100 protein-coding genes, 6 tRNA genes and 1 pseudogene (2 of these 107 running past the window's edge) are annotated in these 115,343 nt (G+C 51.7%); 89 read left to right on the top strand and 18 right to left on the bottom strand.

Annotated features, from left to right (window positions below; all coding sequences use genetic code 11):
- From D2E26_RS05590 to D2E26_RS05510, 17 genes are all read left to right on the top strand, one after another.
- On the top strand, positions 1-954 hold the 3' portion of the coding sequence (locus D2E26_RS05590; protein ID WP_125963927.1) for a peptidase U32 family protein. The gene continues 720 nt to the left of window position 1, outside the view; the window shows 954 of its 1,674 coding nt (coding positions 721-1,674); its start codon lies beyond the left edge, outside the window; its stop codon occupies positions 952-954.
- A gap of 50 nt (positions 955-1,004) precedes the next feature.
- The gene (locus tag D2E26_RS05585) at positions 1,005-2,150 is read left to right on the top strand and encodes a purine nucleoside phosphorylase YfiH/LACC1 family protein (RefSeq protein ID WP_125963721.1); all 1,146 of its coding nucleotides are present in this window, start codon (positions 1,005-1,007) and stop codon (positions 2,148-2,150) included.
- Positions 2,151-2,213: 63 nt separating this feature from the next.
- Positions 2,214-3,083 carry an IspD/TarI family cytidylyltransferase gene (locus D2E26_RS05580; protein WP_125963720.1) on the top strand — a complete coding sequence of 290 codons (870 nt, stop codon included), beginning with the start codon at positions 2,214-2,216 and terminating at the stop codon, positions 3,081-3,083.
- Between the two features lie 69 nt (positions 3,084-3,152).
- The gene (locus D2E26_RS05575) at positions 3,153-3,839 is read left to right on the top strand and encodes a pyroglutamyl-peptidase I (RefSeq protein ID WP_125963719.1); all 687 of its coding nucleotides are present in this window, start codon (positions 3,153-3,155) and stop codon (positions 3,837-3,839) included.
- A gap of 113 nt (positions 3,840-3,952) precedes the next feature.
- Positions 3,953-5,494 carry a DivIVA domain-containing protein gene (locus D2E26_RS05570; protein ID WP_125963718.1) on the top strand — a complete coding sequence of 514 codons (1,542 nt, stop codon included), beginning with the start codon at positions 3,953-3,955 and terminating at the stop codon, positions 5,492-5,494.
- A gap of 103 nt (positions 5,495-5,597) precedes the next feature.
- Positions 5,598-6,935 carry a C1 family peptidase gene (locus D2E26_RS05565; protein ID WP_125963717.1) on the top strand — a complete coding sequence of 446 codons (1,338 nt, stop codon included), beginning with the start codon at positions 5,598-5,600 and terminating at the stop codon, positions 6,933-6,935.
- Between the two features lie 353 nt (positions 6,936-7,288).
- A complete protein-coding gene (locus D2E26_RS05560) occupies positions 7,289-8,419 on the top strand; it encodes a 3-deoxy-7-phosphoheptulonate synthase (protein ID WP_125963716.1) in 1,131 nt (376 codons plus the stop codon).
- Positions 8,412-10,280: an acyltransferase family protein gene (locus D2E26_RS05555; protein ID WP_164515882.1), complete on the top strand. Its 1,869-nt coding sequence runs from the start codon at positions 8,412-8,414 to the stop codon at positions 10,278-10,280. The genes D2E26_RS05560 and D2E26_RS05555 overlap by 8 nt, the downstream gene beginning before the upstream one ends.
- Positions 10,281-10,307: 27 nt before the next feature.
- Positions 10,308-11,444 (top strand): 3-deoxy-7-phosphoheptulonate synthase, encoded by a 1,137-nt coding sequence (locus D2E26_RS05550; RefSeq protein ID WP_125963714.1) that lies wholly within the window; start codon positions 10,308-10,310, stop codon positions 11,442-11,444.
- A gap of 246 nt (positions 11,445-11,690) precedes the next feature.
- Positions 11,691-12,380: a 5'-methylthioadenosine/S-adenosylhomocysteine nucleosidase gene (gene mtnN, locus D2E26_RS05545; protein WP_125963713.1), complete on the top strand. Its 690-nt coding sequence runs from the start codon at positions 11,691-11,693 to the stop codon at positions 12,378-12,380.
- A gap of 125 nt (positions 12,381-12,505) precedes the next feature.
- Positions 12,506-13,831 (top strand): sensor histidine kinase, encoded by a 1,326-nt coding sequence (locus D2E26_RS05540; protein ID WP_164515881.1) that lies wholly within the window; start codon positions 12,506-12,508, stop codon positions 13,829-13,831.
- Positions 13,831-14,526, top strand: a complete 696-nt coding sequence (locus D2E26_RS05535; protein ID WP_125963709.1) for a response regulator transcription factor — start codon at positions 13,831-13,833, stop codon at positions 14,524-14,526. Before D2E26_RS05540 ends, D2E26_RS05535 begins: the two co-directional genes overlap by 1 nt.
- A 292-nt stretch (positions 14,527-14,818) precedes the next feature.
- Positions 14,819-15,916 carry a phosphate ABC transporter substrate-binding protein PstS gene (gene pstS / locus D2E26_RS05530; protein ID WP_125963926.1) on the top strand — a complete coding sequence of 366 codons (1,098 nt, stop codon included), beginning with the start codon at positions 14,819-14,821 and terminating at the stop codon, positions 15,914-15,916.
- The gene (gene pstC, locus D2E26_RS05525; protein WP_125963708.1) at positions 15,913-16,905 is read left to right on the top strand and encodes a phosphate ABC transporter permease subunit PstC; all 993 of its coding nucleotides are present in this window, start codon (positions 15,913-15,915) and stop codon (positions 16,903-16,905) included. Before pstS ends, pstC begins: the two co-directional genes overlap by 4 nt.
- Positions 16,902-17,897, top strand: coding sequence for a phosphate ABC transporter permease PstA (gene pstA, locus D2E26_RS05520; protein ID WP_125963706.1), 996 nt, complete (start codon positions 16,902-16,904; stop codon positions 17,895-17,897). Before pstC ends, pstA begins: the two co-directional genes overlap by 4 nt.
- Before the next feature lie 114 nt (positions 17,898-18,011).
- On the top strand, positions 18,012-18,791 hold the full coding sequence (gene pstB / locus D2E26_RS05515; protein ID WP_125963705.1) for a phosphate ABC transporter ATP-binding protein PstB: 780 nt from the start codon (positions 18,012-18,014) through the stop codon (positions 18,789-18,791).
- A 560-nt stretch (positions 18,792-19,351) separates the two neighbouring features.
- A complete protein-coding gene (locus D2E26_RS05510; protein ID WP_125963703.1) occupies positions 19,352-20,749 on the top strand; it encodes an NCS2 family permease in 1,398 nt (465 codons plus the stop codon).
- Positions 20,750-21,025: 276 nt separating this feature from the next.
- Here the strand turns inward: D2E26_RS05510 and D2E26_RS05505 are convergent, their stop codons facing one another.
- Positions 21,026-21,931, bottom strand: a complete 906-nt coding sequence (locus D2E26_RS05505; RefSeq protein ID WP_125963701.1) for a metal ABC transporter solute-binding protein, Zn/Mn family — start codon at positions 21,929-21,931, stop codon at positions 21,026-21,028.
- A 471-nt stretch (positions 21,932-22,402) separates the two neighbouring features.
- Here D2E26_RS05505 and rplJ point away from each other — a divergent pair, with 471 nt between their 5' ends.
- Together rplJ and rplL are read left to right on the top strand one after the other, a co-directional pair.
- Positions 22,403-22,924, top strand: a complete 522-nt coding sequence (gene rplJ, locus D2E26_RS05500; RefSeq protein WP_125963700.1) for a 50S ribosomal protein L10 — start codon at positions 22,403-22,405, stop codon at positions 22,922-22,924.
- Between the two features lie 106 nt (positions 22,925-23,030).
- Positions 23,031-23,408 (top strand): 50S ribosomal protein L7/L12, encoded by a 378-nt coding sequence (rplL, locus tag D2E26_RS05495; protein WP_125963698.1) that lies wholly within the window; start codon positions 23,031-23,033, stop codon positions 23,406-23,408.
- Positions 23,409-23,565: 157 nt separating this feature from the next.
- Here rplL and D2E26_RS05490 read toward each other — a convergent pair whose 3' ends face one another.
- The 4 genes from D2E26_RS05490 to D2E26_RS05475 all read right to left on the bottom strand — a co-directional run bounded on the left by D2E26_RS05490 (position 23,566) and on the right by D2E26_RS05475 (position 26,878).
- Positions 23,566-24,174: a hypothetical protein gene (locus D2E26_RS05490; protein ID WP_125963696.1), complete on the bottom strand. Its 609-nt coding sequence runs from the start codon at positions 24,172-24,174 to the stop codon at positions 23,566-23,568.
- A gap of 219 nt (positions 24,175-24,393) precedes the next feature.
- Positions 24,394-24,993, bottom strand: coding sequence for a hypothetical protein (locus D2E26_RS05485; protein ID WP_125963694.1), 600 nt, complete (start codon positions 24,991-24,993; stop codon positions 24,394-24,396).
- A gap of 305 nt (positions 24,994-25,298) precedes the next feature.
- Positions 25,299-25,901 (bottom strand): hypothetical protein, encoded by a 603-nt coding sequence (locus tag D2E26_RS05480; protein WP_125963692.1) that lies wholly within the window; start codon positions 25,899-25,901, stop codon positions 25,299-25,301.
- Between the two features lie 227 nt (positions 25,902-26,128).
- Positions 26,129-26,878, bottom strand: a complete 750-nt coding sequence (locus D2E26_RS05475; RefSeq protein WP_125963691.1) for a hypothetical protein — start codon at positions 26,876-26,878, stop codon at positions 26,129-26,131.
- Positions 26,879-27,766: 888 nt separating this feature from the next.
- On the opposite strand from D2E26_RS05475, the gene D2E26_RS05470 reads away from it, so the two are divergent.
- The 3 genes from D2E26_RS05470 to D2E26_RS05460 all read left to right on the top strand — a co-directional run bounded on the left by D2E26_RS05470 (position 27,767) and on the right by D2E26_RS05460 (position 33,075).
- Positions 27,767-29,149, top strand: a complete 1,383-nt coding sequence (locus D2E26_RS05470; RefSeq protein ID WP_241218887.1) for a variant leucine-rich repeat-containing protein — start codon at positions 27,767-27,769, stop codon at positions 29,147-29,149.
- Positions 29,150-29,155: 6 nt separating this feature from the next.
- On the top strand, positions 29,156-32,782 hold the full coding sequence (locus D2E26_RS05465) for a helicase (RefSeq protein WP_125963688.1): 3,627 nt from the start codon (positions 29,156-29,158) through the stop codon (positions 32,780-32,782).
- A 74-nt stretch (positions 32,783-32,856) separates the two neighbouring features.
- Positions 32,857-33,075, top strand: a complete 219-nt coding sequence (locus D2E26_RS05460) for a hypothetical protein (protein ID WP_125963925.1) — start codon at positions 32,857-32,859, stop codon at positions 33,073-33,075.
- Positions 33,076-33,189: 114 nt separating this feature from the next.
- Here the strand turns inward: D2E26_RS05460 and D2E26_RS05455 are convergent, their stop codons facing one another.
- The 3 genes from D2E26_RS05455 to D2E26_RS05445 all read right to left on the bottom strand — a co-directional run bounded on the left by D2E26_RS05455 (position 33,190) and on the right by D2E26_RS05445 (position 35,160).
- A complete protein-coding gene (locus D2E26_RS05455; protein ID WP_164515880.1) occupies positions 33,190-33,831 on the bottom strand; it encodes a flagella basal body P-ring formation protein FlgA in 642 nt (213 codons plus the stop codon).
- 341 nt (positions 33,832-34,172) lie between these two features.
- On the bottom strand, positions 34,173-34,358 hold the full coding sequence (locus tag D2E26_RS05450) for an FmdB family zinc ribbon protein (RefSeq protein ID WP_125963685.1): 186 nt from the start codon (positions 34,356-34,358) through the stop codon (positions 34,173-34,175).
- 214 nt (positions 34,359-34,572) lie between these two features.
- Positions 34,573-35,160: a 5-formyltetrahydrofolate cyclo-ligase gene (locus tag D2E26_RS05445; protein WP_125963683.1), complete on the bottom strand. Its 588-nt coding sequence runs from the start codon at positions 35,158-35,160 to the stop codon at positions 34,573-34,575.
- Between the two features lie 99 nt (positions 35,161-35,259).
- Between D2E26_RS05445 and D2E26_RS05440 the strand changes: the two genes are divergently transcribed.
- From D2E26_RS05440 to dapC, 11 genes are all read left to right on the top strand, one after another.
- Positions 35,260-35,886, top strand: coding sequence for a GNAT family N-acetyltransferase (locus tag D2E26_RS05440; RefSeq protein WP_125963681.1), 627 nt, complete (start codon positions 35,260-35,262; stop codon positions 35,884-35,886).
- Positions 35,887-36,138: 252 nt separating this feature from the next.
- Positions 36,139-37,503, top strand: a complete 1,365-nt coding sequence (locus tag D2E26_RS05435; protein WP_125963680.1) for a hypothetical protein — start codon at positions 36,139-36,141, stop codon at positions 37,501-37,503.
- A gap of 267 nt (positions 37,504-37,770) precedes the next feature.
- Entirely contained in the window at positions 37,771-38,064 is a 294-nt protein-coding gene (gene groES / locus D2E26_RS05430; RefSeq protein WP_125963678.1) for a co-chaperone GroES, read from the top strand.
- A gap of 165 nt (positions 38,065-38,229) precedes the next feature.
- Positions 38,230-38,311 (top strand) — tRNA-Tyr (locus D2E26_RS05425).
- A gap of 1 nt (position 38,312) precedes the next feature.
- A tRNA-Thr gene (locus tag D2E26_RS05420) sits at positions 38,313-38,384 on the top strand.
- A 4-nt stretch (positions 38,385-38,388) separates the two neighbouring features.
- Positions 38,389-38,462: transfer RNA gene (locus tag D2E26_RS05415), tRNA-Met, on the top strand.
- Positions 38,463-38,515: 53 nt separating this feature from the next.
- Positions 38,516-38,686: a 50S ribosomal protein L33 gene (gene rpmG, locus D2E26_RS05410; protein WP_125963677.1), complete on the top strand. Its 171-nt coding sequence runs from the start codon at positions 38,516-38,518 to the stop codon at positions 38,684-38,686.
- Between the two features lie 97 nt (positions 38,687-38,783).
- Positions 38,784-40,046, top strand: a complete 1,263-nt coding sequence (locus tag D2E26_RS05405; RefSeq protein ID WP_125963675.1) for an FAD-binding protein — start codon at positions 38,784-38,786, stop codon at positions 40,044-40,046.
- 208 nt (positions 40,047-40,254) lie between these two features.
- Positions 40,255-41,871 (top strand): APC family permease, encoded by a 1,617-nt coding sequence (locus D2E26_RS05400; RefSeq protein WP_125963674.1) that lies wholly within the window; start codon positions 40,255-40,257, stop codon positions 41,869-41,871.
- Positions 41,872-42,042: 171 nt separating this feature from the next.
- A complete protein-coding gene (gene fdxA / locus D2E26_RS05395; protein ID WP_125963672.1) occupies positions 42,043-42,366 on the top strand; it encodes a ferredoxin in 324 nt (107 codons plus the stop codon).
- A 19-nt stretch (positions 42,367-42,385) separates the two neighbouring features.
- Positions 42,386-43,579 carry a succinyldiaminopimelate transaminase gene (dapC, locus tag D2E26_RS05390; RefSeq protein WP_125963670.1) on the top strand — a complete coding sequence of 398 codons (1,194 nt, stop codon included), beginning with the start codon at positions 42,386-42,388 and terminating at the stop codon, positions 43,577-43,579.
- Positions 43,580-43,669: 90 nt separating this feature from the next.
- On the opposite strand, the gene dinB is transcribed toward dapC, so the two are convergent.
- Entirely contained in the window at positions 43,670-44,998 is a 1,329-nt protein-coding gene (gene dinB / locus D2E26_RS05385) for a DNA polymerase IV (protein ID WP_125963668.1), read from the bottom strand.
- A 153-nt stretch (positions 44,999-45,151) separates the two neighbouring features.
- Here dinB and D2E26_RS05380 point away from each other — a divergent pair.
- The 10 genes from D2E26_RS05380 to rpsI all read left to right on the top strand — a co-directional run bounded on the left by D2E26_RS05380 (position 45,152) and on the right by rpsI (position 58,413).
- Positions 45,152-45,238 (top strand) — tRNA-Ser (locus D2E26_RS05380).
- Positions 45,239-45,813: 575 nt separating this feature from the next.
- Complete coding sequence (gene tdc, locus D2E26_RS05375; protein ID WP_125963666.1) at positions 45,814-47,715, top strand: tyrosine decarboxylase; 1,902 nt, start codon at positions 45,814-45,816, stop codon at positions 47,713-47,715.
- Between the two features lie 51 nt (positions 47,716-47,766).
- The gene (locus tag D2E26_RS05370; RefSeq protein WP_125963665.1) at positions 47,767-49,362 is read left to right on the top strand and encodes an amino acid permease; all 1,596 of its coding nucleotides are present in this window, start codon (positions 47,767-47,769) and stop codon (positions 49,360-49,362) included.
- A 341-nt stretch (positions 49,363-49,703) separates the two neighbouring features.
- Entirely contained in the window at positions 49,704-50,645 is a 942-nt protein-coding gene (locus D2E26_RS05365; protein ID WP_125963924.1) for a D-2-hydroxyacid dehydrogenase family protein, read from the top strand.
- 129 nt (positions 50,646-50,774) lie between these two features.
- Positions 50,775-51,413, top strand: a complete 639-nt coding sequence (locus D2E26_RS05360) for a YigZ family protein (protein ID WP_125963664.1) — start codon at positions 50,775-50,777, stop codon at positions 51,411-51,413.
- Between the two features lie 173 nt (positions 51,414-51,586).
- A complete protein-coding gene (locus D2E26_RS05355) occupies positions 51,587-53,995 on the top strand; it encodes a leucine-rich repeat domain-containing protein (RefSeq protein ID WP_125963663.1) in 2,409 nt (802 codons plus the stop codon).
- Between the two features lie 141 nt (positions 53,996-54,136).
- Positions 54,137-54,775 carry an AbrB family transcriptional regulator gene (locus D2E26_RS05350; protein WP_241218886.1) on the top strand — a complete coding sequence of 213 codons (639 nt, stop codon included), beginning with the start codon at positions 54,137-54,139 and terminating at the stop codon, positions 54,773-54,775.
- 220 nt (positions 54,776-54,995) lie between these two features.
- Positions 54,996-57,170, top strand: coding sequence for a 4-alpha-glucanotransferase (gene malQ, locus D2E26_RS05345; RefSeq protein WP_125963661.1), 2,175 nt, complete (start codon positions 54,996-54,998; stop codon positions 57,168-57,170).
- Positions 57,171-57,451: 281 nt separating this feature from the next.
- Positions 57,452-57,904 carry a 50S ribosomal protein L13 gene (gene rplM / locus D2E26_RS05340; RefSeq protein ID WP_125963659.1) on the top strand — a complete coding sequence of 151 codons (453 nt, stop codon included), beginning with the start codon at positions 57,452-57,454 and terminating at the stop codon, positions 57,902-57,904.
- A 20-nt stretch (positions 57,905-57,924) separates the two neighbouring features.
- Positions 57,925-58,413: a 30S ribosomal protein S9 gene (gene rpsI, locus D2E26_RS05335; protein WP_125963657.1), complete on the top strand. Its 489-nt coding sequence runs from the start codon at positions 57,925-57,927 to the stop codon at positions 58,411-58,413.
- Positions 58,414-60,197: 1,784 nt separating this feature from the next.
- On the opposite strand, the pseudogene D2E26_RS07650 reads toward rpsI, so the two are convergent.
- A pseudogene (locus D2E26_RS07650) lies at positions 60,198-61,613 on the bottom strand (alpha-amylase family glycosyl hydrolase); the annotation flags it as partial.
- Between the two features lie 58 nt (positions 61,614-61,671).
- Positions 61,672-62,835 carry an ROK family transcriptional regulator gene (locus D2E26_RS05320; protein ID WP_125963656.1) on the bottom strand — a complete coding sequence of 388 codons (1,164 nt, stop codon included), beginning with the start codon at positions 62,833-62,835 and terminating at the stop codon, positions 61,672-61,674.
- A gap of 468 nt (positions 62,836-63,303) precedes the next feature.
- On the opposite strand from D2E26_RS05320, the gene adhE reads away from it, so the two are divergent.
- The 31 genes from adhE to truA all read left to right on the top strand — a co-directional run bounded on the left by adhE (position 63,304) and on the right by truA (position 84,451).
- The gene (gene adhE / locus D2E26_RS05315) at positions 63,304-66,045 is read left to right on the top strand and encodes a bifunctional acetaldehyde-CoA/alcohol dehydrogenase (RefSeq protein ID WP_125963654.1); all 2,742 of its coding nucleotides are present in this window, start codon (positions 63,304-63,306) and stop codon (positions 66,043-66,045) included.
- A 1,105-nt stretch (positions 66,046-67,150) separates the two neighbouring features.
- Positions 67,151-67,459, top strand: a complete 309-nt coding sequence (rpsJ, locus tag D2E26_RS05310; protein WP_003808013.1) for a 30S ribosomal protein S10 — start codon at positions 67,151-67,153, stop codon at positions 67,457-67,459.
- A gap of 17 nt (positions 67,460-67,476) precedes the next feature.
- Positions 67,477-68,127: a 50S ribosomal protein L3 gene (gene rplC / locus D2E26_RS05305; RefSeq protein WP_125963653.1), complete on the top strand. Its 651-nt coding sequence runs from the start codon at positions 67,477-67,479 to the stop codon at positions 68,125-68,127.
- 5 nt (positions 68,128-68,132) lie between these two features.
- Entirely contained in the window at positions 68,133-68,795 is a 663-nt protein-coding gene (gene rplD, locus D2E26_RS05300) for a 50S ribosomal protein L4 (RefSeq protein WP_125963651.1), read from the top strand.
- A gap of 5 nt (positions 68,796-68,800) precedes the next feature.
- Positions 68,801-69,097: a 50S ribosomal protein L23 gene (gene rplW / locus D2E26_RS05295; protein ID WP_125963649.1), complete on the top strand. Its 297-nt coding sequence runs from the start codon at positions 68,801-68,803 to the stop codon at positions 69,095-69,097.
- A 36-nt stretch (positions 69,098-69,133) separates the two neighbouring features.
- Positions 69,134-69,964, top strand: a complete 831-nt coding sequence (gene rplB, locus D2E26_RS05290; RefSeq protein WP_125963648.1) for a 50S ribosomal protein L2 — start codon at positions 69,134-69,136, stop codon at positions 69,962-69,964.
- 15 nt (positions 69,965-69,979) lie between these two features.
- Positions 69,980-70,258 carry a 30S ribosomal protein S19 gene (gene rpsS, locus D2E26_RS05285; protein WP_006295273.1) on the top strand — a complete coding sequence of 93 codons (279 nt, stop codon included), beginning with the start codon at positions 69,980-69,982 and terminating at the stop codon, positions 70,256-70,258.
- Between the two features lie 18 nt (positions 70,259-70,276).
- Complete coding sequence (gene rplV, locus D2E26_RS05280; protein ID WP_125963647.1) at positions 70,277-70,636, top strand: 50S ribosomal protein L22; 360 nt, start codon at positions 70,277-70,279, stop codon at positions 70,634-70,636.
- 2 nt (positions 70,637-70,638) lie between these two features.
- Positions 70,639-71,445 (top strand): 30S ribosomal protein S3, encoded by an 807-nt coding sequence (gene rpsC / locus D2E26_RS05275; RefSeq protein WP_125963646.1) that lies wholly within the window; start codon positions 70,639-70,641, stop codon positions 71,443-71,445.
- A 7-nt stretch (positions 71,446-71,452) separates the two neighbouring features.
- Positions 71,453-71,872: a 50S ribosomal protein L16 gene (gene rplP / locus D2E26_RS05270; protein ID WP_125963644.1), complete on the top strand. Its 420-nt coding sequence runs from the start codon at positions 71,453-71,455 to the stop codon at positions 71,870-71,872.
- The gene (gene rpmC, locus D2E26_RS05265) at positions 71,872-72,135 is read left to right on the top strand and encodes a 50S ribosomal protein L29 (RefSeq protein WP_125963643.1); all 264 of its coding nucleotides are present in this window, start codon (positions 71,872-71,874) and stop codon (positions 72,133-72,135) included. The genes rplP and rpmC overlap by 1 nt, the downstream gene beginning before the upstream one ends.
- A complete protein-coding gene (rpsQ, locus tag D2E26_RS05260; protein WP_125963642.1) occupies positions 72,135-72,395 on the top strand; it encodes a 30S ribosomal protein S17 in 261 nt (86 codons plus the stop codon). Before rpmC ends, rpsQ begins: the two co-directional genes overlap by 1 nt.
- Positions 72,396-72,500: 105 nt before the next feature.
- The gene (gene rplN / locus D2E26_RS05255; RefSeq protein ID WP_125963641.1) at positions 72,501-72,869 is read left to right on the top strand and encodes a 50S ribosomal protein L14; all 369 of its coding nucleotides are present in this window, start codon (positions 72,501-72,503) and stop codon (positions 72,867-72,869) included.
- Entirely contained in the window at positions 72,870-73,205 is a 336-nt protein-coding gene (rplX, locus tag D2E26_RS05250; RefSeq protein WP_125963639.1) for a 50S ribosomal protein L24, read from the top strand.
- Entirely contained in the window at positions 73,202-73,774 is a 573-nt protein-coding gene (gene rplE, locus D2E26_RS05245; protein WP_125963638.1) for a 50S ribosomal protein L5, read from the top strand. Before rplX ends, rplE begins: the two co-directional genes overlap by 4 nt.
- A gap of 1 nt (position 73,775) precedes the next feature.
- Complete coding sequence (locus D2E26_RS05240) at positions 73,776-73,961, top strand: type Z 30S ribosomal protein S14 (protein ID WP_006295264.1); 186 nt, start codon at positions 73,776-73,778, stop codon at positions 73,959-73,961.
- 112 nt (positions 73,962-74,073) lie between these two features.
- Positions 74,074-74,472, top strand: coding sequence for a 30S ribosomal protein S8 (rpsH, locus tag D2E26_RS05235; RefSeq protein WP_125963637.1), 399 nt, complete (start codon positions 74,074-74,076; stop codon positions 74,470-74,472).
- Between the two features lie 17 nt (positions 74,473-74,489).
- A complete protein-coding gene (gene rplF / locus D2E26_RS05230; RefSeq protein WP_125963636.1) occupies positions 74,490-75,029 on the top strand; it encodes a 50S ribosomal protein L6 in 540 nt (179 codons plus the stop codon).
- Between the two features lie 2 nt (positions 75,030-75,031).
- Positions 75,032-75,403 (top strand): 50S ribosomal protein L18, encoded by a 372-nt coding sequence (gene rplR, locus D2E26_RS05225; protein WP_125963635.1) that lies wholly within the window; start codon positions 75,032-75,034, stop codon positions 75,401-75,403.
- Entirely contained in the window at positions 75,400-76,125 is a 726-nt protein-coding gene (gene rpsE / locus D2E26_RS05220) for a 30S ribosomal protein S5 (protein WP_125963634.1), read from the top strand. Before rplR ends, rpsE begins: the two co-directional genes overlap by 4 nt.
- Positions 76,126-76,127: 2 nt before the next feature.
- Positions 76,128-76,310: a 50S ribosomal protein L30 gene (gene rpmD, locus D2E26_RS05215; protein ID WP_125963633.1), complete on the top strand. Its 183-nt coding sequence runs from the start codon at positions 76,128-76,130 to the stop codon at positions 76,308-76,310.
- Between the two features lie 2 nt (positions 76,311-76,312).
- On the top strand, positions 76,313-76,771 hold the full coding sequence (rplO, locus tag D2E26_RS05210; RefSeq protein ID WP_125963632.1) for a 50S ribosomal protein L15: 459 nt from the start codon (positions 76,313-76,315) through the stop codon (positions 76,769-76,771).
- Between the two features lie 336 nt (positions 76,772-77,107).
- Positions 77,108-78,454, top strand: coding sequence for a preprotein translocase subunit SecY (gene secY / locus D2E26_RS05205; protein WP_125963631.1), 1,347 nt, complete (start codon positions 77,108-77,110; stop codon positions 78,452-78,454).
- A gap of 727 nt (positions 78,455-79,181) precedes the next feature.
- Positions 79,182-79,748, top strand: a complete 567-nt coding sequence (locus D2E26_RS05200; protein WP_125963630.1) for an adenylate kinase — start codon at positions 79,182-79,184, stop codon at positions 79,746-79,748.
- Between the two features lie 337 nt (positions 79,749-80,085).
- The gene (infA, locus tag D2E26_RS05195; RefSeq protein ID WP_004268611.1) at positions 80,086-80,304 is read left to right on the top strand and encodes a translation initiation factor IF-1; all 219 of its coding nucleotides are present in this window, start codon (positions 80,086-80,088) and stop codon (positions 80,302-80,304) included.
- A 23-nt stretch (positions 80,305-80,327) separates the two neighbouring features.
- Positions 80,328-80,441, top strand: a complete 114-nt coding sequence (gene rpmJ / locus D2E26_RS05190; protein ID WP_003814578.1) for a 50S ribosomal protein L36 — start codon at positions 80,328-80,330, stop codon at positions 80,439-80,441.
- A gap of 143 nt (positions 80,442-80,584) precedes the next feature.
- Entirely contained in the window at positions 80,585-80,962 is a 378-nt protein-coding gene (rpsM, locus tag D2E26_RS05185) for a 30S ribosomal protein S13 (protein WP_125963629.1), read from the top strand.
- A 95-nt stretch (positions 80,963-81,057) separates the two neighbouring features.
- On the top strand, positions 81,058-81,456 hold the full coding sequence (rpsK, locus tag D2E26_RS05180; RefSeq protein ID WP_125963628.1) for a 30S ribosomal protein S11: 399 nt from the start codon (positions 81,058-81,060) through the stop codon (positions 81,454-81,456).
- A gap of 86 nt (positions 81,457-81,542) precedes the next feature.
- Positions 81,543-82,538 carry a DNA-directed RNA polymerase subunit alpha gene (locus tag D2E26_RS05175; RefSeq protein WP_125963627.1) on the top strand — a complete coding sequence of 332 codons (996 nt, stop codon included), beginning with the start codon at positions 81,543-81,545 and terminating at the stop codon, positions 82,536-82,538.
- Between the two features lie 89 nt (positions 82,539-82,627).
- A complete protein-coding gene (rplQ, locus tag D2E26_RS05170) occupies positions 82,628-83,086 on the top strand; it encodes a 50S ribosomal protein L17 (protein ID WP_125963626.1) in 459 nt (152 codons plus the stop codon).
- A gap of 456 nt (positions 83,087-83,542) precedes the next feature.
- Positions 83,543-84,451: a tRNA pseudouridine(38-40) synthase TruA gene (gene truA / locus D2E26_RS05165; RefSeq protein ID WP_206432086.1), complete on the top strand. Its 909-nt coding sequence runs from the start codon at positions 83,543-83,545 to the stop codon at positions 84,449-84,451.
- 900 nt (positions 84,452-85,351) lie between these two features.
- Here the strand turns inward: truA and D2E26_RS05160 are convergent.
- Positions 85,352-85,437, bottom strand: a tRNA-Ser gene (locus D2E26_RS05160).
- A 233-nt stretch (positions 85,438-85,670) separates the two neighbouring features.
- Positions 85,671-86,465, bottom strand: a complete 795-nt coding sequence (locus D2E26_RS05155; protein ID WP_125963625.1) for a hypothetical protein — start codon at positions 86,463-86,465, stop codon at positions 85,671-85,673.
- Positions 86,466-86,766: 301 nt separating this feature from the next.
- Between D2E26_RS05155 and nusA the strand changes: the two genes are divergently transcribed.
- The 7 genes from nusA (at position 86,767) to D2E26_RS05120 (ending at position 97,559) form a co-directional block, all read left to right on the top strand.
- A complete protein-coding gene (nusA, locus tag D2E26_RS05150) occupies positions 86,767-87,837 on the top strand; it encodes a transcription termination factor NusA (RefSeq protein WP_125963624.1) in 1,071 nt (356 codons plus the stop codon).
- 223 nt (positions 87,838-88,060) lie between these two features.
- Positions 88,061-90,946, top strand: a complete 2,886-nt coding sequence (gene infB, locus D2E26_RS05145) for a translation initiation factor IF-2 (RefSeq protein WP_125963623.1) — start codon at positions 88,061-88,063, stop codon at positions 90,944-90,946.
- 158 nt (positions 90,947-91,104) lie between these two features.
- The gene (rbfA, locus tag D2E26_RS05140) at positions 91,105-91,590 is read left to right on the top strand and encodes a 30S ribosome-binding factor RbfA (protein WP_125963622.1); all 486 of its coding nucleotides are present in this window, start codon (positions 91,105-91,107) and stop codon (positions 91,588-91,590) included.
- A 20-nt stretch (positions 91,591-91,610) separates the two neighbouring features.
- A complete protein-coding gene (truB, locus tag D2E26_RS05135) occupies positions 91,611-92,804 on the top strand; it encodes a tRNA pseudouridine(55) synthase TruB (RefSeq protein ID WP_125963922.1) in 1,194 nt (397 codons plus the stop codon).
- A gap of 53 nt (positions 92,805-92,857) precedes the next feature.
- Positions 92,858-94,072: a bifunctional riboflavin kinase/FMN adenylyltransferase gene (ribF, locus tag D2E26_RS05130; RefSeq protein WP_125963621.1), complete on the top strand. Its 1,215-nt coding sequence runs from the start codon at positions 92,858-92,860 to the stop codon at positions 94,070-94,072.
- 574 nt (positions 94,073-94,646) lie between these two features.
- Positions 94,647-95,951 carry a BspA family leucine-rich repeat surface protein gene (locus D2E26_RS05125; protein WP_125963620.1) on the top strand — a complete coding sequence of 435 codons (1,305 nt, stop codon included), beginning with the start codon at positions 94,647-94,649 and terminating at the stop codon, positions 95,949-95,951.
- 375 nt (positions 95,952-96,326) lie between these two features.
- Positions 96,327-97,559, top strand: a complete 1,233-nt coding sequence (locus tag D2E26_RS05120; RefSeq protein ID WP_125963619.1) for a BspA family leucine-rich repeat surface protein — start codon at positions 96,327-96,329, stop codon at positions 97,557-97,559.
- 41 nt (positions 97,560-97,600) lie between these two features.
- On the opposite strand, the gene D2E26_RS05115 is transcribed toward D2E26_RS05120, so the two are convergent.
- On the bottom strand, positions 97,601-99,112 hold the full coding sequence (locus tag D2E26_RS05115; RefSeq protein WP_125963618.1) for a DNA repair protein RadA: 1,512 nt from the start codon (positions 99,110-99,112) through the stop codon (positions 97,601-97,603).
- Between the two features lie 60 nt (positions 99,113-99,172).
- Between D2E26_RS05115 and D2E26_RS05110 the strand changes: the two genes are divergently transcribed.
- Both D2E26_RS05110 and D2E26_RS05105 read left to right on the top strand, forming a co-directional pair.
- A complete protein-coding gene (locus D2E26_RS05110) occupies positions 99,173-99,799 on the top strand; it encodes a hypothetical protein (protein WP_125963617.1) in 627 nt (208 codons plus the stop codon).
- Between the two features lie 146 nt (positions 99,800-99,945).
- Positions 99,946-100,035 carry a 30S ribosomal protein bS22 gene (locus tag D2E26_RS05105; RefSeq protein WP_004268639.1) on the top strand — a complete coding sequence of 30 codons (90 nt, stop codon included), beginning with the start codon at positions 99,946-99,948 and terminating at the stop codon, positions 100,033-100,035.
- Positions 100,036-100,286: 251 nt separating this feature from the next.
- Here the strand turns inward: D2E26_RS05105 and rpiA are convergent, their stop codons facing one another.
- From rpiA to pgm, 3 genes are all read right to left on the bottom strand, one after another.
- On the bottom strand, positions 100,287-100,985 hold the full coding sequence (rpiA, locus tag D2E26_RS05100; protein WP_125963616.1) for a ribose-5-phosphate isomerase RpiA: 699 nt from the start codon (positions 100,983-100,985) through the stop codon (positions 100,287-100,289).
- Positions 100,986-101,102: 117 nt separating this feature from the next.
- Positions 101,103-102,272 (bottom strand): ribonuclease H family protein, encoded by a 1,170-nt coding sequence (locus D2E26_RS05095; RefSeq protein ID WP_125963615.1) that lies wholly within the window; start codon positions 102,270-102,272, stop codon positions 101,103-101,105.
- A gap of 353 nt (positions 102,273-102,625) precedes the next feature.
- Positions 102,626-104,302 (bottom strand): phosphoglucomutase (alpha-D-glucose-1,6-bisphosphate-dependent), encoded by a 1,677-nt coding sequence (pgm, locus tag D2E26_RS05090; RefSeq protein WP_125963614.1) that lies wholly within the window; start codon positions 104,300-104,302, stop codon positions 102,626-102,628.
- A gap of 671 nt (positions 104,303-104,973) precedes the next feature.
- Between pgm and D2E26_RS05085 the strand changes: the two genes are divergently transcribed.
- Positions 104,974-107,118 (top strand): glucose PTS transporter subunit IIA, encoded by a 2,145-nt coding sequence (locus tag D2E26_RS05085; protein ID WP_125963613.1) that lies wholly within the window; start codon positions 104,974-104,976, stop codon positions 107,116-107,118.
- Positions 107,119-107,834: 716 nt separating this feature from the next.
- Here D2E26_RS05085 and D2E26_RS05080 read toward each other — a convergent pair.
- On the bottom strand, positions 107,835-108,992 hold the full coding sequence (locus D2E26_RS05080; RefSeq protein WP_125963921.1) for a diacylglycerol/lipid kinase family protein: 1,158 nt from the start codon (positions 108,990-108,992) through the stop codon (positions 107,835-107,837).
- A 190-nt stretch (positions 108,993-109,182) separates the two neighbouring features.
- Between D2E26_RS05080 and serS the strand changes: the two genes are divergently transcribed.
- From serS to D2E26_RS05055, 5 genes are all read left to right on the top strand, one after another.
- Positions 109,183-110,466 carry a serine--tRNA ligase gene (gene serS, locus D2E26_RS05075; protein ID WP_125963612.1) on the top strand — a complete coding sequence of 428 codons (1,284 nt, stop codon included), beginning with the start codon at positions 109,183-109,185 and terminating at the stop codon, positions 110,464-110,466.
- Between the two features lie 79 nt (positions 110,467-110,545).
- Positions 110,546-110,630 (top strand) — tRNA-Ser (locus D2E26_RS05070).
- Positions 110,631-111,148: 518 nt separating this feature from the next.
- Positions 111,149-112,120 carry a hypothetical protein gene (locus tag D2E26_RS05065; protein WP_125963611.1) on the top strand — a complete coding sequence of 324 codons (972 nt, stop codon included), beginning with the start codon at positions 111,149-111,151 and terminating at the stop codon, positions 112,118-112,120.
- 499 nt (positions 112,121-112,619) lie between these two features.
- Entirely contained in the window at positions 112,620-113,447 is an 828-nt protein-coding gene (locus tag D2E26_RS05060) for an ABC transporter ATP-binding protein (protein ID WP_125963610.1), read from the top strand.
- Between the two features lie 704 nt (positions 113,448-114,151).
- Positions 114,152-115,343, top strand: the 5' portion of a protein-coding gene (locus D2E26_RS05055) for a metallophosphoesterase (RefSeq protein WP_125963609.1). Its footprint extends 299 nt past the window's final position; only the first 1,192 of its 1,491 coding nucleotides appear in the window; the start codon lies at positions 114,152-114,154; the stop codon falls past the right edge of the window.

Below are 115,343 nucleotides of genomic sequence, written 5' to 3'. Positions count from 1 at the left end.
CACATCGACGACCTCATCGACTCGGGTGCAACGAGTTTGAAGATTGAGGGCCGCTCCAAGTCCGCTTATTACGTCGCTGCAATGACGAACGCCTACAAGACCGCCGTTAACGCTTATATGGTGCAGCGCGGTTTTGAAGACGAGCAGGGCAATGTGTTGCGTCCGTTCCACGACCGCGTGATTCGTCCGGGTCAAGAAATTATTGATGATGATTTCTCGAGTGCTACGCAATCCGCTGGTCGCGACTCGATTATGGCCCATGCTGATCAGGCCTTTGGCGGTATGCCAAATCCAATGTCAGTAGAGCAGATCCACGAAGCTGAAACGATTGACGGCGAAATGGATCTGACGATGGTTAAGCAGGCTCAGAACCCAATCGAAGACACTGAAGCTCAGGGCGCTAAGAAGGCTCAGGCACAGGCTACGAAGCAGGCCAATGCCAAGATGAAGGCTCCTGATCTGAACTCGAACCGTTCGGCTCGTCGTCAGCTTGATGTGTCTGATGTGCCAGAGTCTGACTTTGTGCATGCTGCAGTGAAGCCAGCTCCAAAGGTTGTACTGCCTGATTGGCTGCATGAAGAGCCATACAAGGTTGCTCACCGCGATTACAGCACGGGCTTCTACTACCCAGAGCAGAAGGTTAAGCAGAATAACGATCGTTCGTCGTACTTCCGCGACTGGCTCGTGGTTGGCGAAGTGCTGGGCTGGGAAGACGGTCGTGTCACGCTTAAGAGCCGTAACAAGATTGAAGCTGGTCAGGAGATTGAATTCCTGCTGCCAGGCCAGGCACCACTTGTCTACACGGCTCCAGAAGGTGGCTTCTTGAACGAAGCAGGTGAGCCAGTTGAGGCGATTAACAATCCTGCACACGTGTTCTCGATGCCATTGCCAACGCCAGTGCCAGTGAATGTGGCTATTCGTTCGCGTACGAAGAAGCCAACGCTCAAGGCCTAAGTGCCTGAAATTTCAAGGCATTTGTAAGGAAAGTAATTACAGTAGGAAATATGACTGAGAAGCATAGTAACGAGCAGGATCAAGCGGCACAAGACGCAAGCCGCGCAATAAGCGATGCTATTAACGATGCTATTGCTAAGGCATTAAAGGGTCAGACCAAAGCTACGGCTGCACCAGACCACGTGGTCAAGCAATATGACGATGCCATTCTTGACTCGACGACTGTTGATGCCACCGATAGTGAGGGCAATCCAGTGCCAGTAACGCTGCCAATCGCTCTGGCACCTGGTATTACCGTCGTCTACACGACGCGTCTGGGTGGCGTAAGCCAAGGCGATTATGCCCACTTCAACTTGGGCGGCAGGGGCGGTGACGCTTCCGAAGCTGTGGAAGCCAACCGCGAGGCTCTGGCTCGTGAGCTGCATGCAAAGTTCTCGATTGTGCATCAGGTGCATGGCAATGAACCAATCGATATTGATGAGCAGTTCGTTGAGAACCGTCCATTCGGTTTCGATGCTTCAGGCTCTATTGATGGCATAGTCGACGATGTGGAGCACGTTGGCAACAATGTGCAAATCATTGATGGCGATGCTCAGGTGACGACGAAGACTGATATTGCACTTGGTGTGTTTGCAGCTGACTGCCTACCAGTAGCTTTGGCTGATCCAGATGCAGGCGTTATTGCTATTGCTCACTGCGGTCGCAGGGGCCTTGAGCAGCATGTTATTACTGCAACCGTGAAGGCCATGATTGAAAAGGGCGCTGACCGCAACAATATTGTGGCTACGCTGGGCCCAGCTATTTGCGGCGACTGCTACGAAGTCGGCGATGAAATTGCTGATGCTTTCGACCATGTGTTCCCAGGCACCTACACGTTGACGCGCTTTGGCGGCGCTGGCATTGATCTCAATGCAGCAGCACTGCAGGAACTGGATGCTGCTGGTATTCGTGGTGATCGTATTATTTCTTCGCAGCCACGTGCCAACGCAGCTACGCAGTATCTGTCGCATGATGAAGAGCTGCGCGAACTGTGCAAGCAAGATAACGAAGGCGATCCAGAGCTTGATGAACGCATTGGTGCTATTCATCGTTCACTGTGCACGCTCGAAAACCCACTGTGGTTCTCGCACCGTCGTGCTCAGCTGGCTCACAAGGATCACGAGGGTCGTATGCTTGCCCTCATTGTGCGTCACTAAGCCGAATATCTGAAGGACTCTTCGTTAAGCATTTATAGGTAAGTTAAGGATTTATAGGTATTCATGACCACTCAACAGCAGCAGGCCGTTCCCGTTGTAGCCGTAGTTCTTGCGGCTGGATCAGGTGTACGCTTTGATCCACGCAACCCAAAGCAGCTGGTCAAACTCTCTGGCAAGCCGATTGTGCAGTGGAGTCTTGAGGCATTCGAGCACAATGTTTCGGTTACCGACATTGTGGTTGTTGTTAATAGCCGGGTACGTGACGCTATTGAGCGCATTGTGCAAGAGGCTGATTTAAGTAAGGTGCGCGCCATTATTGATGGCGGTGCTGAACGTGCTGATAGTACGCAGGCTGCTCTCGATATGCTCGCTAAGTTTGGTGTGCCAGGCAATGCCAAGATTCTGATTCACGATAGCGTGCGTCCATTTGTTTCGCAGCGTCAGATTCAAGACTGCGTTGATGCTTTGGACGAGTTTGCTGCAGCAACTGTTGCTGATGCATCAACCGATACGGTGCTGCTGACTGAGTCGTTGGGGGACCACAAGGTTATTCGCAATGTGCCAGAACGCCGTAATGTGTTCCGTGCACAGACGCCACAGGCCTTCCGCTATGAAACGATCCGCAAGGCTTATGAGTTTGCTTCGCAGGATCGTGGATTCCGTCCAACTGATGACACTCGTGTAGTGGTTGAGTACTTGCCAGACGAACCAGTGGCTATTGTGGCTGGCTCGCAGCTCAATATGAAGGTGACCACGCCACAAGATATGCCATTTGCTGAGCTCACCGCCGCGATTATGACGCGTAAGGATGCTAAAGAGAATCTGCGTTCTGTGCTGATGGGTGCTATTGATGAGCTCATGAGCAGTAGTGATGGCGCATTTGTAGAGAGCCTCGTCAATTCGAAACCAGCTGCGCATATTGAGCAAAAATAGTTGCGATTGACGCAAGACGAGAAATAAATTAAAACAGGTCAAACTGTCGATGAACGAAAGGCGCGGAACATGCAGCAATTGTCCGTGGTGGTCTCGGGATTCGGACCGTACGAGCACGTCGATGTGAACCCCTCACAACTCGTGCCACAAATTATTGCAGAACGCGGCATTCATGCCGACGAAACGAACTTGGATGACGCACTGCGCGGCGTAGAAGTGAACGTCCACGCAGTGACGATGCCAGTGAGTTACGCAGGCTCGTGGACGCTGCTCAAGAGTGAACTCGAGCGAGTTCAGCCAGATATTGTTGTGGCAACGGGCTTGAAGCGTACGGCGCGCGGCATTCTGCTCGAGCGAGGAGCCGTAAATCGTACGGATTCTACGCGTCCTGATGCTGACGATGTTGTGGGCGGTACTGGTCCAATCAATGAGAACGGTCCGGCTGCATACTGGACGCGCTTGCCATTGCGATCGATTCTGCATGCGTTCACGCAGGATCACACGATTCCAGCATCGCTAACGTCGGACGCTGGAACGTACGTCTGCAACGCTCTGTTCTACCAACTGCAGGATTGGGCTGCACGCCAGCAGCGCGATGTACTGACTGGATTCGTCAGTTTGCCACTCGTCAATGAGACGCCGCACCCACAGCATGGCCTGCCGCTGGAACGACAAATTGCAGCAATTGACCATGTGATCCGTGAGTCGGCTCGATATTTGTTAGAAAATCCAACGGCACAAAGTGCCGACGAGTGAGCTCATTGCGATGAGTCTGAAAAAATTGTTCATTGCAGAGCAAGAAGTGAAGTAGAGTTTGTGGCAGACGCTGTGTGCGGGCATGGCACGGACGATGGGAAAGGAAGTGCAGCATGGTGGATCGCTTCCCTGTGGTGCTCAGAGGATATGACAAGGATCGTGTGGACGAGGCGCTTGCTGGAGCGCAGGCCACGATCGAACGTTTGCGTGAGCAGGTGAAGGCTAACGACGACGTTATTTTGCAGCTGCAGGCTAAGGTCCAGGAAGCTAAAGCAAATGCTGCAAATCACGATAATTCGTTCGCATCGCTGGGTGCTAACGCACAGCAGATGCTCGCTTCGGCAGAGCAGACGAGTGCTGAGCTGCTCGAGCGCGCAAAGAAGGACGCTGCTTCGACGCGTACTGAGGCTGTCTCTCAGGCACAAACGCTTGTTAACAACGCCAAGCTCGATGCACAGAAGCTCGTTTCTGATGCACAGGCTAAGGCTGACTCGCTGCTGAAGAATGCACAGAACGAAGCTACGACGATTATTACGAGCGCACAGCAGGATGCTTCGCAGCTGCGCACGTCGACGGCTAAGTCGGTGAAGGAACAGCGTGAGACGCTGGATCTTGAGCTGACGAACTCGCGCGAAGAGCACACGAAGCGTCTGGCTTCGGAGCGCGCGGCACAAGAGCGTGAGCTGGCCGAAATGCAGGCTGAAGCAGCACAGACGATTTCTGAGCAGCGCAAGAACGCTAACGAAGAAATGACGCGCATTAAGAGCGAAACCAACGATCAGATTGAAACCGCTCTGGCTGATGCAAACAAGAAGCTCGCTGATGTGCGCGAACAGGTTTCGAAGATGATGACTGAGGCACATCGCAAGGCTGGCGAGATCACCGATGCAGCTCAGGCACATGCTCAGGAAATCACCGATAACGCCGAAGTTGATCGTACGAAGACGATGAGCCAGGTGAAGGCTGAAGTCGAGCAGATTCGTGCTGATATTGCTGCTCAGCAGGATGAAGCTACGAAGAAGGTCAATGAGCTGTTAAAGGGCTTGGAAGAGCGTCAGGCTGAGGCTCGCAAGGAGTCCGATCAGATGCTGGCCGAGGCTCGTTCGGTGCGCGAAGAGGCTGATGCTTACGCCACGAAGTGCCGTGAAGATGCTGATGCCGAGTCGGCTCAGATTCTGCAGAAGGCCAAGGAAGATGCCGATGCTCAGATTGAGGATCGTCGTCAGGCCGCAAAGACTGAGCTTGATGGTTTGACTGCACGTATTTCGGATCTGCAGAGCCGCGAGGCTTCGATTACGGCTCGTGTTTCTGAGCTGCGTTCGATGTTTGCTAATGCATTCTCGAGCTTCGGCATGGCTCCAGCTGATACGTCGGCAACCGATTCGATGTCCGTTGTGAACGCTGTGGCACAGCCTGCTGCAAGCAACCTGATGGAAGATGCTCAGGCGGCTGCCGAGTCGAATAACGCTGATGACGTTGTGGTTGAAGCAACTGAAGAAGTTGTTGAGGATTCAGCTGACGCAGCTGATGCCGGCGATGCCGGCGTTGCAGATTCCGCTGCTGATGTGGCTGGTGACGTAACTGCAGACGCAGAGGACGACGCTCCTTCAGTTGTTGAAGCAGCTGAATATAGCGAAAACAACAACGAAGAGTAGAGCCAAGACTAAACTACAATCTTGGATCAAAACTTATACGAGGCATCCGGCTTGATCCGCCGGGTGCCTCGTGTGCGTTACACCAAATGAAGAAAGAGGAAAGATGAGCGAGATCAAGCCATTGGACGAGTCGCAGCTCAACGAGATGCGTAGCTCGTTTGATTCGAACAAGTCCTGCCGCATGGCAATGAACGCTGTGACCGATGCAGGTATCAACAAGGTTGCACATAACTACGATCGTGCACGCCTGCTGCAGCGTAGCTTCAGCACGCTGGTTGATGATGGCGAGGCAACTCACCAGGACCGTTCGGGTCGTTGCTGGCTGTTCAGCTCGCTGAACGTGGCACGTTTCGTGGCTAAGAAGTCCATGAACATCACGGAGTTCGAGTTCTCGCAGAACTACGCAATGTACTACGACAAGCTCGAGCGCATTAACTACTTCCTGCAGGATATGGCTGAAATCGTGCGCTCCGGTGAGCCAGTGGATTCCCGACTGTTCCAGCACATGCTGTCCGACGTTATGGGTGACGGCGGCCAGTGGACGATGGCAATGAACGTCTACAAGAAGTACGGTGCTGTTCCAAAGCCACTGTTCCCAGAGACCGAGTCCTCGAAGAACACGGGTGAAATGAACACGCAGCTGCGTCGTATGCTGCACACGGCAGTGGCACACATGGTTGCGGATCCAGAGCACATTGACGAGATCGTGGCTCAGGCTAAGGAAGCTGGCCACCGCATGCTGACGATTCACCTCGGTGAGCCACCTGTCAGCTTCGACTGGGAGTGGACCGACAAGGATGGTGAGTTCCACCGTCTCGGCACCGTGACGCCACAGGAGTTCTGGAAGCGCTTCGTGGGCGACGCTAACCTTGAAGATTACGTCTGCCTCGTTGACGATCCTCGTCAGGAGCACGCTAAGGGCCACAAGATTGGCATCGAGCACCTGAACAACGTTGCCGGTGGCGACGCAACCGAGTACCTGAACGTACCAGTGCAGTTCATGAAGGATTGCGTGCGCAAGATCCTCGAAGAGCAGGGCATTCCAGTTTGGTTCGGCGCTGACTGCCACCCAATGATGGACCGCGAGCAGGGTGCATGGGCAACCGATCTGTTCGAGTACGGTGACGTCTACGACGTGAACTTCGACATGGACAAGGAACAGCGCGTGCGTTTCGCTGATTCCGCTATGAACCACGCTATGGCATTCGTCGGCGTGGACGTGGCAGAAGATGGCAAGACGACTCGTCGTTGGCGCGTTGAGAACTCTTGGGGCACGAAGATTGCTGACAAGGGTTACTTCACGATGAGCGACGAATGGTTCAGCCAGTACGTGTACGAGGTGGCTGTGCCAAAGGCAATGCTGCCAGAAGAGTATCGCAAGGCTCTTGAGGAGCCAGCAACGATGCTGCCAGCATGGGATCCAATGGGTGCTCTGGCCTGAGTCGTAGCTGCTGAGTCGTAGCTATTGAATTGCTGAGCTGAGTGGCTGAGCTGCTGAGATGAACTGTTGAGCTGCTGAGCTCGGTAACTACACAACATAAGCGTCGTAGTCTTTTATGGCTGCGGCGCTTTTGTTATATCTGCTTGAGAGATGGCACGTGCTTGAGATAGAACACCCCCTCGTGCACGCTTATGTCTATAGTGAGTCCTTCGGGGATACCTTGATTGCAGCTCATTTGCCAAGGCCAAATGTGTCAATGTTGAAGACACTCGAGCAAAGGGCCGTCGAGTGCAATCGTACGTAGTAATGTGCGTGGGTAATCGTAAGAACATCACAAGGTGAGGAGCAGGATAATGAACGCAGTGCGCGGTCCTGAAAGTTCAAGGGAAACACTTGATGCCAACGCCGTGTTTCCAGAGACCGTCGATGTGAATATTCGTCAGCTTGACCCGATTCCTGCGCCTCGATATTTTATTCGCGAACTGCCATTAACTGATAAAGCGTGCGATCTTGTGCTGCGCTCGCGCAATGAAATCCGCGACGTGCTCAATGGCCGCGACGACCGCATGCTGGCCATCGTCGGTCCATGCTCAATTCACGATCCTAAGGCCGCCCACGAGTACGCCACACGACTGGCCAAACTCAATGAAGAGCTCAAGAACGAGCTCGTTATTGTGATGCGCGTGTATTTCCAGAAGCCACGCACCACCATTGGCTGGAAGGGCCTGATTAACGACCCAGATCTCGACGGTCGCTTCGATATTCGTAAGGGTATGTGGCTCGCACGTAAGGTGCTGGCCGATGTGCTCTCGCTGGGCCTGCCAACAGCAACCGAGTGGCTTGACCCAATTACGCCGCAGTACCTGTGCGACCTCGTCAGCTGGGGTGCTATTGGCGCTCGTAACACCGAAAGCCAGGTGCATCGTGAGCTGGCCAGTGGCATGAGTATGCCAATTGGCTTCAAGAACGCAACCGACGGTTCAATCAAGCCAGCTGCCGACTCGTGCTATGCAGCCGCATTCGAGCACCATTTCCTCTCGATTAATCTTGACGGCCGCGTTATTGCTGCCGAAACGAAGGGCAATCCAGACTGCCACCTCGTGTTGCGTGGTTCTGACAAGGGCCCGAATTACGATGCTGAATCCGTAGCACGCGCACTAGAAGAGCTCAAGCTTTCTCAGGCTCAAGGACCAAGCAATCACGGCCTGATTATTGACGCGGCACATGGTAACTGCGGTAAGAATGAGATAGAAGAGGCTCACGTTGTAGAGAACATTACCGAGCGTATCGCGGCGGGGGAGCGCGGTATCCTTGGCATTATGATGGAAAGCTTCCTCGTTGGAGGCCACCAATCTCCAGCACCTCTGAACCAACTAACTTATGGTCAGTCGATCACGGATGCCTGCGTGCCATGGGATCGAACTGAAGAATTACTGCGCGGCTTGGCCCGAGCAGTTGCTATTCGTCGAGAAAAGAATGCCTAAACAGAATCATCATATTGTTGCAGTCGATGGACTGCGTGCGCTCGCAATTCTCGGAGTGCTCGCGTATCACACGCGACCTGCACTGCTCAGTGGCGGTCTTCTGGGCGTCACTGTGTTCTTTGTGTTGTCGGGTTTCTTCACCACGCGCGGTTTACTGCGTCGTTTTTCGGGTCATCATTTTAATTTCCCGAAACTCTACTTGAAGCGCCTCAAGCGACTGTGGCCTGCGGTGCTCACTACTGTGGCGCTTGTTGCACCAGCCACCTATTTGGCATCACCAAGTCTGTTACATAAAGTGCAACAGGATGCATTGCCAAGCGCAGTATTTGCCAGTAACTGGGTTTATATTGCGCGGCATTCCTCATACTTTGAGGCGGCTGGATTGCCGTCGCCATTAACGCATTTGTGGTATACGAGCTTGATTATGCAGTTCGCTATAATCTGGCCGCTTATGCTGGCCGGCATTATGCTCGTGTGCAAAACGCGTATAGGGCGTTTAGCGTGGACTGCTGGGCTCATTGTTGTTTCCACTGTGGAAATGAGCGTTATGGCTCAAGCAGGGCTTGAGATTTCGCGTATGTATTACGGCCTCGATACTCGTTTAGGCGAGATTCTGGTCGGTGCATTTTTGGCTATTTTGTTGGCTGATGAGGCGCAAGGTGGTCTGCGTGCTCATGAACCTGCATTGCCTCCAGTACTGCGTCGATTGGGTCAAGGCAATGCACCTGCATGGCTTGGTCTTGCCATGCTTGTGATCCTTGGCGCCGCATTCGTACTGATCAACGGTCGCATGCTGGGCCTGTATGAAGGTGGCTTCTTAGTCACGGCAATTGCCACGGCTATTTTGCTGTGGTCGGCTATGAAGCCAACATGGTTGAGCCGTGCCTTGGGTTGCAAGCCGTTGCAGTATCTCGGCTCAAGGTCATTCTCGCTGTATTTAGTGCATTATCCGCTGCTTGAGTTCATGAACCCAGCTACGCGCGTTACCAAGTTGCAATGGTGGGAATGGATTGTGCAGTTCGCGATTATTTTGATTTTCGCTGAGCTGTTCTATCAGTTCATTGAAGCTGTGCGTGGTACGCCACTCGTTCCATGGGTTTCACGTGAAATCCAGAGTATTCATGATGGCCAGCTGCGTCCTGGTGCTATTGCGGGCAGCATTATTGGCGCTGTTATGGCTCTGGTTCTGGCCTTTGCACCTATTCCATGGGAATCGATTGCGCAAACGCGTGCTGAGCAGCTGCGACCAGAGTTGAAGCAATCTTCGCAAACGCAGCCTACGGCAACTCCTACTGTGACGCCAAAGCCTGAGGAACAACCAGCGAAGCCACAGGTACAGGCGGCTGTTGTGCCGAAGAATTTGGATGCTGATCGCTGGCATTGCACACCGGAACAGTGCGATGCGCATGTGCTTGTTGTTGGTGACTCGGTTACCGAAGGTGCACGTCCTGCCTTGCAGCAGGCCTTCCCACAAGCCGTTATTGATGCGCAGGTCTCGCGTTCATTCTTGGCTGGCATTGGCATTGTGCGCGACCAAGTCGCTGCAACGAACCCACAACTGGTTGTGGTGGCATTGGGTGCCAATGATTTGGTGACCGAAGACGAGCTCAATGAGATGCTTGATGCGGTTGACGGTCGACCACTGTATCTGATTACGCCTTGTGCTCCAGTGGAGTGGGTGGATCCGAATGTGACCTCGTACTTTGAGTTCGCTAAGAAGCATCCGAATGTGGGCATAATCGATTGGCATGCCACAGCGGCTTCACATATTGAATATTTGGTCGATGACGGCACACACCTTACGCCTGCTGGCATGGAAGGTTTTGCTCAGCTCATAAAAGCTGCTTGTTGCCCCCAATAACAATATGAGGCTGTTAAGCTGAGTCAAATGACCCGTCTGCATAGTCTTGATTCAGCTGATGTGCCACGCTGGGAAGATCAAGTTGGCATTGACCGTATTGTGAATCGTCGCGTAATGGAGCTCGATCCATTGCCATCACCTGCCGAAGTGCTCGGCAAGTATGCCCTCAATCCAGAGCAGCGTGAGCTCGTTGCAAGCTCACGCGATGCTATTAACGATTGCCTTTACGGTCGTGATGATCGATTGCTCGTGATTGTAGGACCATGTTCAGTGCATGATCCACGCGCAGCATTCGAATACGCAGAACGATTAGCTGCAGTAAGCCACGAACTGCGTAATGATTTGTTGATTGTGATGCGCGTGTACTTTGAAAAGCCACGCACCACAATCGGTTGGAAAGGCCTGATTAACGATCCAGATATTGATGGTTCGCACAATATTCGTAAAGGCCTGATTCTGGCAAGGAAGACGCTGCTTGGCGTACTTGAACGTGGTGTGCCAGCAGCAACTGAATTCCTTGAGCCTACAAGCCCTCAGTACATTGCTGATGCAGTGAGCTGGGGCGCCATTGGCGCACGTAATACCGAAAGCCAGGTGCATCGTCAGCTGGCTAGTGGTTTAAGTATGCCTATTGGCTTTAAGAATGCCACCGATGGTTCAGTGAAGGCTGCTTCAAATGGCTGCTATGCAGCTGAGCAGCGTCACACGTTCTTTGGTGTTGACCATCAGGGCCGTGCCTGCGCCGTTGAAACCTTGGGTAATCCAGATTGCCATGTGGTATTGCGTGGTTCGATTCATGGACCAAACTACGACGAAGACAGTGTGCGCAATGCATTAACGACGATTCGTGAAATGCTGCCAGAAGATTCTGCTGCTGCACATGGTCTCATTATTGATTGCTCGCATGGTAACTCGGGCAAGGATGAAATTGAGCAGGCTCGCGTGGTACGCAATCTGGCTCAGCGTCTTGCTCAGAACGAGCAGGGTATTTCAGGCCTCATGATGGAAAGCTTCCTTGTAGCAGGTAACCAGCCAGAAGCACCATTAGATGATCTTGTGTATGGCCAGTCCATAACTGATCGATGCATTGGTTGGGAAGAAACTGATGCATTGCTGCATGAGCTGGCACAAGCAGTTCGTGCCCGCCGCAAGCTGAGGAAATAGCCCAAGTGTGTTGTAAGCCTTAGCTTTTGCAAGGCATATCGTAGGCAAGCCACCGATTCAATGAGCGGTTCATGTTGTGAACAAAATGCATGGCATGTACGACTCATGAACAGTGGCTTGCATTTTTATGAACACTCGGATACGAATAATACGTAAGCTGAGAACGATAATGGAAAAACATACCGAATCTCAGGAGTTGTTTCGCTGACATACTGTTTGGTGCGAAACAACATTAAGGGGAAGACTATGCAGGTAGCGATTATTAGCGCACTTGAAGAAGAAGCAGAGCACATTGCAGCTTCGCTGACCAATCCAACGGTGGAGCAGCGTGCAAGCCTAACGATTACACGTGGCACCGTGCAAACCAATGCTGGTGAGACGATTGACGTTGCCGTCACCGTCGGTGGCATGGGCTTGGTCAATGCAGCAGCAACGACGCAGTGCCTTATTGATTTGACGAACCCACAAGCAGTTATTTTCTCGGGCATTGCAGGCAACCTGAACCCAGAACTGCACGTTAACGATATTGTGCTCGGCGGTACGCTGCGCTATCTCGACACTGATATGCGTCTTGTTGGCCAGTGGAAGCCACAGACCGATGAGTTCCACTCCGATCAGCATCTGATTGACCTGGCCTCGAACGTGCTTGACGACATGGGTATTCACCATGTGGTTGGCGTTATCGCTTCGGGTAACTACTTCGTCGATTCGCCAGAAAAGGTCGAAGAAGTTATTCGCACAACGCACGCTGACGCTGTGGAAATGGAAGGCGCTGCAGTTGCACACGTGGCTGCACGTAACGATGTTCCAGCACTGGTCGTTCGCGCTATGAGCGACAACGCAGACACCGATTACGAAGAGTTCCATACCTTCGACGTATCTGAATATGCAGATACGGCAGCTCGTATGACCATAGCGATTATCAAAGGTATGTAACGATGATTCCGCTGGCAAGAACCCCGCTGCTTGATTTAGAACGTGTCGGTCCGTTGCCTAACTGGGCTCATTGGATTGTAATTCTTGCCATATGCAGCGCGTGTATTGTTATTGACTTATGCATTATGCGCGCTGTTAATGAATCTGCAAGGCGTCGTGCGCTCGCCGAAGAAACAGAGCGCTCACAACAACTTGGCATGTTTAACGAAGGCGTGCCACGAGCAAAAATCGGCATTATGGAACGCCGCATGGCCGATGAATTGCCCATTGGTTTAATGATCTGCCTGGAAGATGGCGTTGTGCTGTTCCGCAATACAGCTGCAGCGACCATCGGGCAGTCAGAACACGACGATTTGTGTATTGCTCCTGAATGCATTTGCGAAATCATTGAGCAAGTCAGTAACGATGACGCTACGCGTGATAGGGAAGTTACCATCGATAACGCCACATATAGCGTTCGCATCGTTTCTGTAGGTAGCTCCCGATTTGCTGTGCTGCTCGAAGACATTGACAAAGTGCGCGAAGCAGAACGTGTGCAACGTGACTTCATTTCCAATGTCTCGCATGAGTTAAAAACACCAGCAGGTGCAATCTCATTACTCGCCGAGACCATTGCCGATGCCGCTGATGATGCCGAAGCAGTGAAACATTTTGCCGGCCGCATTATGCAAGAATCCGAGCGTCTGCGCATGCTCGTAGGCGACATTGTTGAGTTGAGCTCGGCCGCAAATCCAAGAAAGCGCCCTACTGAATTCGTCGACATGATCGACATTGCTCGAGAAGCCATAACGGCCACCTCGGTACAGGCTACCGCGCGCGATATTGCTGTGGAACTCTACGCCGATGGCCAGCGCGTTCCTGCAGTATCGCTGCTTTCCACAGCGCCAAAAGCGCCACAAGGTCGCCATTTCGCCACTTGCATGCGCTATCCAGTATTTGGCTGCCATACATCGCTAGTTATGGTGCTCAAGAACTTAATTGAAAACGCTATTCGCTATTCCGATTCGATGACGCAAATTTCCGTTGCGCTCGACATCAAAGGTGACCGAGTTGTTATTCGCGTCATCGATCAGGGCATTGGCATTCCTGAAGGCGAGCAGCAGCGTATTTTTGAACGTTTTTATCGAGTTGATCAGGCGCGCTCGCGAGATACGGGCGGTTCTGGTTTGGGTTTGGCTATTGTGCAAGCTCACGTCGCCGAGTGCGGCGGCACCATCGACGTCTGGTCACGTCAGGGAGAGGGAACAACATTCACGATTCGCCTCCCGTTAGCAAGTTCGTCTCCTCACAATCATCTTTTGATTTCTGAGGAAGCCTCTGGGGATGAAGTGACCGTAGAAAACGATACGGAACTTACACCAATAGGGGGCGAAGGTGCTGGTGCCATTGGGGAGTTTACATCAGCATTTTCGATGACGCGAATGAATGCAATGTTGCAGAAAGGAATATGATGACGCGCATTCTAATCGTTGAAGATGAGCAGTCGTATCTGGAACCGTTAACGTATCAGTTAACGCGTGAACAGTACGAAGTCATTGCTACAAGGTCTGGAGAGGAAGGGTTTATCCAGTTCCTGAACAACGATATTGATTTGGTATTGCTTGATTTAATGATGCCTGGCATGGATGGCATTTCACTGTGCCAGCGCATTCGTGAGCAGAGCCGCGTGCCAATCATTATGTTGACAGCCAAGTCTGCTGAGCTCGACAAAGTTGTTGGTTTGGAAGCTGGTGCTGATGATTACGTGACGAAGCCATATTCCTTCCGTGAATTATTGGCTCGAATTCATGCGGTGCTCAGGCGCCAAGAGAAGCCAGAAAATAGTGACGTTATTACTGATGATGAGACGCCATTATCTTGCGCTCATATTCAGGTCCATGTGGCTTCTCATGTGGTTATGGTACATGGCAAAGAAGTATTCTTCCCACTTAAAGAATTTGAAGTACTGACGTTTTTGATTCGCAATCGCGGTCGTGTGGTTAATCGCCAACAAATAATTGACCGCGTTTGGGGATCTGACTATGTAGGCGACACGAAGACACTTGATGTGCATATTAAACGCATTCGCAGCAAGATTGAAGACAATCCGGCACAGCCAAAATTATTAACGACTGTGCGTGGTGTTGGCTACAAAATTGATGAGTGAGTAGCAGTTTAACGATGCGCTGATTGTGCTTAACACGCTTTGCAAATTGACAATAAATGCCTCCATTTGGGGGCATTTTGTCCAATTTGGACACTGCGTTAGCCGCATTTTTGCTGGATGTTCATGTTATGTTCAAATAAAAGGACTCTGATAGAAAACAGAGCAGCTAGGCTGTAATAGGCGGTAACGCCCACGAACAACGGAACAAAGGCAAATAACGTTGAAACATTCGATCAGACTTGGCGGTCTGAAAACCGCTTCACGTGTACTGAGTGCAGTATGTGCTGCAGCCATGTTGTGCACGGTGGCTGCATGCGGCGACAATGCACCTATTGGAGGCGACACTGGCGCAGAAGCTAGCGGTATTACGGGTAATTACGCTGGCGCAGGTGCTTCTTCTCAGCAAGCCGCAGTAGAGGCTTGGATATCTGGTTTTACTTCGAAGAATCCTGGCACCTCAATTTCTTATAACCCAACAGGCTCTGGCGCAGGCGTCACTACGTTCTTAACGGGTGCAACTGCATGGGCAGCATCAGATAAAGCACTGTCTGCTAAGGAAGTGCAAGAGTCGAAGAGCGTATGCGGCTCGGGTACGGCTTTTGATGTGCCTGTGTATATTTCCCCAATTGCTGTGACGTTTAATCTTGGCGGTCTGGAGCCAGCAAAAGATGGTCGTACGCATTTGAATATGGATGCACCGACCATTGCAAAGATTTTCAATGGCTCGATTACTCGTTGGAATGATGCTGCATTGCAGCAGCAGAATCCTGACGTGAAGCTACCTGATTTGCCAATTACGGTTGTACATCGTTCTGATAAGTCGGGTACTACGCAGAACTTCGTCGAATATTTGAAGGCTGCTGCTCCTGATGACTGGAAGTACGATCTGAGCGAGAACTGGCCAAATAACGTTGGTCAGGGTGCTAAGGGCTCGACTGGTGTGGTGAACACAATTGGTCAGGCTAATGGCACTATCGGTTATTCGGATCTGTCCACGATTGGCACGCTGGGAACTGTTGACGTCAAGGTTGGTGACCAGTACGTCACACCTTCGCCAGAGGCAGCTACGAAGGCAATTGCAGATTCGCAAATTGCCAAGAATCTTGAAGGTGCAAACCGCGTAGTTATTGATGTGAACCACACAACGAGTGCTGATGATGCGTACCCTGTGGTGCTCGTCTCGTACGACATTGTGTGCCCTGTCTACAAGGACGAGGGGACTACGAAGTTTGCTAAGGCATGGCTGACTTACGTCACAGGCGAAGCTGGTCAGCGTATGGCGCAACGTGCTGCGGGTTCAGCTCCACTGCCGCAGAACATTGTGTCTCACATTCGAACCTCCATCAACGCTATGGGCGCTGATGCTCAGGATCAAAAGGAGGACAGGTGAGCGCACCGACGACTGTCGCACCGCAACCGTCCACAACGGACGCGTCAACCTCATTAACGAAGCCAGTTAATGGTAAGCGCGCAGATAAGGTATTCAAGGGTATTGCCACGGTATGCGGCGTGCTCATTCTTGTGGTACTTGCTGCTGTTGCTATTTTCTTGCTCGTACGTGCATGGCCACTGATTGGTGGCAACCGTAAAGAAGTCGATGCCACAATCTCCAGCTTTACGGGTGGTGCAGCAACGAACTTCTGGGCATATGTTGGCCCACTGGTGTTCGGCACCGTGCTGGTTTCGGCTTTGGCATTGATTATTGCGTTCTTCATTGCCATTGGTATTGCACTGTTTATTTCGCACTATGCACCAAAGCGCTTGGCTGCTGTGCTGAGCTATGTGGTTGATCTGCTTGCCGCAATTCCATCGGTTATTTATGGCCTGTGGGGCGGTATTGTGCTGGTTCCAGCAATTTATCCATTCTGGAATTGGATTGCTGAGCACTTGGGCTTTATTCCACTGTTTGCTGGTCCTGCAGCAAATCCACCACGTACGGTGGCAACGGTTGCTGTGGTGCTGGCCATTATGATTTTGCCAATTATTACCTCGATTTCTCGCGATATTTTCTTGCAAACGCCAAAGCTGCTGCAAGAAGCCGCACTTGGTTTGGGTGCAACTAAGTGGGAAATGATTAAGTTGGCCGTGCTGCCATTTGGCAAGTCGGGTATTGTGTCGGCTTCGATGCTGGGCTTGGGTCGTGCACTTGGTGAAACGATGGCCGTGCTCATGATCCTGTCTCCAGGTATGAGCTACTCGTTCAAGCTGCTGCAAGCTTCGCAGAACCAGACTATTGCTGCCAACATTGCAGCGCAGTATCCAGAAGCTAATTCATTGGGCGTCTCGGTGCTGATTGGTACGGGCTTGGTGCTGTTCGTCATCACCTTCCTCGTCAACTTCGCTGCACGTAAGATCACGCAGAAAGCGAGCGTCAAATGAGCGATTCTCGTAATGACAACAGTCAGCAATCCTCTGCAACGCCAGTTATTGATTTCGATAAATTCAAGCCAACGCGTTCCTATACTGCCGCACGTAAGCGCAAAGATATTGCCATGCACGTGCTTATTGTGATGGCCTTCGTCATTGCATGTATTCCACTGATTTCGGTGTTGTGGACAACGCTGGTTAACGGTATCCATCGTTTCAACTGGGATTTCTTAAGCCATAACATGACGAATGTTATTGGTGGTGAAGCCACGGCCACGAACGGCTATGGTGGCATTCTGCACGCTATTGTGGGCACGCTTGAAATCACGGCTGGCGCCATGGTTATTTCGATTCCAGTCGGCATTATGTGCTCGGTGTTCTTAACTGAATATCGTCAGACTGGCCGCCTTTCGCGTATGATCCACCTGCTCGTTGACGTGATGAGCGGTATTCCTTCTATTGTCGCAGGTCTGTTCGCATTCTCGATGTTTGCAATTCTTGCCGGTCCTGGTACGCTCAACGGCTTTGAAGGCTCGGTGGCATTATCGCTGCTGATGATCCCAACCGTTGTGAAAACAACCGAAGAAATGCTGATGATTGTGCCAAACGACTTACGTGAGGCATCGCTGGCATTAGGTGTTACGAAGCAGCGCACTATTACGAAGGTTGTGCTGCGCACGGCTCTGCCAGGCATTGTGTCTGGTTCGATTCTGGCAATTGCACGAGTTATTGGTGAAACGGCTCCATTGCTGATGACAGCTGGCTACATCGTTTCTACGAATGCCAACTTGTTCTCGGGGCAGATGACCACGCTTCCTGTGTTCGTGTATCAGGAATACAGCAAGCTGCGCGCTAACTGTCCAGTCGGTTCTTCAGCTTCGTGCGTTACTACGATTCCTATGGAACGCGCATGGGCCGCCGCCCTTATGCTTATTCTTATTGTGCTTGTGCTCAATTTGATTGGCCGCATTATTGCGAGGGTGTTTGCAGTGAAGACGAAGTAATGCGACGGTTGAGTCGTTCAAGACCCAACCACAGTAATCAAAAAGAGCAAAACAGACGTAACTCGGAACTCAACGTAACAGTTCCGAACACAAGTAACAGACAAAGGAACTCTCATGGGACAACGCATTGACGTGAACCATCTGAACATTTACTATGGCTCGTTCCTTGCAGTTGAGGACGTCAACCTCAACATCCAAGCGAACAAGGTGACGGCATTTATTGGACCGTCGGGCTGCGGAAAGTCGACTGTGCTGCGCACGCTCGACCGCATGCACGAGATCACGCCGGGCGCACGCGTAGAAGGTGAGGTGCTGCTCGAGGGCCAGAACTTGTACGCAAGCGATGTTGACCCAGTAGCCGTGCGACGCGACGTCGGCATGGTGTTCCAGCGTCCAAACCCATTCCCAACGATGTCGATTCGTGAGAATGTGCTGGCTGGTGCACGACTCAACAACCGCAAGATTTCGAAGTCGGATGCCGACGATCTCGTTGAGTGGGCACTGCGCGGCGCCAACCTGTGGAACGAAGTCAAGGATCGTCTTGATAACCCAGGCATTGGCCTTTCGGGCGGTCAGCAGCAGCGACTGTGCATCGCACGTGCTGTGGCTGTGCATCCTCAGGTGCTGCTTATGGACGAACCTTGCTCGGCTCTTGATCCAATTTCGACGCTTGCTGTTGAGGATTTGATTAACGAGCTCAAGAACGATTACACGATTGTTATTGTGACGCACAATATGCAGCAGGCTGCTCGTATTGCTGATTACACGGCATTCTTCAACCTGAAGGCCGTCGGTCAGCCGGGTCACTTGGAGTACTTCGCCGATACGACGACAATGTTCAACAACCCACAGAACGAAGAAGCCGAGCGTTACGTTTCTGGCCGTTTCGGCTGATCGGCGCTGGCTGTTTGGAGCTGGCTGCTCAAAGCTAGCTGTTCAAAGCCAGATTTTCGAGGCAAAAGCGAGGGTTTGCACTGGGTGCTGTTTGGAGGCAGCGCAGTGCGAGCCCTCGTTTTTATTGCCTGCTGTATTGCTGGCTACATTGCTCGTTGCATTGCTTGAACTTGCTTAACTGCGGTTATTTGCTGTTTTGCATTTATTTGTTGTATTGCGTGAATTTCTTCGATGATTTTTATTTGTTCTGTTACGTTTATGTTTCGTCTTGAAGGGGCTCGAAGCCCCCTAAAGGACTGCGCTGCTGTTCTGCTCAGCGGATCCTCTACGATGTGGTATTTTCGCGCGAATCTCGGGTAATTTCTGATAGCTTGATGCTGTCCTCATTCCCTCCACAATCCCTCAACTTATAGAACGCGTGTTGTATGTGCGTTGTTCTATGAGGTCAGCTCGCTATTGCCAGATGATGGCCAAAAGCCAAGAATGTTGGCGCTGCTTGCTGAAGGCCGTGGTCGGAACGGACTGCATCTACAAGAGAGCAAGACAGGAAATTCAGTACCATGGAGAAATTCTTCCATCTCAAACAGAGCGGTACAACGGTAAGTCGCGAAATTACAGCTGGTCTTACCACGTTCTTCGCAATGGCATACATCATTGTTGTTAATCCTCAAATTTTGACCCAGACGGGCATGCCTTGGGGAGGTGTGTTCCTCGCAACGATTATTGCCACGATTATTGGCACACTCGTTATGGGCCTGTTCGCCAACGTGCCATACGCGCTGGCTCCAGGTATGGGTCTGAACGCATTCTTTACGTACACGGTGTGCTTCGGCCTCGGTTTCACTTGGCAGGAAGCCCTGGCTATGGTGTTCCTCTGCGGTTGCATCAACATTCTGGTGACGGTTACGAAAATCCGAAAGATGTTGATCAACGCTATTCCTGAACCGCTGCAGCAGGCAATTGGCGGCGGTATTGGCTTGTTTGTGGCTTATGTTGGTTTGCTCAACGTTGGTCTGATTCAATTCACCACGAAAGATGCTGAGTCGGCTGGTCAAGGTTTGGCCACGGCTGCAACGCCTGGTTTGGCTGCACTGAATAATCCAACGCTGTGGTTGTTCTTAATCGGTTTGGTGCTCGTTATTGTGCTGACCGTGCTCAAGATCAAGGGTGGCATGCTGATCGCAATTGTGGCCACTACGGTTATTGGTATTCCAATGGGTTTGACGACGATGAGTAGCTCGGTTGGCTTGGGGGAGATGTTCTCGCAGCTGCCAGAAACATTTGGCGCGCTGTTCACGGGTCAAGGTTTCGGCTCGCTGTTTAGCAATCCTGCTCGTCTGCCACTCGTGCTCGTCACGATTTTTGCATTCTCGATGTCTGATTTGTTCGACACCCTCGGTACCTTCGTTGGTACAGGCCGTCGTACTGGTATTTTCACGCAGTCTGATGAGGATTCGGTGGAAAACGGTACGGGCTTCAACACGAAGATGGACAAGGCACTGTTCGCTGATTCGATCGCTACGTCGGTTGGCTCGATTTTCGGTACGTCGAACACAACGACCTACGCCGAGTCATCTGCTGGTATTGCTGCCGGTGGCCGTACCGGTCTGACTTCTGTGGTGACGGCAATTTGCTTCGCGCTGTCGGTGCTGCTCGCGCCGCTCGTGTCCGCAATTCCTGGCGCTGCAACAGCCGGTGTGCTCGTCGTCGTCGGCTGCATGATGGCTGCCTCGCTGAAGGACGTGGCTTGGAACGATATTTCCGAAGCTATTCCAGCGTTCTTCGCCGCAGCGTTCATGGCCTTTGCTTACTCGATTTCTTACGGTATTGCATTCGGCTTCATTTCGTACTGCCTCGTTATGGTCTGCAAGAAGAAGGCAAACGAAGTGCATCCTCTGATTTGGATCGTTTCGGCTTTGTTTATTCTTGACTTCATTTGCATGGCAATTCTGAACTAACAGTGTGTAACCGTGCGTATTGTGCAAGCAGCGCACGGTCAGCACTGAGCTGGGCACGGTGAGTGCTGAGCTGAGCACGGTGACCACTGAGCTGAGTGCTGCGCTGGTCACTTGACTGGTTGCAGTTGCACAGTGCCCTATATACGCAAGGTCCCATGGAGTATTTCCTCCATGGGACCTTGTTGTTGTTTGTTATATGTGGCGTGCGCCGTATTCTTGAACGTCACATTCTGTACGGAATGCTATGCCGTACGGGTTGCCATGCCGTGGGGCTGCTCAGTTCTTCTTAGTCTGAGCGTCCTGGATTTGCTGCACAACGGATTCGAGCCACTCGTGCAGATCGGTGTACTTGCTTGGCATCTGCTCAGTGATGTCAACAACTGGCACATTGCCCGAGTCGGCAGCGCTGTTCAGGCGATCGCCCATCTCGCTTGGTTCCTGCGAGTTCACAATGAGCATGCTGACGTCGCCCTTCTTCAGCAGCTGTTCGAATTCGTGGAAGTCGCTAGCTGCTGGCTCGCTCTCATTAGCAGCGGCCTGCTTGTAGCCCTTTGGCGTCTTATCCTTCAGGGCCAGTTCTTCGGCCAAGTAATCAGCAACGGATTCGGTTGCAGCATAGCTGTGATCGGCATCAGACTGAGAAATCTGCGTAATCTGGTCGTCGAGCTTATTCTCTTCGGTCTGCCATTCCTCATGCAGCTTCTCAAAATCATCCTTATTCTGAGGCTGGAGCTTTTCATAAGCGGCGGTTAATGCATCTGCGGTCTTAATGCGTACTTGCGAAGAGAACCAGACGTGAGGGTTCTGACCTGTCTTAATGCCGCCTTCTTCAGCAGCATTAATCACAATGCCCTTATTGTTCTTTGTAGCCTTTTCAGCCCAATCGTCATAACCTGCACCGTTCACAATGGCAATCTGAGCTGATTCAAGCTTTGCTGTATCGCTGGCCGAAGGCTCAAAATCGTGAGCATCGGTATTCGTGTTATTCAGAATCGTGGTGACCTTCACGTGCTTGCCACCGAGCTCCTGTGCCATGGAGCCCCACTGGTTACTGACGGCAACAACATTAATAGTTTTGTCATTGGTCGAGTTCGAGGAGCTATTAGAAGATCCGCAAGCGCTAGCGCCTACGAGTAAAGCGATACCTGCAATGGCAGCTGCAATAGTGCGCATTGGTTTCATAGTGATGGGTCCTTTGTACCTTCAAGTTGTGCTGTACATACAGCATCTCAGTTGCATTCATACTTCAGTATGTAACGGAATTGAGCGTATGACGCATTTCTGAAAGCAAGCCAAATTTTCAGCTATTTGGGTTGTTTCCAGAATTTTTAGTTGAGCTGTGTAATGACTGTTGCAGTATAAGTGAGAATTATTCTCTTTACCATATTGTAAGTCCAGATTTTGAGACGATCTGGACGGGCGGTTGCCGACACGCCGTATCTATGCAACGTCGTGCATCTACGTTAAAGTATCCCGACGTACACCAAAGACCGTTGGTTTGGAGTTCTAGGATTCCACGAAGGTGTAGCGCCAACGCAGGGATACGCATTCAGCTCTTAGTTGTGAGCTGCTCGAGTGTGCTCTGCGGATGCAGAGCTTTTTTTGTTTTGTCAGCGTTCCACTGGGTCAACGGCCGATCTAGGAAGGAACGCCATGAAGAGGCCCGAAAAGGAAGCGGTGGTTGCTGAGCTTACGGAGCTGTTCCGTAACGCTGATGCAATCTACCTCACCGAGTACCGCGGGCTTACAGTTCCGCAGATTTCCGATCTGCGTGAAAAGCTAGGCCGCGATACTTCCTACACCGTGGCAAAGAACACGCTGTTCCGTATTGCAGCTAAGGAAGCTGGCATCGAGGGCCTTGACGATATGCTCAAGGGTCCTTCCGCTGTCGTCTTCGTGAAGGGTGACTTCATTGAAGCTGCAAAGACGATGCGTGACTTCGCCAAGACCAATAAGGCACTGATCATCAAGGGTGGTTTCGCAGACGGAACCCTCTACGATGCAGAAGGTACCAAGCAGCTTGCAGACCTCAAGTCTCGCCCAGAACTGCTCGCTCAGTTCGCTGGCGATGTCAAGGCCAGCATGGCCAAGGCTGCCCGCCTGTTCAACGCACTGCCTACGAAGATGGTTCGCACCGTCGACGCTCTGCGCGAGAAGCAGGAAAAGGCCGCCTGATCTACCGCGGGTTTACCCGCGTGCCTCTCCGTTTATACGGAAAACAGATCAAACAACAGTTTGTAGATGCGTAGTAACAACGCATCAAGATTGAAAGGACGCCATAATGGCTAAGTTCACCCAGGATGAGCTGCTCGAAGCTTTCGGTGAGATGACCCTCGTCGAGCTCTCTGAGTTCGTCAAGGCTTTCGAGGACAAGTTCGACGTTGAGGCTGCTGCTCCTGTCGCTGTTGCTGCTGCTGCAGCTCCAGCTGCTGCTGCTGAGGAAGAGAAGGATGAGTTCGACGTCATCCTCTCCGCTGTCGGCGACAAGAAGATCCAGGTCATCAAGGCTGTGCGTGCTATCACCAACCTCGGCCTCGCTGACGCAAAGGCTCTCGTGGACGGCGCTCCAAAGCCAGTGCTCGAGAAGGCTAAGAAGGAAGACGCTGAGAAGGCTAAGTCCCAGCTCGAAGAGGCTGGCGCTACCGTCGAGCTCAAGTGATTTCCGCGGCTTAAGCCGCAATCACCAAGTCTTGAGAAACCCCGCAACTGTTATCAGCTGCGGGGTTTTCCCGTATATCAGTAATTTCTCAAGTTTCGCATCGTGAAGTCAAAACTCATTTTGCTACTTTATGTTTTCAGTAACGCTGAGTCAGTGCTCATTTGAATGGATGCCATCGGGGCGCATTGCTTCTTAAGAGTACGTTGGCACCATTTGTTGCTAAGCACAGTCTGGCTGCGTTGTTATCGAGATCGAAGCTCAAACTTTCTGCTGCTTTCTTGAGTGTTTCTGGTGCAAATGGTTGTCCACTTTTGGCGCGAATCTCAGTATATTGAGTTTGATCTTGTGAAAAGTTTTTAACCGTATAGCTCTTGGGAACGAGGTTTTCGCGGCGAAGACAGTCCACGATGGCATCGTCTCCAGTAAGAAGGTTCGGATTGCCTTTGCTCGCTTTGTATAGGCTTTGTACTTCTAGCACATTCTCACAGAGACAAGAGCTTTCATCGTTCTCGAATTTTTGCTGGAGTTCTTCAGTGTATGAAGTATCCAAAGAGTATCCGTCCAGATATATCCCTTCTATTTGTACGAGCGGTTGTGGGTTATAGCCTTTGTCTACTATGCATTGGTTGTATGCTTGCCAAGCTCGTTCGTAGTCGGCAGTAGATACTTTGCCATCATTTTGTATGGCACGTTCGATGATTTCTCGTTGCGTATCATTCATTGTGTTTTTGTCTTGATTGAGTATTTGTTGTGCCATTTCTTGCAAGGAATCAGCATATCTCAGTACTTTTGTTTCTGAACTTGACTTCGATGTAGTAGCTGAATTCGTGCCACAGGCGCTAACACTCGATATGCATATGGTTATACAGATACCTGTGAGGATTGTTCTGAAGTTTTTGCACATAATTCGTTCCTTCGCTCATGCATAAGTGGAAAAGTAGTAGGGCAAGAATGTAGCTGTGCTGTTGTGTCTGACATCATTCGATTAGTCAAACGGATGCCATCGGGGCTGGTCTTTGTTGAAGAAGTAGGCTGCGCCGTTTGCTACGAGGCATAGTCTTGCGACGCTGTCATCGAGATTGAAACTGAGCTTTTCTGATGCCTTTTTTCGTGTGTCCAGAGCAAATGGGTCTTTGCTATTCGCAAAAGTATCGTGATATTGGGTGTCCTCGCGTTCGAAATCTGCGAGTGTGTAGCTTTCAGGTACTAGGTTTCTGCGATGTAGGCAGTCTACGGCGGCTTCTTGCCCTGCAATGAGATTTGGATTGTCTTTGCCTGCAGTGTAAAGGCCTTGAACTTCCATCACATTTCCGAAGAGACAAGAATTTACATCTTGCTCGAATTTTTGTTGGAGTTCTTCGTTATCTATGCTGTCCCTATCAAATGAGCTAAGATAGATGCCTTCTACTTGTACGAGTGGCTGTGGATTATATCCTTTGTCTACTAGGCATTGGTTGTATGCTTGCCAGGCTCGTTCGTAGTCAGCGTCAGATACTTTGCCATTGTTTTGTATGGCACGTTCGATGATTTCGCGCTGTGTATCGTTCATCGTGTTATTGTCTTGATTGAGTATCTGCTGTGCCATTTCTCGGAGTGAATTGGCATGTTTGCGTACATTCGTTTGTGAACTTGCCTCTGAATTGGCTGCTGGATTCGCGCTACATGCACTAGCGCCTAATATGCATATGGCCATACCGATGCTGGCGAGGATCGTTCTAAGATTTCTACGCACAATGGCTCCTTTGCCTATAGATGTGCCAAAGACTTGCAAGCTGATAACGCGGTTGTGCTGCACTTCGGGTTCATCAATATGTTGGTTGTTCTTAATAACGGATCTGCAATATGGGTGCGATCGGTACGGATCAAGCACGCCTTACAGCTAAGAGGTAGTTATTTGAATGGTTGCCATTGAGGCCGAATATTGTCGAAGAAATACTGTGCATTATTTGCTACGAGACAGAGCTTCGTAGTGTTGTCATTGAGATCGAAGCTGAGACTATTGGCGGCCTTTTGTGCCGTTGCTAAAGAAGCTGGATCTTCACTTTCTGCATGAATATTGTCATATTGTTCTTTTTCTTGGGTGAATTCTTTGAGCGTGTAGTTTTTAGGTACGAGATTGTTGCGGTGTAGACAGTCTACGGCAGCAGCGTCTCCTGCAATGAGGTTTGGATTGCCCTTGCTTATGCTGTATAAGTGTTGAACTTCTCGATTGTTTTCTGTAGTGCAAGACCATAAGTCACTCTCAAATTTTTGTTGAAGTGCATCATCTGCTTTGTTCGCAGGCATGTAAACTCCGTCGAGATAAATGCCTTCGATTTGTGTGAGTGGCTGTGGATTGTAGCCTTTGTTGACTATGCATTGGTTGTATGATTGCCATGCTCGTTCGTAGTCAGCATCAGATATTTTGCCATCGTTTTGTATGGCGCGTTCAATGATTTCGCGCTGTGTATCGTTCATTGTGTCTTTGTTTTGATCGAGCGTCTGCTGTGCCATTTCTAGCAGAGAATCAGCATATTTAGGTGAGTTTGTTTCTACACTCGGCTCTGTAATAGCCGATGGACTCGTGCCACATGCACTAGTGCATGTAATGCATAGAGTTATGCCGATACTGGTGAGGATTGCTTTTAGGTTCTTGTGCATAGTCAGTTCCTTTGCTCATGCATGAGTAGAGAGTAACTAGTCAAGAATGTGATCGTGTTGTTGTGACGGAGCTCCTTGAATTAGCCGAATGGATGCCATTCGATACTGTCTTCTTTAAGTAGATGTTTTGCTCCACTTAGGGCTAGGCAGTATTGCGCATCCTGGCTTGCTATATCGAAGCTAAATGGTGTTTGTCCCTGTTGTATAAGTTCGGAAAAACTACGGTCAGATGTGTTGTTAAATTGCGATTCTTCTTCATTAAACTGATTTGCTGTGTAGCTATCGCTAACGAGATTTCGCTTATGAAGGCAATCTACGATGTCATTCGGATAACCGGTTACCTGACTATTTCCTTTGCTGACGAGATAAGCGGCATTTACGAATGATTTGGTTTCGAGATCGCAAGCTTTTGCATCTTTACTGACCTTGGTCCGCTGTTCCTCCGGTAGATTGGCATCTAGGAAAATACCGCTTCTGTATATTCCACTGTCGAGTTGTAATGGGGGAGGATTGTACCCTTTGTCGACAAGGCATTTACTGTATTGTTGCCATGCGTTGTGGTAATCCGTATCAGATACTTGACCATCATGTTCGAGTGCGCGCTCTAGCACTTCACGCTGAGGATCAGATATTTGCTGTTTGAATGTTGTAAGTACGCCTTTTATATATTCAGATGCAGAGTGGTAGCTGCTGATATCGAAATGTGTGCTGGAATTGCTTGATGTATCGCTACTTTTTGATGTGGTTTGATCACCGCAGGCGGAGCAGTTGACTGCAAGCAACAATGGTATGCATACGCATGCAATTTTCTTCAATACCTTGGATCGCATAGCAAAAATCCTTCAGAATGGCCAGTTCTAAACCGATGACAGAAAAGAGAAGTGGCTGTATTGCAGTCCTAGTTCGTAAATTGATGGAATGCTCGTAATAAAAGGTTCATCGTGAGCATGGCAAGTAGGAATGAAACATCAAAAAGATAAGCGGAGGTTAGTTTGCCAAATACGGAACTCGAGTGCCTACACTCTTAACGAAGGTTCCTCGTCCAGGTGCATGAGCAATGCAAGGATGCTTAAGCCAAGGCTGAGTCAGATCTTCGTCATAGTGGTTTTGAGTCCATGCGTAGCATTGTACGGTAAAACCTATGGAATTAACGTGTATATGAGCCTGATCATTATCAACGATGACTCTGGTGTAGTTGAGAGGCCCAATAGTGAATGCATTAGTAATGTAGATGCGGTATCTCCATCCGTCTCCTACTTGTACTTGTGCTTGCGCCGTTGAGGCTATGCCGCAGGAGAGTCCAGCTACTGCCGGCCATCGCTGCAGCGGTAGATGTGTTTTTCTTGGTTATTTTTTTCATAAATAGGCTCCTTCGCCCGATTTCTTGGTAATCTTGCGGTTGCGCTCTACAGAAGATGCGCTGCAAGTCGATCGTCGTGAGACGTATCGCCTGACCACTGTAGACATGAGAACCGTTGTCAGCGCAAATTGAAGTCATATTCTGGGCTTAAAACTGAGACAGAAGAAAAGTAGGTAAATAGTAGGTAAAATCGCATTTTCGCTGTGAATACAACGCCACTTAGTGCATACGGTAAACTTGGCCCTAAGTGTTGCCAATATGCTGCAGCAGTGTTCGCGCCACATAGGAGCAGGCCCCAATGCATGCATCCGAAACGCGGTCACGTACAAGATGCGAGTGTGAAAGGAAGGCCACTGCGATGAAGTGGGTTATTCGCGTGGACGGAGCGGAAGTCGCCGAGGTTCAGCCCGGGGAGTCCGTTGAAATTGGAAGGAAGCCCATTCGACCACTTGCTGATGATGGCACTGTTCGCGTAGAAATTCATGATGCAGCGCGCTCTATGTCTAAGCGACATGCAGTATTCAGTGTTTCTGACGAGGGCCAAGGCAGCATCCGTGATCTGAAGTCCACGAACGGCACCTACATTGTGCGTTCTGATGGCGAGCTCATGCGTCTGCCTGAATACGCTAACTATCCATTTGCCACCGATGATGTGCGTATGCAGTTCGGTGATGTGCCAGTTGAGTTTGAGCGTATTGATGTTGAAGACGATACGAATGAAGATCTTCCAGTCTCCAACCTGTTTGAATATGCATTTGACGACCAGAGCAGCAATAACAATGCAGATATGTCGGTTGATGACATTCTGAATCTGCGTGCTGGTGAACCAACTGATATCTTTAATGCCAACACTGTGCGTGCACGCGCTACGCAACTGCACGAAGCAGAACAGCAGTCGTTTGTGCCTTTTGAGGCTCCAGCGAATCCAATTCCACTGGCAGAGCCAGAGACGCCACAGGTACCTGCAACGCCACGCAATCTGTTTGCTGATGCACAAGATATTGCAGCAGGCAAGATTGAAGAGCCGGAAATTAAGCAGTCTGCAGCAGACGATAACCAGCCAGCTCCAGTGCTTGATCCAATTGTGCCTGTGTCGCAGTTGGCTTCGGGATTCAATGCGTCGGCAGATCAGCCAGAGCAGACTGCAGAACCTGTGCAGCCAGCTGAGCCAGTGCAGCCAGTCGAGCAAGCACCTGTGACTGGACCAGCACCTGCAACTGAGCCAGCTTCGCTGTTCAACACGGAACCGATGCAGTCCTTCGGTCCTGAGGCAACGCAGATGATGCAGCCAATCGACGTGCAGTCCCAGAACATGGAGACGTCGACGGAGGCTACTGAACAGCCAAGCGCAGCTGATTTTGCAGCAACGCAGGATTATGCACGTTTCCAGCCAACCGCTCAGCCAGTTGAACAGACTGCAGCTGCAGAACCTGAGCAGACCTACACGCCAGCATTTGAGCCAGGCTCGGTGTTTGAACGCGTGGCTAACGGTGAGTTCGCTCAGCAGGAGCCGGTTGTGGAAGCAGGCGGATTCACGTCGGAAGACGCACGACTGTCGGAAGACTTCCGCGAACAGCACGACATGGCATGCTATCCAGAATTGCTGCCATTCCTGGCTATGAATCCATATCTATACGACGACTTGTATGCTTGGCTCGCGGAACAAGGCGACGCCGATGTGGATGCGGCACTTGCTGCAAACAAGGGTTATGAAGACTATCGCCATGCGATGGGGAAGTGAGCATAGATGACAGACGAGCGCGCAAGCAGGACTCAGTCCCTCGAACGCCTTACATCTTGGCGTAATGAATATAAAACAGGTCTTGCGCCTTCACCACTTGAAGATATCAGCCAACTTGGTGCAAAACTGGATTTAACCCATGCTCATCCATCGGGTATTTCTCAGCTGTTTGCCAAGGGTAGTGCACCTCTGCACTCGTTATTCCGCGATGGCGGCATGCTGCGCGCTGCTGCACGTCGTGTGGAGCGCGTGCTCGAGGAGCAGACTGCTAAGAAGAACACAAGTGGTATTGCTGAGCTTTCGCTGATTGTGGGCGTTGGTTCCTGGAAGGGTAACCAAATGCCTGTGCTGCTGTATCCAGTGGAGATTGTGCAGGACGGTCAGCCAGTTGAGAATCACACGACGATTTCGTTTACGGGTCGCGTGCGCCTGAACGCTTCGTTCGTGTCACTGATGCGTGAGCACGGCGTCAACTTGGATGAAAGTGCACTGTTCGACGGCAAGAATTACGAAAGCGGTACGCCTGAGACGGCTTCGGTATTCGCTGCAATTACGAATGCCGCACGTAAGGTATTTGCTGATTTCTCGATTGAACGCCAGATTATTGTTGGCTGCTTCCTCGATCCAGCAACGCAGGTGCTTGTAGAAAGCCAGCTCATTATTGACGAACTGGCTAAGGGTCCTACGGGCAACACGATGCTTGATGTGCTTGCAGGTGACAGCGAGGCTAAGGCTGAGCTGCAGCACCAGAAGATGCCAGCACACAGCCCATTCGATGGAGATCCACACGCTGAGTTCGAAGTCGGCGACGTGGATAACACGGTGCGTTATGCGGCCAATATGGTTGCAGCTGGTCATTCGCTGTTCGTTGATGGCACGCTGGTTGCCGATACGGCTGATCAGGCAGCTGCTATTGCTTCGCGCTGCATTATGGCTGGCAAGACTGTGCTGTATGTGCCAGGTGTAACTGAGCAGAAGCGTCGTTTCAAACATGCTATGCGCGCTAACGAGCTCGATGGTGCTGTGCTTGACGTGGCCGATTCGAAGACGAACGAATCGATCGATCACCAGCTCATTCAGGCTGTGGGTCTGCAGCAGGGCGTTGCTGCTTCTCGCTTTGAGCAGCTCGCTGATGAACTCGTTGGTGTTCGCGCTCGTCTGACCCGTTATCTGGGCGACCTCCACGGCAAGAATGAGACGTGGGGCGTTTCCGCTTACCAGACGATCCAGAACCTCGCCAATATTGCTGAGTTGCCAACGCATCCTGCAACGCACGTCCGTCTGACGAAGCAAGTTGCGTTGAACATCGGCAAGGATCTGCCGGGTTGGGCTCAGAAGCTTGCCCGTGCTGGTGAGTTGGGTGAGTACACACTCATCGCTCAGGACACTCCTTGGTATTCGGCTTCTGTGTTCAACGAGGCTGAGGCAATCGGTGCTTACCAGCGCGTTTCTGATTTGCTGCTCAAGTTACTGCCTGCAACTCGCGAGCAGGTGGCCGCCGTCGTGCGTAAGTGCGGTTTCCCTGTGCCGAACACGGCTATGGAGTGGGCTCGTCAGGTTACGGTGCTCAAGAACTTGCGTCGCGTTCTCGATGTTTTCCAAGCTGAGATTTTTGAACGCGACATTGATGCGATGATCGAAGCTACGAAGCCGAAAGCCGAGCGTAAGGCCGACGGTGCGGCAATGGGTTACTGGGAGCGTCGTCGTCACATTAAGGAAGCAAAGAGCCTGCTGCGCCCTGGTGCACAGGTTGAAAACTTGCATGAAGCTTTGCTTGTTGTGGATCGTCAGGCTGCTCAGTGGCGCATGTTTGTGCCTCACGGTGGTTGGCCAGTATTGCCTTCTCACTTGGATGAGATTATGGCAACGCAGGCAGAACTCGACCAGAACATTACGGCTCTTGACATGATGCTGTCGACCACGCCACAGGGTGGTGATTTAGGCTCGACTGATTTCAATGTGGTTGAAGAGCGCCTGAAGGCACTGTATGACGACAAGATCGCTCTTGATACGCTGCCAGAGCGCAGCATGCTCGAGCGTGAGCTGCACCAGGCTGGTCTGTCTGATCTGGTGAACGATCTGCGTAATAGGCACGTTGAAGTCAATGCTGTTGGCGATGAGCTGCGCTTGGCTTGGTGGATGACCGTATTCGATGACATTGTGCACTCGTCGGCCATTATTTCGAACCAGGATGGTTCGGTGCTGCAGACTGCTTCTGAGCGCTTTGTTCAGGTTGATACGGAGCATGTGCGTTCTGTTGGCCCAATGGTGATGCAGGAATCGATGCGTCGTCTGCGCGATCTGCTGTTTGCTCGTACGCAGGAAGCCAATATGCTGCACACGGCTTTGGCTAGCGCTACGAATGTGCCAATTGGTCGTATTCACCACGATCATGCACAGATTCTTGCAGCTGCAAAGCCAGTTATTATGGCAACGCCTGCAACGCTGGCCGCAGTAACGAATCCAGCTCCAATTGCAGATGTTGTTATTCTCGACGCTGCAGCCCACCTGCCATCAGTACTGCTGCTTGGCATTCTGGCTCGTGCACGTCAGGCTGTTGTGCTTGCACACCGTCAGACGATTACGTCTGAGGCTATTAACCTGCTGGTTAATGCGATGCCAAGCGTTCGTGTGCCATCGCGACCAACGCGTCGTGATCCACGTGTCAACGAGTTCCTTGAGGCTGAAGGCTACGGCTCAGTGAACCGCGATGCTGTGCGCAAGAGCGTACAGGGTACGGTGCGTTACCACCGCGTGGATGGTGCTGGCGTCCCAGTAATCGAAACTGGCCTTGTGGAGTCGAGTCAGGTTGAAATCGATGAGATTATTCGCCTGATCACTGAGCGTGCTAAGACGTTCACGATTATTCCAACGGGCTACATTCTGACTGTGGTTACGCTGACCACCACGTTCCGTACGCGTCTGGGTGCAGAGCTCAAGATGCTGGCTGCTCGCGATGAAAACATGGGTCGCTTCCTGCGCCACGTTCGCATCGTCGACATTATGGATGTGGCTGGCGCTTCGGCAACCGACGTTATTTTGAGCATGAGCTATGCCAAGACTTCGCATGGTCGACTGCTGCAGCAGTTCGGCGATATTGAAAGCGAAGGCGGTAAGGGCATGCTGCTCGACACCTTGGCTCTGGCTGATCACAACATTGACATCGTCAGCGCCTTCGGTACCAGCGACATGGAAGATGAACGTATTCATCAGCCAGGCGCTTTGATGCTGAAGAAGCTGCTGGGTTGGGCTGAACAGCTTAAGGATGACGAAGTGGTTCGTCCAGCAATTGAGGATCACAGCGATAATGTGCTGTTCAACGATCTGGCTGAGCGCGTCCGTGCACGCGGCCTGAATGTGGCTCTGAACTATGGCTACGAAGGCGGCATGCGCATTCCAATGGTTGTGGGTGCACAGGATCAGCCATTCGCATTGGCATTGCTGACTGATGATGCTCAGTTTATGAACATCGAATCGACACGTGAACGTAACCGTATTCTGCTGCAAGACCTCGAAGGCCTTGGCTGGTCGGTTATGACCGTGTGGAGCGTAGGCGCATTCGTCAACCCTGAGAAGGAAGTTGATCGCATTGTGGCACGTCTTGGTGATCTGTATCAGGAGCCAGCAAAGTGAGCGATAAGCCAATGAATGCTGAACAGGTGAACGACGAGTCGGCTGAAACTGAGTCGACGAATGGCGCATCAAAAATGGGCGTCCATGTGGTTCGTCCATACGATCCAACACGTCGCACCTCACGTAAGCACCGTCGTGTAGTTCGTCAGGGTACTGAGCTGTTTGATGCCGATGGCGTCAAGCTTGAACCATCGGACATTATGACGAAGCGTCAACGTGAAGCTGATGATGATCGCCGAATTCTAGGCGAGCTGCCACCACACTGGGCAGTTTTCAGCGAACGCGGACACTGATACTACGGTACGAGATAAGGCACTGAGCATACTGCTTGGTGCCTTATTTTTTGCTATTTCCGCGTTGACATGTACTTTCGGCATCTTTTTTGTATTGTGCGCTGCCGATTATTGCTACAGAGCATGCTGCATAGCCACAATGGGTGCCAGTGTTTGTACACGAAGAACCTGCAACGCTTCATCAGCATCGAGAGCGAGCAGCGTTTGCTTGTCCTCAGAAGAGCCCATAACAGTAGCATGCTTGGTAAGCACACATGATTGATCGACTTGTGTAGACACAGCCCGTGTAGCCGCAGCCCGTGTAGACATAGATTGTTCAGACACAGGTTGTGTAGACACAGATAGGAAAACAGATTTCAGCCTCGATGGGTGCATGGATTGGTTCGTCGACTGTTTCATATGCTGTTTCACAGGTTGTTGTGTATCAAGTTGTTGCTGCAGAGCTTCGCACGGTAGTGCTGTTGCGAGAGCAACAGTAGTGCCAACTGGTAAGGCAGTTGATGCACTAGCGAGATCGAGCGCAATAACTGTTTGACCGGCAGTCGCAACTGGTGCAGTGTTCACCATTGCAGTAAAGAGTGGCGCGTTAGCTGCAATATCGATTTGGGCTATAGCGCCAACAGCCTGTTCAGGGTGGGAGAGTGCCGTTCGCCAGAGTGCTTGTTCCTGTGCATTCTGTGGCTGAGCAATAGTGCTAGCCATAATATCTTGTGCACGAATAACGGATCCGCGTGCAATTGCATGAGTACTCAACACCAGCGATTGTGTGTGCTGTGTATAACTCGTCCATGAACTTATACACAGCACAAGAAGTGCAATGCACATGCATGCGCAGCATTGCTGAAGTAAACGCCAACGTCGCCGCGTTTGTGGCGTAGGAATAGCACGCGGAATATGAAACAGGCTCATCATGACAACCATGATGAGCCTGCAGAACAGATATCGTCGAGCTGATGGAATGAATGTGGAAAACAGCTCGGTGAGGGCTTCACATTGTGCATAACGTTCGGGGATGTTCTCCACATGTGGAAAACGTTGGAAATGCTTGTACACAAGCCTATGCACAACTGTGTGTATAACCCCGTTGTTCAGTTTGTTCAGTGCTTGCCGCTATCGGTGCGATAGAAGCCCGAGCCCTTGAACGTAATTGGAACAGCAGAGAACACCTTCCTTACGGTCTCTTCGCCGCACTTAGGGCACTTCGTAATAGGTGCATCATCAAAAGACTGATACTGAGTGAAGTCATAGCCGCAGTTCTTGCAGCGGTAATGATAAGTAGGCATCCATCCTCCTGGAACACAATGCGCATTGCTTCATATATCTGCTTGGTATACGCCCAGATGCCATTCTTTGGGCAGCAGACATCTAACGTTCAATCCTAAGCAGCGGCTTGACAGAAGCCGAGCTTATTCAGCTCTTACCAACTTGACTGTTTGGATTACAGTTTTGAAAAACTTGTTTATGCGGTAACGCCAGTTCTTATTAGGTACTACCAGTTCATTGCTGAATCATCGTGAAGCCATCGGGCGTCATAACGGCCTGCATAGGTACGTCATGGGCCTCATGTGGCACATCAGCATTGGTCGAATTAAATTCCCAAGGCCAGCAAACGCCAATAGCAGCAGTTGTTGAACGGCGATAGCTCAGTGCACGGTCATACCAAGCAATGCCACGGCCCAAGCGCCAGCCATCACGATCAAACCGTAAACCTGGTACGAGTACCAGATCTGCTTGCTCTAAAATCTCAGGATCAAGCGCTGCATTGAGTTGACCGCGCCAACGCCATGAAAGCTGGCGACCACTTTCGCCAAGTTCTGGCACCAGTACCCGTACATCATGCTGAGCCAATAACGTCAACAACGGCTCAGTATCAATTTCTGTGCCGAACGATTCAAACGCTGCAATACAAGCAGGTTCAGATCGTTGCATGAGGTTGGTAAACAGCGACGACTGCGCAAAAACATCGCGTAATTGCAGTCCTGCTTCATGCTGCTGCTCACGTGTAGTGCTATTTCTGCGCTCTAATGCTGCGTGCCTCAGAGCAACTTTGGCCTTATGAACATTCTTTGAGTCATCTGTAGTCATATATGAAAAATAATAATTCTCAAGAAAAATAATGAAAACCAGCGAAATTATGGCAGAATGTGGGACGTGGGATTCTTGCACACACTATTTCACCGAACTATGCCGGAACAGCTGTACGCACTGCATGTACCAGCTGAGCTGCACGCGCCAGAGGGCGCTGCGGCACTTTCGCTGCGCCCACTTGAGGCCCATGACGAGGGCGAGTGGATGCAGGTACGCATGAATAATGACGAATGGCTGAGCCCATGGGAGTCGAGCGATCCAGAACATGGTGCGAACTTGACGTTTGGCCAGTGGATTGAACGCCAGCGTCGAGCCGAACAAGAGGGCACGGCTGTTGTTTTTGCAATTACATATTACGGACGAATTGTTGGCCAAATTTCGCTAGGTTCGATTTCTTATGGTGCGCTGCGCTCGGGCATTGTTGGCTACTGGGTTGACGAATCCTATATTGGCCGCGGATTTGCACCACTGGCTGTTGCCATGGTGTGTGATTGGGCCATGTATTCGACTGGCGGCCCGCATTTGCACCGTATAGAAATTGATATTTTGCCAACGAATCATCGTTCGCGCCGCGTTGTTGAAAAAGTTGGTGCGCGCTATGAGGGCATTCGCCGCGCCTATATGTATATCAATGGTGTTTGGGAAGATCACGAGTCCTATGCACTGCTTGCTGAGGACACGACGCAAGGATTTACGAAGCGTTTGCTTGAATCAGCAGAGTAGGGCGGTGCAGCAAGTTAGCCAGTTGCGCAGTTACCTGAGCTGACTCAGCAGGGTAACTCAGCAAGACAACTCGGCAAGTCACCTTATGTAAGTTAGCCCGATAAATTAACTGAAGAATAGCTGAAAAACCTCTCAGAATATATAGTGAGAAACGGGTAAATCAAGCACTTTGTTGTGCTATGGGCAAGAATTGTAAAGGCTCTTGGCTAGGGGCTCCACATCTTGTCAGATTATCCTCTATTCTTAAGAGCTATGGACTACGAATCACAATCACTCAGCGCGATCATCGTGCTCGTGATTGTTGGTATCGTCATGATGATTTGGCTTCCTCGCCGCACTGAGAAGGGCATGAAGCAGGTTATCAAGCATCGTGAAGATAAATATTCGTCTTCATTGCATCTTGTTGATGCTCATAGTGGTACTACATTTTCTGATGAGCACACACCTGTGTCGAAAGGGGCGATAATGCCAAACACACAGGCAGCACCGGGTAGAGATAGAGCCCAAGAACGCGAATATATTGCACGTGTTCGAGCTGCACGAAAGGCTGCCATTCGTAGGCGCCGTTACATTGTTGCTACGCTGTCGGTTCTTACCGTGCTCGTCTTCCTACTTTCCGTCGTTTTTGCGTTTAGCTGGCTGTATACGTTAATTCCTGCTGGTTTGCTCGTTGTAGTGTTGGGGCTTGGTGCTCGCGCTTCGAAGCAGGCTCGTGAGTGGGAACATCGTCAGAAAGAGCGTAACGAGGCTGTTATTCAGGCGGCCGCTCAACTGCAGCAGCGTCATGATGCTCGTATTGCACGGCAGCGTGCGCGTCAGCTGCAAGAAGCTGAGGGTAGTGCACAATCTGAAGCTCAAGAAGAGCCAACGGACGTGCTTGATCAGCGTCAGATCCGTAGCGCACTGCATCACTCGCGACTGCAGCAGGCGCACGAAGTCGCTGCACGTGAGGCATCTGCAGAGGCTCAGGCACATGAGCAAGAAGCATTGCGTGCTGAACAAGAGCAGCACACGGCTCAGGCTGATCCAGTTGCTGAAGCTGCACATGCTAACTACGTTGCAAACCACATGCCTGCAACCGATATGGTGAAGGCCGCTGCGCAGCGTCCAGAACCAGAGCTGATTTCGTTCTCGCTTGACGCTTCTGAGCCATCCACTGAAACTGCTGCAGAGCCAGTGGTGGAGAGCCTCGAGATCAAGTCGACGCGTCAGGTGGCACAGGCTAAGCCACTGCCAAAGACTCAGCAAGAGCAGGCTCCTGTTCAGCAGGCTCCAGTTCAGGTTATTGATGCTGAGTCGGTGTCAACCCCAGCTCAGCCGGCTAAGCCAACCCAGCCTGCTCAGCCGGTTCAGACGCCAGCTGCGGATGAAAATGACGAGCTGCAGGCTCTGGACCACATCGCCATCCAGGTTGATTTGGAGCGCGACCCAACAACGCAGGTTCAGCCGCTGGCTCCTGTGCGTCGTCCACGTTCGGCTGCTGACCGTCACGCAAAGGTCAACGACTCCCGTGCTTTCCACAGTTCGGAAACGCACCGCGACGTTGAGGCTCCAGACGAGTCCACAGATTCGCTGGGTTCCGACCTCGATAGCGTGCTCGCTCGCCGTCTCGGCTGAAAAACAACACTTAAGATGACACCTGCCAGTTTGGTGGGTGTCATTTTTTATTGCTCTGTTCACTACTGCTAAACCCCGAAAGCAGTCATAACCGCGCGAATCTGGCCGTTTCTCTGTTGGCGTTAGCACTCGAATTGGCAGAGTGCTAAGTTCCGCGCTAGGATAGTGCCCAGCGCACGGGTCGACGCGGGCGAAGTGTTCGTCAGCCGCTTGTCCAGTGGCGTCCTCGCGCGGCAACTGTTCACTTCTAATACGTAGGAGGCCAAGGTGTCGATTCCACTTACACCATTGGAAGATAAGATCATCGTTAAGCAGGCTGAAGCTGAGACGCAGACGTCTTCGGGTCTGTTCATCCCAGACAACGCTAAGGAAAAGCCACAGCAGGGCATCGTGCTGGCTGTTGGCCCTGGCCGTCGTGATGACAAGGGTGAGCGCATTCCTGTTGACGTGAAGGAAGGCGACCGCATTCTGTTCTCGAAGTACGGTGGCACTGAGGTGCACTACGAGGGCGAGGACTACCTGATCGTGGCTGCTCGCGACGTGCTCGCAATCCTGCACTGAGCAAATGCTTGCTATTAAGCCGACCTACGGGTCGGCTTTTTGCGTAGAAACGGCTATTTTCCAGTACTTAAGCGCTTACGACACGCCGAACTTGATTTTATCGATGGGTTCGTAGCATAATAGCCAAGTTGCTTGACGAGAGGTTAACCCCTCCGAGTGCACACTGCCGGATTTCCCAAGCGGTCAAAGGGAACTGACTGTAAATCAGTCGCCTAGTGCTTCAGTGGTTCGAATCCACTATCCGGCACGCCTCGATAGCTCAGTGGTAGAGCACTTCCTTGGTAAGGAAGAGGTCGTGAGTCCAATTCTCACTCGAGGCTCTCTGGCGGGATAGCTCAGCTGGCTAGAGCGTACGACTCATAATCGTAAGGTCAAGAGTTCGAGTCTCTTTCTCGCTACAAAGTCCAAGAAAAACACTTGGAGAACAACCATTACACAAGAGGTGAACTAGATGGCAAGCAAGAGCGCCGACGTTCGTCCAGGCATCACGCTGGCATGCACCGAGTGCAAGGAACGTAACTACATCACGACCAAGAACCGTCGTAACACGCCGGATCGTCTTGAGCTCAAGAAGTTCTGCTCCCGTTGCAAGAAGCACACGCTGCACCGCGAGACGCGTTGATTCTTCGAGGAAATACAATTACTGCTACAGCAAGTAATTAATTCCAAACTTAATAGCCCGGCCATTTGGTCGGGTTTTTTGTTTATTCTGGAGAGCCATGACTGCAAATATTTCATTTGCCCAGATCACCACAATGGGCGTGGGTGGGTATATCGCTGATTTCCGTGAGCCAATGACTCGCGTGGATGTTATTGAATGCGTTGAAGAAGCCGATTCGAAGCACATCCCACTGTGCATTGTGGGCGGCGGATCGAATATTCTCGCTTCCAGTGCTGAATTTAATGGCATGGTGGTGCGCGATGCACGCCGCCTGATTTCAGTGCTTGATGAAGCAGCCCCTGTGCGTGACGAACATGATCGTACCGTGCACGTGCAAGCTGAAGCAGGCTGCAACTTCGATGACTTTGTGGCACAAACTGTAGAACTCAATCTTGAGGGTCTTGAGGGCCTTTCTGGCATTCCCGGCACGGTTGGTGCCAGCGTGGTGCAAAACATTGGCGCATACGGCCAGGAAGTGGCCACGAGCGTGACATCGGTTGAAGTCTGGGATCGACAGACGAAGCAGAGCTACGAGCTCAAGCACGATGATTTGCAATTCGGCTACCGTGACTCATTGCTCAAGCGCTCGATGTTTGCTGGTCCTGGCCAGCCTGCAGCGCCATTCCATCCATCGCCTCGTTACGTGGTGCTTTCAGTAACGTTCGCACTCAAACACAGCACGGATGGCACGGTTGGTCATGCACAGCTGGCGCGCGCACTGAACGTGGAGCAGGGCTCTCGTATGCCAATTGCTGCTATTCGTTCGGCAGTGCTCAAGGTGCGCGGTATGAAGTGCATGCTCGAAGATGCTATGCGTTACCGCGATCCAGCTATGGAAGCTACGAAGAAGCCAGCTAATGTGGAGCTCGCTGTGCAAATGCAGCAGCGCCAGATGCAAGAGTTGCTGAGCGCCGATGAGGTTATGGCTGATGCAGAAGCTACGGCAGTGGGCCAGAGCCTGCTGTTGGACCGCCACAGCTGTGGTAGCTTCTTCACGAACCCAATTGTGACGCCTGAAGAGTCGAAGCGTTTGCCTGCTGATGCTCCTCAGTTCCGCGGCGAACTGTCAGACGGTAGCGAAGGTGTCAAGACCTCGGCTGCATGGCTTATCGATCACGCTGGTTTCCACAAGGGTTACGCAGTATCCGATGACGCTCGTGCATCACTGTCGACCCGTCACACGCTTGCGTTGACGAACCGTGGTGCCGCTACGAGTGACGATCTGATTACGCTCGCCCGTACCGTTCGCGACGGCGTGCGTGAGCAGTTCGGTATCACGCTCGTTCCTGAGCCAGTGTTCGTGGGTTGCACACTCGACTAATTTTTGTTTATTTTTGCATAAACGATTAAGGTCTCAAATTGCCCGTAATGTTCAGCATTCGAGCATATTTGAGGCCTTTTCTTCTCTAGGCTTATAACTGGATTACAACGCGTACAATCAGATTCACCCGAGCGTACCCCAAAAGGGTCAGTGGTAATGTTCGCGTGCATTTGACTCTAGAATGCTGTCATCATCTTGAAGAATCGCTATGCAAATATTTCGAACTAAATCTGTAGAACAAACTCTCGCTGAAACCGAAGAAGAAGGACACAAGCTCAAGCGCACGCTCGGCTGGTGGGATCTTGCAGTTATGGGTGTTGCTGTGGCTGTTGGCGCCGGTATTTTCTCGGTTGGTGCCCAGGCTGCCGCATTTCATGCAGGACCAGCCGTAATTCTGAGCTTTATTATTGCCGGCCTTGTATGCGGTGCTGCAGTGTTGTGCTATGCCGAATTCGCATCAATGCTGCCGGTAGCAGGATCAGCGTATACATTCACCTATGCCACATTGGGCGAGATTCTGGCATGGATTATTGGTTGGGACTTAATCCTTGAAATGCTGATGGCAGGCTCAGTGATTTCCAAATACTGGGGCGTATATCTGAATGACTTCCTGCACTTAATGGGCCTTGATATAAGTACGAATGTCACCATTGGCTCATTCCATATGGATATTGCACCAATTATTATTGTTGCATTCTTCACCGCACTGCTCGTTGTCGGTACACAAATTGGTGCACGTGTTGATGGTGCTATGACACTGCTCAAAATTGGCGTTGTGCTGTTCGTTGTTATTGCTGGCTTCTTCTATGTCAAGGCAGAAAACTTCACGCCATTTATTCCACCATCGCAGCCAATGACCGAAGGCTCTATGGCCAATGGCATGATGCAACCGCTCTGGCAGTGGGCAACTGGTATGGCACCATCGGCCTATGGTATTACTGGTATTCTCTCGGGTGCGGCCCTCGTGTTCTTTGCCTTCATTGGTTTCGATGTTGTGGCTACCACGTCAGAAGAGACGAAGAATCCAAAGCGTAATGTGCCAATCGGTATTATGGTCGGCATTGGCCTCGTTATTGTGCTCTACATTCTCGTCGCTATCGTTACTACGGGCATGGTTTCGTACAAGCAGCTTGCAGCAGTAGAAAACCCATCACTAGCAACTGCATTCGAACTCGTTGGTGCTGACTGGGCTGCAAAAATCATTAGCTTCGGCATTGTGCTTGGCTTGGCAACGGTCATTATGGTGCTGCTGCTCGGCCTGACTCGTGTGGTCTTTGCTATGAGCCGTGACGGCCTGCTGCCACGCAGTCTGTCAAAGACGGGTAAGCACGGCACTCCAGCACGTCTGCAGATTATTGCTGGCGTAGTTGTGGCTCTGGTTGCCGCATGCTTCGATATTGACGTGCTCTCAGACATGGTCAATATTGGAACGCTGTCAGCATTCGCACTTGTAGCACTGGCTATTCCAGTGATGCGTAGGAAGCGTCCTGATCTGCCACGTGCCTTCAAGATTCCAGGAAACCCAGTAGTTCCAATCCTTGTAGCACTGGCCAATATCTGGCTCATGCTCAATCTGAGTGTACTGACGTGGATTCGATTCATTATTTGGTTGGCTTGTGGTCTGGCGATTTACGCAATTTACGGCTATCGTCATTCAAGGCTTGGCAACCATGAGCTGTTGCCAGATGTTGAGCTTGATATTAAAGACAAGCTCACCCAGCCCCACTCAGCTCAACAGCGTCTCACTGATCAACCCTCGGAACAGCCGTCAGTTGACCATGCAACTGTTGAACAATCCGATGTTCAACCGCAATTAGTGCATTAAATATGAGCTGAAGAACAGTTGTTATTACTTGTGTTCGTCCTAGCGAACTGTAGGTGAGCAAGCATATTCAACCTGTGCACAGTATGTGTGCACAGGTTGAATGCAATCCATGCAGCGTTTTAGGATGGACAACAACGCGCCGAAAAGCGTGGGAACTTAGAGGAGGACCCCATGGCATATGTGATCGCGCAGCCTTGCGTTGATGTGAAAGATAAAGCATGTGTAGATGAATGCCCAGTGGATTGCATTTACGAGGGTGTGCGCTCGCTGTACATCAATCCAAACGAGTGCGTGGACTGCGGTGCTTGCGAGCCTGTCTGCCCAGTCGAAGCAATCTTCTACGAAGATGATCTGCCAGATGAGTGGGCATGGTACAAGGATGCTGCAGAGCAGTTCTTTGCAGAAGTCGGTGATAAGGGCGGCGCTCAGGCTGCAGGCCCATTTGATCACGATCCAGCACAGGTCGCTGCACTGCCAGCAGATGTGAACGCCTGATTAATATAACGACAGCCGCATGGGATTTCATCGCTTCCATTCGCCATACGACTGGTCTCGTATCGCAACGTACAAAGGCACTGCACAAGCAGTGCCTGGCGGCATGATTGATTTATCTGTTGGATCTCCTGTAGATCCAGTGCCGCAATCAGTACAAGATGCATTAGCAGAAGCATCAGCCGATACGAATGCACATGGATACCCGGCCACTGTAGGAACCGCAGCGCTCAGAACTGCGCTCGCACAATGGTTCAAACAGTGCCGAGGTGTTCCTGATCTTCAAGCAATTGATGCCGACATCGTTCCAACAGTCGGATCAAAAGAAGCAGTAGCACTCATGGCTTCTTTGCTCTTCCTAGGGGAGGGCGACGTTGTTGTACAGCCACGAGTCTCGTATCCAACGTATGAAATTGGCACACAATTAGCTGGTGCCCAAGTACTCAAAGTTGACCACGTAGCAGATGTAGATACGTGGAGACATGTACCTGGAGTGAAAGCAATTTGGGTAAATTCGCCAAATAATCCAACTGGCGAAGTGTTAAGTGCCGAACAATTAACCGTCATTATTGAAGCAGCTCGTTCTATTGGCGCCGTTGTTTTGTCCGACGAATGCTATGCACTCATGGACTGGAATGTAGAGAATCAGCATGCAATGACTATGGGAGACGCTCCCGTAGCCTCACCATGCGCATTGAATCCCGCAATCTGCAAGAACAGCGCACAGAATGTACTTGTACTGTATTCGCTCAGTAAGCAGTCGAATATGGCTGGCTACCGTACAGCGGTTATTGCTGGTGATGCAGAAATCATTAAAACCATGACGCAGTACCGCAAACAAATCGGACAGATTATTCCGGGACCGGTGCAGGCGGCCATGGCTGCAGGGCTCGAGGACGTAACGGCTGTGCGCGTGCAATACGAGCGCTACCGTAGGCGACTCGAAATACTGACGGAAGCGCTGCAGCAGTACGGCTATGAAGCCAGCATGCCGCAGGGAGCGCTGTACGTGTGGGTTCCAGCAAAAACGGTAGACTGCTGGAGCGACATGGCTGAACTGGCCAAACTCGGCATTCTGCCAAGCCCAGGCGAGTTCTACGGCGACGCACGATATCTACGATTCTCAGCCACGGCGAGCGATGAACAGATTGATCAAGCGGCCGAACGACTCAAAGGAGCAGCGCGGCAGAACCGTGAAGCGCGGCAAAGCCATTAAGTGCGTCAGCACCATGCAGCACAGCACAACCGCGAAGCGTGGCAGCACTGTGACGTGCAGGAGATGGTGAATGACGTCACCATCAGGCACTCATAATCCGAGTTGAGCACTGTTATTACCGAACTTCTTGCGCACCTCATCAAGCGTTGATTCGAGCGTGCGCAAGCGTTCCTTCTGCTTGGCAGTATTGGCATCGGACGACGGCGAACCTGCTGATGGTGAGCGCGGCGTCGAATGAGACTGTTGAGCGGAAGTAGGCTCATCAAACAAATCATCAAGCGTCGGTTGAATAGCCGTGCGCTCGCGAGCACTGAGCGATCCTGTAGAAATACCGGCCAAACGAATGGCGCGGGGGAGCGGCACAGCGTCGCTGGTTGTTTCCATACCAAGCATTTCAGTCAGTAACTGCGTGGCAAGCGGATACAAATCAGAAGAAGCGTCGGTCGGGCGCTGCATCGTGCGCGAACGTGTCATATAACTTAAGTCACTAAAGCGCAGCTTAACGGTGAGCGTGCGCGTGAATAAGCGCTTACGACGTAGCGTAGCGGCCACTTCCTCGCAGCAGCGGCGTAACAGAGCGTGTACGGTCGCAGTATCGGTTGTATCAGTGTTGAATGTGCGTTCAGCGCCAATCGATTTCTCTTCGCGTTCGGTGGTAACAACTCGCGTATCAATGCCGTGTGAGGCCTGCCAAAGATGCTTAGCTGCGGCGGCTGAACCAGTGGCTTGCTCGAGTTGTGCTGGACTATAGGTGGCGAGCTCAGCAACGGAATTAATACCCCAAGCGTTGAGTCGTTTCTCAAGCGATGGTCCAATACCTGGAATGCCTCGCAGCGGCATAAGCTGCACAAATTCTGCAGAACGAGCCGCAGGAATCAGCAGCATACCGTCTGGCTTAGCGTTTGTTGAAGCCATTTTGGCAACGAGCTTGTTTGCTGCTATGCCAACTGAACACGTAATACCGAAACGTTTGGCAACTTCAGCGCGCACATGACGCGCAATAGCTGTTGGGCTGCCCCATTGCAGCAGAGCACCGGAAACGTCCATATAGCATTCATCAACCGAGACTTGTTCAATACGATCCGTGATCTGGCTCAGAATGTTGTGAAAAATCTGATGCGAGACGGCACGGTAATACTTGATATCTACGGGCAGGAACACGCCGTTCGGGCATAATCGCTGTGCTGTCGCTGCGGGCATAGCTGAATTGACGCCATATCGACGTGCTTCATAGCTGGCTGCGGACACAACAGCGCGTGGACCAGTACCAATGATGACGGGCTTGCCACGTAGCTCGGGATTCCTTGCAATTTCAAGGCTTGCAAAGAATGCATCCATATCAATATGTAGGATCGTGCAACCGGTTTCGTCATGGCCCCAGTCACGCTTTGCGGCGGCAATGCGTGGTGCTGTACTCATGGCCGCCTCCTTAGCAAATAATCATGCAAATGAACGTTGTTCTGTCTGTTGTTCTGGACGTTCTTCTGTCTTTTATATCGTAATAAAACATTCCGCGGTTGGCATGGTCACGAAATGGTGCTATGCTTACATGCTGTTGCTTGTAGCAACGCCGGAGTCATGCCTGAGTGGCCGATAGGGGCACCCTGCTAAGGTGTTAGCCGTGTATGCGGCTCGAGGGTTCGAATCCCTCTGACTCCGCTGGAAAGGCTTCCGAGTTTTGAGCTCGGAAGCCATTTTTGTTATATACCGAGTTTTTGGTTTTGATATTCCCGTGTGCAGCGATTGATGTGCGCTCACTCTGCAATTACTCTGTGGTTATTTTGCTGTCATACTGCTTTTTACTATGCAATGGTTTCGCGAGCACTCTGTATTTGCTATGGAATCGTTATGCAAACACTTTGTACTTACACTGCATAGGGTTCATTTGCTCGGCGCAGTGTACGCATTTTTCTGAGAAGCTTATGAAAAATTAATGAATAAAATCATATTTCAGCAAATTGAGAATAAATTAACACTGTTAATGGTCAGAACAAGCTCAGTTCTGCGTATGGATAGTGCGTAACCTCAAAAAATCATGTGAATAATCTACGAATATTTTTAGGTTCGCCAGCATTTGAAACAGCGTCTTTTGAGCCAATTTTCGGCGTAGCGTTTTTACTGTAATCGCAATGTGCGAGGGCGGTGAGGATCGCCACGTAAACACCCCCCGTGCACTGATAACTGAATGGTGACGACCTCCCAGCCGCCGCCGATATACAAAGGTGGGAGACATCATGGCAAAAGACGTCCAAGATGTAGATTTGCATGCGCTATTCATTGGCGATAAGGCCGAGAATGCGCAGGACTTTGAGCAGCAGCTCATGAAGCTCGTTGAGTCCCATATGGGATGGCGCGAGAACTATCAGCCAGAAGATATGCCAGCAATTAGCGACGAAGACAAGGAATCGCCTCGCTATATTGCAACGCGTGAGCATATTCATGAAGTGCTTGATGAGCTCAACACTCGTATGCGCCGCGGCTCGATTCCGTGGATGAGCGCAGGACGTTATTGGGGCCAGATGAACTCCGAGACGCTTGCACCAGCAATGCTTGCTTATATGTATGCCATGCTGTGGAATTCGAACAACGTTGCTCTTGAATCCTCCATGGCAACCTCGCAAATGGAAGCTGAAGTTTCGCAAGACTTCTGCAACCTGCTGAGCATGCCAGAAGGCTGGGGTCACATCACGCACGATGGATCCATGGCTAACCTGGAAGGCATTTGGTACGCACGTTGCTTCAAGTCCATTCCACTGGCTTTGAAGGAAGTTGTTCCAGAGGTTGTTGAAGGCAAGGATGAATGGGCACTGCTCAACATGAGCGTGGACGAAATCCTTGATATCTGCTCGAAGCTTACCGATGAGCAGCTTGATGCAGTGAAGGCAGCAAGCTCCCGTAGCGGTAAGAACATTCAGAAGCTCGGTAAGTGGATCGTCCCACAGACCAAGCACTACAGCTGGGAGAAGGCCCTCGATATCATCGGCGTTGGCCTCGATAACATGGTGCAGATTCCAGTTGATGAGAGCTACCGCATGGATATTCATGCACTCGATGAAACAATCGCTAAGCTCGCTGCTGAGCACACGCCAATCCTCGGCGTTGTTGCTGTGGTCGGTACGACTGAGGAAGGCGCAGTTGACCACGTCGATCAGATTATTGAGCTGCGCAAGAAGTACATGGAACAGGGCGTCTACTTCTATCTGCACGTTGACGCTGCTTATGGTGCTTATGGCCGTGCAATGTTCCTCGACACCGATGAATCGGTTATTCCATACGAAGAGCTGGACGCCAAGCTCAAGGAACACGACGTGTTCCACACTCCAGTAACGATTAGCCGCGATGTTTACAACGGCTACATGGCCATCAGCGAAGCTGATTCGGTCACGCTGGATCCTCACAAGATGGGCTATGTGCCTTATTCCGCAGGCGGCATTGCAATCCGCAAGAAGGCTATGCGCAACATCATCTCGTACTTCGCTCCATACGTGTTCGAGAAGAGCGAGCAGCTGCCAGATATGCTGGGTGCCTTCATTATCGGTGGTTCGAAGGCTGGCGCAAACGCAGCAGCTGTGTGGGCAGCTCATCGCGTTGTTCCGCTGAACATCAGCGGTTATGGTCGCCTGGTTGGCGCTTCGATTGAAGCAGCACAGCGCTTCCGCAAGTTCCTGTCGTCGCTGAAGTTCAACATCGACGGCACCGAAATTGAGACCTACGTGCTCGACAACCCTGATTTCAACATGGTTGATTGGACGTTCAAGGTCAAGGGCTGCAACGATCTGGCCAAGACCAACGCACTGAACGAGGAGCTGTTCAACAAGACTTCGTACCTCGATGGCGAAGTCTACGAAGAGCCAGTTATCACCTCGCACACGACGTTCGATCACGAAGGTTACGGCGACAGCCCACTGCCATTCGTCAAGTCGATGGGCATGGATGAGTCCGAGTGGAAGAAGAACGGCTCGGTCACGTTGCTGCGCGCAGCAATTATGACGCCATACCTGACGAGCGACAAGATGTTCGATTACTACGCAGAAGCCACACGTAAGGCATTTGAATCGAAGCTCACCGAAATGATGCGCTCCGAAAACGCTGCACAGTACGGCAAGACCGACAGCAGCGTAACGACTGCAGCCTGATTTCAAAGCTGCTACGTAACGACTGACGCAACATATTTTTAAGGTGAGATGATGGCTGACAAACCCAAATCAACAAGCGGTGCAGCTCCGGGAATCGCTAAGGTTTCCACGCTGGCATTCGTAGGTATGACCTGCGCACTGTGCGTGTCTATTCGTAACATTCCAGATGTGGCATCCACGGGCTGGACGATGTTCTTCTACATGCTCGTTGCCACGCTGCTGTTCGGATTCCCAATTTCGCTGATTGCAGGCGAATTCACAACAACCTTCCCTGGCGCTGGCGGTCCAGAGCTGTGGGATACGAAGTCGCTTTCTCCTCGTTGGGGCTTCGTAACATCGTGGCTGCTCTGGGTGCAGATGTTCCCAGGCATGGTCATGGTTGCTTCGGTGCTTGCACCACTGGTTGGCTATGCAATTGGCAATGTGGCGCTTGGCATGAACAACGTGTTCACGCTCGTGTGCATCCTTGTGGTGTACTGGGCCGTAACACTGCTCAACATGCGCTTTGATATGGCAAAGATTGGCGGCAAGATCGGCATTTGGCTTGGTCTGTACATTCCAATTGTTGCTATGTTCATTTTGGGTTTGGCAGCCGTTATTAAGACCGGCGGCTTCTCCGCTGGCAGCACCCTGGGCACGTTCAGCGGTGCCAAGCTTGTGCCTGATGGAGTGGATTGGTCGTCGCTGACGATGTTCTCGACGATTATCTTCATCTTCACTGGTATTGAGATGAGCTCCGTGTACGTTGAGCGTCTGCAGAAGCCAGACAAGCAGTACCCAATTGGTGTGTTCATCTCGCTGTTGCTGATGTTCGTATTCAACGTCGCAAATGCATTCCTTGTTGCAGCTGTTGTGCCAAAGGGCCAAATGCAGCTCAACAACATCACCCAGGCTGTTGCCATTTACGTTGACGTGCTCGGCCTTCCTCACTGGTTCGTTAACGCATTCGCAATTCTCGTGTTCTTGGGTGTCGTTGTGCAGCTTTCTGGTTGGGTTTCCGGCCCATCGCAGACGATTACCGCATCGGCACGTCGTGGTGAATACCCATCCGGTTGGAAGTTCTGGAAGACGAACAAGTTCGGTCTGTCGACCCGCGTGCTCATCGTCCAGGCTGTGATCATCTCGGTATTCGCTCTGGTCTACCTTCTGATTCCAGCAGTGAACACAGCCTTCCTGATGCTCGTCAACGCAACGAGTGTGCTGTACTGCATTGTGTATGTGCTGATGGCAATTGGCATTATGCGCCTTCGTAAGACTCAGCCAACGCTCGCACGTCCATTCCGCATTGGTAAGACGGGCAACGGTCTGTGCTACTTCATCGCCATTGTGCTGCTGGCAGTTATTGTGCTCGTCAACGGTTTGGTTTATGCCACGAGCTCGGTTGCAAACAACATTGTGGTTACGATCGTCAGCATTGTGCTGTTCGTCATTCCTCTGTTCATCTTCGCCCACAAGAAGCCAGCATGGGAGACGGATGTCCGCCATGCACTGCTGCAGCAGGGTGTCAACCTTGCTGAAGATGGCACGATTGATGGCGTCACCGCTGGCGAGCATGCAAAGAACCCTGATCCAGTAGAGAAGGCTAAGGCTGACGCTAAGGATCAGAAAGTTATTGACATGCACAAGAACATGCATACCGCAGCCTGAGTTGATCTCAATTCACTATCTCTCTTGACACTTGGAGCGACCTCTCTTCCCCCGGAGGTCGCTCCTTTTTATTTACTTCCGCTTTTTCGTCTATTTTTCGCAGCATTTTTATTTGCATTTCTGCATACACTTCGCATTGCAATACAAGCTTCATGAAGTTCAGCAAACTCATAGATTCCATTGGCGAAAGCCATACCTAGTCGCCCCATAGTCGTTATTAGAGTAGGGGTATGCAGCATGAATCGAATCAAGAATTTTCAACCCGAGTAACCCCAGCCACAGCAACGACGCCAGCAATATTTGAAACACAACCGGAACGCACTGATTTACCGCTCGTTGTGATGCCTTATGTTGTGCCTGGCATGATTGCACCGTTCAAGCAGTGGTTCCCTATGCTTCAAGACGTGGCACGTCTGCGCATGTACGAGGATTACACACTCGACCCAGACGAATTCATGCAGCGCGCAGCCGATGCTGACGCGATTATGGACATTAGTCAGCATATTTCGAATACCATGCTCGAACAGTTAGCTACCCATGTGAAAGGCATTGCATTCGGCGGTACTGGAGTCGCCAGCTATATCGATATTGATCGCGCCCATGAACTCGGCGTACGCGTGTGCAATACCGTGCATTACGGTGACCATGCTGTTGCCGAATATGCAATCGCTATGATGTTCGAACTGGCTCGTCGAGTCGGTGAACTCGATCAGCAAATGCGTAACAACAATTGGGCCGGCCTCGATGGTATGGAGCTCTATGGCAAGAACCTCGCCATTATTGGTCTTGGTGGTATCGGCAAGCTGGTAGCTCGCATGGCTAATGGCATTGGTATGCACGTTTACGCATGGAAGTCGCCAACATCCAAGCAAGACTATGCAGCACTGAATATCACGCCAGTTGAGGATATGGAACAGCTGGTAGCCCAAGCCGATGTGGTATCTATTCATATGCCACTGCTGGATTCCACACGAGGCATTATTCCGAAGCAGGTCATTGATGCAATGCGCCCAGGTACGTTGTTTATTAACACTGCACGAGCACAGGTTATTGAACCAGGCGCACTAAAGGCACGACTGCTTAAGGGCGATATTCCAGCAGCACTTGATGTCTATGATCAAGAGCCACTGCCAGCAGATTCACCACTGTTCAATGTGCCAGGACTGGTGCTTACACCACATGTGGCATGGCGTTCCGATGGTGCATACCGTGAGCTGACGAAGCAGGTCGTAGAAGACATTGTGTCGTTCTATCAAGGCAAGCCAATGAACGTTATGGCCTGAGCCATCTATAATCAATCCAGACCAATCAACGTATGGGCGTTTAGTGCTTATGCCATGCACTGAGCACTGAGACCCCATAGCAGTTGACCTCTCGGTACACTAACTGTCGAATCTTGCATAGGAGGATGTATGCGCACGCTCTTAAACCCACCGGAAGAGCCAGCACACGACAGTTTCGTTGAGAAAAAGTCTGAATTCATTGGCGACGCATGCCACGTTGAGTCATTCGAAGATGCGCTCGCATTCGTTCAGAGCATTCGTGACCAGCATCCAAAAGCTCGTCACGTGGCATGGGCCGTTGTCTGCACTGATGAGAACGGCAATGCTAGCGAGCGCATGAGCGATGACGGTGAACCATCTGGCACCGCAGGTAAGCCAATTCTTGAAGTGCTTCGTATGAATGAGCTGACGAATGTGGCGGTTACTGTCACACGATACTTTGGTGGGATTCTGCTTGGATCAGGTGGTTTAACTCGCGCCTATTCGACTGGTGCCTCGATTGCGGTTAAGGCTGCTCAGCAGGCGCAAATTGTGCCATGCTCGGCTTACCACACCACAATTGAATACACGCAACTTGGTCAGATGCAGCGCCTTTTGCAGCAAATGGATGGTGAACAGCGGGATGCTGAATTCACTGATCGTGTGTCATTAACGGCTGTAGTGCCATCTGATCGTGCACAAGTATTCGAAGACCAGGTACGTGAATCATTTAATGCCACTGTGTCACTTGAACCAGCTGGCACAGTAATGCGCAATGTCACTGCATAGTAACTGCGCTTGTACGTTGTTCCTTGCTAGTTCTTGCGAGCGCTCAGCTTGCATGCAATGAGATGCCTTTTTAATACACCCACTTTCGGGGGTATTTTTATAGATACGGACAGTTACTTGTGAACTGATCCAGTGTTTAACATTCTCCCGATGATTTGAGAGAAGGCATACCAATGAAGGGCAGAGGAAAAACCAGCATTATTGCAGTTCTGGCCGCATTAGCAACGTTGCTTGTTCCAACAGCATTAGGAACGATTGCGGGAACTGCTGTGGCATCATCGCCAAAAGGCGATATTCCTATTGATGAAACAACGTTCCCTGATGAAGCTTTTCGAAATTTTGTTAAAGATCATTGGGATACCGACGGTAGTGGCGTTTTATCCGAGCAAGAACGTGGAGCAGTTGGAGAGCTGCAATATGACAACACCGATGGTACAAAGCCAAAATTTATTTCATTGAAAGGTATTGAATATGCGCCAAATTTAAGCACGATTAACATTACGAATACGGCGTTAGAAACATTAGATTTGTCTGGGAATCCGGGATTACGGAGCGTTACGGTAACAGCCAATCCGCTTTATGACATTGATCTGACGCAAAGTGGGCAGTTGCAACGACTCACTGTCGATAACAATGATTTGTCACATCTCGATACGTCGCATTGCACGAATCTAGAGGATTTGCATGTTGTCCAGAATCATTTTGTGTCGCTCGATATTTCGCACAATGCACGGTTGCGTACTCTCAATGCATCGAATAATGCACTAACATCCATAGCTTTTCCAGAACATGCAGCATTAACTGATTTGGTGGTTGGCAATAATCAATTCACTGCAATAGATGTTGCTCAGCTAACGAATCTTCATTATCTGTCAATTGCTTATAATCCGATACGTTCCATTGATGTTTCGCACAATGATGAGCTGTATCGTTTAGACATAGACGGTGACGCTATTACCAAGCTTGATCTGACACACAATGCCAAGTTGCGTGATTTCAGAGCAGCACATGTTGATTTCCCTGCTCTTAATCTGTCACATAACCAGAATTTGTTCTCACTGGTGCTCTCTACAAAATGTATGAAGTCACTAGATCTGACGAGTAATCCACTGCTGTATAGCCTCACACTGGATGGCGGTACCGATGGGCAGAGCAGTTTTACGTCACTGAAGTTGCCGGCTGGTGAAGAACTGAGGAAATTAGCGGTCACGAATAATCCTGCGCTCACTACTATCGATATTTCGCATGATCCAGCAGTGTTTGATGTCAATGTTGCGAATAACAATTTGTCATCATTCGATATCACGAACAATACAGAGCTGTATTGGCTCGATATTTCTGGTAATCCATTGCCAAATTTCGATATTTCTGGAGTACCTCAATTAGTTGAATTTTCTGCTGAACGCACTGGCACGACTGCAGTTGATCTCACACACAATTCAGAACTGTGGACGCTGAATCTTGGCCATAATAAGCTTGCATCAGTTGATGTCACGAACATTGCTGGGCTCAAAGAGCTGCGTGTGAATGGCAATGCGCTATCGGCACTTGATGTGAGCCAAAATCCTGCTCTTGATGTGCTTGATGTGGCGCAGAACAAGCTCACTTATTTGCATGTGCCACAAGCACATATTGGTAATGATGGAACTCGTGGTTTGCAACTATTAAATGTGACGAATAGTGCACTACTTGGTCTTGATGTTGCAGCACGTCCACAACAGTTTGAAACAGGATCTATTGATGATCCTGATTACGCGTATTACACCACGAATGAGCAGCTTGATTTTGCACAAACCGCTCCCGCGATGGATCCACACAAAATAACAGCAGTATCCGGCGGAACGCTTACTGACGCAGTGCTTACACCAGATTCGATTCCAGGAACCGTACGATATCAGTACGATATGGGCGCTGGCATGACATGGAATGCTCGAGTGGAATTCATTGAAGGTCCAGCTCCTCAATTCACCGACGTCAATGAATCAACACCACATAAAGCAGATATTGATTGGATTGCAAGACGACACATTACGGAAGGTTATCTCAACACCGATGGTACGAAACGATTTGAACCAATGGGTAGTGTGAATCGTCAAGATATGGCTGCATTCCTACGCCGAGTTGCAGTGAAGAACCACATCAGTGATGCTGCCACATGGGAACCTACAGAAGAAGACTGGAACCGTTTCAGTGATGTGCATAGGGATACACCACATGCAGAGGATATTCTGTGGCTTGCTCATGCCAGCATTGCACAGGGATATAAGCAAGAGAACGGTCCAGGTACGTTCGGCCCAATGATTGTGGTATATCGCCAAGATATGGCAGCATTTATCCGTCGCTTTGCATCTCTTGCAGGCAAGAGTGATGACGTTGAACCAAAGAGCTTCACTGATGTCACTGATGCCACACCGCATGCTGACGATATTCGTTGGCTTGGCGGTACGACTATTGCCGAAGGATACAAGAACAACGATGGCACGTATCGATACGAACCGATGACGAGCACTTACCGTCAAGATATGGCTGCATTCCTGCATCGCCTCGATACATTCATCAATACCAAACCATCCGCTCAGTAGCGAAATACTGCATATGAGTTGGAATGCAATGGTGCTCCGTGACTGTTGGGCTTTGTAGCCTTGCAATCACGGAGCATTTTTCTAGGTAAAGCGTGCGTATAAAATAGCAACGCACTCAACGACGTAAATAGGGGAGTAGGTATGGAAGCACAGCAGAACACTGAAGCTGAGGCCGAAGAAGATTTCGAGCCATTAACGGCAACCTATGAACGTTTGCGTCATTCCGAAGATCCTGAAGAATTACATGAGTTCGCAGTGCGTGAGCTGCCAGACCGTGGCGATCAAGCAGCGTTCTCTCGTGCAACCGCATTGCTCGAAGCTGTGGCCGGCAATGTGCACACACCTGTAGAGGATCGTATTCATCTCGCGGAGACGATGCCGTTCCCAAACGTTCTTGTGAAATTATCCCAAGATCAAGATGCGAGCGTACGTAAGGCAGTCGCAGCAAATACAGACTGCAAAAACTGGCTGGTAGGCCGCCTAACGAAAGATTCTGAACTCGAAGTGAGTTCAACAGCACTGCGTAATCCAAAAACGTCGTGGAAAATGCGACTTGAGGGTGCACAAAACGAGGCTCTTGATGCCGATACGCTCGATTTCCTCGGACAACTCGGCGTAGAACTCGAGTCGGGCGCACCGCAAGTGTTGTCGACGATGGTGCGTCGTGCTGTTGCGCTGAACCCTTCCACCTCAGAAGCAACGCTGAAACGTCTTGCAGAAGACACAATTCCAGCCGTGGCAAAAGCTGCACGCTCGCGATTGAATGCTGACGAACAATAATCGAATCAGGGAGTCCAGTACCCTGTTCCACATACTGAGATAGGCATCAAAACTCAATCTGTCACATAACAAAAAATGGGTGAAAAAGTGATGCTTTGGGGGTATCTCTAGCCTTAGGGACGGGTGTATCAGGATGTTTGTATGTCGGTCAAACATAAAACTGTGCGTCTTTTGTTGAAATTTCCCACGTACCAAGGAGTTTCTGCGTAGACTAAGGGGCATGACAGAGCAACAGACTGAATCCCCTGAGCGCCTTGCTCGACCGCTCATCCGATTAGCTTCTTTAGTCGGTGTTGCAACGAGCTATACAGGTATGTCTCATGACTTCCACGAAATTAGTGATGAAGTCCTTATTTCCGTACTCGAAGCCCTTGGCATTGACGCCACGAGTGAGAGCAAAATTGATATCGCTATTACTCGACTGCAGAATGCACGAAGGGGTCGCCTCGTAGCGCCAACAGTGCTGCACACAGTAGGCGAGCAAGAACAAGTTCATTTGCACGTTGGCATGATGGAAGTGCCAACAGCCACCATTACGCTCGAAAATGGCGGAACGTACGAAGGTGAGCTGCCTATCAGTGCTGATGCAGCTGCCGGCGTTCACGATGTCAGCGGTAAATTTGTGGGCCATGTGAACTTGACATTGCCAGCGGATCTGCCTGTTGGATATCACACGTTGACTATTACAACCGATCAGCGTACGCAGTCGGCAACGCTGATTAGTGCACCAAAGCATATTCCACTGATCCCATCGATGAGGAATAACTCGCTGTGGGGTTGGATGGCCCAGATTTATTCGATTCGTTCGCAGCAGTCGTGGGGCGTTGGTGATTTCGATGATCTGCGTGAGCTGCTCATTGACGCTAAGCGTGACTCGGACGCTGACTTCGTGCTCGTGAACCCACTGCACGCCGCTGAGCCAGTACCACCGTTGACGCCATCGCCATACCTGCCAGTATCGCGTCGCTTTGTCAACTTCACGTACATCAGCCCAACTGCAATTCCTGAGTACTACGCACTCACCGATGAGCAGAAGGCTCGTCTTGCTGAGCTGCACGATTCGGTTGCTGCACTGAACAACAATGCAGAGCATATTGATCGTGACACGATGTGGCGCGCCAAGATGGAAGCCTTGTGGATGATCTACAAGGATACGCAGCGTACTGCTGAGCGTCAGGCTGCATTCGATGCATTTAAGCAGGATTGCGGTCAGGAACTGGAAGCTTATGCAACGTGGTGCCTGTGCTATGACAAGTGGGGCGCACCAGAAGATGATCCAGGTAACTGGGAGCGCAAGTACACGAAGGATTCTCCAGAAATCGCATACGTGCGTGATCGCTTCCCAGAGACACTGGAGTTCTACCGTTGGCTCGAATGGATTGCTATCGAGCAGCTGCAGGCTGCACAGCAGGCAGCACGTCAGGCTGGTATGAAGATTGGTCTGATGGCCGATATGGCTGTTGGCGTGCATCCTCAGGGCGCTGATGTGTGGTGGAACCCAGAGCGCTTTGCTAAGGGTGCTACCGTGGGTGCTCCACCTGACATGTTCAACCAGCAGGGCCAGAACTGGAGCCAGCCACCACTGAATCCACTGACGCTTGATGAAACGGGCTACAAGGTATACCGCGACATGGTGCACGTGATGTTCCTGCAGGCAGGCGCTGTGCGTATTGACCACATTCTGGGTCTGTTCCGTCTGTGGTGGATTCCAGAGCACAAGCCGGCAACCGATGGCACCTATGTGTACTACAACCACAATGCCATGCTGAGCATTCTGGCTATTGAGGCTTCTCGCGCTAACGGCATTGTTGTGGGCGAGGACTTGGGTGTTGTACCTCCATACGTGGCGCAGGCTCTGACTGATCGCGGCATTCTGGGCTGCGCTGTGGAATGGTTCGAACAGATGGACGGCGTCTTCACGGCTCCTCAGTACTGGCGTGAGTATGCACTCGCTTCGGTTGATGTGCACGATATGCCACCAGCAGCTGGTTACTTGGAGTATGAGCACGTTAAGGTGCGCGAAGAGCTTGGTCTGCTGGCTGAGGGTGCAGATGCATTCCGCGAGTCCGCAGAAGCTGAGCAGCAGGCTATGGTGCAGATGCTGTGCGACAACGGCTATCTGAAGCCAGAAGACCTTGAGGCAACGGATCGAGTCGACCGTATTGTGATGGCACTGTATCGTGCTCTGCAAGGATCTCCTTGCAAGCTCAAGGCAGCTGCCATTGTTGATGGTACGGGTGAGCGTCGCACGCAGAACCAGCCAGGCACGAATAACGAATATCCAAACTGGCGTATTCCTCTGGCCGATGCTGAAGGCCATGTGGTACCGCTGGAAGGTCTGTTCAAGACTGAAGGCATGGTCAAGCTCGCTAAGATCATGAATCAGCAGCTCTAAACGCTTCTAAAAAGTAGCGAAAACCGTTCTAAAGGCTCACGACACGCCGTGTGTTGTGAGCCTTTGTGCATAAGTGTGGATAAATGCCGAAAAAGTCAAGGCAATTGATACACTAATAGATTGTTGTGTTTCCCTACGGGGTCCTTCAAAGCGCTTTCCCACTCGCCATAAGGACTTTCAGGGAGCCCACGGTAATGAGATTTAAGCCCAAGCGGAGGCGGCCGCTTCAGCCGCGCCGTGAGAGCGAGAATCCGGAACACAATATAAAGAAAAGGACCATCGTGAAAACTTTCACACCGAAGCCAGCTGATCTGACTCACGACTGGTATGTCATCGACGCTACTGACGTGGTGCTCGGCCGTCTCGCTTCCCAGGTTGCAAACCTGCTGCGTGGTAAGAACAAGCCAACATTCGCGCCTCACGCTGATGCAGGCAACTTCGTGATCATCATCAACGCCGACAAGATCGCTCTGACCGGCAACAAGATGGGCAAGAACCTGTACGCCCACTCCGGCCGTCCTGGTGGTCTGCGCCGCGACAGCTACGCACAGCTGATGGCTGCTGGTAAGCCAGAGCGCATCATCCTGTCTGCTGTGAAGGGCATGCTGCCAAAGAACAAGCTGTCCAAGGTCCTGATGGATCGCCTCCGTATTTACAAGGGCGCTGAGCACCCACACGCAGGTCAGAACCCACAGGTCTTCGAGATCGAGCAGATCTCCCAGCAGGCTAAGTGAACCGAAGGAGCGTAAGAACAATGGCTGAAAACACCAACAACGCCTCGGTTCAGGAAACCGAAGAGGCTGTCGCTTTCACTACCGAGACTAACGCAGGCGCCGGCACCGGCACCTCGACGATTGCTGCAGGCTACGGCACCGGCCGTCGCAAGGAAGCAGTCGCTCGCGTGCGTCTGGTCCCAGGTTCGGGCAAGTGGACCATCAATGGTCGCACGCTCGAGGAGTACTTCCCATCCAAGCTGCTGCAGCGTGAGGTCAACGCACCAATCGTTCTGCTGAAGCTTGAGGGCAAGTTCGATGCAATCGTGCTCGTCGACGGTGGCGGCACCACGGGCCAGGCAGGCGCAATCCGCCTCGGTGTGGCTCGTGCACTCAATGCAATCGATCGTGATGCTAACCGTGCAGCCCTGAAGAAGGCTGGCTTCCTGACTCGCGACGCTCGCGTCGTGGAGCGCAAGAAGGCTGGTCTGCACAAGGCTCGTCGTGCACCACAGTTCTCGAAGCGTTGATTTCTGCTTTTTGCAGCAAATCGAAAACCCCGTTCTGGTTCTCCAGAGCGGGGTTTCCCGTTTTATAAAGCCCGTATTACTCAAACGATATTCGTTGAATATACGTACATGAGCAATACGGGCTTTTGTTATGAAGCGTGGATTTACGCTCAGTTACTAATTGGCGTAGGCATAGACCTCGGATCAGCGCTAGAACCTAGCAAACTAATACTGTTTGCAGGAATGCTCCAGTGCGTTGTAATAAACGAATCCTGACGCGGGCCATCACCATGAATTTGTGCACTGGACCACAACAAATGCCAAGTGCAATCAGCAGGCAAGTGGAACTCCAAATCATTTGGACCACTATTGACCACAATGGCTACGCTGCGCTCATCGCCAGAAGTCAAACGCATAGTGAATGCATGCAATGACTTATCCTGCCAATCATCACGCTGCGGTGATGAACCATCAGGCAAGAACCACATCACACGACTCTTCGAGTGCTTATCGAAGCCAAGCTGGCTCAAGCGCGTAAAGAAGTCTTCATGATGGTAAATATCAAGCATCTTACGAATAGCAATCAGATCAGAGACGCTACGCATACGACGCTGTTCAGGGGAGTCCTGAGGCTTCTGTAGCCAGCTCCAGTCCAACCACGTTGTTTCATCATCAAGGCAATACGCATTGTTATTACCCTGCTGTGAATTACCAAACTCATCGCCAGCAAGCATCATTGGCGTACCCAAAGAAAGCATGAGCATACCAAGTACGTTCATAATGGCACGCTCACGAGCCGCCTGAATCTGCGGATCATCAGATGGGCCTTCAACACCGAAATTCGCTGAATGGTTCGAATTCGAACCATCAGTATTGTGCTCACCATTGGCCTCATTGTGCTTGTTCTTATACGAGACCAAATCAGCCAAAGTGAAGCCATCATGAGCCGTGACGAAGTTAATCGAACTTGTAGCACCACGACCAGGGTTCGTTGCAAACAGATCAGCTGAACCGCACAAACGCGTGGCCATCTCTTGCAAGGACACCGAAGCCTTAGGGCTCACCTGGCCATGCAAAGGACCATTTGGCACGCCATGGCCATACGCCGCAACACGTGCAGCATCCTTCGCAGAAACAGGTGCATACTCCGACTTGCGAATACGTCGATCTTTGAAATTCGAATTCGACGTATTGATATGAGCCGACAGTGGGTGAGTGGCTTCATGGGTAATCATCGAGATCGAATCAGAATGACGATCACCCAAATGGAAAATCACTTCTGGCTGCTGAGTCTTGGCATCCGCATCATTATCAGTGTTCTGCTGGCCATGAGAACTCTGTTGACTACCAGCTTGCTGCTGAGCATCAGCCTTCTGTTGTGTCGAAGCCTGCTCTATCGAAGCCTGCTGATCCGCATTCGTATCCTGATCTGCAGCAGCAGTCTGATCAGCATCATGATCGCGCTGCTCAATAATCTGCTGAAGACGCGCAACACGAGCCGATTGCGCTGCCTGCACCAGATGAGGACGCGATGCACGGTCTTCTGAATACGACCATGCTTCACTGACCGGCTTTGGACCATCGGTATTACCCATAATGGCCAAATGACGCAAATGTGCATCAGTTGCCGTCGGATCATACTCTTCGCGCGCTGCCTGCTCTGGATTAGCGCGTCCTAGAACGCGTCGTAACCCAGCTTGCAGATCAGCATCAATATGGCCACTGCCCAAGTTCAAATTGAGATCATCGGCATCAGCATCTGGCTTTGGCTGCAAATGCTTGTACTTTGGCGGCTCTTGTGCCGCCACATCGGTAATCCAGAACGAACGAGCCGTATCACGGAAACGATCATTCCACTCACTGAAAGGCGTTAAGAACTGGCCCGTACGCCAACCATTAGGACCAATATCCCAAGGCTCCATAATGAGCTTTAAATTGCCAAGCAATTTATCAGAACGCAAGGCATACAAGAATGGATGAAATGGCGTAAATTCACCGTTCAAACGTGCTGTTGCCACAGCCAAATCAAAACGGAAGCCATCAATACCAATGCGCTTCGCCCAATACTTCAACGAATCCACGGCATACACCACATTGCGTGTATCGGTAAAGTCAAACGTATTGCCGCAGCCCGTTGTATCAATTAACTGGCCAGGCTCACCCTGACGGTAATACGAAAGATTATCGAGGCCACGCCAGCACACGGTCATATCGGCATTGCCACCCTCGCACGAGTGGTTAAACACCACATCCATAATGACCTCAAAGCCAGCCTGATGTAGCGCTTTAACCATGTCAATAACTTCGCGGCGAACGGCCATAGCGCCTTCTTGCTGCGCCTTTTTTGTTGCATACGAAGGCTCAGGAGCAAAATAGCCAAGCGTGGAATAGCCCCAATAGTTTGGTTTATTGCGTTCTTGCAAAAACAGCTCAGGCTGCTTGGCATGAATCGGCATTAATTCAATGGACGTAACGCCAAGTTCCTGCAAATAACTGAGCGTCTTCGGATGAGCCAACCCAGCATAAGTTCCACGCAACTCAGGAGGAAGCCACGGAGCGTTAGCCGTAAAGCCCTTAACATGAAGCTCGTAAATGACGGTCCTACGCCAGTGCACATGCGGATGAGCCGGATCCTGCTCATAATCAGCGTCATAGCGGTCATCAATAGCGACCGAATACGGAACTTTACCCAAAGAATCAAGCTTGCTCATCTCACCGCGGCTGTCGCCGATAACATGACCGTTCTCAATGGTGCAAGCGTAAGAAAATGCAGCTGGATCAAGCTGAGTGACGCCATCAATACCTTTGGCGTACGGATCGAGCAGGAATTTGTACGGATTGAACATCAATCCACGTTTCGGATCCCACACACCGTCGGCACGGAAGCCATAGTGCATTCCATTCCAAGCTTTTGGAAGATGCACATACCACAGGCCGTAATTCGGGCCCTCCATGCGGAACAGCGTCTCGCGCTTGGAATGTCCATCAACACAGCGCGTCACAATCGGATGACGGCGCATTGTTTTTACGAACGGCACGTCAGCATCGTCGGGGATTTTAATTGCATTGGTATAAAACTGGCTCGGTTGATCCTGCGGTTCTACAACGCTGAGCCACATCGCTTCGGCCGTTTCTGAACGCACAACGATATCGGCTCCGCCGTCGTCCGTAAAAAATATGCCAGGTCGGGTGGCATAGCGGTGAAGTTTCTGCGTATGCATACCTTGAAGTTTAGCGGTTGAGCATTGCGCGCGTATAGAAATATTCGTAAAAATATTGCTAGTTTGTAGCTTGCTCTGATTTAATCTCGAGCAAGTCTGCTGGATTTCGCAGAATATCAGCCAAAACGAGTAGGGCAGCACCGCGTACGTCATCACCTTCTTGTTCCGGCGCCAGCGTAAGCGAGAACTTGCTCGAAGCACAACGTGCACAGACGCGTTCATACAGCTGCTTCACGTCCTGCTCGTCCAAATACTGCGCGGCTTCACCCACAATGACGATGTCGCCGTCCACACAAGCGCGCAAGTTGGCTAGCACCGTGGAGAAATGATCCATCCACTCATTCATACGCTGACGATGGTGCATTTCACCCTGTTCGAGCACACTAAAGAAACCAGGCAACGATTCGCCCTCTTCAGGCAGCATGGCAAGGCCACAGTAGGCATTCGCACAGCCCTGACGACCGCATTCGCACAGTTTGCCATCAGGAACGAGTGTCATATGACCAACAGCCTCGTTATTCACGGAACCGCGCGGCCTGTGAATACGACCGCCGAGTACCAACGTGCCGCCCACGTGCCTGCCGAGTGTGACATACCACGCATCATGCGGACCGTCTTCTACGAGTCTGGCCATAGCACGCGCTTCACCGCAACCAACAAGTGCAACAGGGCGCCTCATTGCATCCTCAAGTAACGCAATTGGCACTTGCTTGCTGCCGCGCTCCTCATCGTGTGTAAACGTAATGCCATCACTGTCGATTGTGGCCGCTCCAGAAACACAAATAGCCACATTCAACACCGTAGGAGAGTCCGGCTGCTCTGTTTCAGCAGCGTTCGAATCCTTGAGTGAGCGAATGAAATCATTGACGAGCGTTCCTGCGCGATGATACGTCAGCTGCTCGTTGACATAGGGCAGAGGCGTGCGCTGCGTCGCCACAATACGGCCCGACAAATCAATAGCCACGCACGTAAGCGTGGTATGACGCAGCGAGACGCCAACAATAATGTGTTGGACCGTGTTAATCGTGAATTTATCAGGCCTTCTGCCGCCCGACGACGCGTCGTGACCAACTTTGCTGAGCAGTCCAGCCTGTTCAATGTGCTGCAGTCCGGCCGCAATAGTTGGCGCACTTAAGCCAAGTTCCTGAGCCAACTGCCTTCTTGTTCGGGGAGTACCATCCATTAACGCATTGAAAATGGCATGAGTGCTGTGTTGCGTCATCGTTGATCCGTCCAGCTTTTTCTCGTGATGGTTTTTCTTGCATTGTATATCGATTTATGCAGTGCAACAGTAACTTTAATAAACGTACTTTATGAAAGTGGTCTCTATAAATGGACTTTTGTTAAGTAACTTTAGAGAAGATGGAATAATTGTGAAGCGTTGATGTTGTTCCAGCGGAACAAAATGGCACAAAACGCTTAATTTGAGCGATTTTGCTGCGAAAATCCATCAATAATAAAACAAATGTGCACAAAAAGAGCTCATAAATAAACAATGTTGCGAGATTGTGTAGCTTCTTCCCAACTCTTGGAATATTGACTAAATTAGTGATGCAGGTCACATCTTTAGAGTGCACCCGGATCGCTGAAGCGGTACGGAGCCGTACGCAGTGGAATATCACGCGCGGTTCAATCGCACTAGCGGTAAAGAGAATATCCAGCACCCCGTGCTGTCATCGAGGAGGATTGAATGGCAGAGGCAAAGCAGGACGAGAAGCTCAATGCCAAGGCCGCACAGCCAGTCGAAGATAAGGCTGCAGCTGCTAAGGCAGAAGTCGATGCTCTCGTTGCCAAAGGCCTTGAGGCACTGAAGGAATTTGAGCGCCTCGACCAGGAAACAGTGGATCGCATCGTTGCAAAGGCATCGGTCGCCGCACTGAACAAGCATTTGGTTTTGGCAAAGATGGCCGTTGATGAGACGGGCCGTGGTCTTGTGGAAGACAAGGCAACGAAGAACATCTTTGCATGCGAGCACGTTACGCACTACATGGCAGGTCAGAAGACTGTTGGCATTATTCGCGAAGACGATGTCAACGGCATTGATGAAGTTGCTGAGCCAGTCGGTGTGGTTGCAGGTGTGACCCCTGTGACGAACCCAACGTCTACGGCTATTTTCAAGTCGCTGCTCGCACTGAAGACGCGCTGCCCAATTATCTTTGGTTTCCACCCATTTGCTCAGAAGAGCTCCTCGGAAGCAGCACGCATTGTGCGCGACGCTGCAATCGAAGCGGGCGCTCCGGAGAACTGCATCCAGTGGATTGAGCACCCTTCGATTGAAGCTACGGGCGCTCTGATGCAGCACGATGGTATTGCAACGATTCTGGCAACCGGTGGTCCAGGCATGGTGAAGGCTGCTTACTCCTCAGGTAAGCCAGCTCTCGGTGTCGGCGCAGGTAACGCACCTGCATACGTCGATGCTGATGTTGACGTGGTGCGCGCTGCTAACGATCTGATTCTGTCGAAGCACTTCGATTACGGCATGATCTGCGCAACTGAGCAGGCCATCATTGCTCACAAGGACATTTACGATTCGCTCGTGAACGAGCTCAAGCGTCGTAAGGCCTACTTCGTTAACAAGGAAGAGAAGGCCAAGCTCGAGCAGTACATGTTCGGCTGCACTGCATACTCGGGCAATACGCCAAAGCTCAACTCTGTGGTTCCAGGTAAGTCGCCACAGTACATTGCAAACGCTGCAGGCTTCGAAGTTCCAGATGATGTCACGATTCTGGCTGCAGAGTGTGCAGAGGTCGGCGAGAACGAGCCTTTGACCATGGAGAAGCTGTGCCCAGTTCAGGCTGTGCTCAAGTTCACCGACAAGGAGCAGGGCTTCGAAATGTGCGAAGAGATGCTCAAGCACGGTGAGGGCCACACGGCAGCAATTCACACGAACAACGAAGACCTCGTTCGTGAGTACGGTCTGCGCATGCACGCTTGCCGTATTATTTGGAACTCTCCAAGCTCGCTGGGCGGTATTGGTGATATCTACAACGCTATTGCTCCATCGCTGACGCTGGGCTGCGGCTCGTACGGTGGTAACTCCGTTTCGGGTAACGTCCAGGCTGTGAACCTGCTCAACATCAAGCGCATTGCTCGGAGGAACAACAACATGCAGTGGTTCAAGATCCCATCGAAGACCTACTTCGAGCCAAACGCAATCAAGTACCTGCGCGATATGTACGACATCCAGCGTGCCGTCATCGTCTGCGACAAGGTTATGGAGCAGCTCGGTGTTGTCGACAAGGTTATCGATCAGCTGCGTGCTCGTTCGAACCGCGTGACGTTCCGTATTGTCGATTACGTTGAGCCAGAGCCAAGCGTCGAGACCGTTGAGCGCGGCGCTGCTATGATGCGCGACGAGTTCCAGCCAGACACGATTATTGCTGTCGGTGGTGGTTCTCCAATGGATGCAGCCAAGATCATGTGGCTGCTCTACGAGCACCCAGAAATCTCGTTCTCCGATGTGCGTGAGAAGTTCTTCGATATTCGTAAGCGTGCATTCCGTATTCCACCACTGGGTACCAAGGCTAAGCTGGTCTGCATCCCAACGTCCTCGGGTACGGGTTCGGAAGTCACGCCATTCGCAGTTATTACCGACCACAAGACGGGCTACAAGTACCCAATCACGGATTACGCATTGACGCCATCGGTGGCAATCGTCGATCCAGTGCTGGCACGTACGCAGCCACGTCGTCTGGCTTCGGATGCAGGCTTCGATGCTCTGACGCACTCGTTCGAGGCTTATGTGTCGGTGTATGCAAACGACTTCACCGATGCAATGGCTCTGCACGCTGCAGATCTGATTTGGAACAACTTGGCTGAATCGGTCAACAGCGAGCCAGGCGAGACGAAGACGAAGGCTCAGGAGCACATGCACAATGCAGCTACGATGGCTGGCATGGCATTCGGCTCGGCATTCCTCGGTATGTGCCACGCAATGGCACACACGATTGGTGCTCTGTGCCACGTTGCTCACGGCCGTACGAACTCGATTCTGCTGCCATACATCATTCGTTACAACGGCGAAGTTCCTATGGAGCCAACGTCTTGGCCAAAGTACAGCAAGTACATTGCTGCTGAGCGTTACGCAGAGATCGCAAAGATGCTCGGCGTTAAGCAGGGCAAGACGGCAGAAGAGACGACCGAGAACCTGGCTCGTGCAGTCGAGGATTATCGCGACAACAAGCTCGGTATGAACAAGTCGTTCCAGGATTGCGGCGTTGATGAGGATTACTACTGGAGCATCCTCGATCAGATCGGTATGCGTGCATACGAAGATCAGTGCGCTCCTGCAAACCCTCGTATCCCTCAGATCGAAGATATGAAGGATATCGCAATCGCTGCATACTACGGCGTCTCCCAGGAGGAAGGCCACAAGCTGCGCGTTGAGCGCGAAGGCCTCGAAGCAACTGAGGAAGCTTCCCAGCGCCTCTGATGTTTCGATCACTCCATAGAGACTGACCTCAATATAAGCGTCGTTACTATGTAGTGCTCAGTAACGCAAACAAAACCGCTTGCTACGGATTCACCAGAACCCGAGCAAGCGGTTTTTGCATATATAAGTAATGACTCCACCCACACATAAGCCAGTTGCAACTTCTCCCGCACATAAGCCAGATACCTTTATTCTCTTCTCCCGCACATAAGCCAGATACCTTTATTCTCTTCTCTCGCACATAAGCCAGTTACAACTTCTCCCGCACGTAAGCCAGATATCTATAATTTCTTTTTCCGCACATAAGCGAATTACAGACGAATTTTGTCTTGTTAATTCTGACGGGGTTATTCCTTATATATAGGGGAGATATAGAGGGGAACTGAATGCGTTATATATAAGGGACCAATTCGAGTTACAGAACGGGGCTCTGCAAGAGGGAAGTGCTGGAGTCTCATGGTTTGAACATGCAATGTGCGTATATATTGAAGAATTTTTTCAATGCTATGCAAAACCAGAAGAATGCGTTACATTAATATTTAGTGCTGCTCAAGGCATAGCTTTGGCATGCACTGCTAACGCACAATATATGCTGACTATTAAGTCTTATATTGACGTCCAGCGTGAGCTGCCTCACCAACTCATGCTGGTTGGGTGGGACGCGCTTCCTCCAGTGGTTTTTGACCTCAAGCGTTGTAACCATCCATTCCTGGCCGGCCGCAAAGAAAGCGGCCGGCTTTTCACTGTCTGAGTTCGCTAACAACGAGCTCAGATCAGTACGTGAGGGAGTGGCTTCGAAGAGTCGTTGAGATACTGGAATTTCAACAGAAATCAACATAATTCAAAAGCCGAAAATACTCGACACGCCAAGGGATAGCAAGACTACCCTTGATGGTTAAATAAAACAGTTGCCTGATTTAAGGCTCGCATATTTGGAATTAAAAAAAGCGAGCGCAACATGTAAGCCCACGAAGCGTGGGTTTTTGCATGGGTGCGCACTGATGTGGAAAACGCTGGGTGTGTTATGCCCAAGCGCGGACCTCGCCGGTGCCCTTAGAGCAGGTTGGTAAACAGTAAATAAAATCGCTAGAAAGGGCGGAAGGCAATGGCGGGACAGAAAATCCGCATCAGGCTTAAGTCCTATGACCATGAGGTCATCGACCAATCGGCGAAGAAGATCGTCGAAACGGTGACGAACGCGGGTGCAACTGTGGTTGGCCCGGTTCCGCTCCCGACCGAGAAGAATGTCTTTGTTGTCATTCGTTCTCCTCACAAGTACAAGGATTCTCGCGAGCATTTCGAGATGCGCACTCATAAGCGCCTCATCGACATTGTGGACCCAACCCCAAAGGCTGTGGATTCCCTCATGCATATTGATCTGCCCGCAGACGTCAACATCGAGATCAAGCTCTGAGGGAGGGGGAGACCGTAATGCAGCAGAAGGCAAATCGCACTGCACTGTTGGGCAAGAAGCTCGGCATGTCGCAGGTTTGGGATGAGAACGGTTTCTTTGTCCCTGTTACGCTCATCGATGTTTCTACGAACGTCGTGACCGCAGTTAAGACCGATGAATCCGATGGCTACCGTGCAGTTCAGCTCGGTTATGGCCAGGTGGACCCTACGAAGATCGCTAAGCCACTGGCTGGCCACTTCGCTAAGGCAGGCGTGACTCCACGTCGTCACCTCGCTGAAGTCCGTACGGAGAACGTTGAAGAGTTCGAGCCAGGTCAGGAGCTGACGGCTGAGCTGTTCCCAGAAGGTGCACAGGTCGACGTGACCGGTACCACCAAGGGTAAGGGCTTCGCTGGCACTATCAAGCGTTGGGGCTTCAAGTCCTACCGTCGTACGCACGGTTCGCACAAGAACGAGCGTCGTCCAGGTTCTGTCGGCGCATGCGCAACTCCAAGCCGTATTCTTAAGGGCAAGCGCATGGCTGGCCGCATGGGTCACGCTACGAACACTGTGCTGAACCTGACGATCATGTCCTCGGACGTTGAGAATGGCGTGATCGCTGTTAAGGGCGCTATTCCAGGCCCTAAGGGCGGCATCGTTCTCGTCCGTTCTGCAGTGAAGGGAGCCTGATTTAGATGGCAAACATTACTCTGAACGTCACTGATAACCAGGGCAAGGCTGCTGGCACCGTTGAAGCACCAGCTGATATCTTCGGCTTCTCCGCTGAAGAAGTTCAGGCTCACGTGCCACTGATCCACCAGGTTGTTAACGCACAGCTCGCTGCTCGTCGTCAGGGCACTCATGCAACGAAGACTCGTGGCATGATCTCCGGCGGTGGCCGCAAGCCATGGAAGCAGAAGGGTACCGGTCGTGCTCGCCAGGGTTCGATCCGTGCTCCACAGTGGTACCACGGTGGCACCGTCTTCGGTCCACAGCCACGTGATTACAGCCAGCGCACTCCTAAGAAGATGAAGGCTGCTGCACTGCGCTACGTGCTTTCCGATCGTGCTAACAACGGCCGCGTGGCTGTGGTTGACTTCGGTATCACCGAGCCATCCACGAAGAAGGCTATCGCTGCTCTGAGCCCAATCACCGAGAACAAGTTCACTACTGTGGTGCTCTCCCGCGAGAACGTTGACGAATGGCTGTCCGTCCGCAACATTCCGACCGTGCACCCTATTTTCGCTGATCAGCTCAACACGTACGACGTCGTGACTGCACAGTACGTCGTCTTCTCCAAGGAAGGCTATGCAGCATTCCTTGAGGCGAAGGCCGAGCCGGCAGTTAAGGAGGCCTGATTTTCATGGTCGCAATTCACAAGCCAGCACACGACATCATCCTCAAGCCTGTGGTTTCTGAGAAGAGCTACGCACTGTCCGATCGCGGTCAGTACACGTTCGTTGTGGCTCCAGATGCTAACAAGGTGCAGATCAAGCAGGCAATCGAGGAGATCTTCAAGGTCAAGGTGACGAATGTCAACACGCTTAACCGCAAGGGCAAGCGTCAGCGCACGCGCTTTGGTTACGGCCAGCGCAACAACGAGAAGCGCGCAATCGTGACCGTGGCAGAAGGTCAGTCGATCGATATCTTCGGTAACTGAAGGTTAGCCGACAAAAGTCAAAGGAAGAACTAGATTATGGCTATCCGCGTTTATAAGCCGACGACTGCAGGCCGCCGCAACGCGTCCGTCTCGGACTTCTCCGAGCTCACGCGCTCCACGCCTGAGAAGTCGCTGGTACGCAAGCTCAGCAAGACTGGCGGCCGCAACAGCTATGGCCGCATGACTTCTCGTCATCGCGGTGGCGGTCACAAGCGTCAGTACCGTCTCATCGACTTCCGTCGTTGGGATAAGGACGGCGTGCCAGCAACTGTGGCACAGATCGAATACGATCCAAACCGTTCCGCACGCATCGCACTGCTGCACTACGCAGATGGTGAGAAGCGCTACATCATCGCTCCAGAAGGCATCAAGCAGGGCGACACCATTGAGACCGGCGCAAAGGCCGATATCAAGCCAGGTAACAACCTGCCACTGCGCAACATCCCAACCGGTACGATTGTTCACGCAATCGAGCTCCGTCCACTGGGTGGCGCAAAGATCGCACGTTCCGCAGGTGCTTCCGTGCAGCTCGTCGCTAAGGACGGCATGTTCGCTCAGCTGCGTATGCCATCGGGCGAAATTCGCAACGTTGATGCTCGCTGCCGCGCAACCGTTGGTGAGGTCGGCAACTCCGATCACGCTAACATCCAGCTCGGTAAGGCAGGTCGCGCACGTTGGATGGGCAAGCGCCCTATCACGCGTGGTGAGTCCATGAACCCTGTCGATCACCCACATGGTGGTCGTACTCGCGGTGGTAAGCCGCCAGTCAGCCCATGGGGCAAGGGCGAAGTGCGTACTCGTCGTCCAAAGAAGGCTTCGAACAAGATGATTGTTCGTCGTCGTCCAAATGGCAAGAACCGCAAGTAAGGGAGTGTCGATTAGATGACTCGTAGCATCAAGAAGGGCCCATTCGTCGACGCCCACTTGCAGAAGAAAGTCGACGAGCAGAACGAGAAGGGCACGCACAACGTCATCAAGACGTGGTCGCGCCGTTCTATGATCACGCCTGATTTCATCGGTCACACCTTCGCTGTGCATGATGGTCGCAAGCATGTCCCAGTGTTCGTCACTGAGGCCATGGTTGGCCACAAGCTCGGAGAGTTCGCCCCGACCAAGACCTTCAAGGGTCATGTGAAGGACGACAAGAAGTCGCGCCGCTAATAAGGAGAGTAAGGACACATGGAAGCTAAAGCAATCGCTCGTCACGTCCGCGTGACGCCGCGCAAGGCTCGCCGCATGGTCGACCTCATCCGCGGCAAGAAGGTGACTGACGCTATCACCATTCTGAAGTTCGCCCCTCAGGCTGCCTCTGAGCCAGTGCTCAAGGTCCTGGAGAGCGCAATCGCAAACGCTCGCGTTAAGGCTGACAAGGCTGGCGAGTCGTTCCGCGAGAACGACCTGTTCGTGAAGGAAACCTATGTGGATGAAGGCGTGACGCTCAAGCGTTTCCGCGCTCGTGCACAGGGTCGCGCTGGACGCATCAACAAGCGTACGGCTCACATCACGGTCATCGTCGCTAATAAGGAAGGAGACCGCTAAAGATGGGCCAGAAGATTAATCCTTTCGGCTATCGCCTGGGTATTACTGAGGGCCATCGTTCTAAGTGGTTCTCCGATTCAAACAAGCTCGGTGAGCGTTACCGCGATTTCGTGCTTGAAGATGACAAGATCCGTAAGGCCATGAGCAAGGATCTCGAGCGTGCAGGCGTGTCCCGCATCGTTATCGAGCGCACTCGTGACCGCGTGCGTGTGGACATCCACACCGCTCGTCCAGGTATCGTCATCGGCCGTCGTGGTGCTGAGGCAGAGCGCGTTCGCGCAAAGCTCGAGAAGCTCACGGGCAAGCAGGTTCAGCTCAACATCTACGAAGTGAAGAACCCAGCTCTCGACGCACAGCTCGTTGCTCAGGGTATTGCTGAGCAGCTGACCAACCGCGTGACGTTCCGTCGTGCAATGCGTAAGGCTCAGCAGGATGCTATGCGTGCAGGCGCTAAGGGTATCCGCATCAAGCTCTCGGGCCGCCTTGGCGGTGCTGAGATGAGCCGCTCCGAGTTCTACCGCGAGGGTCGCGTTCCACTGCAGACCCTGCGTGCTCTTATTGATTACGGCTTCTTTGAGGCTCGTACCACCTACGGCCGCATTGGCGTGAAGGTGTGGATCTACAAGGGCGATATGACGGAGCGTGAGTTCGAAGAACAGCAGGCTCAGCAGGGTAACCGTGGCCGTCGTGGCGATCGCCGCCCACGCCGTGGTAACCGTGGTGGCCAGCGTCAGCAGAACAACGCTGCAACTGAGGCTCCAAAGGCCGAAGCTGCCGCTGCTCCTGCCGCAACGGAAACGAAGGAGTGAGCCTAAGATGCTTATCCCAAAGAGGACCAAATATCGTAAGCAGCACCGTCCGGACCGCCACGGCATGTCCAAGGGCGGCAACCAGCTTGCATTCGGTGATTATGGCATCCAGGCACTGGCACCAGCTTATGTGACGAACCGTCAGATCGAGGCAGCTCGTATCGCTATGACGCGTTACATCAAGCGTGGTGGTCGCGTGTGGATCAACATTTTCCCTGATCGCCCACTGACCAAGCACCCTCTCGGCGCTCGAATGGGTTCCGGTAAGGGCGCTCCTGAGTTCTGGATTTCCAACATCCACCCAGGTCGCGTCATGTTCGAAATCGGTGGCGTTTCTGAGGACATCGCTCGCGAGGCACTGCGCCGCGCAATCGATAAGCTCCCAATGAAGTGCCGTGTTATTGCTCGTGAAGGCGGTGACATCTGATGTCAGTCGGAACTGAAGAGTACACCATCAAGAATCTCAACGAGAAGACTAACGCGGAGATCGAAGACTTCCTCAAGAAGTCCAAGGAAGAGCTGTTCAACCTGCGCTTCCAGGCCGCTACTGGTCAGCTCGAGAACACTGCCCGCGTGAAGGCAGTCAAGCACGACATCGCTAGGATGTACACGGTTCTGCGTGAGCGCGAGCTTGGTATCGCCCAGGCTCCTGCAGCTGCAGAGTCCGAGTCGAAGGCTGAGGAGAAGTAATGGCTGAAGAGCGTAATTTCCGCAAGGTTCGCCGTGGATATGTCGTGTCCGACAAGATGGACAAGACGATCTCGGTGGAGCTCGAGCTGCGTTCGACCCACCCACTGTACGGCAAGGTCGTTCGCTCTACCCGCACGGTCAAGGTTCATGACGAACACAATGATGCTCACGTTGGCGACCTCGTGAGTATTATGGAGACTCGTCCACTGAGCAAGACCAAGCGTTGGCGTCTCGACTCGATTATCGAGCGCGCTAAGTAATAAAAAGTTCGGCAAGGCTTCCTGTACACCTGGTCCCGGTCAGTCCTACTGCGGACTGGCCTGGGCCCGGTGTGCGGGGAGAACCAGCTCGGCTAAGGAGAATCAATGATTCAGCAGGAAACGCGGCTTCATGTCGCCGACAACACGGGTGCGAAGGAACTGCTCGCCATCCGCGTGCTCGGCGGATCGAAGCGACGCTATGCCGGCATTGGCGACGTGATCGTCGCTTCCGTTAAGGATGCAATCCCTGGCGGGTCGGTCAAGAAGGGCGATGTGGTCAAGGCCGTCGTCGTCCGCACTGTAAAGGAACACCGTCGTGATGACGGCTCCTACATCAAGTTCGACGAGAACGCAGCTGTGATTCTCGGCTCCGGCCGTGAACCAAAGGGCACTCGTATTTTCGGACCAGTTGGCCGTGAACTGCGCGACAAGCGCTTCATGCGCATCGTGTCCCTCGCTCCGGAGGTGATCTGAGTGGTAGCAAAGATCAAGAGCGGAGATATGGTCCGCGTCATCCGTGGTAAGGACCGCGGTAAGGACGGCAAGGTTCTGCGTGTGCTCAAGGACGATCGTCTGATCGTTGAAGGCGTGCAGATCGTCAAGAAGCACGTGCGTGCTACCCAGCAGGGTCAGCAGGCAGGCATTGTGTCTGTGGAAGCTCCAATCCATCGCTCTAACGTGATGCTTTTGGATCCAGAGACCAACAAGCCTACGCGCGTTGGCGTGACCATCAAGGAAGAAGCTCGCGACGGCAAGGTCAAGACCGTGCGTGTTCGCGTGGCTAAGAAGTCCGGAAAGGAGCTGGCATGAGCGACACCACAGTCGAAGCGCCTCAGACTCCTCGCCTGAAGGCCATGTACAACGAGGTTATCGTGCCTGAACTCGAGAAGGAGTTCCACCACGACAATCCAATGATGATCCCACGCGTTGAGAAGGTCGTTGTCTCCATGGGTGTTGGCGCCGCAGCTCGCGACTCCAAGCTCATCGAAGGCGCTGTTCGCGACCTGACCGCAATCACGGGTCAGAAGCCAAAGATCACGAAGGCTAAGAAGTCTGTCGCACAGTTCCACCTGCGCGAAGGCCAGGCTATCGGTTGCTTCGTGACTCTTCGCGGCGACCGTATGTGGGAATTCCTCGATCGTCTTCTGACGCTGGCTCTGCCACGTATCCGCGATTTCCGCGGTATCAATGGCCACCAGTTCGACGGTCAGGGCAACTACAACTTCGGTCTCACGGAGCAGTCCATGTTCCACGAGATCGATCCAGATTCCATTGACCACCAGCGTGGTATGGACATCAGCGTGGTAACCAGCACCAAGAATGATGAGGAAGCTTACGCTCTGCTTAAGCACCTTGGCTTCCCGTTCAAGGAGAACTGATATGGCAAAAACATGCCTCAAGGTGAAGGCTGCCCGCAAGCCTAAGTTCAAGGTGCGCGCTTACACGCGTTGCCAGGTCTGCGGCCGTCCTCACTCCGTATACCGCAAGTTCGGCCTGTGCCGCATCTGCCTTCGTAACAAGGCACATGCTGGCGAACTGCCAGGCGTCACGAAGTCCAGTTGGTAAATTGAACCGCTGAAGGTCCGCGGTTTAGCTCGGTGCAAGTACAGAAACGAAGACACTGTACAAGCACCGAGCGGGCGGCGGAAACCACGGCGAGAAAGGGCATTAGCCCAAAATGACAATGACAGATCCAATCGCAGACATGCTTACGCGTCTGCGTAACGCGAGCGCGGCAAAGCACGAAACCGTGGACATGCCGTACTCGAAGTTCAAGAAGAACATCGCCGAGATCCTCAAGCGCGAAGGCTACATCAAGGATTACACGGCTAAGGAAGCCAAGGTTGGCCAGACTCTTGAGATCACGCTCAAGTACGGCGACCACGGTGAGCGCGCCATCCAGGGCATTAAGCGCATTTCCAAGCCAGGCCTGCGTCGCTACGCTAAGTCGGATGCTCTGCCAATGCCACTCGGTGGCCTCGGCATCGCAATCATCTCGACGAGCTCGGGATTGTTGACTCAGAAGGAATGCCTCGACCGAGGCATTGGTGGCGAGATCGTCGCCTTCGTGTGGTGAGAAAGGAGAGCTGAACTATGGCATCGCATATCGGAAAGCTCCCTGTCGCCATCCCGGCAGGCGTTGAAGTCACTATTAATGGTCAGGAATTCTCTGCTAAGGGCCCTAAGGGTTCTGACGCTTTCGAGATTCCAGAAGGCATCACGGCTCAGGTCGAGAACAACGAAGTTGTGCTCACCCCTGCAGATGATGAGCGTTCCACCCGTGCAAAGCACGGCCTGGCTCGTTCGATCGTCGCATCGATCGTCAAGGGTGTTCACGACGGTTACTCGAAGAAGCTCCAGATTGTCGGCACCGGCTACCGTGCTCAGCTGAAGGGCAAGAGCATTGAGTTCTCGCTCGGTTACTCGCACACGATTACGGTTGACCCACCAGAGGGCATCTCGTTCGAGGTTCCTGATGCAAACACCGTGATTGTTAACGGAACCGACAAGCAGGCCGTCGGCCAGGCTGCAGCTAACATCCGCAAGCTTCGTGCTCCAGAACCTTACAAGGGCAAGGGCATTAAGTACGCCGATGAGCGCATCCGCCGTAAGGCTGGAAAGGCTGGTAAGTGATCATGAGCGTTAAGATTTTTGGTAAGGGCAAGCAGATCGCAAACAAGCGTCGTCACGCCCGTATTCGCAAGAAGATCAACGGCACCGCAGAGATGCCACGCCTTGTGGTTACGCGTTCCAACCGTCATATGGTTGCTCAGATTATCGACGATACTAAGGGCATCACGCTGGTCTCCGAGTCCACGCTGATGAACGATTTCGGCGAGTTCAAGGGCACCAAGACCGAAGCCGCCCACAAGGTCGGCGAAATGATCGCTAAGAAGGCGCTTGACGCTGGCATCACCACGGTTGTGTTCGATCGTGGCGGTAACAAGTACCATGGTCGCGTTGCAGCTGTTGCTGAAGGCGCCCGCGAGGGAGGTCTTGCACTGTGAGCGACAACGAAAAGGAAACCCAAGTGGCTGAAGAAACTGAGAAGACTCAGGCAACCGCTGAGACCACGAACAACGACGAGCGTCGCAGCCGTCGCGGTCAGCGTGGTGAGGGCCGTCGTGGCCGTAACCGCGACCGTCGTGAAGAGAACCGCGACGAGATGCTCGACCGCGTTGTGACGATCAACCGTGTGTCCAAGACGCACAAGGGTGGTCGTACGTTCAGCTTCGCTGCTCTTGTTGTTGTCGGTGACGGCAACGGCACTGTCGGCGTTGGCTACGGCAAGTCCCGCGAGGTCCCTGCAGCAATCGCTAAGGGCCAGCTCGATGCTAAGAAGCACATGTTCACCGTGCCTCGTATCCGTGGCACCGTGACCCACCCAGTGACCGGTCACGATCACGCTGGCACCGTCATGCTGCGTCCTGCAGCTCCAGGTACCGGTGTTATCGCTGGTGGCGCTGTGCGTGCAGTCATGGAGTGCGCTGGTATTACCGACGTCCTGACCAAGTCCATGGGCTCGGCAACGGCTGTTAACGTCGTGCGCGCTACGGTTGACGCTCTCAAGCAGCTCGAAGATCCTGAGGAGATCGCTGCACGTCGTGGCATGAGCGTTCAGGAGGTCACTCCAGACGCAATGCTCCGTGCTCGCGCTAAGGGCATCGCTGAGGCTGCTAAGGCTCGTGAAGAAGCTGCCGCTAAGGCCGCTGCTAAGGATGGTGAGTGAGAATGGCAAAGCTCAAGATCACGCTCGTCCACGGTGTTTGCGGTGCTACCCCAAAGCAGCGTGCAACCGTGCAGACGCTTGCTCTTCGCAAGATCGGTCAGAGCACGATTCGTGAAGACAACTCGCAGACTCGCGGCCTGATTCAGGTCGTGCGTCACCTGGTCAATGTTGAGGAGGCAGACTGATTATGGCTACTGAAGAAGAGACCACAATCCTGCAGATGCATGACCTCAAGCCAGCTCCAGGTGCTAACAAGTCGCGTACGCGCGTTGGCCGTGGTGAAGGCTCCAAGGGTAAGACCTCGGGTCGTGGCGATAAGGGTACGAAGAAGCGTTACCAAGTTCGTCCAGGCTTCGAAGGTGGCCAGCTGCCTCTGTACATGCGCCTGCCAAAGCTCCGTGGCTTCAAGAGCCCATTCAAGACGGTCTACCAGGTCGTTAACATCGCTAAGCTCGCTGAGCTCTTCCCAGAGGGCGGCGAGATCACGGTGGCTGACCTCGTGGCTAAGGGTGCTGTCCGCGCAAACCAGCCTGTGAAGGTGCTGGGCGAGGGCGAGACGACGGTTGCTTTCAAGCTCTCGGGCGTGAAGGTCTCCGCATCGGCTAAGGCTAAGATTGAGGCTGCAGGCGGCTCCATCGCTGAGTGAAGCGAGTGAAGCAGAGTTTTAAAGACTCATCTACAACACATCTCAAATATCAGTCATTTCGATCTCTGATTATTTGAGTGCAATATATTGAAGACCCGTACAGGAACTTTTTTCGAGTTCTGTACGGGTCTTTTGCATACGTGCAGGAAATTCGAAAGATTTCCACCAGATTTCTACAAAATGAAATGCGATTTTTACGCATATTATGTGTTTTTTGTTCATATCTAGGGGGATCCCCGAAATGTGACTAGTCAACGTAGAGTCTGTGGGTTAGACTCGACCAACAGAGTGTGATTTTCATTGCACCGGCACACACATCATTGGAGGGAACCTAAGGTGAGGACGTTAATCCAGGCCTTTCGCACCAAGGAGTTGAGGAACAAGATCCTCTTCGTCTTGGCGATTATTGTTATCTATCGAATTGGCTCGTTCATCCCAACTCCGGGCGTCGACGAGACCGTTGTTCACGATTGTGTTGCAAACACAACGAATAATTCCGAAAACTTTATTGGACTCGTCAACCTGTTCTCAGGTGGCGCAATGTTGCAGCTTTCGATCTTTGCACTGGGCGTTATGCCTTACATCACCGCATCGATCGTCGTCCAGCTGCTGCGTGTGGTGATCCCACGCTTCGAAGCTTTGCACAAGGAAGGCCAGTCTGGTGAGGCTAAGCTGACGCAGTACACGCGTTACCTGACCATCGGTCTTGCTGTGCTGCAGTCCACAACGATTATTGTGACTGCACGTTCTGGCGCACTGTTCAACTACCAGTGCTCGCAGGTTATCCCAGACGGCTCCGTCTGGAACCTCGTTGTTATGATCCTCGTCATGACCGGTGGCACCGGCCTGATCATGTGGATGGCTGAGCTTATTACCGATAAGGGTATTGGCCAGGGTATGTCCATCTTGATCTTCCTGTCGATCTGCTCCGGCTTCCTGCCACAGCTGTGGGAAATCGGTTGGGGTACGAACGGCACCGACGGCGACTGGTTCAAGTTCGGTGTGGTTACGGGTGTTCTGCTCGTCATCATGATCTTCGTGGTCTACGTTGAGCTTTCTCAGCGCCGTATCCCAGTGCAGTACACGCGCCGCATGATTGGCCGCAAGATGTACGGTGGCTCGTCGACCTACCTGCCACTCAAGGTCAACATGTCTGGTGTTATCCCACCAATCTTCGCATCGTCGATTCTTGCAATCCCAACGCTGATTGCTCAGTTCGGTGATTCGCAGCAGGCTTGGGTTCAGTGGATTAACAAGAACCTCGCTAACACCACGAGCGTCTGGTACATCGTGCTCTACGCTCTGATGATCGTGTTCTTCTGCTTCTTCTACACGGAGATCACGTTCAACCCAGACGAGACTGCAGACAACATGAAGCAGTACGGTGGCTTCATCCCAGGCATCCGCGCTGGTAACTCCACCGCTCGTTATCTCAAGTACGTCATCAACCGACTCAACACTGTGGGTGCTGTCTACCTGCTGTTCGTCGCGTTGATCCCGACTGTGTTGATCATGGCGTTGAACCTCAACACCCGTCTTCCATTCGGTGGTACGACGATCCTGATTATCGCAGGCGTCGGCTTGGATACGCTGCGTCAGGCTAAGGCCCAGACCGAGCAGTATCAGTACGCTGGCTTCCTGTTCGAGAACACGGATCATAAGGAAGGCAAGGCAATCGCCTAAGTTTTCCTAAAATTTGTGCCGGTTATAACCAGCTGGAGTGCATCACGTGCTCCAGCTGGTTTTTATTTCTTTTACTTCTGCCAACCTCACACAGCAGCTCAACCCCCAACTCCCTCCCACACATAACCCAACTCCTGCACATAAGACAGCTGCTCTAACTCCCACACATAAAGCAGTTGTTTAACTCACGCACATAAAGCAGTTGCGATAATCGCAAATAAGCCAGTCCTTCTCCCACACATAAGACAATTGCCCCAACTCCCGCACATAAGACAGTTGCATCAACTCCCGCACATAAGACAGTTATCCGTCCCACATATAACTCAGTTGCGATAACCACAGTTAAGACAGTTACTTCTTCTGCACATAAAGAGATTGCGATAGTCCACACATAAGTGAGTTAGGTTCACCCGCACATAAGGGGATTGCGGTAACCCACACAGAAGAGAGTTAGGCCCGCCCACACATAAGACAGTTAGATCTATCCCGCACATAAGCGAATTACAGGTGCAAGCCACTAATCAACTAATTGGCTTATGTGTGGGATGAGTTGTGTGTGCTAGGGAAGTGGCTTATATGCGGGGAAGTGGGCGCATTGAGATTTTGATGTTCATAAATGGTGGGGAATTGGCCGCTCAGACAGCACGGAGGGGCATAGGTACGGGTAAGTTCGTATGTGTTGAATCGTGAGAAATCAGCATAGAAAAATGCGGAAAGGACACAGAACATGCGTCTGTTAATCATGGGACCTCAGGGCGTCGGCAAGGGCACGCAGGCTGCACTGCTGAGCGAGCACTACGAAATCCCAGCAATTTCGACGGGCGATATCTTCCGTTACAACATCAAGAACCAGACTGAGCTCGGCAAGGAAGCTCTGTCTTACACCGATAAGGGTGAGCTCGTTCCTGATGAGCTGACGAACAAGATCGTGAAGGATCGTCTGGCAATGGACGATGCTCAGAACGGCTGGATCCTCGACGGCTACCCACGTAACGCAGCTCAGGTTGCAGCTCTTGATGAGATGCTCAAGCAGCTCGGTGTGAAGCTCGACGCTGTTGTGGCTCTCGAAGCTGACCGCGACGTGCTCATGAAGCGCATGGCTAAGCGCGCTGAGGAGCAGGGTCGTTCGGACGATACGCCAGAGGCAATTGCTAAGCGTCTCGAAACGTACGAGAAGGAAACGGCTCCACTGCTCGACATCTATCGTGAGCGTGGTCTGCTTCGTTCGTTCAATGGCGTTGGCGAGATCGACGAGATCTCCAAGACGATCATTAGCAAGCTCGACGAGCAGTGAGTGAGTTCGAGAAAACTATCTCGACGCTTATTGAAATTCACTGAGAAAAAACGGTGATCGGCTGAGCAATCGCTACAGCAGGGAATACCTCAGAAAGTAACGAAATACTCAGCGAGTAATTCATAAATTGAGTCTGTATTAGATCTGATTTCCGCAAGATATCAGCGTTAATTAGGTCTAGTCAGGCTCATTTTTGCAAGTAAAAAATAGATAGTATAGCGGCGCACTCATTGCGACACGCCGCTTACTATCTAAATCAATGTTTTCGTGTATTCTTGCAATTCGGTGTGTCTTCGGATACACGCAGTAATCGACCAATGAAACGGAATCGAGACTTATGGCAAAAGACGGTGTGATTGAAGTCGAAGGACGTGTCGTTGAGGCATTGCCAAACGCAATGTTCCGCGTCGAGCTAGAGAACAAGCACATCGTTCTCGCCACTATCTCCGGCAAGATGAGGAAGAATTACATCCGCATCCTGCCTCAGGATCGCGTGGTACTCGAAATGAGCCCATACGATTTGAACCGCGGTCGTATTACGTACCGTTACAAGTAAAGGTACAACAGCAAAGGAAAACCATGAAGGTCAGCCCAAGCGTGAAGAGGATCTGCGAGAACTGCCGCGTGATCCGTCGTCACGGCCGTGTCATGGTGATCTGCACCAACCCACGCCATAAGCAGCGTCAGGGCTGAGCAGGCCTCCACGGCAACTCAAAAATTCAGGCACTAAGCCACAGACGTTAATTTCGATTAACGGCTGAACCCCGGGAACGCAGGCCCGGGCCGGGAAACCGGAGGGCTCGGTGCAAGACCTGCGTACAGCAGAAGGAATCGCAATGGCACGTCTTGCCGGAGTCGACATCCCAAATGATAAGCGCATTGAGATTGCACTTACCTACATCTTTGGTGTGGGACGCACTCGTGCGAAGGAAACCCTTGCCGCTACGGGTATCAACCCAGATATCCGCGTCAAGGATTTGACCGACGAGCAGCTCATCACGCTGCGTGATTACCTCGAGTCTAACTACAAGATCGAGGGCGATCTGCGCCGCGAAATTGATGCTGATATTCGTCGCAAGATTCAGATCAATTGCTACCAGGGCCAGCGTCATCGCAGGGGCCTCCCAGTGCGTGGCCAGCGCACGAAGACGAACGCACGTACCCGCAAGGGTCCAAAGCGCACCGTCGCAGGTAAGAAGAAGGCCACCAAGTAAACGGTGACGAGCTGAGACCACGAGGACTATGAACAGTCTTCATCGTCGAAGCATTCCATATAACCAACTATTCGTTATTTAGGAAACGAGGGTTCATGGCAGCTCAGAAACAAGCTGCGCGCAAGCCACGTCGCCGCGATCGTAAGTCGATCCCGGTTGGTCAAGCGCACATCAAGTCTACGTTCAACAACACTATTATTTCGATCACCGACCCATCCGGCGCAGTTGTGTCCTGGGCATCCGGTGGCGATGTCGGCTTCAAGGGCTCCCGCAAGTCCACGCCATACGCTGCTGGCATGGCAGCTGAATCCGCAGCCCGCAAGGCTATGGAGCACGGCGTCAAGAAGGTCGACGTCTTCGTGAAGGGTCCAGGTTCGGGCCGCGAAACGGCAATTCGTTCGCTGCAGTCTGCTGGTCTTGAGGTCGGTTCGATTACCGATGTCACGCCACAGGCATTCAACGGTGTGCGTCCGCCAAAGCGTCGCCGCGTCTGAGCACTTATCCAATAACCATCCGTACAAAGCACTTGAGTCCGGTGCTCGCCTAAGAGCATCGGTCCACAGCTGAAAGGATAACCATAGTGCTTATCGCACAGCGTCCGACACTTACCGAGGAATCTATTACCCCACAGCGCTCCCGCTTCGTCATCGAACCGCTCGAGCCTGGTTTCGGCTACACGCTTGGAAACTCGCTTCGCCGTACCCTGCTCAGCTCGATTCCGGGTGCTGCAGTGACTTCGGTGCGTATCTCCGGCGCCCTGCATGAGTTCACGACTCTGCCAGGTGTTGAAGAGGACGTCACTGAGATTCTGCTCAACATCAAGGGCATCGTGCTCACGAGCGAATACGACGAGCCTGTGGTCATGTATCTGCGCAAGAGCGGCAAGGGTGAGGCTACCGCCGGTGACATCACGCCACCAGCTGGCATCACGATTGCTAACCCTGATATGCACATTGCTACGCTCGCTGAAGACGGCGAACTCGAGATCGAGTTCACTGTTGAACGCGGCCGTGGTTACGTGCCTGCACAGATGAATAAGCAGGATACCGATGAGATCGGCCGTATCCCGGTTGATTCCATCTATTCGCCAGTACTCAAGGTGAGCTACAAGGTCGAGGCTACGCGTGTGGAACAGCGCACGGACTTCGACAAGCTCATCCTGGATGTTGAGACCAAGCCAGCCATCTCGCCACGCGATGCTGTTGCATCCGCTGGTTCTACGCTTGTAGAGCTCTTCGGCCTGTGCCGCGAACTCAACGTGCAAGCAGAGGGTGTGGAAGTTGGACCTGCTCCAGTCGTCGAAGAGGTCAACCCTGAACTTCAGGTGCCAATCGAGGATCTGAACCTTACGCAGCGCAGCTACAACTGCCTGAAGCGTGAGGGCATCCACACGGTCGGCGAGCTGATCTCCCACAACGAGCAGGACTTGCTCGACATCCGTAACTTTGGCATGAAGTCGATCGATGAGGTCAAGGAGAAGCTCCAGTCCCTGGGTCTGTCTCTGAAGGCTTCGCCGCTGGGCTTCGATACCACGAATCTTGAGGGCGGTACTTTCTTCTCGCCTGAAGATGAGTGATTAGCCACACTAATTAGTTACGTTGGCAAGCATTTGGATGTTCGGGCGAATGCCCACCTAAATGCTTGCCGGCATTTCAAGGAGAAACCATGCCTACACCTAAGAAGGGCCCACGTCTGGCTTCTAGCCCAGCACATGAGCGCCTGATGCTCGCCAACATGGCAACGAGCCTGTTCAAGAACGGCCGCATCACGACCACGCTGCCAAAGGCAAAGCGTCTGCGTCCAGTGGCTGAGCGCCTGATCACGTTCGCAAAGCGTGGCGATCTGCACTCGCGTCGTCGCGTTATGCGCGTCATCCGCGACAAGCACGTCGTGCACATGCTGTTCACCGAGATCGCTGAGCAGATGAAGCAGCGTGAAGGCGGCTACACCCGTATCGTCAAGATTGCTCCACGCACTGGCGATGCTGCTGCAGCTGCAATCATTGAGCTCGTCAAGGAGCCAGTGAGCGCTAAGAAGGCTGTTGTCAAGGAAGCTGAAGCTGCAACGAAGGTTGCTGCTGAGGAAGAAGCTCCTGCAAAGGAAGCTGCATCCGACGCTGAGTGACATCAAGCTCAAAGACGTTGAGTCGTAACAGACTAAGGTCTTAAGTCGAAAGCCCTCCCCACTAGATTTCTAGCGGTGGAGGGCTTTTTGCATATCTTGATGCATATTCTGTACGGCAGGTGGTGCGTCTTTGACTGTACGACGTGGCTGATTTTGCTTGCTAACTTATTTGCTTGCTTACTAACTCACTTACTTATTTATTTATTTCTTTGCCTGTGTACTGGTTCATTCTGACGCTTTGTTCAATGAAAAGCCCTAAGACACCAGAACCAGCCATCTTGTAGGGGCACTTGTACACTGGAACCTATGCACAACCCTGACTCTACGAATCCCATGAATACTGAGAACTTTGCAGCTACTCGTGCTGAGCAATCAGATTCAGTGGAGAATATCTCTGCTACGAAGGCCGAAATCTCGCAACCAGCATCAGACGCAGAGCATGTGCAGCAGTCGCCTCTGATCAGGCTGCGTATTGATCTGGCGTATAACGGTATGAACTTCAACGGTTGGGCAGTGCAGCCGAAGCTACGTACGGTACAGGGTGAGATTGAGAAGGTTTTACGTCGCATTCTGCATGATCGTACGGCTCAGGAACAGCCAACGATTCGTCTGACTGTGGCTGGTCGTACCGATGCTGGTGTGCATGCATCGCATCAGGTATGCCATCTTGATGTCACTCAAGCCATGCTTGATGGCTGCGTGGGCCATATGCATGTAGACGCAGTCAAAGCGCTTGAGCTGCGTTTGTCACGCATGGTACCGAACGATATTGCTATTCACCGTGTTTCTATTGCTCCTGAGGGCTTTGATGCACGATTCTCGGCATTGGAACGCACTTATGTGTACCGTATTGCTGATGCTCAGAGCACGTACGATCCAAGGCAATTGAGTTATGTGTGGCATATTGACGATGAGCTTGATATTGACGCTATGAATAAGGCTGCAGCCCTAACCATTGGCCTGCATGATTTCGGATCCTTCGCAACGCCAAATCCTGGTGGTACAACAATTCGTGAAGTCAAAACCGCATATTGGCGTCGTGTGCCAATGCGTCCACTTATCGATGATCCAATGGGGGAGCAGTACCGTACGCCTGCTATTGAGTCAGGTTTGCTGTGCTTTACGATTGTGGCTGATGCATTTGCCCGCAATATGGTGCGTTCTCTGGTCAATGGTTGCGTCCAGGTCGGCCGCGGCAAGCGAAGCGTGGATTGGTTTGCTCAGAAGATGCAAGTGCCACTGCGTGAAGGATCCACGGGCCCAATCGCTCCAGAAGGTCTTACGCTTGAGCACGTGGCATATCCGCCAAACGATCAGCTTGCCTCACGAGCTGAGGCTATTCGTGCAGTGCGTACGCTGGATTAGTAGTTGAATCAAGAATTCTTCTCAAATGCACACCCGACTGCGGCAGCAATTGTGAAAGAGTGTGTTAGAGGCAGTGTGAGCCGCTCAGAACTAGTGAAATAACGCCGTTCTTTAAAACGGCTGCACACTCTTTCACAAATACATGTTGCGTTGGGTGTACAAAAAACGGCTTTACAGGCAATTTTGTAGCGTTGCGAGTCAGAATTACTCGAGTCACGCTTAATGTAACTGTATTTACGATGCATACAAGCCGTCCGGGCTCGGACTTCTAGGTATTTGTAGGTATTTCTAGGTACTTCGTACTATCTCGTACTATTTCGCACGTATTCGTAGCTTTACGCGCTCCGTTGTACTCTTACGTACACTTATGAGTTTCTGAATATCTCTTGAGTATGAAAACCCACTCTATGGGGGTATATATGTTTGTCTTCTCGGGGGGTATTGAGTGCAATACACAAAGGGGTAATTATGTATTGCATATTATGTGCAATGAACAGCTGAATTCATGCACATTCATCCACATGTACCCTTGTGAACATGTGTATAGCTCTACAAAACTTTATTCACATGTGTATGGAATTAAACGGGGGTATCCACAAATTCTGTGAATAACGCCTCAATATCACTTGTTTTCGCAACAAAAACTTGGTAATTAACAAAAATTGTGGATTCCACTGAGCATAGGTATCAACAATTCTTGTGCATAGTTCATGTGCAAATATCCACAACAACAGTGCGCAACATTATCAACTACGCAAATGAAAATAAGGGGATACCAGTAAGAAAACAAACACTTTTTATTTAGCATGCAACGTCAAGAGCAGTCGCAGCTAGTGAACCCCAACCAGTCCTAACAACAGAAAACCCGCAGCCTTTACAAGCTGCGGGATCCCTTTCAGGCGGATGAGGCGAGATTCGAACTCGCGGAGGGGGTTGCCCTCACACGCTTTCGAGGCGTGCTCCTTAGACCGCTCGGACACTCATCCTTCGTTGCATCAAGCAACTTGTTTATTATGTCTCAAATATTTTGAATGTCAACTTCCGCGAGTCGCGCGCAATATAGCCGTTTTCAAATACCTCGATTATGCAGTGCTTACTCTATACCGCTTACGTGCGTGAGGTGCAGCTCCTGTGCAGTTCTTTACGAAGCTTCTGCACATCCCTTACTCAGTTCCTACGTAGCCCTCGCACAGTCATCGAGTCGTCCTCTCACTGCTTATCAAGCGTTCTTAAACAGCGCCCAATCCGTACCAGGGTAGCCAAGTGAGAATGCCGTTACTGCATGCGTTGCAAACAGCAGTGCTAGCTTGCACAGCTCATCATTACGATCCTGTGCTTGTTGCTCGGTCTGTGCATCACTCTCACCAGACTGCGTTGCAGCCGTATGCTGCGTAATAGTCTTCTGTACAGCGGCTACCTCATCTCGAGCACAGTTCATCTCAAGTACTGCGACCGTATTGGCACGCAGCCCAGTTGCAGGATCCACTATCGAATCAGGGTGTGCTTCAAGTTCATGAACGCTATACACTTTGCGGCGCAGATCCTGCGTATTGCCAGCCAATTGCATGAGTTCGCTGGCGGCCTGCTTATGATCATCGCTTAGTGCATTCAACCTATTGCTACCGTTTGCACCGTTGATTTGCTGAGCCACAGCACGCTTACCTGCTAAAACCTCAGTCGCAAATCCAGCACGATCTTCAGCCAGTGCCAGCTTGGCCAACGTTTGCCCTGGCAACACATTCTTTTTCAGATCATCAAGACGTGTAACGGTTAGCGCTGTGTAGTTTCGTCCGTGACGTTGAGCGCTCGACTGTGCAAGGAACTGCATTTGTGCGCTCCGTAGTGTGCCCTCTTCAAATCGGGTAGGGCATTGGATTGCGACGTCAATCCAGTCATGTTCAGCTTGATCAGCGGCAACGAAACGTGCAAATTCTGGCGTTGCTACGGTGTCATTCGCAAGGTTCGTTCGCCACGTCGCCAGTTCAATGGCTCTGGAGCAGGCATTGGTGTGCATACTCGCGTCCGTCCGCCCTTCTACCTGCGGTACTGAGCAAGCTGCACTGGCCAACGTTAAACACACTGCCAAGGTGAGTTGAGCAAGTCGTTTCGCGGTCATTCTCACTTTGAGAAGTGTGTTGCGTGGTGTCTGCATGAATAATTACACTATTACGCGTCTGTGACCTGACACAGCTTCGCTCTAACTCCACGAATCTATTGAAGAAAAACGGGGAAGTGTGTGGCTGAAGCGAGGACAGGACACCCCTAGAAGACGCTAATAATTGAACGCATAACTGAACATGACACAGGAGGACGGGATGCAACTCAATCTCGTTGGAATCCATCAGCTCGCTAAAGAACAAGGTATTGACGCCGAAACTGTAGACGAAGCATTGGCAGAGGCCCTTCGTCTGGCATACCTGAAGACTCCGAAGGCCGCAAAGCACGTGCGCGTCGAACTCGACGACCGCGCCGGCACACTTACTATCTGGGCTCGCGATGAAATTCGCGTTGAGCCAACCGAAGAGGACCCACACGGTCACATTGAACTCGGTGAAGAATACGACGATACTCCACGCGACTTCGGCCGTCTGGCTGCAGCAACCGCTCGCCAGGTCATTACGCAGCTGTTCCGTCACGCAGAAGATGACCGTATTTTCGGTGCATTCTCCGGCCAGAGGGGCAAGCTCATCACGGGCATCATTCAGCAGGACGCTAAGGATGCTTCGAACGTGCACGTGGCTGTTGGTGATGTTGAGGCTCTGCTGCCACGTCGTGAGCAGGTTCCAGGCGAGCGTTACCGCCACGGTGAGCGCATCCGCGTGTACGTGGTGAACGTCAACCGCGGTGTGCACGGCCCAGAAATCGTCGTGTCCCGTTCCCACCCAGAACTCGTGCGCAAGCTGTTCGAGCGTGAAGTTCCAGAACTTGTTTCGGGTGCTGTGTCGATTATGGCCATCGCTCGTGAGGCTGGCGCTCGTACGAAGATTGCAGTGCGCGCCAACACTGATGGTGTCAACCCTAAGGGCGCTCTGATCGGCCCTGGCGGCTCCCGCGTTCGCGCCGTTATGGAGAACCTCGGCAACGAGAAGATCGATATTGTCGATTGGTCCGCTGATCCAGCAAAGTTCATCGCTTCGGCACTGTCCCCAGCTAACGCTGAGGGTGTTCAGGTCATTAGCGAGAAGAACAACACTGCAGTCGCTTACATTCACGATGACCAGCTGTCGCTTGCAATCGGCAAGGAAGGCCAGAACGCACGTCTTGCTGCAAAGCTGACCGGCTGGAAGATCGGTATCGAGTCTGTGGAAGCACACGAAGCTGCACTGAAGGCTGAGGCTGAAAGCAAGGCTGAAGACAAGGCTGAAGCACCAGCTCAGGAAGACTGATTCCTTAGGACTTCCAAAAGCCTTCGGCATTAGCCGACGACAGCTCTCGACATCCACCGTCATGAGTATGCTTGGCGTGGAACCCGTGACAGGGGCTAAACCCCTGAAACGGTAGTCGAAAAGAGGTATTCCTACCATGGTTGCACGATGAGACGAAGCAAGCTCGCCGTGAGAAAATAGCAGCCGCGAAAACATGTACGCGGCTTGAGATAGGAGAAATTGAGTGCCAAAAGCACGCGTATATGAACTCGCCAAGGAACTTGGCGTAAGCAGCAAGGCGGTCCTTGAGAAGCTCAAGGATATGGGTGAATTCGTCAAGTCTGCATCGTCCACCGTGGAAGCACCTGTGGTGCGCCGCCTGAAGGCTGCGTTCCCACAGGACGGTGCTGCCGCAGAAGCAGCTAAGCCAGCTGCAAAGCCTGCTGCTAAGAAGCACAACAGCGCAAACACCGCAGCCAAGCCAGGTGCAGCACATCATGCTGCAAAGCCAGCCCCTGCCAAGCCAGCAGCAAAGCCTGCAGCTAAGCCATCGGCTGCTAAGCCAGCTCCAGCTAAGCCTGCCGCTAAGCCAGCAGCAACGGCTAAGCCGGCTCCTGCTAAGCCAGCTGCAAAGCCTGCAGCACCAACGCCAGCTGCTCCAACGCCAGCAGCTGCACATGCATCGGCTGCACATGCTGCTGCCGCACGTAATTCTTCACGTTCTGCAAAGCCAGGCTCCCGCCGCTCTGCAGCTCCAACGCCAGGCCCACGTCCAGGTCGCAATGGCGGTCGTAACGGTCAGAACTCGAACGGTCAGGGTGGCAATGGTCACGGCCGTCAGCAGGGTTCAGGCCCACGTCCACATGCACCACGTCCTGGTAACAATCCATTCAGCCGTAAGCAGGGCATGCATACGCCTACGCCAGGCGATATTCCACGTCCACATCCAATGGCTCGCCCAACGGTGAACAACAGCCGTGGTGGTCGTCCAGGTCAGGGCGGCGGCCGTGGTGGCTTCCGTGGTGGTCGTCCAGGTCAGGGCGGCGGCGCAAGGCCAGGCCAGTGGGGACGTAACCGTCCAGGTCAAGGCGCAAATGCGGGCGGCTCTCGTTCCGGCGGTAGCAGGTTCGGTGGCGGCCAGGGTGGCTTCAACCACGGTCCAAGCAACGGTCCATCGCGCGGCGGTCGCGGTCGCGGTGGCGCTGCAGGTGCATTCGGTCGTCAGGGCGGCAAGTCCTCGAAGGCTCGTAAGAACAGGCTCGCTAAGAAGCATGAGTACGAAGAGATTAAAGCACCAGTCATTGGCGGTGTGCGCATTCCTACTGGCAATGGCCAGACTGTGCGCCTGCGTCAGGGTGCTTCGCTCGCTGATTTGGCAGAGAAGATCAATGTCAACCCAGCAGCTCTCGTGACCGTGCTGTTCCACTTGGGCGAGATGGCTACGGCTACGCAGTCGCTCGACGAAGCAACGTTCCAGATCCTCGGTGAGGAAATCGGCTGGAACATCAAGATCGTTTCCGCAGAAGAGGAAGATAAGGAGCTGCTGCAGCAGTTCGACATCAACCTTGAAGAGGAAGAGCTTCAGGAAGATGAGGATCTTAAGCCTCGTCCACCAGTCGTTACCGTTATGGGCCACGTTGACCACGGTAAGACCCGCCTGCTCGACACGATTCGTAAGTCGAACGTCGTGTCTCGCGAGGCTGGCGGCATTACGCAGCGCATCGGTGCATACCAGGTGTCTGTGGAGCTCGACGGTGAAACGCGTCGTATCACGTTCCTCGATACGCCAGGCCACGAAGCCTTCACGGCTATGCGTGCTCGTGGTGCCGAGCTGACCGACGTCGCAATCCTCGTCGTTGCAGCAGATGATGGTGTTATGCCTCAGACTGTTGAAGCTATTAACCACGCTCAGTCGGCTAACGTGCCAATCGTTGTGGCTGTTAACAAGATCGATGTGGCTGGCGCTAACCCAGAGAAGGTGCGCGGTCAGCTCACTGAGTTCGGTCTGGTGCCAGAAGAGTACGGCGGCAACACGATGTTCGTCGATATCTCTGCAAAGCAGGGCACGAACGTTGACAAGCTGCTTGAGGCTGTGCTGCTGACTGCAGACGCTGAGCTTGATCTGCGTGCAAACCCAGATATGGATGCTCGTGGTGCAACGGTCGAAGCTCGCCTTGATAAGGGCCGCGGTGCTGTGGCTACCGTGCTCGTGCAGCAGGGCACGCTGCACATCGGTGACTCGATTGTGGCTGGTACTTCGTACGGCCGCGTCCGTGCAATGCTCGACGAATATGGTCAGAACATGGAAGCCGCTGGTCCATCGACGCCTGTTCAGGTGCTTGGCCTGACGAGCGTTCCAACGGCAGGTGACCTGTTCCTCGTCGCTCCAGATGATCGTACGGCTCGCCAGATTGCTGAAAAGCGTCAGGCAACCGAGCGTGCTGCTCAGCTCGCAAAGCGTCGCAAGATTGTGTCGCTCGAGAGCCTGAAGGAACAGTTCGCTAAGTCCGAGATCGACATGCTCAACATCGTCATCAAGGGTGATTCTTCTGGTTCGGTTGAGGCCCTTGAAGATTCGTTGATGAAGATCGAAGTCTCCGACGAAGTCGGCATTCAGGTTATTCACCGCGGCGTCGGCGCAATTACGCAGAACGATGTCAACCTTGCAACTGTTGACAAGGCTGTTATCATCGGCTTCAACGTGCGTCCAAACCGCCAGGTGGCTGACCTTGCTGAGCGCGAGGGCGTTGAGATCAAGTACTACTCGGTTATCTACAAGGCTATTGAAGATATCGAAGCATCGCTTAAGGGCATGCTCAAGCCTGAGTACGAAGAGGTCACGACGTCTCACTCCGAGATTCGCGAGATCTTCCGTTCGTCCAAGTTCGGCAACATCGCTGGTGTTATGGTTCAGGACGGCGAGGTCAAGCGCGGTACGAAGGCTCGTATTCTGCGCAACGGTGTGGCTACGGTCAACGACCTCGAGATCTCCTCGCTGCGCCGCTTCAAGGACGACGTCCAGTCCGTCCGCGAAGGCTACGAGGCAGGTATCAACCTCGGCACGTTCAACGACATCGAGATCGGCGATATCATCGAAACGTTCGAAATGCGTGAAATCGAGCGCAAGTAATTGTTGCGTTCTATTCGCTAGCAGCCGTCCGTCCACTTTCGGCGGGCGGCTGCCTGCATGTCTGGCGCAAGTAGCGTTAGGCTTGTTTATAGGCTTTGTAATTTATTTATTTCTGCAACAGCGAGAACTATTGCAGAACGAAACGTAAAGGGGCTCCAATGCAGGGAACCAATCCAAGGGCTGCACGAATCGCAGCACTGATTCAGCGCGTTATTGCTTCGAATATGGAGTCGACGTTGCACGATAAGCGCCTCGCTAACGTGACGATTACCGATGTGACGGTTACGAACGATTTGCAGCTCGCCAAGGTGTATTGGACGACGCTTGGTCCTGAAGGTCACGAAGAAGGCGCTCGTAAGCGCGCTCAGGAAGCACTGAACCAGGCAAAGGGTCGTCTGCGTTCGCTCGTTGGCCGCAAGGCTGGTCTGCGCTTGACGCCACAGCTGCAGTTCATCTTCGATAAGGTGCCAGGCGAGGCACACGAGATCGACGATATTCTGATGGTCGCTCGTAAGCGCGATGAAGAGCTCGCACGTATGCGTGCAAACGCACAGTACGCAGGCGAAGCCGATCCATACCGTCGTGACGATGACGATGATGACGACGAGCCAATGGACGACGTCGTCGTCGAAGTCGAAGAGTGACCTCCCGCCATATGCCATCTATGGAACAAACCCCACATAACGCCGCTGCGTCAACTCCCGCACGTAATGCAGTTGCATCATCTTCCGCACGTAAGGCCGATGCGTCAACTCCCGCACTTAATGCAGTTGCATCAACTTCCGTACGTAAGGCTGTTACATCTTCTTCCGCGCGTAAGGCAGATGTTCAAACTCCCGCACGTAAGGCAGATGCCTTAAGTGTGGCTGCGCTGCCTGCTGCAGGTGTTGTCGTTGTTGATAAGCCACAGGGCGTAACAAGCCACGATATTGTGGCGATGATGCGCCATGCGTTGCATACGAAGAAGGTTGGCCATGCAGGCACACTTGATCCAATGGCAACGGGTGTACTGGTTATTGGCTATGGCGACTGCACGAAGTTGCTCAACGTTATTGTGGAGCACAGTAAAACGTATGCGGCCACAATTCGCTTTGGCCAGGCCACGACGACTGATGATGCAGAAGGCGAGGTCACTTCATCAGTTGCTTCAGCTGATGAACTGCCAACGCTTGATGCAGTACGACAGTGCATTGCTGATCATTTCGTAGGCGATATTGAGCAAGTACCGAATACTTATTCGGCTATTAAGGTGCATGGTCGTCGTGCTTACGATTTAGCACGAGAAGGCAAAGAGGTACATCTCGAAGCTCGCCCGATTACGATTCGTGCATTTGACGTGCTTGCGTCACGTGAAACACAGTCTGCTGATGGTACTCCAGTACTTGATGTTGATGTGCAGGTGACGTGTTCTGCTGGAACGTATATTCGAGCGCTTGCTCGTGATCTTGGTGAAGCGTTGCATTGTGGCGCACATCTAGTAATGCTGCGCCGTTTGGCAGTAGGTGAGTACACGCTCGATGACACTGCCCACGTTGTGCATGCTTATACCGAGGTGCACGAATTCACGAATCGTGAAGGTCAGACGATGAGCCGTCAGCGTGCTCGTGTGGATGCTGCTGATGAGCAGCGTTTGCCTGAACTCGTTATTCCTATGGCCCAGGCCGTACGTCAAGCGTTACCAGTGCTTGACATTACTGAAGAACAAGCAACGCAGTTGCGTCATGGCCAGTGGCTCGATCAGCCACTGAACGTGCCTCTTGCTGCAGCTATTACTGCTGGAAATGATGTGGTCGCGCTCGTCGAACCAGCACGTGGTAAACATACGAAGCCACAAACTGTTTTTGCAGCAATTCAGTAATAAACAATAGAGCAACGCACAATAAACCCCACTCACTTGAGGAGCCCCAACTCATGAAAACGTATCGTTTGAATCCTGCAGCTAACGGAAGTGTTGATTGGCCGTTGCTGGACCGTGAACGCAAGAGTGTTGTGACGATTGGTGCGTTCGACGGACTGCACCGTGGCCACCAAGCTGTTCTTGAACGCGTGCTGGAGACCGCACATAAGTTCGATCTGTTCTCGGTCGTCATTATGTTCGAGCCAAGGCCAGGCTTTGCTCACGCCTATGCCAAACAGCACGACGGTGCAGACGTACCAGCAGATGTGCACGATGCAGACATGCTGATGAGCGTAGATCGTAGGCTCGAGCTGCTTGACGAGATGGGTATTGACGTGGCCATTGTGGTGCATTACACGATGGCTTTCGCACAGCAGACGTATCTGTCGTTCCTCGGCAATCTCGTTGGCAAGCTTGGTATGCGTACGCTGGTACTCGGTAAGGATGCAGCGCTGGGTGCTGAGCGTAAGGGCACTATCGAACGAATCAATATGGTCGCTGAAGGCACGGGTACGTTCGAACTCGACGTTGTTGATGATTGTGGTCCTGGCACGACGCGTGTGCCAATGAAGCTTGAGGGACTTGCGGCTGATGTGCTCGCAGGTAAGAGTGAACCAAGTGATCCTCGTGCCACCATGACTAAGGCCGAGTTCCGTGCTTGGAGTAAGAAGCGTCAGGCCAAGCTGGTGCGCGAGTGGAGCTCCACGAATATCCGATTCCTGCTCAATAGCGGCTGCATTGCAGAAGCAAATGAGCTGCTGGGACGCATGCACAGCGTGCAGGGTGAAGTTGTGCATGGTGAGCAGCGCGGTCGTACGCTTGGATTCCCAACGGCCAATGTGGACGATATTGAGGGTTATATGCCTGCTGATGGTGTGTATGCCGGTTGGCTTGTGGACTTGGGTGAAGCTGCCGATACCGCAGAAGCTGCCGATACCGCGGAAACCGCAGAAACCGAATCTGCTGAAGAGCTTCGTCGCTGGCCTGCAGCTATTTCGATTGGCACCAAGCCAACATACAGCGAGGAAACTGGCCTGCATGAGCGCGTTCTTGAGGCTTACGCAGTAACCGATGATTGGCTGGAACTGTATGGTCACCGCGTACGTGTGGAATTCGCTCAGTTCTTGAGGCCTCAGGTGAAGTTTGACTCTTCTGAGCAGCTCAAGGCCGCATTGCAGCATAACGTTGAACAAACGCTTGCTATTTGCACGCAGAACGGCACTGAGTGATTGCATAGCTGAGTGAATGGCTGCTCAGTGAATCGGTAGCTCAGCACACAACTGTCGAATAAATAGGTAGCAGAGCACATAATTGCTGCGTGAATAAGAGTGAGACATACAAACTCCTTAGTCCGAGAACAAGAAGGACTAAGGAGTTTTTTGATGCGTGCTTGCTGGTTCGAGGACAGACTAGAAAACCGCTGAAAACATTAGAAAACGTTTAACATTACAACGTTTTATAAGCGGATTATTTACTTCTATTTAGAAGAGTAAATGTACGTTTTAGTCTTAAAATACGGACAGCATCTGGTGTTTTCGTGAAGGTCTCTTTATAGTCTTTACTGAGCCTACACAAAAGGCATCACACACAACTCAATATTGAACGTTAAGTATGGAAAATGAATACCGGGGCGCTACAAGCTGGGTGCAGCTTAATATTCATTATTAAATAATTAACGTTTGAGCTGTGTAATAATCGAACATTTATTGTCGATATTGAAACACAACTATATGCATTAATGCTGGTCTTTATATGAACAGTTGAATGATGTCGTATATATGGTGCGACGTCAACAGCTAGTCCATGTTTTTCCAGAGAGATGCAGAAGAAGAAGGAAATTTAAAAATGATCGCTAAGTTCTCTAAGTTCAAGAAGGGCCTTGCTCTGACTGTGAGCGCACTGCTCGCAACTACCGCTTTTGCTACGGGAAGCGCCAATGCAAATTCTTCAGCAGCAGACAACCAAGCACAGCAAACTTCTGAAAATGCTAAGTCCACGACAGGCCCACTGGGCGTCATTAAGTCATCTGGCGTGTGGGGTAAAGATTCGAACCCTACTGTAAATGATGAAGATAGGTGCTCGTGGAAGCTTGATCGAGTCACAGGTCAGATGGTTCTTGCACCAGATCATGAGTGCATTCTGACACCAAGCGATGGCTTGTTCCTCGATCAGAACGATACTCAGAGGGCAACGCGTCATGCTATCCGATCGATGCGTGTGGAACACACGGTGCACGTTGGATACTCAAAGCAGCTGTCGGGTATGTTCCGCGATGCTTCGAACTTCAAGAATTTGACTGGTATGGATAAGTTCGATTTCTCGAAGGTCACTTCACAGGTTACAGAAATCGATCTTTCGGAAATGTTTGCAGGTACGAATTATCAGTTTGCTGATTTCGAGAATCTGAATGTGGGCGATAGGACGCTCAACATTAGCGGAATGTTTAGCAATTCTTCGTCTCGTAACATCGATATTACGAATATGCCATTCGACAAGGTAACGAAGGCAACGGGCCTGTTCCAGGACATGGAATATCTGAAGAAGGCAGAGATTCCACCACTTCAGGCAAACAAGCTCACTGATATGGCCTTTATGTTTGCTGGCGACGTTGAGATGAACAGTGTTGACTGGCGTATGAAGACGCCAAATGCCAAGACAATGGAATCGATGTTCGATGGCTGCAAGGAACTTGACCACCTGAATCTGTCGAAGATGAAGGCTGAAAACATTGCTGTGACGAAGCGAGCATTTGCTGACTGCTCGAAGCTGCAGGTCGTTGATCTGGGCGATATGACGCTGTCTGGTATTGATACCGGCGTAAAGGGAAGTACAGTTGCAGATAATATGTTCCTGAATTCGCCTGTGCGTGAGCTGAACCTGACGACTAGCGCTGTTAAGAGCCTGAATCAGGCTACATTCTATAGCACGGAAGCAGCTCCTGATTTCCCAGCAACGACGAGGACCATGTGGCGTGCCTATAACCCAGTGACGAGCAAGTATATGACTCTGCTGTGGTGGACGTGGAGCAACTTCACTACAGAGGATCCTCATGAAGAGATCACTCTGGAGCTTGCCGATAACGTGGATCTCGAGACCACCGCACAGTAAATAAATCGTAATGCGGTGCAATGTGCGCATAAATACTTATAGCGTTTAAATCACACGGGGAGTAATGGGGTTATGTACGAGCAATCGTGCATAACCCCATTATTTTGCTATATAGGGCTATAAGGCGTAATGCGCATGTGATAACCAACTTTTTATGTACTGCTTATCTTGCGTTCAAAATGCGTGATCGGGAATTGAACTGGTGTTGACTTCACCAATATTTGGTCTTTATATTGAAGTGAGAAGGGTCTGAATTCAGACACCGTTGCCAAAGAGGACGAATACATTACGCAAAGAACTATATTGACCGGGTATATCAGCAATATATCAGGGATATATCGGCAATGAACATGAGAACGGCTGTGGGAGATTATTATGCAAACTCATTCGTCGTTACTGAGCAAAGTCGCTATGGGTGTAGTCAGTGCAGCGATGGTATTGAGCGCCATGATATGTGGTTCTGCGCATGCACAGAGCTTGACTCCATCCGATGAACTTGGTGTTGACTCGAATCAGCATGCGTTAAGAGTGGAACAGGATCCAGCACAATCATCCAATGTATTACCTGTACAACAGATTAATACAGAAGAAGCGCCAGCTCGGGCAGTGACCGAAGGCAAGTGGGGAGGTTGCACCTGGACGTACGATTCGAGTACAAGAACCATGCATCTGGCTCATGCAGGAGCATGTGATGCCACCGTTCCAGGCAAAAATTTACTCGGGAAAGACTCCACAGCAGCTATACGACGTAATGTACAAACGATTATTATCGACAACACCATAACGGTTCTGTATGCGCAGTCATTACAGTCACTCTTTAAACAAGCGCATTCATTGCAGCATGTGCAAGGACTGGGCAACATTGATACAACCCAGATGCATACGGATGTTGTTTCTTTACAAGGCATGTGTAGCGAAACACAACTTGATGGTTCCGAATTTGAAGACTTCTATATTGACGACCAACTCGTAGACGTACGAGATTTGTATCGAGGCACACTAGCAACGCAAATCGATCTATCGCATATTACGTTCTGGCATAACATAACCGATAGCTCATATATGCTTGCTGAATCTGATGATCTGCACGATGTAGTTGTGCCTTGGGAAGACGCCTATAACCTTCAACATGCAACATTCATGTTTGCTGATGACACAGATCTTTACAATGTGAAATGGCTATTACGGACGCCAAATCTTACCGATGCCAATAGTATGTTCCGTCATTGCACGAATTTACGGCAGCTAGATTTAACGAAGATGTTGCCACAGCGTTTAGAGACAGCACAATACATGTTCTACGAAGACTATGGCCTGACCAATCTGAAATTGGGCAGACTCGCCTTAGGTAATATATCCAATGCAGAAAATGTGCAATATATATTCGGCGATACCGGTGTAGATTCCATCACTATGCCGCACGAGGCCATGCATCGTTTACTTGCCTTCCATGGCATACAACCGGGTGTGTTGCCATCGTCGATGAGAACACTATGGCGTGGCAAACTGAGCGATTGCGCCAATGAGAAAACACAAAACTGGGAGCAATGGGCCAATGAAGATGGCTCTGCAAGTTGGGAACCAGTAACGCTTGTTCGCGTCGTATAACCAGTGTCGCTGTATGAACAAGGTATACGACGCAAACTTGATTACTTCAGCAGTGCCTGTATTGCATCCTTAATCGTGGCAACTTCAATAATCTGGAGTCCATCAATATACACTTTTTTACGCAGTATTGGTACTACTGCGCGCGTGAACCCTAAACGAGCAGCCTCACGTAAGCGATGTTCAATACGCGGTACAGAACGAATTTGACCCGTTAATGCAATCTCGCCAATAGCACACGTTGTACGTGCAATTGGTTTCTTCTTTGCTGCGCTCGCTAACGCCGCAACAATGGCAAGATCGCAAGCTGGTTCTTTAGCAACGCCGCCAGCCACAGTCGACACATACAAGTCGTTATTGAGCAACGCAATGCCGCCATGGCGATACAGCACAGCAACAAGCATGGCTAAACGACTCGTATCAATACCGTTTGTAGCGCGACGAGGTGTTGGTAACACAGAATTGGTTACCAGGCTCTGTACTTCAATAGGCAAGGAGCGATGGCCGTCAAGCGTCATCGTGACGCAGGTACCGTCAATAGAAACGTCACCAGCATTGGAACTTTCAGAATTGCTATCACTCGTTGGCATAGATAAAAAGAGTCCTGCAGGATCAGTGACTTCCTCAATACCCTCGCCGGACATGTCAAAACAGCCGACCTCGTCAGTAGGACCGAAACGGTTCTTGACGGCGCGCAACATGCGCAGTGCCGTCTGAGCGTCACCCTCGAACTGGCAGACGACGTCAACCAAATGTTCGAGCGTACGAGGACCAGCAATCTGGCCGTCTTTCGTAACGTGACCCACCAGAAAAACAGGAATATCAAAATGCTTAGCGGTGTCGATTAAGGCGCTCGCAACTTCGCGCACCTGAGTGGAACCGCCAGAAATGCCATCAACATCTTGCGACACAATCGTCTGTGCCGAATCAACAATGGCAAGCGCAGGCTTGTGCTGCTCAATAAGCGCTAGGGCAGTGGACAGATCTGTGGTCGAGGCAAGCAGCAAATTTGGCTCGACGGCGTTAATACGCGATGCACGCAGACGGATCTGGGCTTGCGATTCCTCACCAGAAATATAGAGCACAGTTGAGCGAGACTGTTCGTCAGCATCTGCGTTACGTGCGGATTGTGCATCTGCGTTACGTGCGGCGGAGGCATTATGCGCCACATCGCGTGCAATATTGCCAGCGGTTTCGAGCAACAGCGTAGATTTACCAATGCCTGGCTCACCAGCAATAAGCACAACGGATCCTGGCACAATACCGCCACCGAGTACGCGATCAAATTCGCTGAAACCCGTAGCAAGGCGAGTTACTGACTCGGTTGTGACTTCGGTAATTGGCGTGGCTTCGCTCTGCGCACTGACTACAGAAGCTGCTGTTGTGCGAGCCGTGCGACCAGGAGCAGCTGTTCGAGCATGTGTTGTTGAAGCAGCTTTTGGTTCATGGAATTCTTCAACCGTGCCCCATTGCCCGCAATTTGGGCAACGACCAACCCATTTTGGACTGTCCCAACCGCATTCAGAGCACACATATTGCACGTTCGACTTAGCCATAATCATTGAACCTAGTGGGCTATGGGCGTGAGGTCAAGCAGACGTGGAAGAATCAGCCATATGACACAGTCAACACAGGGCTCTAAACAGCAATCTTCCGTTCCTAAACTCCGCATTGCCGTAGCTTGCGTTGGCTTTATTATTGTGCTTTCGCTGATTTTTGCGTTTCTGTGGCCTGGCTGGGCTGTGAAACCAGCACCAGAACCATTGGCACAGCCGACCGAAGCAGCTAGCGCAGTCCCATCGATTAAGTCGAAGGAGCTGCCAAGCAACGCCAGTAGGTTATTGCAATCGATGCCAGATCACGTTTCCGATATGGCACGTATTGACTTCAAAGAAACTGATGCATGGAAAGATGCTAAGCCACTTGAAGCGTACATGGTGACGTACAGCAAGACTGAAAAGCCAACGGCCTCGAATTCTGTACAGGTTACGGTGGCGCAGTGGTCGAGCGATGCCGATGCAGAACGTGAATACTCGCAGCTCAAGGGCAATATTGAAGGCGACGAAGTTATTTCTGGCAATATTAAGGTCGCCGGCAGCACTACTGGTGCGTATTTGATGAAGTCCACTGGTAAACAGGACGATGCGGATGCCACTGCAATTTGGCGCAACAAAACAGTTGTGTTCGAAGCTACAGGCCCGCAGAACCTCGTACGCATTATGGTGCAGCTGTTCCCAATCTGAGTTCGGCAAGAAATAAAAAACTGTGAAATTTATGCAACAGAACCCCGCTGCTGACGCAGGTGACCCGCGGAATTCGGGCAAAAGTCGGCGAAGCAGTGTACTATTGGGCGAGTTGCAATCTTAACGTTAAGAAATGGAGGCTTCAGATGGGTTCCGTCATCAAGAAGCGTCGCAAGCGGATGAGCAAGAAGAAGCACCGCAAATTGCTGCGTAAGACTCGCCACCAGCGCAAGTAGTCTTATCAAGTAAAAAGCCCGCCCTCGTGGTGGGCTTTTTACATATCTGGGTGAGGGAAACTGGGGAAGTGCGGCTAGGAAAGAAAAGCTGGGGAAATGAACCGACCGATACCCGGCGTCTGATGTCTGACACCTGACATCTGGTACCCCGCCACCCGACACCTACCACAAAACAAAAGCGCTGGCCACACAACATACTGTGTGTGACCAGCGCTTTGAAGTTTATTGCTGCTGAACTCAGCTCAACGAACTCACTTGTTTGGGTTCGTCAGCGTACGAGGACCAGCTGGGTTACCAACGATAACCTCGTCCACCATGTTCAGGAACAGGCCGGACTCAACAACGCCGACCATGTTGATGAGCTCTTCGCGCAGCTCGAATGGCTTCTCGATCTTGTCGAGGTGCAGATCGACAACGTAGTTCTTCTCGTCGGTCAGCACTGGGTTGCCCTCAGCGTCGAGGCGCAGGACTGGCTTGTAGCCCTTCTTCTCGAGCTTCTCAACGACGTGGCCGTGGCCGAATGGAATAACTTCCACAGGCAGTGGGAACTTGCCGATCGTTGGCACAACCTTGGATTCGTCGACGATCCAAACGATCTTCTTCGAGTTAATTGCCACGATCTTCTCCCACAGCAGGGCAGCGCCGCCGCCCTTGATGCCGTTGAAGTTGTCGTCAACTTCGTCAGCGCCGTCGATCGTGACGTCGATCTCTTCAACGTCATCCACGTTCACAATACGAATGCCGTAGCTCTCAGCCTGCTCCTGCGTACGACGGGACGTCGTCACACCAGTGAACTGCAGACCCTCTTCCTGCACGCGGCGACCGAGTTCGTCCACGAGGAAACGAACCGTCGAACCCGTACCGAGTCCAACAATCATGCCGTCCTTGACGAGCTTGGCAGCCTCAATACCGGCGGCCTTCTTCATAGCATCTTGCTGTGCCTTATCCATGCGTTCTCCTTGAAGTTATGTTTCGTGCCCATCGTACGCGCCGATATAGTCGGGCTATGCTGAGCGACGTTGTATATGTTTGCGTTGACTTCTTGTAGTGCGCTGTTTGCTCTCACTTTATCGTTCGATGAGGAACGGTTCGTTCGTCAGCTCGAGTGTGCCATCTCCCTGAACGTAGCCTTCAACGCGCACCCAACCGTGCACTGGGCGAGGGGAGCCGTCGAAGGTTGGGCTTGTGTTCGGTGGAGGCGACATGCGTACCGTGCCTGAGATTGTGATGCCTGTCTTACGCAGCGTGGAAGCTGTGTGCACCTTGCGTAGCACTGGCTGTTTCACGGTCTGTTTCACAGATTCTGCTGTGCCGTTTTCTGGCTTGCTTTCAGTCCCAGATTCACGTTCGCCTGCAGACTCGGCCGTATTTTCGGATTCAGCCGTTTCTGCTGATTCAGTTGTGTGCTCTGTTTCTGCAGCCGTTTCCTCAGCTGCTTCCTGATCGTGATCCTGAGTTTCAGCTGCGTTCTCTGCTGCAGCATTCGTCTCATGAATCTCATCAGTGAGCTGCTCAGCTTGCGTTGCGTCGTTTTCAGTGAGCTCTTCAAGAGAAGATTGCTGATCGAACGACGTGGCCGTTGCAGCATCATTGGTATCTACCGTGCTGTCAGATGCGCTATCCGAGCCCATGCAACGCTGTGCTGTGTAATCGGCTTCGCTTAAATCGCCGTCAAGCAGCATCTGTGCATCTTGTGGAACGTCAGTACCCTTGGCATATGGCGAATCGAGCAGTGACTGCCAGCCTTCACGAGGTAAATATCCATCGCGCACATGAGAACGAGCGTCTTCTGCATAGGTGCGAGCAAGCGTATCTACTTTTTCGTTACCTGCGTTACCTGCATGACCCTTCACCCAAACGAATTTGACCGAAGCTGGACGCTTAGCAATTTCAGCGTCAATTGCCTTAATAACTGCAGCGTTCTTGACTGGCTCCTTTTTTGAGTTGCGCCAGCCGTTCTTCTTCCAGCCATGGACCCACTTTGTTGAGCAATTAATCGCATACTGCGAGTCAGTCTCAATGATCAGTGGCTCGTCGCCTGGATGCGCACGCAAAGCCTCTAGCACTGCGCAAAGTTCGCCAATCTGATTGGTACCATTCGTGGCGCCGCCCGCATCGCAGTCGCCAGCATGCTGATGTGAATCACGATCACCATCAGAGTGATCAGCCCAAGCCCAGCCCATAGGCCCATTTGGGTTTCCGAGTGCGCTACCGTCCGTAGAAACAGTAATTGTCATAATCCCAAGCCTAAATCCTCTCCCGCACATAAGCGAGTTACTGCAGAAAATCTCCATCCCACACATAAGCGAGATATCAAGAAACGCACCTCACCGCACATAAGCAAGATGCAGAACCCAACTCTTGTTCCACACATAAGAGAGAAGCAAAGCAACATTCTTCTCACGCACGTAAGTGAGATACAGAACTCAACCCTTCCACCGCACATAAATGAGAGGTAAAGAAAAATACCCCGCCGCACATAAGCAAGAAGCAAGAACACAACTCTTGCCCCGCACATAAGCGAGATAGGTGAGAAGCATAGAAAAAAGGGGCGTGAGATAACCCACGCCCCTTAACAAGAAGGAGAGAATCAGGACTCGAGAGCCTTATCAACTACTTCGGTAGCCTCGCCGAGCACGTCATCGAGCGTCTCAGGGGAGACGAAGGACTCAGCGTAGACCTTATAAATGTTCTCAGTACCCGAAGGACGAGCAGCGAACCAATTGTTCTTGGTGGAAACCTTGATACCGCCGATTGGAGCGTCGTTACCTGGAGCACGAGTGATCTTGGACTCGATTGGCTCTCCGCCCAACGTCGTGGCCGTAACGTCATCGCCCGTCAGGGTAGCGAACTTTGCCTTCTGCTCGAGCGTCGTTGGCGTATCGATACGGCGGTACCAGCTCTCACCGAACTTCTCAACCTGCTCTTGGTGCAGCTGAGCTGGGTTCTTTCCAGTCTTTCCTGTGATTTCTGCTGCCAGAAGGTCAGGGATCAGACCATCCTTATCGGTCGTCCAAACTCGACCGTCAAAGCGCAGGAAGCTCATACCGGAGCTCTCTTCGCCACCGAATGCAACTTCACCAGTGAACAGAGGATCGACGAACCACTTGAAGCCGACAGGAACCTCAACAACCTTGGCGTTAATCGAAGCAGCAACGCGATCGATCAGCGAAGACGACACCAGCGTCTTACCGACGCCTGCACCTGCAGGCCAATCTGGGCGGTTGCCACCGAACAGATACTCAACGCAGACTGCGAGATAGTGGTTAGGGTTCATAACGCCCCAGTTAGGGCAGACAATGCCGTGACGGTCAGCATCAGGATCAGTGCCGCCAACGAGATCGTAATTCTCCCAAGCACCTGCATTCAGCGAGTCGACGAGGCCCTTCATAGCGTAAGTGGAGGAAGGATCCATACGGATCTTGCCATCGTGATCGATAGTCATGAAGCGCCACGTTGGATCAACATCAGGGCGAATAACGCCGATGTTGAGACCGTACTTCTCATTAATAAGTGGCCAGTAGTTGACCGAAGCGCCGCCCAGTGGGTCGATACCAAGGCGCACGCCAGAAGAACGGATGACGTCAAAATCGATGACATTCTTTAGATCGTCAACATAGTGCTCGCGGAAGTCGAAGCGCTCAACGAGATCAGACTTGACGGCCTGCTCGAATGGAATGCGCTTAATATTCTTGTAGTTGCCGAGCAGTTCGTTTGCACGGTTAGCAATGGCGTTCGTGACTTCCGAAGGAGCAGGGCCGCCCGTAACTGGATCGTACTTAAAGCCACCATCAGTTGGAGGGTTGTGCGAAGGAGTGACCACAATGCCATCGGCAAGGCCATCGCCCTGGAAGCGCTGCGTACCATCAGCTGCACGGTTGTGCGTCAGAATTGCCTGAGAGACCACAGGCGTTGGTGTGAAATCATCACGCGAATCGATGCGCACAGTCACGCCGTTGGCAACGAGCACTTCGATTGCAGTCTTCCATGCTGGCTCGGAAAGCGCGTGCGTATCGCGACCAATATATAGAGGACCATTCACGCCTGCAGACTTGCGGTATTCAGCAATAGCCTGCGTAATAGCCACAATGTGTGCTTCGTTAAAAGAGTTCCTCAGTGAAGAGCCGCGGTGTCCGGAAGTGCCGAAGATAACGCGTTCTGCTGGAACATCTGGATTAGGGACGACGTCGTAGTACTTACCAATGACTTCGTCGACGTTGATCAAATCATTTGGGGTGGCGGGCATACCCGCGTTGTTAGCTACCATGTGCCCTATTTTGCCACGTTCTTGGCTTATGTTGTGGCAGGTTTTGTAAGTAGCAAGTTTGTCTGAGGGGTGGTAGATGAACAGAAAGTGAACAAAAATGCTCAAATGAACGTTCTCTTTACTGATGTTTCTATCCACCCGTTTCTGAGAAAAGTTCACACAAAGTTCACATAAACGAACGAAATGACGCATTAGTTTTGTCCAATACGTGAAACTTTTCGCTATAAAAATGCAACCGTTTGCATCGTTGAGATACTTGGATTTTGTGTTTTATTGCACAGTTTGGGGGCAAGAGTTTTGCGTCCGATTTGCAGTAGAATTCCAACTGTCATTGGTAATGACGGGGGCGTGTAAACGTTTACGGAAAATACGGTAAAACCGTGTGAAAAAACGATTTAGCGTTACGTGTAAAACCGTTAATTTTTAATACGGAAAAGGTTTCCTGACCGCGCCCTGTTGTAATATATTGATGTTTGCGGAACTGCAGAAATGACGTCGTCCAATGAGGGCTATGGAAACTGACCATAGTGCGTATGAGCGGCCTCAGGCAATCTCGTACTCACACGTCGGCTTCCCCCGAAGTTGATACACAGCGCTGAAGCTGTTGTGCGAGGGTGCACAGGTCACATTGCGTTTCGCATCTGTCAAGAAGAAGTAGTGAAAGGATCACAATGGCAGAGTCAACTGCCGCGCAGATCATCGATGCAATCGGTGGTGCGGGTAATGTCAAAAGTCTGACGCATTGTGCAACCAGGCTTCGTTTTGAACTGGTTGATGCTAACAAGGTGGATCAGAATGCTCTGGAGCACATGAAGGGTGTTCTGGGTGCTGTTCCACAGAGCGGTGATCGTTACCAGGTCGTCATTGGTGGCGGCGTGGCTGATATGTATCAGCAGATCATGCACCTTCCTGAGATGGCACAGATGGGCACCGGTGCTGCATCTGCTGCTAAGGGTGACGGTACGTTCGGTGATACTACTGGCTTGAGCGACGCAGAAGTCAAGGCTCAGGCTCGTCAGAAGACCAAGGGCAAGAGCAAGTGGATGGATTCGTTCTTCGAATTCCTGTCCGATTCCTTCCGTCCAATTCTGGGCGTGCTGCTTGGCGCTTCGCTGATTATTGCAATTCTTAACGTGTGCATTGCATGCGGTTGGATTCAGTCCGAGACGGATTCGCCTACGACGGTGTTCATTCAGGCACTGTACAAGGGCGTGTTCTACTTCCTGCCAATCATGATTGCCTTCAACGCTTCTAAGAAGCTGAAGGTTGATCCATGGGTTGGTGGCGCTATCATGGGCGCACTCATGACGCCTTCGTTCATGAGCCTCATGGACACCAAGTGGGCTGAGACCCACTGCGCACAGGTCATGGGTAACACGCAGTGCACCACGACCGTCCTCAACCTGCCAATGCAGCTCAACGATTACTCGGGCAACGTCTTCGTGCCTCTGCTGATGGCTGCAGTGCTGGGCCTCGTTTACAACGGTCTGAAGAAGATCATTCCTGCTTCCGTGCAGATGGTGTTCGTGCCATTCATCTCGATTATCATAGTCGGCGCTCTGACCGCCTTCATCATCGGACCTATCGGTGTTTGGGCTGGTAACGGCCTGGGCATGGGTCTGTCTTGGATGAACACGCACGCTCCATTCATCTTCGCTATCATCATTCCAATCCTTTACCCATTCCTCGTCCCTCTGGGTCTGCACTGGCCACTGAACGCTCTGATGCTGATGAACATTCAGACGATGGGCTACGACTTCATTCAGGGCCCAATGGGTACTTGGAACTTCGCTTGCTTCGGTACCACCGCTGGTGTGCTTATCCTCTCGATTCGCGATCACGATAAGGAAATGCGCCAGACCTCTGCAGGTGCACTTGCTGCAGGCCTGCTGGGTGGTGTCTCCGAGCCATCGCTGTACGGTATCCACCTGCGCTTCAAGCTCATCTACCGTCGCCTGATCATCGCCTGCGCCGCTGGCGGTCTGACGATTGCTATCCTCGGCTGGCTCTTCCCATCGACCACGGATAGTGGCGAGGTTGTGCATGGCGTGACGACGACTGCATTCGCCTTCACTTCGCTGCTGACGATCCCTGTCTTCAACCAGATGTGGGTCTACGCAGTCTCCATCGCTGTGGCATTCGTTGTGGCAATGCTGCTCGTGGTGTTCCTCGATTACCGTACGCCAGAGCAGAAGGCTGAAGTCATGGCTCGCATCGCTGCTGCAGACGCAGAAGCTGCTGCTGAGACTCCAGAAACCCGCGAGGCTGTTGATTACGCAGAGACTCACGTTGATGACAACCTGCTCCCAGGCGACAAACCAATGGACAAGCCAGAGATGGATGCTGATCCAAACGCTGCTGTGACCTCGGCTGTGTTCGCTCCAATGAACGGCCACGTCATTGCACTGGCTGACTGCGGCGATCCAGTGTTCGCATCCGGTGCTCTGGGTGCTGGCGTTGGCATCGTTCCAGCTGACTCCGAAGTTGTGGCTCCTGTGTCCGGCGTTCTGCAGACCGTTGCAGAGACTGGCCACGCATTCGGCCTGAAGACCGACGACGGTGTGGAAGTGCTCGTGCACGTCGGCATCGACACGGTCAAGATGCAGGGCAAGGGCTTCGACGTCCACGTCAAGGAAGGCCAGCGCGTTGCTGCAGGCGACTCGCTCGTCACTGTTGACTTCAAGGCCGTCCAGGAAGCTGGCTACAGCACCACGACGCTCATGACTGTTCTGAACTCGCTTGCTCTGGCTTCGGTCGAGCCAATCGCTGCTCAGGATGTCAAGAAGGGTGACGAAGTCATCGCAATTAAGCACTGATTACCCGCCCACGTTAACAGCGTGGGCTAGCGATCGGTGAGATCCCAAGGAAACTGCCCAGTGTTGCGAGGTACGCGACACTGGGCATTTCTATATCTTCATGCCCGCATATAAGCGAGATAGACAACGAAGTCTTAGTCCCGCACGTAAGCCAGATGCACAGACCGGGCTATATCCCGCACGTAAGCCAGATGCAGAGAGTGGGCTATATCACGCACATAAGCAAGTTGCGCTAGAGCCAGATTATGTCCCGCACATAAGCGGGTTGCATGAGCAATGAATTAGTCCCGCAGATAAGCCAGTTATTTGTTCATTTCATTTCCCCGCACATAAGCAAGTTGCAGGAGATCCATCTAAAAACCGTGGTTATAGCAATTGCCTTATATGTGGAAAAGACGGCAATGGCTACAAACCTTATAGAGACGCATCACTATGCAGCAGTATGGAGCTTATGTGCGTGTGAGCAGAAGCAATGAAGAAAATAAATAAGACAGTAGGGGAGGGCTACTTCCTTAGGATAAGTGACTTACGTGCGTCATAGAAAAAACTGGGGCACAACTGACTTACGTGCGTCGTAGAAAAGGCAGGTCAGAACTGGCTTACGTGCGTTGAAAGGATGCAACTGCCTTACGTGCGTAGGAAGAGTGTAACCGGCTTACGTGCGTGAATAGGACGCAACTGGCTTACGTGCGTAAGTAATGAAGAACAGGCTGAACTTACTTAGCTTCCTGCTGCTTAGCGAAACGCTGCAGATCTTCGAGCCTGAACTGAGCGGTCGTTTCGCCAGCAACTGGCTCTGGAACGCGCACAATAAGGGAGTCGTGATCAACAGAGAAGAGCACGTGATCAGCGGCTGGAAGCATATCGCCGTCGACCTGAACAGGGACCTTTTTCTCAAGCCTGAGCTCAGCTTCAATACCTTGAACCTGGTCAATTCTTGAATTAGTGGACAGTGGATGCTGCTCAGCACGCTTTACAATCGTCTGGTGAACAACGTCACCGAACAAATTAGCCCAACCAATCAGGCCACCTGACGTATCGATAACCTCAAAATCAAGCAGACCATCGTTAAACGAGGCATCCGGCATCAGCGAGAACACTGGAATCTGGCCGCAGTTACCGGCCATAAACGTGCGGAACGCAAGATGAGACTCAACGATGGAAGTACCGTCCGCGCGCTTAATACGAACGGCTGCATGATACTTTGGCGCAAACAGATGCTTAGCGCCAGAAACGAAGTAGGCGAGCCAAGAAATATTCTTTTTCAGCACTGGATCGGTGTCGTCAATCATCAGGGCGTCGAAACCAATGCCAGCGATAATCAAGAACGCATGACCATGGTCGTTATTTGGCTCCTCATCAGGCAGTGAGAGACGACCGATATCAACGCGGCGAGAACCGTGCGAAATTGCGATACCAATTGCGGCGTCAACGTCATCCACAGGAATGCCCATATTCCGAGCAAACAAATTTCCCGTGCCGATCGGGATAATGCCCATCGCATGGCCTGACCCAGCCATTGCACTAGCTACCGTGCGCACCGTGCCATCGCCACCCACGGCGATAACAACGTCAGCACCCTTCTCAAGTGCTTCAAGAGCGCAAATACGGCCAGACTTATCGAGCTGCGTATCAATAAATGAAATCTCAGTAATGTCATGCTCTAAGCAGTACGTACGGATACGTTCGCGGTAGAGCTCTGCCTGAGGTTTCGAAGGATTAATAACAAATGTGTACCGAACCTGGTCGTCTGAACGAGCCGCCACAACTTGAGCGTGACGGTGTCGTTGGACCAAGCGAATCACTGCAATAATGCCGATGACAACGACTAACACGCACACGACAATCAGTAATGCCATGAGCCATCCGTTCATCAAACAGCACCTCCTGTAGTGATGTAATAATGTAACACCTTTATTTACACCTTAGCGCGATACCCTAGCGTAACTTTAGCGCGACCTGAGCGACACCATATATATAAGGTGAAAATCCTGCATTTTGACGTGATTGTGCGGACTACAAAACCGCCGAAAACTGTCATGTTGACGCGCTAGGGTTGGGCCTATGCTTGATATTCAATTCATTCGTGAGCATCCGGATGTCGTTAAGGAATCCCAGCGTAAGCGTGGCGAGTCCGTTGAACTGGTGGACGAGGTCCTGCATGCAGATACCGTGCGTCGTGCATCGCTCAAGGAATTTGAGGCTGCCCGCGCTCAGCAAAAGGAAATCGGTAAGCAGGTCGCTAAGGCTGATCCTGATAAGAAGGCCGAGCTCATCGCACGCACTAAGGAACTGTCCGAGCGCGTGTCGCAGTACAAGGCTGATGCCGATGCTGCAACCGAGCAGTACACCACGGCTATGTGGAAGCTGTCGAACATCGTTGAGCCAGAGGCTCCAGAAGGCGGCGAGGACGACTACGTGGTCGTCAAGAAGGTCGGCGAGCTTCGTGACTTCGCAGCTGAAGGTTTCGAGCCAAAGGATCATTTGACTCTGGGCCGCGGCGTTGCTGGCATTGATATGGAGCGTGGCGTGAAGGTCGCTGGCTCCCGTTTCTACTTCCTGCGCGGTGCTATTGCCCGTCTGCAGATCGCTATGCTGACGATGGCTGTGGATCAGGCTGAGGAGCATGGCTTCACGCTGGCAATTACGCCAACGCTCGTGCGCCCAGAAATCATGCGTGGTACGGGCTTCCTGAACGCACACGCTGATGAGATTTACCGCCTGCGTGAGCCTGATGATCAGTACCTCGTTGGTACGTCTGAGGTTGCTCTTGCTGGTATGCACGAGGACGAGATCCTTGATCTCTCGAACGGTCCTCTGCGCTACTGCGGTTGGAGCTCCTGCTACCGCCGTGAGGCTGGTTCGGCTGGTAAGGATACGCAGGGCATTATCCGCGTGCACCAGTTCGACAAGGTTGAAATGTTCGTGTACGCAAAGCCTGAGGATTCCTACGCTGAGCATGAGCACCTGCTCGCAATGGAAGAGGAGATGCTGCACAAGGTCGAGGTGCCTTACCGCGTTATCGATACGGCTGCTGGCGATCTGGGTTCGTCTGCTGCTCGTAAGTTCGACTGCGAGGCTTGGGTTCCAACGCAGGGTCGTTACCGCGAGCTGACGTCGACGTCGAACTGCACCGAGTACCAGGCTCGTCGTCTGAACATCCGTGAGCGCGTTGAGGGCGGCACGTCGCCTGTGGCAACGCTGAACGGCACGCTTGCTACGACGCGTTGGCTTGTGGCCATTATGGAGAACCACCAGCAGAAGGATGGCTCGATCGTCATTCCTGAGGCAATGCGTCCTTACATGGGCGGCAAGGAAATTATTGAGCCTACCGCTTGGGAATGCTGAAAAGCGTGATATACTTGCATTCGCTGCTTCGTGAAGCTTAGAAAACGTTGAGTTTCCTAGTGCGGAGCGACGATTGCATGGATGAGTGTCCGAGCGGTCGAAGGAGACGGTCTTGAAAACCGTTGATGGGAAACCATCCGCGAGTTCGAATCTCGCCTCATCCGCCTGAATAAAAGGGTCCGGCTTAATGCCGGGCCCTTTTGCTATTTCTGCTGCCGTTTCTGCTGTTGATAGAGCGTTGTCTTTCGTGCTTTCCTGTGGCCATGAGAACGATGTTCACTTTTGTTCGTTTTGCTCTCACTCCTGCCCGCACATAAGCGAGTTAGAAATGGGGTGCAAGTCGGGCCAAAATAATTACGTTTTTTGCTTGCAGATATTTGCTTCTGGCGAAATTTTCGTGTGTATCTCGGTTTTGTTGATTTATTTTTTGCTTTTCTTTTTTATTTCTGGAGTTGCCTCAGTGACAAGGGGTTATGGACTCGTGGCCCTGTTTGAACCATAATGGGGTCAAAGCCACGCTGTTTGTTTGCAGGCCACACGGTATGCGATTACGGTAGAAGCTAGTCAGAGAGAGAAATTGAGGTCCCGTGATTAACGGGAGCGTTCATAGAGGAACCTTTCACACGAGGCCTTCGCGAACTGTAATTCGTGAACTTCAATGAATGAAGGAGGGATAACGGCTATGGTGCATATTGCTAAGGGATATCGTCGTTCCGATGTGCAGCAGGAACACGATGAAGCTGTTGAAGATCAGTTGCACTCGAAGGAACAAGCCAAGGCAAAGGTCGGTGCTAATGGCAAGCCAATCCTGATGCCACTTGATGTGCCGGAACCACCTCGTAAGGGCTCGATTCAAGAAGATAAGGGCTTTGCACGTAGTCATCCATATTTGATTATTTGCGCTATTGGCATTGCTCTTATTGTTATTGGCCTTGGCGTCTCCATTGTGTTGAACGCTGTGGGTACTAATGCAGCAGGTACTTCGATTGTGCTGTCGATCTGCATGATCGTGGGCGCAATGGCTGTTATTCTTGGCCCACTTTGCGTTTGGATGAGCCGCACCAATAAGATTTCGCCAAACCTCGATTCCAGCAGCAACAATACGTTGCGTCGTATTGTTGAATGCCGTCGTCATCCTGGTGCTCGTTTCGGCATTATTATTGCTGAAATTGCAATTATGGTGGTTTTCGCTGTGCTGTCGTACTTCTGCATGCACACGTGGCACCAGACTGTGCTTGCTATTGTCTTCCTGATTTTCGTGGTCGCAGCACCACTGGTGATCAGCAACCTGTATCAGGAGAGCTGCCTGAACCACTTTATGAAGTTGAAGGATGGTTCGCTGAAGCACATTAAGCTGTTCGGCACCAACGCTTCAGCCGTGAAGGGCGAACCAAATGTGTGCCTGACTATGCCTGTAGACGGTATGGCATTTGAGGTGCTGTATAACTGGGTGTCGCCATATCTCGACTCGAAGCGCATGACGATTTACACCGTGCCACTCAAGATCAGTGTGCCAGGCGACACTATGCGCTTTGATGTACTGGTCATCCCACTGACGCAGCTGAAGGATGACGCAGTGCTTCGCAAGCAGTTCAAGCGTGAATGCAAGATCGTTGGCGCCGGTTCTATCGGCAAGCTGCTTGGCGACGAGTAATTGTTGCTGCCATAACCCGTATTCAAGAAATCGCCTGAGTCCCAAGCTCAGGCGATTTTTTATTGCTTCATGTGCGCACGTAAGCGATTTATCTTCTCTTACGCACGTAAGCGATTTACTATTCAATCCCGCACGTAAGCGATTTACCTACTTTCACGCACGTAAGCGATTTATTTGCGCCATTTAGCGCTGCACCACGAGTGGACTGATCAGATGCTGGACTCAAAAGGGGCATAAAAGTACTTAGAGATTGGCAAAAAGTAAATAAGAAAACATTGAATTTGAATACGTTCTCAATGCTTTATTACTTGGTTAACTATTGATTCCCCAATAGTTCACCTACTGTTCATCTAAATCGTCTTGAATGCGATGAAATACCCCCTAGGATAGGTAGTACCGAAGCAAGGAAATCGACCATTAGCTTGGATACTCAACGAAAGAGATCTGAACGCAATGGACCGAATAAATGCTTCACGATCGCAAAAAGTAGGGATGTATTATGAACAACTTTATTTCGACGTATTTTACAAAGTCGTTAAACGCAGTCGATAATCAAATGACACAAAACGGCATTGACCATGATTTTGGTAGCAGCATTATGCTGCGCGGTATTACCAAGTCATATGACGGTGTAACCGTTCTTGATGATGTGACGCTTGATATTGAATCTGGTGAGTTGCTGTGCTTGGTTGGAGACTCAGGTTGTGGCAAAACTACGCTGCTGCGTTGTATTGCAGGACTTGAATCCCTTGACGCAGGCAATATTTATGTAGGTGGCGAGCGAGTAACTGATCGTATGCCAAATCGTCGTGGCATCAGCATGGTGTTCCAGGATCATGCGCTGTTCCCAGATCTGACCGTTCGCGAGAATGTCTCGTTTGCTCTGCGATTCAAGGGACTTCGTAAGAAGGCTCGTCTGGCAGCTGCTGATGAAATTCTTAATTTGCTCGGTTTTAGTGATCTTGCTGATGCGAAACCAGATGCGTTGTCTGATGGTCAGCAGCAAATTGTGGCGCTTGCACGAGAATTAGTGCGTCGTCCACGCGTCTTGCTGCTTGATGATCCTCTGTCTCGTGTTGACCCAGTGACGCGTGCTGCTTTGCGCCGTCGTTTGCGCACAATTCAATCGCAGTTTGATATGACGATTGTGTTGGTCACACGTGATCAGAATGATGCTTTTGATATTGCAGACCGTTTGGCAGTAATGCGAAATGGAACTATTGAACAGGTCGGAACGCCATACGACGTGCTTGAGCATCCATTGACTTTGGATGTGGCAGAAATTATGGCGCAGCGCAGCAATATCATCGCTCGTCCGCTGAATTAAATGGTGCAGCTCATTGCAGTGAACATCTGAATTCAGCACTGAAAACTTCATAAGGATTCCGTTTGATCGCAACGGATAGCGAATACTTGCTTGTATCGTTCTCTGCACCCCGACGATACAGGCAGTTGGGCTGGGCCGCGATCACCAGCCCTTACTCCTCGGGCGCGTGACTGCATGGGGCAGGTCACGCGCCCTTCTTTTATTTCCCGCACATAAGCCTGTTATCTTCACCTTATTATTTGCTTAAACAAATGAGCTATAAGTCCGCGCACGTAAGCTAGTTATCTTCAACTCCCTTTACACATGTAAGCCAGTTACACTTATCTTTTCTTTCTTGCTTATGTGCGGGACAGGGTGAATGGCCGCCAGCTCTCGCACTTAAGCCATTTATAAAAATCTATATTTCTCGCTTATGTGCGTGAGTGGAGTTGGCTGGGGTTTCTGATTTATGTGCGTGAGTGGAGTTGGCTGGGGCTTTTGGCTTATGTGCGTGGGAGGAGTTGGTTGAGGTTCTTGGTTTATGTGTGTGAGTGAGTTGCTTTTTGGCATCTCTTTTATGTGTGGGGAGATGATTGATTTCTGTGATTGCTGCAAATAAGTGCGCTTAGCGAAGGACTCATGTAGGTGCTATACAGATTGATTCGGCATTGATACGATGAACGCCAGAATGAGTACAGAGAGCAGTCGATTTTGCGAGGTGTTGAGTGACTAAACCATTGCGATTTCGTAAAGACGGAACATTCCGTGTGCTTCAATTAGCTGATATTCAGGATGGTCCAGCTGTTAGTCCAGATACGATTGCGCTTATTGATGCTGCGATTGAACGCGCAGAACCTGATCTGGTAGTGCTTACGGGCGATCAGATTCGTGGATATGATCCTGCATTTGCTGAGTATTACCAGAACCGTCAAGGCGATGAGCCGGGTACACCGCAACCATTCGGATCGTATATTGAACGAGCACTCACACACGGTGACGTACGTACGCAGTGGTGGCGTCGAGTACAGGATGATATTGAGCAGGATCCTCAAGCGGCCCATGAACGCGCACGCCAAAAAGTTGAGGCATGCGTAGGCTCATTCTTGGAGCCTATTGTTCGCCGCGGCATTCCATTCGCAGTGACGTACGGTAATCATGATTTCCAGTGCGGTATCAGTCTTGAAGAACAAGATAAGATTTATCAGTCATTTGAAGGCTGCATGAATCCGGTTGATCGTGCCAGTGAGGCACAACCGATGATGCCATCTTTGCGAAATGAAGCATCACGGAAGTCAAGAAGAAAAACAAGACGTCAGCAAGTCATTGCACTGCGTAACGCCGCACGTAGCTTAACAAGGCGCGTAAATTCCCGAGTGAGTCAAGGTCTGCAGAGGATTGCTGGGCAGACCAGCACAGACCAAAATCCTTTGTCTTGTGAACCAGGAACGTTCGCGCTCCCAATTCAATCCTCTGACGGAACGCATGCAGCAATGGCTGTTGTGCTGGTGAATTCTGGCGATTACGAGCCAGGCGGCGGATATGGAGCGCCGTCTCCAACGGCTATTCGCTGGCTTACACGAGTCATGAATGTGATGTCTGCTAATCGAGTGGGCAAAATGCCGGCAATCGCGTTCCAACATATTCCTGCGCCGGAAATCTATGACTGCTTGAAGCCTGTATCGCGGTTTACTGTCAATGGAATCCGTGGATACCGTAAGTTCTCGGACCGAGTTTTCGTTGTCGATAAACGTCGTTGCCGGCCGCAATCGACGATGAATGAGCGGCCATGCTGCGCCGAAAATAACGTCGGAGAAGTGCAAGCAATGCGTAATGCAGGCGGGTATTTCGCATTATATGCGGGACATGATCACTCGAATACTTTTATTGGCGATATCGGCAATTTCGAGCTCGGCTACA

Source organism: Bifidobacterium dolichotidis (genome assembly GCF_003951975.1).
Lineage (GTDB): Bacteria > Actinomycetota > Actinomycetes > Actinomycetales > Bifidobacteriaceae > Bifidobacterium > Bifidobacterium dolichotidis.
This window is presented reverse-complemented; position numbering and strand designations above follow the sequence as displayed.

Bases quoted from the DNA above. Each gene is read 5' to 3' on its own strand.
- pstA (WP_125963706.1), top strand. From the start codon at position 16,902: ATGAGCGATTCTCGTAATGACAACAGTCAGCAATCCTCTGCAACGCCA.
- rpsI (WP_125963657.1), top strand. From the start codon at position 57,925: ATGGCTGAAAACACCAACAACGCCTCGGTTCAGGAAACCGAAGAGGCT.
- D2E26_RS05105 (WP_004268639.1), top strand. From the start codon at position 99,946: ATGGGTTCCGTCATCAAGAAGCGTCGCAAGCGGATGAGCAAGAAGAAG.
- D2E26_RS05540 (WP_164515881.1), top strand. From the start codon at position 12,506: ATGCGCGCTGTTAATGAATCTGCAAGGCGTCGTGCGCTCGCCGAAGAA.
- pstB (WP_125963705.1), top strand. From the start codon at position 18,012: ATGGGACAACGCATTGACGTGAACCATCTGAACATTTACTATGGCTCG.
- adhE (WP_125963654.1), top strand. From the start codon at position 63,304: ATGGCAGAGGCAAAGCAGGACGAGAAGCTCAATGCCAAGGCCGCACAG.
- D2E26_RS05355 (WP_125963663.1), top strand. From the start codon at position 51,587: ATGAAGGGCAGAGGAAAAACCAGCATTATTGCAGTTCTGGCCGCATTA.
- rplP (WP_125963644.1), top strand. From the start codon at position 71,453: ATGCTTATCCCAAAGAGGACCAAATATCGTAAGCAGCACCGTCCGGAC.
- rplE (WP_125963638.1), top strand. From the start codon at position 73,202: ATGAGCGACACCACAGTCGAAGCGCCTCAGACTCCTCGCCTGAAGGCC.
- dapC (WP_125963670.1), top strand. From the start codon at position 42,386: ATGGGATTTCATCGCTTCCATTCGCCATACGACTGGTCTCGTATCGCA.
- nusA (WP_125963624.1), top strand. From the start codon at position 86,767: ATGCAACTCAATCTCGTTGGAATCCATCAGCTCGCTAAAGAACAAGGT.
- rplC (WP_125963653.1), top strand. From the start codon at position 67,477: ATGCAGCAGAAGGCAAATCGCACTGCACTGTTGGGCAAGAAGCTCGGC.
- rpsH (WP_125963637.1), top strand. From the start codon at position 74,074: ATGACAATGACAGATCCAATCGCAGACATGCTTACGCGTCTGCGTAAC.
- D2E26_RS05470 (WP_241218887.1), top strand. From the start codon at position 27,767: ATGAAGTGGGTTATTCGCGTGGACGGAGCGGAAGTCGCCGAGGTTCAG.
- pgm (WP_125963614.1), bottom strand. From the start codon at position 104,302: ATGGTAGCTAACAACGCGGGTATGCCCGCCACCCCAAATGATTTGATC.
- D2E26_RS05570 (WP_125963718.1), top strand. From the start codon at position 3,953: ATGGTGGATCGCTTCCCTGTGGTGCTCAGAGGATATGACAAGGATCGT.
- D2E26_RS05060 (WP_125963610.1), top strand. From the start codon at position 112,620: ATGAACAACTTTATTTCGACGTATTTTACAAAGTCGTTAAACGCAGTC.
- rpsK (WP_125963628.1), top strand. From the start codon at position 81,058: ATGGCAGCTCAGAAACAAGCTGCGCGCAAGCCACGTCGCCGCGATCGT.
- D2E26_RS05065 (WP_125963611.1), top strand. From the start codon at position 111,149: ATGGTGCATATTGCTAAGGGATATCGTCGTTCCGATGTGCAGCAGGAA.
- rpmC (WP_125963643.1), top strand. From the start codon at position 71,872: ATGTCAGTCGGAACTGAAGAGTACACCATCAAGAATCTCAACGAGAAG.
- D2E26_RS05475 (WP_125963691.1), bottom strand. From the start codon at position 26,878: ATGCGATCCAAGGTATTGAAGAAAATTGCATGCGTATGCATACCATTG.
- rplQ (WP_125963626.1), top strand. From the start codon at position 82,628: ATGCCTACACCTAAGAAGGGCCCACGTCTGGCTTCTAGCCCAGCACAT.
- fdxA (WP_125963672.1), top strand. From the start codon at position 42,043: ATGGCATATGTGATCGCGCAGCCTTGCGTTGATGTGAAAGATAAAGCA.
- D2E26_RS05460 (WP_125963925.1), top strand. From the start codon at position 32,857: ATGGGCGTCCATGTGGTTCGTCCATACGATCCAACACGTCGCACCTCA.
- D2E26_RS05110 (WP_125963617.1), top strand. From the start codon at position 99,173: ATGACACAGTCAACACAGGGCTCTAAACAGCAATCTTCCGTTCCTAAA.
- D2E26_RS05240 (WP_006295264.1), top strand. From the start codon at position 73,776: ATGGCAAAAACATGCCTCAAGGTGAAGGCTGCCCGCAAGCCTAAGTTC.
- D2E26_RS05450 (WP_125963685.1), bottom strand. From the start codon at position 34,358: ATGCCTACTTATCATTACCGCTGCAAGAACTGCGGCTATGACTTCACT.
- D2E26_RS05350 (WP_241218886.1), top strand. From the start codon at position 54,137: ATGGAAGCACAGCAGAACACTGAAGCTGAGGCCGAAGAAGATTTCGAG.
- rplR (WP_125963635.1), top strand. From the start codon at position 75,032: ATGAGCGTTAAGATTTTTGGTAAGGGCAAGCAGATCGCAAACAAGCGT.
- D2E26_RS05440 (WP_125963681.1), top strand. From the start codon at position 35,260: ATGCCGGAACAGCTGTACGCACTGCATGTACCAGCTGAGCTGCACGCG.
- D2E26_RS05560 (WP_125963716.1), top strand. From the start codon at position 7,289: ATGAACGCAGTGCGCGGTCCTGAAAGTTCAAGGGAAACACTTGATGCC.
- rpsQ (WP_125963642.1), top strand. From the start codon at position 72,135: ATGGCTGAAGAGCGTAATTTCCGCAAGGTTCGCCGTGGATATGTCGTG.
- D2E26_RS05510 (WP_125963703.1), top strand. From the start codon at position 19,352: ATGGAGAAATTCTTCCATCTCAAACAGAGCGGTACAACGGTAAGTCGC.
- pstS (WP_125963926.1), top strand. From the start codon at position 14,819: ATGTTGTGCACGGTGGCTGCATGCGGCGACAATGCACCTATTGGAGGC.
- D2E26_RS05535 (WP_125963709.1), top strand. From the start codon at position 13,831: ATGACGCGCATTCTAATCGTTGAAGATGAGCAGTCGTATCTGGAACCG.
- rplJ (WP_125963700.1), top strand. From the start codon at position 22,403: ATGAAGAGGCCCGAAAAGGAAGCGGTGGTTGCTGAGCTTACGGAGCTG.
- D2E26_RS05550 (WP_125963714.1), top strand. From the start codon at position 10,308: ATGACCCGTCTGCATAGTCTTGATTCAGCTGATGTGCCACGCTGGGAA.
- D2E26_RS05400 (WP_125963674.1), top strand. From the start codon at position 40,255: ATGCAAATATTTCGAACTAAATCTGTAGAACAAACTCTCGCTGAAACC.
- D2E26_RS05320 (WP_125963656.1), bottom strand. From the start codon at position 62,835: ATGACGCAACACAGCACTCATGCCATTTTCAATGCGTTAATGGATGGT.
- rplO (WP_125963632.1), top strand. From the start codon at position 76,313: ATGGCTACTGAAGAAGAGACCACAATCCTGCAGATGCATGACCTCAAG.
- rpmD (WP_125963633.1), top strand. From the start codon at position 76,128: ATGGCAAAGCTCAAGATCACGCTCGTCCACGGTGTTTGCGGTGCTACC.
- D2E26_RS05565 (WP_125963717.1), top strand. From the start codon at position 5,598: ATGAGCGAGATCAAGCCATTGGACGAGTCGCAGCTCAACGAGATGCGT.
- D2E26_RS05095 (WP_125963615.1), bottom strand. From the start codon at position 102,272: ATGACAATTACTGTTTCTACGGACGGTAGCGCACTCGGAAACCCAAAT.
- rpsJ (WP_003808013.1), top strand. From the start codon at position 67,151: ATGGCGGGACAGAAAATCCGCATCAGGCTTAAGTCCTATGACCATGAG.
- rpmG (WP_125963677.1), top strand. From the start codon at position 38,516: ATGGCAAGCAAGAGCGCCGACGTTCGTCCAGGCATCACGCTGGCATGC.
- rplV (WP_125963647.1), top strand. From the start codon at position 70,277: ATGGAAGCTAAAGCAATCGCTCGTCACGTCCGCGTGACGCCGCGCAAG.
- D2E26_RS05370 (WP_125963665.1), top strand. From the start codon at position 47,767: ATGGCTGACAAACCCAAATCAACAAGCGGTGCAGCTCCGGGAATCGCT.
- D2E26_RS05480 (WP_125963692.1), bottom strand. From the start codon at position 25,901: ATGGCACAGCAGACGCTCGATCAAAACAAAGACACAATGAACGATACA.
- tdc (WP_125963666.1), top strand. From the start codon at position 45,814: ATGGCAAAAGACGTCCAAGATGTAGATTTGCATGCGCTATTCATTGGC.
- D2E26_RS05575 (WP_125963719.1), top strand. From the start codon at position 3,153: ATGCAGCAATTGTCCGTGGTGGTCTCGGGATTCGGACCGTACGAGCAC.
- malQ (WP_125963661.1), top strand. From the start codon at position 54,996: ATGACAGAGCAACAGACTGAATCCCCTGAGCGCCTTGCTCGACCGCTC.
- D2E26_RS05085 (WP_125963613.1), top strand. From the start codon at position 104,974: ATGGCAGAGTCAACTGCCGCGCAGATCATCGATGCAATCGGTGGTGCG.
- dinB (WP_125963668.1), bottom strand. From the start codon at position 44,998: ATGAGTACAGCACCACGCATTGCCGCCGCAAAGCGTGACTGGGGCCAT.
- D2E26_RS05080 (WP_125963921.1), bottom strand. From the start codon at position 108,992: ATGAACGGATGGCTCATGGCATTACTGATTGTCGTGTGCGTGTTAGTC.
- D2E26_RS05155 (WP_125963625.1), bottom strand. From the start codon at position 86,465: ATGCACACCAATGCCTGCTCCAGAGCCATTGAACTGGCGACGTGGCGA.
- D2E26_RS05405 (WP_125963675.1), top strand. From the start codon at position 38,784: ATGACTGCAAATATTTCATTTGCCCAGATCACCACAATGGGCGTGGGT.
- rpiA (WP_125963616.1), bottom strand. From the start codon at position 100,985: ATGGATAAGGCACAGCAAGATGCTATGAAGAAGGCCGCCGGTATTGAG.
- D2E26_RS05465 (WP_125963688.1), top strand. From the start codon at position 29,156: ATGACAGACGAGCGCGCAAGCAGGACTCAGTCCCTCGAACGCCTTACA.
- rpsM (WP_125963629.1), top strand. From the start codon at position 80,585: ATGGCACGTCTTGCCGGAGTCGACATCCCAAATGATAAGCGCATTGAG.
- rpsS (WP_006295273.1), top strand. From the start codon at position 69,980: ATGACTCGTAGCATCAAGAAGGGCCCATTCGTCGACGCCCACTTGCAG.
- serS (WP_125963612.1), top strand. From the start codon at position 109,183: ATGCTTGATATTCAATTCATTCGTGAGCATCCGGATGTCGTTAAGGAA.
- infA (WP_004268611.1), top strand. From the start codon at position 80,086: ATGGCAAAAGACGGTGTGATTGAAGTCGAAGGACGTGTCGTTGAGGCA.
- D2E26_RS05365 (WP_125963924.1), top strand. From the start codon at position 49,704: ATGCCTTATGTTGTGCCTGGCATGATTGCACCGTTCAAGCAGTGGTTC.
- truB (WP_125963922.1), top strand. From the start codon at position 91,611: ATGGAACAAACCCCACATAACGCCGCTGCGTCAACTCCCGCACGTAAT.
- ribF (WP_125963621.1), top strand. From the start codon at position 92,858: ATGAAAACGTATCGTTTGAATCCTGCAGCTAACGGAAGTGTTGATTGG.
- D2E26_RS05115 (WP_125963618.1), bottom strand. From the start codon at position 99,112: ATGGCTAAGTCGAACGTGCAATATGTGTGCTCTGAATGCGGTTGGGAC.
- D2E26_RS05435 (WP_125963680.1), top strand. From the start codon at position 36,139: ATGGACTACGAATCACAATCACTCAGCGCGATCATCGTGCTCGTGATT.
- D2E26_RS05585 (WP_125963721.1), top strand. From the start codon at position 1,005: ATGACTGAGAAGCATAGTAACGAGCAGGATCAAGCGGCACAAGACGCA.
- rplL (WP_125963698.1), top strand. From the start codon at position 23,031: ATGGCTAAGTTCACCCAGGATGAGCTGCTCGAAGCTTTCGGTGAGATG.
- rbfA (WP_125963622.1), top strand. From the start codon at position 91,105: ATGCAGGGAACCAATCCAAGGGCTGCACGAATCGCAGCACTGATTCAG.
- D2E26_RS05125 (WP_125963620.1), top strand. From the start codon at position 94,647: ATGTTTTTCCAGAGAGATGCAGAAGAAGAAGGAAATTTAAAAATGATC.
- rplF (WP_125963636.1), top strand. From the start codon at position 74,490: ATGGCATCGCATATCGGAAAGCTCCCTGTCGCCATCCCGGCAGGCGTT.
- D2E26_RS05200 (WP_125963630.1), top strand. From the start codon at position 79,182: ATGCGTCTGTTAATCATGGGACCTCAGGGCGTCGGCAAGGGCACGCAG.
- rplW (WP_125963649.1), top strand. From the start codon at position 68,801: ATGGTCGCAATTCACAAGCCAGCACACGACATCATCCTCAAGCCTGTG.
- rplN (WP_125963641.1), top strand. From the start codon at position 72,501: ATGATTCAGCAGGAAACGCGGCTTCATGTCGCCGACAACACGGGTGCG.
- rplD (WP_125963651.1), top strand. From the start codon at position 68,133: ATGGCAAACATTACTCTGAACGTCACTGATAACCAGGGCAAGGCTGCT.
- D2E26_RS05580 (WP_125963720.1), top strand. From the start codon at position 2,214: ATGACCACTCAACAGCAGCAGGCCGTTCCCGTTGTAGCCGTAGTTCTT.
- rpsC (WP_125963646.1), top strand. From the start codon at position 70,639: ATGGGCCAGAAGATTAATCCTTTCGGCTATCGCCTGGGTATTACTGAG.
- rplB (WP_125963648.1), top strand. From the start codon at position 69,134: ATGGCTATCCGCGTTTATAAGCCGACGACTGCAGGCCGCCGCAACGCG.
- mtnN (WP_125963713.1), top strand. From the start codon at position 11,691: ATGCAGGTAGCGATTATTAGCGCACTTGAAGAAGAAGCAGAGCACATT.
- D2E26_RS05555 (WP_164515882.1), top strand. From the start codon at position 8,412: ATGCCTAAACAGAATCATCATATTGTTGCAGTCGATGGACTGCGTGCG.
- D2E26_RS05445 (WP_125963683.1), bottom strand. From the start codon at position 35,160: ATGACTACAGATGACTCAAAGAATGTTCATAAGGCCAAAGTTGCTCTG.
- rpmJ (WP_003814578.1), top strand. From the start codon at position 80,328: ATGAAGGTCAGCCCAAGCGTGAAGAGGATCTGCGAGAACTGCCGCGTG.
- D2E26_RS05485 (WP_125963694.1), bottom strand. From the start codon at position 24,993: ATGGCACAGCAGATACTCAATCAAGACAATAACACGATGAACGATACA.
- D2E26_RS05120 (WP_125963619.1), top strand. From the start codon at position 96,327: ATGCAAACTCATTCGTCGTTACTGAGCAAAGTCGCTATGGGTGTAGTC.
- D2E26_RS05505 (WP_125963701.1), bottom strand. From the start codon at position 21,931: ATGAAACCAATGCGCACTATTGCAGCTGCCATTGCAGGTATCGCTTTA.
- D2E26_RS05360 (WP_125963664.1), top strand. From the start codon at position 50,775: ATGCGCACGCTCTTAAACCCACCGGAAGAGCCAGCACACGACAGTTTC.